The sequence below is a fragment of the Citrobacter sp. RHBSTW-00671 genome (assembly GCF_014103415.1).
Lineage (GTDB): Bacteria > Pseudomonadota > Gammaproteobacteria > Enterobacterales > Enterobacteriaceae > Citrobacter.
In genome coordinates, this window is sequence record NZ_JABXPR010000001.1 from 2,877,405 (window position 1) to 2,992,747 (window position 115,343).

The 115,343-nt window shown below is 51.2% G+C and carries 108 protein-coding genes and 4 pseudogenes (2 of these 112 cut by a window edge); 61 read left to right on the forward strand and 51 right to left on the reverse strand.

The features are described from left to right. A protein-coding gene (locus HV261_RS13840; RefSeq protein ID WP_202038545.1) for a DeoR/GlpR family DNA-binding transcription regulator crosses the window boundary here: on the reverse strand, positions 1-26 show its 5' portion. Its footprint begins 745 nt before the window's first position; the window shows 26 of its 771 coding nt (coding positions 1-26); its start codon is at positions 24-26; its stop codon lies off the left edge, out of view. Positions 27-145: 119 nt separating this feature from the next. Between HV261_RS13840 and HV261_RS13845 the strand changes: the two genes are divergently transcribed. Next, positions 146-529, forward strand: coding sequence for a VOC family protein (locus HV261_RS13845; RefSeq protein ID WP_202038546.1), 384 nt, complete (start codon positions 146-148; stop codon positions 527-529). 8 nt (positions 530-537) lie between these two features. Here the strand turns inward: HV261_RS13845 and HV261_RS13850 are convergent, their stop codons facing one another. Then, positions 538-1,449, reverse strand: a complete 912-nt coding sequence (locus tag HV261_RS13850; protein WP_202038547.1) for a LysR family transcriptional regulator — start codon at positions 1,447-1,449, stop codon at positions 538-540. Between the two features lie 175 nt (positions 1,450-1,624). Here HV261_RS13850 and HV261_RS13855 point away from each other — a divergent pair, with 175 nt between their 5' ends. From HV261_RS13855 to HV261_RS13865, 4 genes and pseudogenes are all read left to right on the forward strand, one after another. Beyond that, positions 1,625-1,933, forward strand: a complete 309-nt coding sequence (locus HV261_RS13855; RefSeq protein ID WP_220472507.1) for an SDR family NAD(P)-dependent oxidoreductase — start codon at positions 1,625-1,627, stop codon at positions 1,931-1,933. A 197-nt stretch (positions 1,934-2,130) separates the two neighbouring features. Then, positions 2,131-2,754, forward strand: a pseudogene (locus HV261_RS27700) (carboxymuconolactone decarboxylase family protein); the annotation flags it as partial. Positions 2,755-2,793: 39 nt separating this feature from the next. Then, complete coding sequence (locus HV261_RS27705) at positions 2,794-3,201, forward strand: cupin domain-containing protein (RefSeq protein ID WP_249357525.1); 408 nt, start codon at positions 2,794-2,796, stop codon at positions 3,199-3,201. A gap of 42 nt (positions 3,202-3,243) precedes the next feature. After that, positions 3,244-4,296, forward strand: coding sequence for an NAD(P)-dependent alcohol dehydrogenase (locus tag HV261_RS13865; protein ID WP_137381758.1), 1,053 nt, complete (start codon positions 3,244-3,246; stop codon positions 4,294-4,296). 38 nt (positions 4,297-4,334) lie between these two features. Here HV261_RS13865 and HV261_RS13870 read toward each other — a convergent pair whose 3' ends face one another. Beyond that, a complete protein-coding gene (locus HV261_RS13870) occupies positions 4,335-5,366 on the reverse strand; it encodes a mechanosensitive ion channel family protein (protein WP_202038549.1) in 1,032 nt (343 codons plus the stop codon). 245 nt (positions 5,367-5,611) lie between these two features. Between HV261_RS13870 and HV261_RS13875 the strand changes: the two genes are divergently transcribed. Next, positions 5,612-5,872, forward strand: a complete 261-nt coding sequence (locus tag HV261_RS13875) for a DUF2534 family protein (RefSeq protein ID WP_048211538.1) — start codon at positions 5,612-5,614, stop codon at positions 5,870-5,872. 48 nt (positions 5,873-5,920) lie between these two features. On the opposite strand, the gene uspE is transcribed toward HV261_RS13875, so the two are convergent. Next, positions 5,921-6,871, reverse strand: coding sequence for a universal stress protein UspE (gene uspE, locus HV261_RS13880; RefSeq protein WP_202038550.1), 951 nt, complete (start codon positions 6,869-6,871; stop codon positions 5,921-5,923). Between the two features lie 313 nt (positions 6,872-7,184). Here uspE and HV261_RS13885 point away from each other — a divergent pair, with 313 nt between their 5' ends. Beyond that, entirely contained in the window at positions 7,185-7,997 is an 813-nt protein-coding gene (locus tag HV261_RS13885; protein ID WP_202038551.1) for a class I SAM-dependent methyltransferase, read from the forward strand. A 136-nt stretch (positions 7,998-8,133) separates the two neighbouring features. On the opposite strand, the gene fnr is transcribed toward HV261_RS13885, so the two are convergent. Beyond that, entirely contained in the window at positions 8,134-8,886 is a 753-nt protein-coding gene (gene fnr, locus HV261_RS13890) for a fumarate/nitrate reduction transcriptional regulator Fnr (RefSeq protein WP_003020397.1), read from the reverse strand. Positions 8,887-9,080: 194 nt separating this feature from the next. Further along, a complete protein-coding gene (gene ogt / locus HV261_RS13895; protein ID WP_121584698.1) occupies positions 9,081-9,596 on the reverse strand; it encodes a methylated-DNA--[protein]-cysteine S-methyltransferase in 516 nt (171 codons plus the stop codon). A 197-nt stretch (positions 9,597-9,793) separates the two neighbouring features. On the opposite strand from ogt, the gene smrA reads away from it, so the two are divergent. Continuing rightward, positions 9,794-10,357, forward strand: a complete 564-nt coding sequence (smrA, locus tag HV261_RS13900; RefSeq protein ID WP_202038552.1) for a DNA endonuclease SmrA — start codon at positions 9,794-9,796, stop codon at positions 10,355-10,357. Positions 10,358-10,369: 12 nt separating this feature from the next. Here smrA and HV261_RS13905 read toward each other — a convergent pair whose 3' ends face one another. Next, on the reverse strand, positions 10,370-11,602 hold the full coding sequence (locus HV261_RS13905) for a GGDEF domain-containing protein (protein ID WP_202038553.1): 1,233 nt from the start codon (positions 11,600-11,602) through the stop codon (positions 10,370-10,372). A 67-nt stretch (positions 11,603-11,669) separates the two neighbouring features. Further along, positions 11,670-13,784: a putative bifunctional diguanylate cyclase/phosphodiesterase gene (locus HV261_RS13910; protein ID WP_202038554.1), complete on the reverse strand. Its 2,115-nt coding sequence runs from the start codon at positions 13,782-13,784 to the stop codon at positions 11,670-11,672. A 411-nt stretch (positions 13,785-14,195) separates the two neighbouring features. On the opposite strand from HV261_RS13910, the gene HV261_RS13915 reads away from it, so the two are divergent. From HV261_RS13915 to dbpA, 4 genes are all read left to right on the forward strand, one after another. Beyond that, a complete protein-coding gene (locus HV261_RS13915) occupies positions 14,196-15,362 on the forward strand; it encodes a methyl-accepting chemotaxis protein (RefSeq protein ID WP_326929148.1) in 1,167 nt (388 codons plus the stop codon). Between the two features lie 157 nt (positions 15,363-15,519). Next, positions 15,520-16,503, forward strand: coding sequence for a zinc transporter ZntB (zntB, locus tag HV261_RS13920; protein ID WP_005126644.1), 984 nt, complete (start codon positions 15,520-15,522; stop codon positions 16,501-16,503). Between the two features lie 275 nt (positions 16,504-16,778). Then, a complete protein-coding gene (ynaL, locus tag HV261_RS27990) occupies positions 16,779-16,961 on the forward strand; it encodes a proline-rich small protein YnaL (RefSeq protein ID WP_442781055.1) in 183 nt (60 codons plus the stop codon). A gap of 28 nt (positions 16,962-16,989) precedes the next feature. Further along, complete coding sequence (dbpA, locus tag HV261_RS13925; RefSeq protein WP_202038555.1) at positions 16,990-18,363, forward strand: ATP-dependent RNA helicase DbpA; 1,374 nt, start codon at positions 16,990-16,992, stop codon at positions 18,361-18,363. Between the two features lie 77 nt (positions 18,364-18,440). Here dbpA and ttcA read toward each other — a convergent pair whose 3' ends face one another. From ttcA to HV261_RS13940, 3 genes and pseudogenes are all read right to left on the reverse strand, one after another. After that, positions 18,441-19,376, reverse strand: a complete 936-nt coding sequence (ttcA, locus tag HV261_RS13930) for a tRNA 2-thiocytidine(32) synthetase TtcA (protein ID WP_061067980.1) — start codon at positions 19,374-19,376, stop codon at positions 18,441-18,443. Positions 19,377-19,425: 49 nt separating this feature from the next. Continuing rightward, a pseudogene (locus HV261_RS13935) lies at positions 19,426-19,692 on the reverse strand (tyrosine-type recombinase/integrase); the annotation flags it as partial. Positions 19,693-19,766: 74 nt separating this feature from the next. Beyond that, a complete protein-coding gene (locus HV261_RS13940) occupies positions 19,767-19,955 on the reverse strand; it encodes a hypothetical protein (RefSeq protein ID WP_202038556.1) in 189 nt (62 codons plus the stop codon). A 497-nt stretch (positions 19,956-20,452) separates the two neighbouring features. Between HV261_RS13940 and HV261_RS13945 the strand changes: the two genes are divergently transcribed. After that, positions 20,453-20,722, forward strand: a complete 270-nt coding sequence (locus tag HV261_RS13945; protein WP_202038557.1) for a hypothetical protein — start codon at positions 20,453-20,455, stop codon at positions 20,720-20,722. On the opposite strand, the gene uspF is transcribed toward HV261_RS13945, so the two are convergent. The 4 genes from uspF to nifJ form a co-directional block, all read right to left on the reverse strand. Beyond that, positions 20,719-21,153, reverse strand: coding sequence for a universal stress protein UspF (uspF, locus tag HV261_RS13950; protein ID WP_003833207.1), 435 nt, complete (start codon positions 21,151-21,153; stop codon positions 20,719-20,721). The two genes, HV261_RS13945 and uspF, sit on opposite strands and share 4 nt — an antisense overlap. A gap of 81 nt (positions 21,154-21,234) precedes the next feature. After that, complete coding sequence (locus HV261_RS13955) at positions 21,235-21,447, reverse strand: KTSC domain-containing protein (protein WP_016153189.1); 213 nt, start codon at positions 21,445-21,447, stop codon at positions 21,235-21,237. Between the two features lie 152 nt (positions 21,448-21,599). Next, positions 21,600-22,745 carry a porin OmpC gene (locus tag HV261_RS13960; RefSeq protein WP_202038558.1) on the reverse strand — a complete coding sequence of 382 codons (1,146 nt, stop codon included), beginning with the start codon at positions 22,743-22,745 and terminating at the stop codon, positions 21,600-21,602. Between the two features lie 369 nt (positions 22,746-23,114). After that, entirely contained in the window at positions 23,115-26,639 is a 3,525-nt protein-coding gene (gene nifJ / locus HV261_RS13965; protein WP_202038559.1) for a pyruvate:ferredoxin (flavodoxin) oxidoreductase, read from the reverse strand. Between the two features lie 275 nt (positions 26,640-26,914). On the opposite strand from nifJ, the gene HV261_RS13970 reads away from it, so the two are divergent. Next, positions 26,915-27,181, forward strand: coding sequence for a putative hemolysin (locus HV261_RS13970; RefSeq protein ID WP_003020360.1), 267 nt, complete (start codon positions 26,915-26,917; stop codon positions 27,179-27,181). Between the two features lie 13 nt (positions 27,182-27,194). Here the strand turns inward: HV261_RS13970 and hslJ are convergent, their stop codons facing one another. The 3 genes from hslJ to HV261_RS13985 all read right to left on the reverse strand — a co-directional run bounded on the left by hslJ (position 27,195) and on the right by HV261_RS13985 (position 29,784). Continuing rightward, positions 27,195-27,614, reverse strand: coding sequence for a heat shock protein HslJ (gene hslJ, locus HV261_RS13975; RefSeq protein ID WP_202038560.1), 420 nt, complete (start codon positions 27,612-27,614; stop codon positions 27,195-27,197). A 112-nt stretch (positions 27,615-27,726) separates the two neighbouring features. Continuing rightward, complete coding sequence (locus HV261_RS13980) at positions 27,727-28,716, reverse strand: 2-hydroxyacid dehydrogenase (RefSeq protein WP_137381769.1); 990 nt, start codon at positions 28,714-28,716, stop codon at positions 27,727-27,729. Between the two features lie 252 nt (positions 28,717-28,968). After that, positions 28,969-29,784, reverse strand: a complete 816-nt coding sequence (locus tag HV261_RS13985; protein ID WP_202038561.1) for an APH(3')-I family aminoglycoside O-phosphotransferase — start codon at positions 29,782-29,784, stop codon at positions 28,969-28,971. A 298-nt stretch (positions 29,785-30,082) separates the two neighbouring features. Here HV261_RS13985 and HV261_RS13990 point away from each other — a divergent pair, with 298 nt between their 5' ends. The 4 genes from HV261_RS13990 (at position 30,083) to HV261_RS14005 (ending at position 33,553) form a co-directional block, all read left to right on the forward strand. Beyond that, positions 30,083-32,722, forward strand: coding sequence for a YdbH family protein (locus HV261_RS13990; protein WP_202038562.1), 2,640 nt, complete (start codon positions 30,083-30,085; stop codon positions 32,720-32,722). Beyond that, positions 32,719-32,910, forward strand: a complete 192-nt coding sequence (locus HV261_RS13995) for a YnbE family lipoprotein (RefSeq protein ID WP_202038563.1) — start codon at positions 32,719-32,721, stop codon at positions 32,908-32,910. The genes HV261_RS13990 and HV261_RS13995 overlap by 4 nt, the downstream gene beginning before the upstream one ends. Before the next feature lie 7 nt (positions 32,911-32,917). Further along, entirely contained in the window at positions 32,918-33,244 is a 327-nt protein-coding gene (locus HV261_RS14000) for a YdbL family probable chaperone protein (RefSeq protein ID WP_137381773.1), read from the forward strand. 129 nt (positions 33,245-33,373) lie between these two features. After that, a complete protein-coding gene (locus HV261_RS14005) occupies positions 33,374-33,553 on the forward strand; it encodes a hypothetical protein (protein WP_202038564.1) in 180 nt (59 codons plus the stop codon). Between the two features lie 34 nt (positions 33,554-33,587). Here HV261_RS14005 and azoR read toward each other — a convergent pair whose 3' ends face one another. Next, a complete protein-coding gene (gene azoR, locus HV261_RS14010) occupies positions 33,588-34,193 on the reverse strand; it encodes an FMN-dependent NADH-azoreductase (protein ID WP_202038565.1) in 606 nt (201 codons plus the stop codon). A 201-nt stretch (positions 34,194-34,394) separates the two neighbouring features. Between azoR and hrpA the strand changes: the two genes are divergently transcribed. The 3 genes from hrpA to aldA all read left to right on the forward strand — a co-directional run bounded on the left by hrpA (position 34,395) and on the right by aldA (position 40,854). Beyond that, complete coding sequence (hrpA, locus tag HV261_RS14015) at positions 34,395-38,297, forward strand: ATP-dependent RNA helicase HrpA (protein ID WP_202038566.1); 3,903 nt, start codon at positions 34,395-34,397, stop codon at positions 38,295-38,297. A gap of 126 nt (positions 38,298-38,423) precedes the next feature. Beyond that, positions 38,424-39,215, forward strand: a complete 792-nt coding sequence (locus HV261_RS14020) for a YdcF family protein (RefSeq protein ID WP_202038567.1) — start codon at positions 38,424-38,426, stop codon at positions 39,213-39,215. Between the two features lie 199 nt (positions 39,216-39,414). Continuing rightward, positions 39,415-40,854 carry an aldehyde dehydrogenase gene (gene aldA / locus HV261_RS14025; RefSeq protein WP_202038568.1) on the forward strand — a complete coding sequence of 480 codons (1,440 nt, stop codon included), beginning with the start codon at positions 39,415-39,417 and terminating at the stop codon, positions 40,852-40,854. A 54-nt stretch (positions 40,855-40,908) separates the two neighbouring features. On the opposite strand, the gene HV261_RS14030 is transcribed toward aldA, so the two are convergent. Together HV261_RS14030 and gap are read right to left on the reverse strand one after the other, a co-directional pair. Then, positions 40,909-41,835 (reverse strand): alpha/beta hydrolase, encoded by a 927-nt coding sequence (locus HV261_RS14030; RefSeq protein WP_202038569.1) that lies wholly within the window; start codon positions 41,833-41,835, stop codon positions 40,909-40,911. 126 nt (positions 41,836-41,961) lie between these two features. Beyond that, positions 41,962-42,963: a type I glyceraldehyde-3-phosphate dehydrogenase gene (gene gap, locus HV261_RS14035; protein WP_137381778.1), complete on the reverse strand. Its 1,002-nt coding sequence runs from the start codon at positions 42,961-42,963 to the stop codon at positions 41,962-41,964. A 189-nt stretch (positions 42,964-43,152) separates the two neighbouring features. Here gap and cybB point away from each other — a divergent pair, with 189 nt between their 5' ends. After that, a complete protein-coding gene (cybB, locus tag HV261_RS14040; protein ID WP_202038570.1) occupies positions 43,153-43,683 on the forward strand; it encodes a cytochrome b561 in 531 nt (176 codons plus the stop codon). Between the two features lie 41 nt (positions 43,684-43,724). On the opposite strand, the gene HV261_RS14045 is transcribed toward cybB, so the two are convergent. Beyond that, complete coding sequence (locus HV261_RS14045) at positions 43,725-44,651, reverse strand: DMT family transporter (protein WP_202038571.1); 927 nt, start codon at positions 44,649-44,651, stop codon at positions 43,725-43,727. 180 nt (positions 44,652-44,831) lie between these two features. Here HV261_RS14045 and HV261_RS14050 point away from each other — a divergent pair, with 180 nt between their 5' ends. Both HV261_RS14050 and HV261_RS14055 read left to right on the forward strand, forming a co-directional pair. Then, positions 44,832-45,251, forward strand: coding sequence for a translesion error-prone DNA polymerase V autoproteolytic subunit (locus tag HV261_RS14050; RefSeq protein WP_121584685.1), 420 nt, complete (start codon positions 44,832-44,834; stop codon positions 45,249-45,251). Then, positions 45,251-46,561, forward strand: a complete 1,311-nt coding sequence (locus HV261_RS14055; protein ID WP_202038572.1) for a Y-family DNA polymerase — start codon at positions 45,251-45,253, stop codon at positions 46,559-46,561. Before HV261_RS14050 ends, HV261_RS14055 begins: the two co-directional genes overlap by 1 nt. A 146-nt stretch (positions 46,562-46,707) precedes the next feature. Here the strand turns inward: HV261_RS14055 and HV261_RS14060 are convergent, their stop codons facing one another. Further along, entirely contained in the window at positions 46,708-47,799 is a 1,092-nt protein-coding gene (locus HV261_RS14060) for a YadA C-terminal domain-containing protein (protein ID WP_202038573.1), read from the reverse strand. A 1,072-nt stretch (positions 47,800-48,871) separates the two neighbouring features. Here HV261_RS14060 and HV261_RS14065 point away from each other — a divergent pair. From HV261_RS14065 to HV261_RS14075, 3 genes are all read left to right on the forward strand, one after another. Further along, positions 48,872-49,147 (forward strand): metal/formaldehyde-sensitive transcriptional repressor, encoded by a 276-nt coding sequence (locus HV261_RS14065; RefSeq protein ID WP_012132328.1) that lies wholly within the window; start codon positions 48,872-48,874, stop codon positions 49,145-49,147. Between the two features lie 32 nt (positions 49,148-49,179). Continuing rightward, on the forward strand, positions 49,180-50,298 hold the full coding sequence (locus HV261_RS14070) for an S-(hydroxymethyl)glutathione dehydrogenase/class III alcohol dehydrogenase (protein WP_137381784.1): 1,119 nt from the start codon (positions 49,180-49,182) through the stop codon (positions 50,296-50,298). Between the two features lie 169 nt (positions 50,299-50,467). Continuing rightward, positions 50,468-52,156, forward strand: a complete 1,689-nt coding sequence (locus HV261_RS14075; protein ID WP_202038574.1) for a methyl-accepting chemotaxis protein — start codon at positions 50,468-50,470, stop codon at positions 52,154-52,156. A 49-nt stretch (positions 52,157-52,205) separates the two neighbouring features. On the opposite strand, the gene HV261_RS14080 is transcribed toward HV261_RS14075, so the two are convergent. The 7 genes from HV261_RS14080 to pcaQ all read right to left on the reverse strand — a co-directional run bounded on the left by HV261_RS14080 (position 52,206) and on the right by pcaQ (position 59,737). Continuing rightward, a complete protein-coding gene (locus tag HV261_RS14080) occupies positions 52,206-53,285 on the reverse strand; it encodes a fimbrial protein (protein WP_202038575.1) in 1,080 nt (359 codons plus the stop codon). A gap of 20 nt (positions 53,286-53,305) precedes the next feature. Next, positions 53,306-53,890: a fimbrial protein gene (locus HV261_RS14085; RefSeq protein ID WP_202038576.1), complete on the reverse strand. Its 585-nt coding sequence runs from the start codon at positions 53,888-53,890 to the stop codon at positions 53,306-53,308. A gap of 8 nt (positions 53,891-53,898) precedes the next feature. Next, complete coding sequence (locus tag HV261_RS14090) at positions 53,899-54,459, reverse strand: fimbrial protein (RefSeq protein WP_202038577.1); 561 nt, start codon at positions 54,457-54,459, stop codon at positions 53,899-53,901. 3 nt (positions 54,460-54,462) lie between these two features. Then, entirely contained in the window at positions 54,463-57,048 is a 2,586-nt protein-coding gene (locus tag HV261_RS14095; RefSeq protein WP_202038578.1) for an outer membrane usher protein, read from the reverse strand. 25 nt (positions 57,049-57,073) lie between these two features. Then, complete coding sequence (locus tag HV261_RS14100) at positions 57,074-57,826, reverse strand: fimbria/pilus periplasmic chaperone (RefSeq protein WP_326929149.1); 753 nt, start codon at positions 57,824-57,826, stop codon at positions 57,074-57,076. A 48-nt stretch (positions 57,827-57,874) separates the two neighbouring features. Further along, entirely contained in the window at positions 57,875-58,435 is a 561-nt protein-coding gene (locus tag HV261_RS14105; protein ID WP_137381790.1) for a fimbrial protein, read from the reverse strand. Positions 58,436-58,813: 378 nt separating this feature from the next. Beyond that, entirely contained in the window at positions 58,814-59,737 is a 924-nt protein-coding gene (gene pcaQ, locus HV261_RS14110; protein ID WP_137381791.1) for a pca operon transcription factor PcaQ, read from the reverse strand. A gap of 231 nt (positions 59,738-59,968) precedes the next feature. On the opposite strand from pcaQ, the gene HV261_RS14115 reads away from it, so the two are divergent. The 4 genes from HV261_RS14115 to HV261_RS14130 all read left to right on the forward strand — a co-directional run bounded on the left by HV261_RS14115 (position 59,969) and on the right by HV261_RS14130 (position 64,578). Then, positions 59,969-60,871, forward strand: coding sequence for a manganese-dependent inorganic pyrophosphatase (locus HV261_RS14115; RefSeq protein ID WP_202038579.1), 903 nt, complete (start codon positions 59,969-59,971; stop codon positions 60,869-60,871). 123 nt (positions 60,872-60,994) lie between these two features. After that, positions 60,995-62,338, forward strand: a complete 1,344-nt coding sequence (hglS, locus tag HV261_RS14120; protein ID WP_202038580.1) for a 2-oxoadipate dioxygenase/decarboxylase HglS — start codon at positions 60,995-60,997, stop codon at positions 62,336-62,338. 193 nt (positions 62,339-62,531) lie between these two features. Beyond that, positions 62,532-64,187, forward strand: a complete 1,656-nt coding sequence (locus tag HV261_RS14125) for a glucan biosynthesis protein D (RefSeq protein WP_202038581.1) — start codon at positions 62,532-62,534, stop codon at positions 64,185-64,187. A gap of 166 nt (positions 64,188-64,353) precedes the next feature. Continuing rightward, positions 64,354-64,578, forward strand: a complete 225-nt coding sequence (locus HV261_RS14130) for an HP1242/YdcH family protein (RefSeq protein WP_003020276.1) — start codon at positions 64,354-64,356, stop codon at positions 64,576-64,578. 66 nt (positions 64,579-64,644) lie between these two features. On the opposite strand, the gene alr is transcribed toward HV261_RS14130, so the two are convergent. Continuing rightward, the gene (gene alr / locus HV261_RS14135; protein ID WP_202038582.1) at positions 64,645-65,871 is read right to left on the reverse strand and encodes an alanine racemase; all 1,227 of its coding nucleotides are present in this window, start codon (positions 65,869-65,871) and stop codon (positions 64,645-64,647) included. Between the two features lie 219 nt (positions 65,872-66,090). Between alr and rimL the strand changes: the two genes are divergently transcribed. Further along, on the forward strand, positions 66,091-66,636 hold the full coding sequence (gene rimL / locus HV261_RS14140; protein WP_137381796.1) for a 50S ribosomal protein L7/L12-serine acetyltransferase: 546 nt from the start codon (positions 66,091-66,093) through the stop codon (positions 66,634-66,636). Here rimL and ydcK read toward each other — a convergent pair. Further along, positions 66,628-67,608, reverse strand: coding sequence for a YdcK family protein (gene ydcK / locus HV261_RS14145; protein WP_202038583.1), 981 nt, complete (start codon positions 67,606-67,608; stop codon positions 66,628-66,630). The genes rimL and ydcK overlap by 9 nt on opposite strands. Before the next feature lie 113 nt (positions 67,609-67,721). On the opposite strand from ydcK, the gene tehA reads away from it, so the two are divergent. From tehA to HV261_RS14160, 3 genes are all read left to right on the forward strand, one after another. Beyond that, entirely contained in the window at positions 67,722-68,723 is a 1,002-nt protein-coding gene (gene tehA, locus HV261_RS14150; protein WP_202038584.1) for a dicarboxylate transporter/tellurite-resistance protein TehA, read from the forward strand. Then, entirely contained in the window at positions 68,723-69,319 is a 597-nt protein-coding gene (gene tehB, locus HV261_RS14155; RefSeq protein WP_202038585.1) for a tellurite resistance methyltransferase TehB, read from the forward strand. Before tehA ends, tehB begins: the two co-directional genes overlap by 1 nt. 156 nt (positions 69,320-69,475) lie before the next feature. Next, on the forward strand, positions 69,476-70,144 hold the full coding sequence (locus tag HV261_RS14160; RefSeq protein WP_202038586.1) for a DUF3313 domain-containing protein: 669 nt from the start codon (positions 69,476-69,478) through the stop codon (positions 70,142-70,144). Positions 70,145-70,182: 38 nt separating this feature from the next. Here the strand turns inward: HV261_RS14160 and HV261_RS14165 are convergent, their stop codons facing one another. Next, entirely contained in the window at positions 70,183-71,091 is a 909-nt protein-coding gene (locus HV261_RS14165) for a DMT family transporter (RefSeq protein WP_137381801.1), read from the reverse strand. Between the two features lie 185 nt (positions 71,092-71,276). Between HV261_RS14165 and HV261_RS14170 the strand changes: the two genes are divergently transcribed. Beyond that, positions 71,277-72,146: a helix-turn-helix domain-containing protein gene (locus HV261_RS14170; protein WP_202038587.1), complete on the forward strand. Its 870-nt coding sequence runs from the start codon at positions 71,277-71,279 to the stop codon at positions 72,144-72,146. Here the strand turns inward: HV261_RS14170 and HV261_RS14175 are convergent. After that, on the reverse strand, positions 72,129-73,295 hold the full coding sequence (locus tag HV261_RS14175) for a benzoate/H(+) symporter BenE family transporter (protein WP_202038588.1): 1,167 nt from the start codon (positions 73,293-73,295) through the stop codon (positions 72,129-72,131). The two genes, HV261_RS14170 and HV261_RS14175, sit on opposite strands and share 18 nt — an antisense overlap. A 104-nt stretch (positions 73,296-73,399) precedes the next feature. Here HV261_RS14175 and HV261_RS14180 point away from each other — a divergent pair, with 104 nt between their 5' ends. Then, positions 73,400-73,936, forward strand: coding sequence for a helix-turn-helix domain-containing protein (locus tag HV261_RS14180; protein WP_202038589.1), 537 nt, complete (start codon positions 73,400-73,402; stop codon positions 73,934-73,936). A 79-nt stretch (positions 73,937-74,015) separates the two neighbouring features. After that, positions 74,016-75,977, forward strand: a complete 1,962-nt coding sequence (locus tag HV261_RS14185) for a peptidase U32 family protein (RefSeq protein ID WP_202038590.1) — start codon at positions 74,016-74,018, stop codon at positions 75,975-75,977. On the opposite strand, the gene HV261_RS14190 is transcribed toward HV261_RS14185, so the two are convergent. The 4 genes from HV261_RS14190 to HV261_RS14205 form a co-directional block, all read right to left on the reverse strand. Continuing rightward, entirely contained in the window at positions 75,974-76,204 is a 231-nt protein-coding gene (locus tag HV261_RS14190; protein ID WP_005126741.1) for a DUF2554 family protein, read from the reverse strand. The two genes, HV261_RS14185 and HV261_RS14190, sit on opposite strands and share 4 nt — an antisense overlap. Before the next feature lie 187 nt (positions 76,205-76,391). Next, positions 76,392-76,517, reverse strand: a complete 126-nt coding sequence (locus tag HV261_RS14195; protein WP_202038591.1) for a DUF2474 domain-containing protein — start codon at positions 76,515-76,517, stop codon at positions 76,392-76,394. Further along, a complete protein-coding gene (cydB, locus tag HV261_RS14200; RefSeq protein WP_202038592.1) occupies positions 76,517-77,527 on the reverse strand; it encodes a cytochrome d ubiquinol oxidase subunit II in 1,011 nt (336 codons plus the stop codon). The genes HV261_RS14195 and cydB overlap by 1 nt, the downstream gene beginning before the upstream one ends. Next, a complete protein-coding gene (locus HV261_RS14205; protein ID WP_202038593.1) occupies positions 77,527-78,930 on the reverse strand; it encodes a cytochrome ubiquinol oxidase subunit I in 1,404 nt (467 codons plus the stop codon). Before HV261_RS14205 ends, cydB begins: the two co-directional genes overlap by 1 nt. 210 nt (positions 78,931-79,140) lie before the next feature. Between HV261_RS14205 and HV261_RS14210 the strand changes: the two are divergent. The 7 genes and pseudogenes from HV261_RS14210 to patD all read left to right on the forward strand — a co-directional run. After that, positions 79,141-79,236: pseudogene (locus HV261_RS14210) on the forward strand (type II toxin-antitoxin system HicB family antitoxin); the annotation flags it as partial. Positions 79,237-79,328: 92 nt separating this feature from the next. Then, the gene (locus HV261_RS14215; protein ID WP_202038594.1) at positions 79,329-80,738 is read left to right on the forward strand and encodes an aminotransferase-like domain-containing protein; all 1,410 of its coding nucleotides are present in this window, start codon (positions 79,329-79,331) and stop codon (positions 80,736-80,738) included. A gap of 329 nt (positions 80,739-81,067) precedes the next feature. Further along, a complete protein-coding gene (gene ydcS, locus HV261_RS14220; protein ID WP_137381809.1) occupies positions 81,068-82,213 on the forward strand; it encodes a putative ABC transporter substrate-binding protein YdcS in 1,146 nt (381 codons plus the stop codon). A 16-nt stretch (positions 82,214-82,229) separates the two neighbouring features. Further along, positions 82,230-83,246 (forward strand): ABC transporter ATP-binding protein, encoded by a 1,017-nt coding sequence (locus tag HV261_RS14225; protein WP_202038595.1) that lies wholly within the window; start codon positions 82,230-82,232, stop codon positions 83,244-83,246. Then, positions 83,247-84,191: an ABC transporter permease gene (locus HV261_RS14230; protein WP_005126750.1), complete on the forward strand. Its 945-nt coding sequence runs from the start codon at positions 83,247-83,249 to the stop codon at positions 84,189-84,191. It begins immediately after the preceding gene. Next, positions 84,181-84,987, forward strand: a complete 807-nt coding sequence (locus HV261_RS14235; RefSeq protein ID WP_005126751.1) for an ABC transporter permease — start codon at positions 84,181-84,183, stop codon at positions 84,985-84,987. The genes HV261_RS14230 and HV261_RS14235 overlap by 11 nt, the downstream gene beginning before the upstream one ends. A gap of 21 nt (positions 84,988-85,008) precedes the next feature. Next, positions 85,009-86,436: an aminobutyraldehyde dehydrogenase gene (gene patD / locus HV261_RS14240; protein WP_202038596.1), complete on the forward strand. Its 1,428-nt coding sequence runs from the start codon at positions 85,009-85,011 to the stop codon at positions 86,434-86,436. A gap of 190 nt (positions 86,437-86,626) precedes the next feature. On the opposite strand, the gene HV261_RS14245 is transcribed toward patD, so the two are convergent. Next, positions 86,627-87,754 carry a multidrug effflux MFS transporter gene (locus tag HV261_RS14245; protein WP_202038597.1) on the reverse strand — a complete coding sequence of 376 codons (1,128 nt, stop codon included), beginning with the start codon at positions 87,752-87,754 and terminating at the stop codon, positions 86,627-86,629. A 101-nt stretch (positions 87,755-87,855) separates the two neighbouring features. On the opposite strand from HV261_RS14245, the gene HV261_RS14250 reads away from it, so the two are divergent. Further along, positions 87,856-88,638 carry an AraC family transcriptional regulator gene (locus tag HV261_RS14250; RefSeq protein ID WP_202039700.1) on the forward strand — a complete coding sequence of 261 codons (783 nt, stop codon included), beginning with the start codon at positions 87,856-87,858 and terminating at the stop codon, positions 88,636-88,638. 121 nt (positions 88,639-88,759) lie between these two features. Here the strand turns inward: HV261_RS14250 and yncL are convergent, their stop codons facing one another. Further along, positions 88,760-88,855, reverse strand: coding sequence for a stress response membrane protein YncL (yncL, locus tag HV261_RS14255; protein ID WP_071828932.1), 96 nt, complete (start codon positions 88,853-88,855; stop codon positions 88,760-88,762). Positions 88,856-89,047: 192 nt separating this feature from the next. Between yncL and HV261_RS14260 the strand changes: the two genes are divergently transcribed. Further along, positions 89,048-89,221, forward strand: coding sequence for a GhoT/OrtT family toxin (locus tag HV261_RS14260; protein WP_137381813.1), 174 nt, complete (start codon positions 89,048-89,050; stop codon positions 89,219-89,221). A gap of 19 nt (positions 89,222-89,240) precedes the next feature. Here HV261_RS14260 and HV261_RS14265 read toward each other — a convergent pair whose 3' ends face one another. The 3 genes from HV261_RS14265 to HV261_RS14275 are packed head-to-tail and all read right to left on the reverse strand — an operon-like array spanning position 89,241 to position 95,696. Continuing rightward, positions 89,241-91,400: a virulence factor SrfC family protein gene (locus HV261_RS14265; RefSeq protein ID WP_202038598.1), complete on the reverse strand. Its 2,160-nt coding sequence runs from the start codon at positions 91,398-91,400 to the stop codon at positions 89,241-89,243. Next, positions 91,397-94,375, reverse strand: coding sequence for a virulence factor SrfB (locus HV261_RS14270; protein ID WP_202038599.1), 2,979 nt, complete (start codon positions 94,373-94,375; stop codon positions 91,397-91,399). The genes HV261_RS14265 and HV261_RS14270 overlap by 4 nt, the downstream gene beginning before the upstream one ends. A gap of 4 nt (positions 94,376-94,379) precedes the next feature. Beyond that, a complete protein-coding gene (locus HV261_RS14275; protein WP_202038600.1) occupies positions 94,380-95,696 on the reverse strand; it encodes an SrfA family protein in 1,317 nt (438 codons plus the stop codon). A 282-nt stretch (positions 95,697-95,978) separates the two neighbouring features. Between HV261_RS14275 and HV261_RS14280 the strand changes: the two genes are divergently transcribed. Both HV261_RS14280 and HV261_RS14285 read left to right on the forward strand, forming a co-directional pair. After that, positions 95,979-97,577: an ABC transporter substrate-binding protein gene (locus HV261_RS14280; protein WP_137381817.1), complete on the forward strand. Its 1,599-nt coding sequence runs from the start codon at positions 95,979-95,981 to the stop codon at positions 97,575-97,577. A 17-nt stretch (positions 97,578-97,594) separates the two neighbouring features. Next, positions 97,595-97,828, forward strand: coding sequence for a YdcY family protein (locus HV261_RS14285; RefSeq protein WP_048211611.1), 234 nt, complete (start codon positions 97,595-97,597; stop codon positions 97,826-97,828). Positions 97,829-97,905: 77 nt separating this feature from the next. Here HV261_RS14285 and HV261_RS14290 read toward each other — a convergent pair whose 3' ends face one another. Then, the gene (locus tag HV261_RS14290) at positions 97,906-98,355 is read right to left on the reverse strand and encodes a DMT family transporter (protein ID WP_048211612.1); all 450 of its coding nucleotides are present in this window, start codon (positions 98,353-98,355) and stop codon (positions 97,906-97,908) included. After that, complete coding sequence (locus tag HV261_RS14295) at positions 98,352-98,870, reverse strand: GNAT family N-acetyltransferase (RefSeq protein WP_202038601.1); 519 nt, start codon at positions 98,868-98,870, stop codon at positions 98,352-98,354. The genes HV261_RS14290 and HV261_RS14295 overlap by 4 nt, the downstream gene beginning before the upstream one ends. A gap of 37 nt (positions 98,871-98,907) precedes the next feature. Between HV261_RS14295 and HV261_RS14300 the strand changes: the two genes are divergently transcribed. The 4 genes from HV261_RS14300 (at position 98,908) to HV261_RS14315 (ending at position 102,272) form a co-directional block, all read left to right on the forward strand. Continuing rightward, the gene (locus HV261_RS14300) at positions 98,908-99,483 is read left to right on the forward strand and encodes a helix-turn-helix domain-containing protein (RefSeq protein ID WP_048211614.1); all 576 of its coding nucleotides are present in this window, start codon (positions 98,908-98,910) and stop codon (positions 99,481-99,483) included. Positions 99,484-99,552: 69 nt separating this feature from the next. Next, a complete protein-coding gene (gene curA, locus HV261_RS14305; protein WP_137381819.1) occupies positions 99,553-100,587 on the forward strand; it encodes an NADPH-dependent curcumin/dihydrocurcumin reductase in 1,035 nt (344 codons plus the stop codon). Positions 100,588-100,852: 265 nt separating this feature from the next. After that, positions 100,853-101,914: a 7-bladed beta-propeller protein YncE gene (gene yncE / locus HV261_RS14310; protein ID WP_202038602.1), complete on the forward strand. Its 1,062-nt coding sequence runs from the start codon at positions 100,853-100,855 to the stop codon at positions 101,912-101,914. Between the two features lie 136 nt (positions 101,915-102,050). Further along, positions 102,051-102,272 carry a YgdI/YgdR family lipoprotein gene (locus HV261_RS14315; protein WP_043016274.1) on the forward strand — a complete coding sequence of 74 codons (222 nt, stop codon included), beginning with the start codon at positions 102,051-102,053 and terminating at the stop codon, positions 102,270-102,272. A 44-nt stretch (positions 102,273-102,316) separates the two neighbouring features. On the opposite strand, the gene ansP is transcribed toward HV261_RS14315, so the two are convergent. Both ansP and HV261_RS14325 read right to left on the reverse strand, forming a co-directional pair. Next, the gene (gene ansP / locus HV261_RS14320; protein ID WP_202038603.1) at positions 102,317-103,759 is read right to left on the reverse strand and encodes an L-asparagine permease; all 1,443 of its coding nucleotides are present in this window, start codon (positions 103,757-103,759) and stop codon (positions 102,317-102,319) included. 278 nt (positions 103,760-104,037) lie between these two features. After that, positions 104,038-105,579, reverse strand: a complete 1,542-nt coding sequence (locus HV261_RS14325; protein WP_202038604.1) for a methyl-accepting chemotaxis protein — start codon at positions 105,577-105,579, stop codon at positions 104,038-104,040. Between the two features lie 531 nt (positions 105,580-106,110). On the opposite strand from HV261_RS14325, the gene HV261_RS14330 reads away from it, so the two are divergent. The 7 genes from HV261_RS14330 to HV261_RS14360 are packed head-to-tail and all read left to right on the forward strand — an operon-like array spanning position 106,111 to position 112,726. After that, positions 106,111-107,109, forward strand: coding sequence for an MsnO8 family LLM class oxidoreductase (locus HV261_RS14330; RefSeq protein ID WP_202038605.1), 999 nt, complete (start codon positions 106,111-106,113; stop codon positions 107,107-107,109). Continuing rightward, complete coding sequence (locus HV261_RS14335; protein ID WP_202038606.1) at positions 107,109-108,230, forward strand: amidohydrolase; 1,122 nt, start codon at positions 107,109-107,111, stop codon at positions 108,228-108,230. The genes HV261_RS14330 and HV261_RS14335 overlap by 1 nt, the downstream gene beginning before the upstream one ends. 24 nt (positions 108,231-108,254) lie before the next feature. After that, positions 108,255-109,568, forward strand: a complete 1,314-nt coding sequence (locus HV261_RS28080; RefSeq protein WP_202038607.1) for an LLM class flavin-dependent oxidoreductase — start codon at positions 108,255-108,257, stop codon at positions 109,566-109,568. Between the two features lie 12 nt (positions 109,569-109,580). Beyond that, positions 109,581-110,513 carry an ABC transporter substrate-binding protein gene (locus HV261_RS28085; protein ID WP_202038608.1) on the forward strand — a complete coding sequence of 311 codons (933 nt, stop codon included), beginning with the start codon at positions 109,581-109,583 and terminating at the stop codon, positions 110,511-110,513. Positions 110,514-110,523: 10 nt separating this feature from the next. Then, positions 110,524-111,033: a GNAT family N-acetyltransferase gene (locus HV261_RS14350; RefSeq protein ID WP_202038609.1), complete on the forward strand. Its 510-nt coding sequence runs from the start codon at positions 110,524-110,526 to the stop codon at positions 111,031-111,033. A 9-nt stretch (positions 111,034-111,042) separates the two neighbouring features. After that, entirely contained in the window at positions 111,043-111,969 is a 927-nt protein-coding gene (locus tag HV261_RS14355) for an amino acid ABC transporter permease (RefSeq protein WP_202038610.1), read from the forward strand. Next, the gene (locus HV261_RS14360; RefSeq protein ID WP_137381829.1) at positions 111,953-112,726 is read left to right on the forward strand and encodes an amino acid ABC transporter ATP-binding protein; all 774 of its coding nucleotides are present in this window, start codon (positions 111,953-111,955) and stop codon (positions 112,724-112,726) included. Before HV261_RS14355 ends, HV261_RS14360 begins: the two co-directional genes overlap by 17 nt. Positions 112,727-112,928: 202 nt before the next feature. On the opposite strand, the gene HV261_RS14365 is transcribed toward HV261_RS14360, so the two are convergent. The 3 genes and pseudogenes from HV261_RS14365 to HV261_RS14375 form a co-directional block, all read right to left on the reverse strand. Continuing rightward, a complete protein-coding gene (locus HV261_RS14365; protein WP_202038611.1) occupies positions 112,929-113,360 on the reverse strand; it encodes a hypothetical protein in 432 nt (143 codons plus the stop codon). Then, positions 113,357-113,713: a tlde1 domain-containing protein gene (locus HV261_RS14370; protein ID WP_202038612.1), complete on the reverse strand. Its 357-nt coding sequence runs from the start codon at positions 113,711-113,713 to the stop codon at positions 113,357-113,359. The genes HV261_RS14365 and HV261_RS14370 overlap by 4 nt, the downstream gene beginning before the upstream one ends. An 11-nt stretch (positions 113,714-113,724) precedes the next feature. Beyond that, positions 113,725-114,216 (reverse strand): annotated as a pseudogene (locus HV261_RS14375) (Hcp family type VI secretion system effector). 377 nt (positions 114,217-114,593) lie between these two features. Here HV261_RS14375 and HV261_RS14380 point away from each other — a divergent pair. Beyond that, positions 114,594-115,211, forward strand: a complete 618-nt coding sequence (locus HV261_RS14380) for a glutathione S-transferase family protein (RefSeq protein WP_202038613.1) — start codon at positions 114,594-114,596, stop codon at positions 115,209-115,211. A gap of 12 nt (positions 115,212-115,223) precedes the next feature. On the opposite strand, the gene HV261_RS14385 is transcribed toward HV261_RS14380, so the two are convergent. Further along, positions 115,224-115,343, reverse strand: the 3' portion of a protein-coding gene (locus HV261_RS14385) for a LysR family transcriptional regulator (RefSeq protein WP_202038614.1). 795 nt of this gene lie beyond the right edge of the window; the window shows 120 of its 915 coding nt (coding positions 796-915); its start codon lies beyond the right edge, outside the window; the stop codon is at positions 115,224-115,226.

The window sequence follows — 115,343 nt, forward strand, 5'->3', positions numbered from 1 at the left end:
TCCGGGAATGCAGCGTAATCGAGCATGAGAACTCCATAAAAATAAACATCGAGCAATAACGTGCATAATCGTGCATTATGGTGCAGGATGTCAATATCCCTTAGCGGGGGCGTACCGTTCAGAATAAAACGATAAGAGGATCGCGATGAAAATTGCACACATGGCTTTATGGACCCGGGATCTTGAGCGACAAGCCCGGTTCTGGGTGTCGTTTTTTGATGGTGTGATAAACGAAAAATACTGCAGCAAAACCAATCCCGGGTTTGAATCTTATTTCGTCAACATTGGTGAGGACATTGCGATTGAGTTAATGACCAAACCGGGACTGACCCACTCTGTACCTGACAATAACACTCCAGGATGGGTACATCTTGCTCTCTCTGTGGGTGGCGCGGAGCATGTTGATGCTCTGGCGATACGCGCAAAAGAACAGGGTATCCTGGTCTCCGGGCCACGAACCACCGGTGACGGGTATTACGAGGCCGTTATTCAGGACCCCGACGGTAATTTAATCGAGATTTTAGCGTAATACGTAAATCAGGCCGGATGACAAAATTGCCCGCGCAGGATCTGTGTTAGTTGTTCAAATACCAACCTCACTCTGGCTGGTAGCAGCGGGAGATGTGGTCGAAAAATATAGAGTTGCCAGGGCTGATAGTTAAGTTCTGGCAGCAGGTTAACCAGTTCACCATTTTGCAAATAAGGCCGAACAGAGATATCTGCCAGCTGCCCAACCGTTCTTCCCGCCAGGGCAGCGGCCAGTTCGCTCTCAATATCGGCAGCGATAAACACCGGGTTTGCCGGAAAGAAACTGTTGCCATCGGCAAACTGCCATGGCCAGACGCGCCCTGAATTACTGTTGGTCAGGGCACTGAGCGGGTAGTTATGTTGCAAATCCTGGCGGTTCTTCGGTTTGCCCATTTTTTCAACTAAGTGGGGAGAGGCAACGATATTGACACCTACCGGGCAGATTGTTTTCACGATATATCGGTTATCCGGGACGGTGCCAATACGAATACCCATGTCGATCTGCTCGTCAATAATATTCAGATGTCTGCCGGCATTGTGCCACTCGATGCTGATTTCCGGATAACCGGCAAGGCCGTGCAGCAACTGGCGAATAATCTCACGGTTTTCGAATAGCGGGGGTAGGGTAATGCGTACTTTCCCTGCTATCTCCTGCGGATTGTGACGTTTACCTTCTGAGAATAGCGCTTCGCTTTCAGCCAGCAGACGCTCTGCTTTTGGCCAGAACTGCTGACCAAACGGCGTCAACTTCATTTGTCGTGTATTGCGCAGAAACAACATTTCGCCAAGGCTTTGTTCCAGTTCAGCAATACCTCGGGTGATTTGTTGGGGGGCCAGACCGAGTGTTGCGGCAGCCTCTCTGAACTTCAGCGTTTCAGCTGCCGTACAAAATATCTTTAATGCGTCGAGTTTATCCAGCATATCGGGTGCGCTTTTATGGGAAGATTATTTCTTCATTATATCAATATATGGAATTCTAAAAGCATAAACGATTCATATACGAGTGATAATTATGGCGTAATAATCATGCTCATTGAGGTTCGGGTGGCGTAATACCCCGAATGTCTAACACTTAAAACAATGAACAGGAGGGCGTATGGTGCAACGTACATGGCTAATCACCGGTGTCAGCAGTGGGTTTGGTCGCGAGATGGCGCAGCAACTTCTTGAACGCGGTGAACGCGTGGTGGGGACCGTACGCGATCGCGCTAAAGTTAGCGATCTCCTGAGTCGCTGGCCCGTGACATTTGATGCACCGCAAGTGGATGTGACGGATAGCGCTGCACTGCGTCACACAGTGGATAGTGCCGGGCAGCGCCGACCTTGTTCCTGCGCCATTGCGTATGGTTCTGGGTTCGCAGGCGCTGCAAAGTACGCTCTCGGTGCTGCGCCAACGTGTCGCTGACTTTGAGACCCAGCATGCGCTTGCAGCATCAACAGATTTCCCTGCCGGTGAGTAGCACCTGCCACAGCGCTATTCATGACTTGTCTTCATAAGTTTGTCCTTATTTAACCCTCTAATCGTCGATACGCTGTGCCTCTATAATTTTGTTGTTTTCAGCATTCGGCGGCAGAGACTGTCGCCTGCCCGGAGAATCGAACATGTCAAATCATTTGAGTGCCAGACAGCTGGCAGTCGTCCCCATTGCAGCATTCACTGCCACAGGACAGCCAGATAAGCTGGAGGCAGCGCTTAATGCAGGGTTAGATGCAGGGCTAACCCTGAATGAAGTGAAAGAGATTTTACAGCAGCTTTACGCATACTGTGGTTTTCCCCGCAGTCTGAATGGCCTGTCGTGCCTGATGTCGGTAGTGAAAGACCGCAAAGAAAAAGGGATTGTGGACCCAGAAGGGAAATCCGCTTCGCCGCAACCTGCTGACTGGAACAGCCTGTTGGCGGGAAGCCAAACGCAAACCCAACTGGTTGGACAGCCGGTTAGCGGCCCGCTGTTTGATTTTGCCCCTGCCATTGATACCTGGCTTAAAGCACATCTGTTTGGCGATATTTTTCAGCGCGATGTGCTGGACTGGCCGACCCGGGAACTGGCAACCGTCTCTGCGTTAGCCGTACTGGGTGGCGTGAACAGCCAGCTGAAAAGTCACTTTGCGATCAGCCTGAATGTTGGGCTTCGCCCTGAGCAACTTATCGCGTTTACTGCGCTTCTTAAGCAGCACTGTGGTGCTGAGATTGCGGAAAATGCCCGTGCAGTTCTTGATGAATGTATGTCAGGAATACCGTCAGCTACTACCCCTACGGGAGTCATGATGAACGAACAATTTGATGGCAACAGCGTCTTTCCCCGGGGAGAGAAAAATGAAGCCTATGCGAAGTACTTCACCGGGACCAGCTATCTGACCATGCTTTCAATGGAAGGTGTGGTGATTGGTAACGTGGCATTTGAACCTGGCTGCCGTAATTTTTGGCACATTCATCATCAGGGCGGTCAAATTCTGCTGGTGACTGGCGGTAGAGGCTGGTACCAGGCGTGGAATCAACCCGCGCGAGAACTGAAAACGGGTGATGTGGTTCATATTCCGGCGGGAATGAAACACTGGCATGGTGCTGCGCGTGATAGCTGGTTTGCCCATATTGCGGTGGAAATCCCGGCAGCAGGCGCATCGAATGAATGGCTGGAGCCGGTCGCTGACGCCGAGTACAACCTGTTGCCCTGAGCTATGCTGGTTGAGGTGCACGTTATCCCTGAGGAGATCTAAATGGTCATGAACGTGAAGGGTTATGCCGCGTTGGCGGTAAAAGAAGATCTGGTCCCGCACAGTTTTGTTCGTCGGGATCCGCGTGAAGATGATGTCGTCATTGAAATATTATTCAGTGGGGTGTGTCACTCCGACATCCACAGTGCCTACAATGACTGGGGCGGCGCTACGTATCCGATGGTTCCCGGCCACGAAATAATAGGCCGTGTAGTGCATGTTGGGAAATCGGTAACAAAATTCGCGGTCGGCGATCTTGCCGGCGTGGGGTGTATGGTTGATTCATGCCAGCACTGTAGCGCCTGCGAACAGGGTCTTGAGCAATATTGCGAAGAGGGGAACACCCTTACGTATAACGATACAGACCGTCATGATGGCCTGCCTACTTTCGGCGGCTATTCTGACAAGATTGTCGTGACCGAGAAGTTCGTCGTGAAGGTGCCAGAAGGAATCGACTTGCGTGGTGCTGCACCGTTGTTGTGCGCCGGTATCACCACATGGTCGCCGTTGCGTCACTGGCAGGTTGGGCAGGGGAGTAAAGTCGCTGTTGTTGGGTTGGGTGGCTTGGGACACATGGCGATCAAGCTTGCTAAAGCATTGGGGGCTGATGTTACGTTGTTCACGCGGTCGCCAGGCAAAGAAGCTGATGCCCGACGCCTGGGAGCCAGTCATGTTGTGCTTTCAACGGATAGCGAACAGATGAAAGCCGCGGCAAATCAGTTTGACCTGATTATTGATACCGTTCCCTACGTGCATGATCTGAACCCATATATTCCAACGCTGGCGCTTAGCGGAACGTTGGTGCTGGTGGGATATCTGGGGCCGTTGGATCCGTTCCTGAACACGGTTCCGCTGATCCTCGGTAGACGAGCCGTTGCGGGTTCGGTGATTGGGGGGATTGCGGAAACTCAGGAGATGATGGATTTCTGCGGTCAGCATGGCATTACGGCCGATGTTGAGGTTATCAATATTCAGGATATTAATACCGCGTGGCAACGGATGTTGAAAAGCGACGTGAAATACCGCTTTGTCATTGATATCGCGTCACTGAAATAAAGGCAAAAAAGACGCGGATATCCGCGTCTTGGTTTTGGTTAGTGGGCAGAAGGTTGTGCCTCGGCGTTATCCATATACAACGTCTGACTGGGGAACGCAAAGTCAGCTCCGTTTTCCTGAACTATTGTAATAATTTTCAAGTACACATCTTGTTGTACAGCAAGCCATTCCTGCCACACGGTGGTTTTCGTGAAGCAATACACCATGATATTCAGCGATGAATCGGCAAACTCATTAAAGTAGACCAGCAGGGTTTGCTTTTGATCTATTCCGGGATGACTTTGCAGCATTTTTCTGACTGACTCGACAACTGCGCCAATTTTATCTGCATCTTCATAACGTAACCCGATCACCGTTTTGATTCGTCGATTACTCATCCGCCCCGGGTTTTCTACACTGATGGAAGAGAAAATTGAGTTCGGCACATATAACGGACGATGGTCGAAGGTGTTTATTTTGGTCATTCTCCAGCCAATTTCCGTCACCGTACCTTCGATATTTCGGTCCGGAGAGCGTATCCAGTCACCGATGCTAAACGGTCTGTCGAAGTAGAGCATAATGCCAGAGAAAAAGTTACTCAGGATATCTTTACCGGCCATACCGACAGCGATACCGCCGATGCCGCCGAATGTTAACAGCCCTGACAGGCTCATGCCGAAATGCTCGCCGTACAGCAAGATGATGGCGACGACGATGGTAATCTTAATGATGCGCGACATGATCCGCGCACTGGTGATATCTCTGCCCTTGTTAATCTGCGTTTTTTCAAACTGGTTGATGACCAGAAAGAGTTTTATCGTCAGGATCAACGCAATCAACGAGGTACAGATAAAGTCGACCACGCTTGGGGAAATAAATTTCAGCTTATAGCTATCGATGACGTTATTGGCAATAGTGCCAAACGTACCAATGATAATGGCATAAACAAAAAACTGTGCTGCATGGAATATGAATCCTTTGCAGTGTTTTTCACTACGATGAAACCAGACGCTCATCAGGACTAACGCTGCACAGCTGCAGAGAATTACCGTTAAATTAAACGCATTATTTATAAACAGTTCAGCGATCATGATTCTCCCAGGTTACTCCGTGTTAGCTAAATATCATCTGACATCCTTCATCAGCGGATATTTTACTCAGTTCAGGCTGTCAGATCATTCATCAAAAGGAGAGAGAAATAATACAATCAGCGTTATTTTCAGGCGAATAGTGCGCATGTCAAGTCTGAGTGTGGCGTATGTAGCAGACAGTGAGTTGATGTCATGGTATTGTTGCTGCAAAGTAACACGGTTTTCATCTGCAAAAGGACGATATTATGATCATGGCTAAGCTGAAGACAGCGAAGGGACGGAAGTTTCTGTTATGTCTGCTTGGGGTATTTATTATTGCGGCATCGGTTGTGACGCGCGCGACGATTGGTGGCGTCATTGAACAGTATGACATTCCGCTTTCCGACTGGACAGCCTCGATGTATGCCATTCAATCCGCAATGATTTGCGTCTACAGTATGGTTTTTACTATTTTGCTGGCTATTCCGCTCGGTATCTATTTCCTCGGAGGCGAGGAGAAGCACTAAATATATGTCATGCCGGATGACATCGCCATCCGGCATTGTGCTGCAGGATTAATCGTCTTCGTCGTCGTCCAGTTCAACCGGGGTCTGGTACTGATCCGGTTTGATAACCAGCAGGTCGCAACGCAGATGGTCGATAACCTGTTCTGCGGTATTCCCCAAAAACGCGGCTGATAAACCGGTGCGCCCAACGGTGCCGAGAACCACGATACCCGCCTGTAAATGCTCAGCTAAATCCGGGATGACCTCTTCAGGCAATCCTTTTTCAACGTGTGTAACTTTTTCATCAATACTGAATTTTTGGCGTAACGCCTTCATGGCCAGCAGATGTTGTCCACGGATGGCGTCGTTGTACACGCTGGGATCAAATTCAGGTAGCTCAATCGCAATGTTGATAGGTGTTACAGGATAGGCGCCCACCAGGTGTACTTCGGTATGGTTAACCTGTTCTGCAAGCTGCAACGTTTCTTTGACCAGTTTTTCGTTGAGTGCATTGTGATATGCCTCTTCACTGGCGAGGTTCACCGCCACCAGCGCTTTACCACCTTCCGGCCACGGCTGGTCTTTGACCATCCACACCGGGCTTGGACATTTACGCAATAAATGCCAGTCGGTTGGTGTGAAAATCACGGCTTCAAGGCGGTCGTGCTGGTGTGCCATTTTGAGCACCAGGTCATGCTTAGCGCTGATCACTTCCTGGATGATGGCTTCGAAGGGACGGTTGTGCCAGACCACTTTAATATCAAGCGGGATCCCTGCTTCGATATAGTATTTCGCTTGTTCACGTATCCATGCTGTTCGCTGGCTGATGACCCCCTGACGCATTGCCGTACGCTCGTCCGGCGACAGCAGGGTGGTCATTTCGTAGGAAAAGTCATAGATCGGCAAAAAGGCTTTAATTTTGCCACCAATCCGTTGATGCAAATAAACTGCTCGCCGTAATGCTGGTTGATCGTCCTGGTTTGGATCGATGACTACCAGCATGTTTTGATACATAGCCATACAGGGTCTCCTTACAACTGTCACCGCAGTTCGTATTTAAAAGAGTAACCCAATAATGTGGATTGAAACAGGGGAGAACCTTCTGTCAGATCAATAAATGGAGGGAATCTGTGGTTTCAGCCTACATCCAACTCAATGTAAACCACTTTTTCTCAGGATATGACTTCCGCCGGGAGCAACATTGCTTTCAGCACATCATTTGTTTCTCCTGGTTGCCGTTATTTACACAGGTGAAGAGTAGGGTTATTCCTGATTTAGCAAAAGGCTATGAATAATGAAGACTGGAATGGTTAGATATTTATAAGGAACAAAAATGCAAAATCCTATTCCTCTTGAAGAAGGGCGCGCCTTGTTTGGCCGGAACACTGAGATCTACCAGGAGGGCAGGCCTGATTATCCTGAACGGGTATATGATTTATTGAAAAAACATTGCGGTTCTGAAAACCATTTTCAGGCTTTCGAGATTGGGCCAGGAACGGCGCAGGCAACGGAAAAACTACTGAATATGGGCTATCAGGTTACTGCAATTGAACCCGACCCGAATTTGGCGATGAAGTTAAACAAACGGCTGGAAGGTTATCCGCAGAATTCATTTACGCTAGTCCATTCCACCTTTGAAGATGCTAAATCGCCAACGAGTTACTTTGATTTAGGCATTGCCGCAACGTCTTTTCACTGGGTTGATCCTGCAAAGGGACTCGAAAAGGTTTTCCAACTTTTGCGGTCTGGAGGATGGTTTGCTATGTGGTGGACTGTTTTTGGTGATCCAACCAACATGGACGCTTTTATGCAGAAAACAAATCACTTATTTGCCCCTCTGAGCACCAGCCCTTCGCACAAGGCCGGCTACCGTCACCCCTATCCATTACAAAAAGACGAAAGGATTAACGATCTGACTAAATCCGGATTTACCGAGATCCTCAGCGAGGAGATCAGATGGGCGTCTCAAATGGATGTCAGACGAACAATTCAACTCGTATCGACATTCTCCCCGGTGGCTCGCCTGAATGAAACGGAGCGCGCAACATTTCTCTGTGAGATAGAGAGAATCATCAATAACGATTTCGGTGGCACGGTTAAGCGCAATTTCGTTACCGCTATTTATCTTGCCAGGAAGCCAGAGTAAAAAGCGAGACGTTTATGCGCTCAGGAAAATAGGCTGGTGGGCATGTGACTTTGCTGGAAGAGGAGGAAAGCGGAACCTCCTGCCAGATCGTTAAATCGAAAAATTTAGAGATTTGACAGAAGGTTAGCTGAGAAGGTTACGCAACGTTACGCGTGTGTCCAGCCAGGACGGCCAGCGCATCGCTATTCTCAATCGTGATATATTTACCTTTCACCGCCAGCATACCGCTTTTCTGGAAACGACCCAGCAGGCGGCTGATGGTTTCAACCGTCAGGCCGAGGTAATTCCCGATATCGCCACGGGTCATCGTCAGACGGAATTCGCGCGGAGAGAAGCCTCGCTGGGCAAAACGGCGGGACAAATTGTAGATAAAGGCCGCCAGGCGCTCTTCAGCATTCTTCTTCGACAGCAGCAGGATCATGTCCTGGTCGCCTTTGATTTCGCCACTCATCAGACGCATCATCTGCTGACGCAGGTTCGGCATTTTACCGGACAGGTCATCCAGGGTTTCGAAAGGAATTTCGCATACCATTGACGTTTCCAGCGCCTGGGCAAAGCTTGGGTGATGACCGCTGCCAATCGCGTCAAAACCAACCAGGTCGCCCGCTAAGTGGAAACCGGTGATTTGCTCATCGCCTTGTTCGGTAATGGTATAGCTTTTAATCGTTCCGGAACGGATAGCATAGAGTGACTTAAGTTCGTCACCTGCTTTAAAGAGCGTTTGCCCCTTTTGGATAGGCTTTTTGCGCTCGATAATGTTATCGAGCTGGTCAAGCTCATGCTCGTTAAGTGTGAACGGGATGCAAAGCTGGCTGATGCTGCAATCCTGGCAATGGATAGCACAACCGCCAGACTGAATGCGCCGTATAATTCGCTTTTCCGGGATCATAGGTCTGCTCAAGCCGTAATTGATATTTGTCAATTTTAACATCTTTTTGGTGAGCACGTAAGCCTGAGCTACTCCCAATAGAGAATAATTCAGGCATAAGCGAGTTGAATGTTTGTATCTATCTGATTAACCGCACTTTATTTGAGGACGTATTGTGTGGAAGTGTGATGAATAAGGCATTAATTGCCTGGATTCTAGAGTAGTAGATAGCCTTCATGGCGCAATAACCACTCTTTTCGCTGCACGCCACCCGCATATCCAGTCATTGTGCCATTCCGTCCAATCACGCGGTGGCACGGGACGACGATGCTGACAGGATTGGAACCATTAGCCGCGCCAACGGCTCTGGCGGCACCGGGGCGCCCCAGCTGTTCAGCCAGTTGTCCATAATGCATGACCTGCCCGCAGGGGATAGTACGCAACGCTTTCCAGACCTCGCGTTGGAAAGGGGTTCCCGCGGTTGCGGTTTCAAGCGTGTCTATAATGCTGAGATTTCCCGCAAAATACTCTGCCAGCTTATCGCTTAGCCCTCCGGGGTTTTTGGCAGCAATACGCTGATAACCCTCAGAACGATAATGAATATCCAGCAATTGCTCCATACGATCGCGATGTTGATCCCATTCAACCGCACGCAGGCGAAATTGCTCATCACAAATTACCCACAACGGGCCAAGGGGCGTTGCAATGGTGTCTTCAAGTAAGTTCAGCATCCGTTTCTCTCATTACAGGCGGGGTTACACATTATCATGTCAGTGATAGTCGCAGCTATACCCCCAAAAACGGATCTTAACTTGTGGAGGTAAAGGAATGTCGAACGGTACGTTATTGGAAATAACCGTAAACCGTTGTCGGTATAATAGTGCGCGGTTATGATAATGACCGTCGCATAATCGCTGGAGGATGAAACATGAACCTTGATGAAGCATCGCTGTTTCTTGACGCCATGGGGGATGTTCAACCACTGAAGGGATGCGCCGATGTTCACTGGCAGCCAACGCGTAATCTTCGCGCTCCGGCACGTATTGATACGCTGCAGCTGGATAACTTTCTCTCGACAGGTTTTCTGGATATCGTCCCGCTGAGCGTGCCGCTGGAATTTCGTCGCGAAGGGTTACAGCATGGCGTGACTGACAAGCTGCGAACCGGGAAATATCCGCAACAAGCAAGCCTTAATCTTGTGCGCCAGCCCGTTGAAACCTGCCGCCAGATGCTATTTAGCTTTATTTTACAGGCGCAGCAGGATGGGCTGCGCAATGTCCTGGTGATTCACGGCAAGGGGCGTGATGATAACTCCCATGCCAATATCGTTCGTAGCTACGTCGCGCGTTGGTTAACGGAGTTTGATGATGTGCAGGCTTTCTGCACCGCACTGCCGCATCATGGCGGCAGCGGGGCATGTTATGTGGCGTTACGTAAAACGGCGCAGGCGAAACAGGAGAACTGGGAACGCCACGCTAAACGTAGTCGCTAACCAGGGCAGTCATCAGGCAGCCAGCACTCTGTTTCTGCCTTCATTTTTGGCTTTATACAATGCGTCGTCCACGCGCTTAAATAACTCATCAATACTTTCATTGGTTTCGTGTCGCGCCACGCCAATACTGACGGTAAAGCGGGGAAGGCCAGGGAGACTCACCTTGGCTACCGTCGCGCGTATGACTTCAGCGAGATTAAGGGCTGCATCTAAAGACGTTCGTGGCAAAAGCAGTACAAACTCTTCTCCCCCCCAACGAAAAACCAGATCGTCTTTTCTTGCACAGGATTCCAGGGTGCGTGCCAGCGCGCAAAGGACATCATCGCCTTTTAAATGCCCGAAAAGATCGTTAATGCTTTTAAACCGATCGGTATCGATTAGCAGTAAACTGTAATCCTGCGTTAACGATGTTGCGTGTGTCTGTTCTGGCTCAGTTATCTGATAAAAATGCCGCCGGTTGAGTAACCCGGTTAAAGCGTCATGCAAGGCGGCGCGTTCCAGTTCCAGTTCCAGACGTTTTTGCTCGGTAATATCGTGAACAATACACAGCATCAGCTTATTGCCGTAGATTTCGATAGGGCCGGCATAGGTTTGTACGTGACGGGTGCTTCCATCGGCAAGTCTGTGGACAAAATGTAAGGGCTTATGACCGCCAGGCAGATGCGCAATTTTATGCATTACCGGCAATATATGGCGCCCCAGCATATTGATTTCCCAGGTATGCTTCTGACACATCACGTCATGACCATAGCCATAGAAATTCAGGGCACTGAGGTTTGCATCCACAATCAATCCGTCGCGTGACGGATCGATAAGCAACATTGGTGCTGAGTTAGTCTGGAAAAAACGGGCATAGAATCCTTGTTTTTTCCGCTGATAGGTGGCAGATCGGCTGGCTTTCAGACCTTGCGCTGTCGGTGTTTCAATGCCTTCATAGAGGATAACATCACCTATATCCTGCAGCGTCCTGATGGACAAACGACAGGCCAGCGCGATTTCCTCGTTTTCGCGGTAAACCGTGAGAATCTCCACAATGTCATGATGATTGCGCAAATCACTGAGATACATAGGTAAATCATTTTGTGCGTGCGTGGAGAATGTGCCTTTTCTGAGAGGGGGGAAACACGGGGCCTGCATCAGTTCCCGTGCAACGGTATTGGCGAACACCAGTTCTTCGGTATGTGGCGAAACGATCCAGACCGGAATGGTTAATAAATCCAGTGAATGCAGCTCGTTTATGCTCATCGATAATCCCGTTATCTTCATATGCTGTGTTGCCGGTTTATTGGCGAATTTTTTTAATTATGCAATCTCACAATGTTATTGATTGTCGGTGAGACAAGGGTTGTACCGTTGGTTTTACTTTTGTGGCGTTTTCAGTTTGTATCAATTCATAGATTTTATGTGCCGGCAGCGGTTTCGCATACAGGAAGCCTTGCAGCACACCGCAGCCCATCTGGGTTAACAGCGTTTCCTGCTCCTGGGTCTCTATCCCCTCCGCCACAACACACATATTCATAGAGTGCGCTATGTCAATAATAGTAGACACGATTTTTGTATTTTTGCTGTTCTCACTAATATCTTTGACAAATATTCTGTCTATTTTTAATTCTCGCGCCGGAAGTGATTTCAGCATCAATATATTTGAATAACCGGTGCCAAAATCATCAATAGAAACGGTGATCCCCAAATCGGCAAACGCGTTCAGGACTTCCACGCTGCGTTTTAAATTTTTAAGTGCCGTACTTTCAGTCAGTTCCAGCGTGAGATGTGCTGGTGAAAGCTGATACTGCGCCAGGGCGTTGCAGACTATATCGACAATATCAGGTTGTTCAAACTGGGCGGGCGACAGATTAACGGCAAGGGTCCACTCCGTGTGGCCTTGTGACTTCCATTGATATAACTGGCGGCATGCCTGCTGGAGAACCCAGGTGCCGACAGGAATAATCAACCCCGTTTCTTCAAGTGCGGGCAGGAATTCAGCCGGCAGCAGAATGCCGCGTTCAGGATGATGCCAGCGTAACAACGCCTCAAAACCTGTCAGAGAGTGATCCCCGGCGGTGTATTTAGGTTGATACCATAATTCGAATTGATTCCGCTCAAGCGCTTGTGACAGTTCCTGCAAGAACGTTGGCGGCGTATCGGCGATGGCCTCCATCTCAGGGGTGTAAATCGCCCAGCCGTTTCTGCCCGCCTGTTTGACATGATACATCGCAGTATCGGCTTTTACTTTTAGCTCATGTAACGTTGAGCCGTGTTCGGGATAAAGACTGCTTCCCGCGCTTAACGAAACACGAATGGTGTGTCCAAACAGTGTAAACGGTTCTTTGACTGCGCAGGCAATGCGGGTCATCAGCGCCGAAATGGCTTCCCGGTTGCTGTTTGGCACCAGCAGGATAAATTCATCGCCGCCCAGCCTCGCCAGCGTCATGGTGTCATCAAGGCAGCTGTATATGCGTTGTGTGCTGGCGATAAGCAACTGATCGCCAATGTGATGGCCCCAGGTGTCGTTTACGATTTTGAATCGATCAAGGTCGATAAAGACCAGGGCGAAGTGTTGTTGATGCAGTTTGGAATGACGCAGGCAGGTCTGTAAGCAGGCGTCTATTTGCGTGCGATTGGCAAGGCCGGTCAGCGCATCGAAGTGGACCTGATGCTCAAGCTGGCAGTTCAGTTGATGCAGATTATCGGCCAGTCTTGAGGTACGTAGCTGAGAATCCACCATCGAAATAACCAGCATAATACCCAGAATCACCAGCGTGATGGCGCAGACCCAGATAGAGAGTTCCAGTGTGCTCAGTCCATCATGCGCAGTGTGTCCGAAATGAGTGAAGGTGGCCGCCCCCATCCCGGTGTAATGCATTGAGGCAATCGCCAGTGCCATTACCAGAGCGGCAATAAGTCGGTTTATTAATGCGCGTCGGGTATTTTGCCGCAAATGAAAAGCTAACCACAGGCCGATCCCTGACGCGATAATGGCAATGACCACGGAAAGTAAAATGAGTGAGAACTGCCAGCGGATAGCAACATGTTCAACGATAGCGACCATGCCAACGTAGTGCATGGCCACAACACCGGTGCTTAATAGGCTTGTTGCAACAATAAGCCGCTTAGTCGAAAGCGTTTGACCTGATATTGCAATATTGATGGCAAGCGTCGCGGAAATGAGTGCGATCAAAAAAGAAAATGCCGTGAGTGAAAAGTGATAATTAATCGGCATGCTCATTTTCATGGCCAGCATGCCAATAAAATGCATCGACCAGATCCCCATCCCCAGCGTTGCACCGCCAGATAAACGCCAGAAAGTCGATTCCCGACGACTGGAGATCGCCACTTTCCCTGCGCTATCGAGGGCAATAAACGAAGCAATGAATGCGACAACAAAGGAAATCCCAATCAGTACAGGGTCCCATGACACGTGCAACATCTTACTACCCATCGATAAAAAACCGTGATGATAAATCTAGCAGATTCTGTCCAGTTAACCTGGTAAAACCCGGCGCGTTCTTATTTTCCTGTCAGCAGTATTAGTCTGAGCCGCTATAACGGTGGAATATGTGATATTCGCTTATGAAAACATTCACCATATTTATGGTTTGGTGTATTTTTGTTCGTATTGTGCACTGGGTGACAATAGTCTGGCAACTGGCGTGAACACCAGCTTATGCGGGATAAACAACCAGACTAATGTAAACTGGTAGTGTGATAGTGTGCTTTAAGTGAAAAGGTGACATGCTCTCATTGAAAATGGAACTTTCGGTATCGCGGAATGGCAATCTGCATTGCAGGTGCTATAAAAAATAATACTCCGCGTTATTCTTTGGCTGGTGGGATTAAAATGTTAAATAACATAAGCGTCAGGACGTTTATTATTTTATTTCTGGTATGTACCGTAGTGGCCCTCAATGTCGTAGAGGTAATATTATCTGCAGGGTTTGATGTCATTATTGGCACTGATGTGGTTTGTACTATTTCACTATTATATTTATGGTGGTATATGACAAAATATCTCGTCGTGCCGATTAATACGGTAAAAGAAAGCATTGAAGAGGTGACCGCAGGGAATCTGGCGATGAGTATTCCTGAGTTCGGTAATAACTGTGCAGGCAGACTTATTCCGGGAATTAACAGTCTGGCGAGTAATATTTCTACGTTAGTCAGTGAGATCAGAACCTCTTCGCGGACCGTGATGACGCTTTCCGAACAGCTCGCAGAGCGTAGCGCCGAATTGTCAGTAAAAACGGAACAGCAGTCTGGCGCGTTAATGCAAACAGCTGCAAATATGGATGAGATAGCGGTTAGTACGCGCAATAATGCAGATAATACGCAAATGGCGAGCGCCCAGGCAAATATTGCGACACAATCGGCTCGCCAGGGGGGCGATTTAATGGTGCAGGTCGCCACCAATATGCGCTCGATCACCGACTGTGCTCAGCAGATGACTGAAATTATCGCGTTAATCGATGGTATTGCATTCCAGACGAATATTCTGGCATTGAATGCGGCGGTTGAGGCGGCGAGAGCCGGCGAACATGGCAAAGGTTTTTCTGTCGTTGCAGGTGAAGTGAGAATATTGGCACACCGTAGTGCAGAAGCGGCAAAAAGCATTAAACGGCTTATCGATGAAACGCATTACAATGTCCAGCAGGGTGCGGCGGTTGTACGTGAAGCCGAAAAGAACATGCAGGATATTGTGGGTGGTGCAGGGCAGCTAAATCAACTGATGGCGGAGATATTAACAACCACACGGGAACAGGAAAACGGGATCACCAGAATTACCCAGGCTCTGACCGAACTGGAAAACGTGACGCAAAGTAATGTCAGCATGGTCGATGAGTTATCTGATTCGTCCGGCATCCTGAAAAGTCAGGTGAATGATCTTCTGTCACGTACACATAAATTTCGCTTAAGTAAAAATATGTCTGTCGAAACAACCACGATCTTGCATCGGGATCCCCCTGTTTCCGGACTACGTCAACGGGTTAAATACGGTTCTTCATTTTAAGATTCAACATCTGCTCGCCACAGCGCCGAACCCGTCGGCGCTTTTTATTTTCTGGAACACTTTTATGAATCATTTCAGCATAATGGGACAATGCGATATTGCTTAACATATACTGAAGACTAGACTAACGAAAAGTTTGAATGTTTATGGAGGCCCTGTGGAAGCCATTAAGGGAACCGAAGTTAATGTGCCGGATGCCGTGTTTGCCTGGCTGCTGGATGGTCGCGGTGGCGTGAAACCGCTGGAAGACAACGATGTTATCGACAGTGCGCATCCGTGCTGGCTGCATCTTAATTACACCCATTCTGATAGCGCGCAATGGCTGGCGACAACGCCTCTGCTTCCTAATAATGTGCGTGATGCGTTGGCGGGAGAAAGTACTCGCCCACGCGTAAGCCGGGTCGGGGAAGGGACGCTGATTACGTTACGCTGTATTAATGGCAGCACCGACGAACGCCCTGACCAACTTGTCGCCATGCGCTTATATATGGACGAACGCCTGATTGTCTCAACGCGTCAGCGTAAAGTGCTGGCACTGGATGATGTGGTGAGTGACTTGCAGGAAGGGACGGGACCGTCTGACTGTGGTAGCTGGCTTGTGGATGTTTGTGATGCCTTAACCGATCATGCCAGTGAGTTTATCGAACAATTGCATGACAAAATTATCGATCTGGAAGACAACCTGCTGGACCAGCAGATCCCGCCTCGCGGTTTTCTGGCATTACTGCGCAAACAACTGATAGTCATGCGGCGTTATATGGCCCCTCAGCGCGATGCTTATGCGCGCCTGGCGAGTGAACGTTTACCGTGGATGACTGACGATCACCGACGTCGGATGCAGGATATCGCCGACAGGTTGGGAAGAGGGCTGGATGAGATCGATGCGTGCATCGCCCGGACGGGCATTATGGCGGATGAAATTGCTCAGGTTATGCAGGAATCTCTGGCGCGAAGAACCTATACCATGTCGTTGATGGCAATGGTTTTTCTGCCCAGTACATTTTTAACCGGCCTGTTTGGCGTCAATCTCGGGGGGATTCCCGGTGGCGGCTGGCAGTTTGGTTTTTCACTATTCTGTATTCTGTTAGTTGTCCTGATTGGTGGTGTTACTTTATGGTTGCATCGTAGTAAATGGTTGTAACAACTACGTTTTTTAGCGACTTTCGTGAGTGAAAACGGCGAAGTTTTTGAGCGAGGTCAATAAACCATCTACCTATTCGGGGCAATATCTCTCTCGCAGGTGAATGCAACGTCAAGCGATGGGCGTTGCGCTCCATATTGTCTTACTTCCTTTTTTGAATTACTGCATAGCACAATTGATTCGTACGACGCCGACTTAGATTAGTCGGCTTTTTTTTGCCTGCAGGAAACCAGCGTCTACCCTAAAAGGGTCAGTCTGACTCACTGGAGGGTAATATGACCTGCTTATTCGCCCCGTTGCCGTTGCAACGACCCCATTTCGATACTGTCCCCACCGACCCGCTTCCGATTCCCGATCCAATACCTCGTCCGCAACCTATGCCGGACCCGTCACCGGATGAAGAGCCGATTAAATTGTCGCATCACGGGCGCAGATCTGCGAGGATACGCGCCTGCTGAATGTGAGTTTTTACCGCGAGATTAAATTGTGACCGCTTTTTCAACCCTGAATGTTTTGCCAGCCGCCCAACTCGAGAATCTTAATGAGCTGGGTTATCTTGAAATGACGCCTGTTCAGGCCGCTGCGTTGCCGGCAATCCTGGCAGGAAAAGATGTTCGCGTGCAGGCAAAAACCGGCAGTGGCAAAACGGCCGCGTTTGGTCTTGGCCTGTTACAGCACATTGATGCTGCACTGTTTCAGACTCAGTCGCTGGTACTGTGCCCAACACGCGAACTGGCTGACCAGGTCGCCGGGGAATTGCGTCGTTTGGCGCGTTTTCTGCCAAATACCAAAATTTTAACGCTGTGCGGTGGCCAGCCCTTTGGCGCTCAGCGTGATTCTCTGCAACATGCCCCACATATTATTGTTGCCACGCCGGGACGTTTACTCGACCACCTGCAAAAAGGCACCGTCTCCCTTGATGCGTTGAATACGCTGGTGATGGATGAAGCCGATCGGATGCTGGATATGGGATTTAGTGATGCCATTGATGATGTGATCCGTTTTGCGCCAGCGTCACGTCAGACATTGCTGTTTTCCGCAACCTGGCCGGAAGCGATTGCCGCGATCAGTGGTCGCGTACAGAATAATCCGTTAACGATTGAGATTGATACGGTCGATGCGTTGCCAGCGATTGAACAACAATTCTTTGAAATCTCCTCACACGGCAAAATTCCGCTGTTACAAAAATTGCTTAGTCAGCATCAGCCGGCATCATGTGTGGTTTTCTGTAACACCAAAAAAGATTGTCAGGTCGTTTGTGATGCACTGAACGCAGCAGGGCAAAGCGCATTATCGCTTCACGGCGATCTTGAGCAACGCGATCGGGACCAGACGCTGGTACGTTTTGCCAACGGCAGTGCTCGTGTGCTGGTTGCCACCGATGTGGCGGCGCGTGGCCTGGATATTAAATCGCTCGAGCTGGTGGTTAACTTTGAACTGGCATGGGATGCGGAAGTTCATGTACACCGTATTGGACGTACTGCCCGTGCGGGTAACAGTGGTCTGGCAATTAGCTTCTGTGCGCCGGAAGAAGCGCAACGTGCCAATATTCTGTCCGAGATGCTGCAACTGAAGCTAAACTGGCTACCCGCACCGGGTAATGGCTCAATTCTGCCGCTGGAGGCTGAGATGGCGACGCTGTGCATCGATGGCGGTAAAAAAGCGAAAATGCGGCCTGGTGATGTATTAGGGGCGTTGACCGGAGATATTGGTCTGGACGGGGCGGATATTGGCAAGATTGCCGTGCATCCGGCGCATGTCTACGTGGCCGTTCGCCAGTCGGTGGCGCATAAAGCGTGGAAGCAGCTGCAGAATGGTAAGATCAAAGGCAAGAACTGCCGGGTTCGTTTATTAAAATAAATGCCCGTAGGCGTGCCTGATGGCGCTCCGCTTATCAGGCCTACAGCGCTTGTGCACGTTGTAGGCCTGACAGAGCTTTACTTCACTTCCACCACGTTCAGACGCAACTCATCTAACTGGTTTTCATCTTCTTCCGGCTGCCAGCCTGCTGGTTGCAGTGGGATCTCTTCACGATCGAATGCCAGATCACCGCCATCTACCACTTCTGAACCGTGCTTGATGCCTTTAAAATCGAACAGATTAATATCGCTCAGGTGAGAAGGCACCACATTCTGCATCGCACTGAACATCGTTTCAATACGACCTGGATAGCGCTTGTCCCAGTCACGCAGCATATCAGCGATCACCTGACGCTGCAGGTTAGGCTGTGAACCACACAGGTTGCACGGAATAATCGGGAAACCTTTCGCTTCAGAGAAACGCTCGATATCTTTTTCGCGGCAATAGGCCAGCGGACGGATCACAATATGCTTACCATCATCGCTCATCAGCTTCGGCGGCATACCCTTCATCTTTCCGCCGTAGAACATGTTTAAAAACAGCGTTTGCAGGATGTCGTCGCGATGGTGTCCCAGCGCAATTTTGGTGGCGCCTAATTCGGTTGCCGTGCGGTACAAAATGCCGCGGCGCAGACGGGAACAGAGGGAACAGGTCGTTTTGCCTTCAGGGATTTTATCTTTGACGATCCCGTAGGTGTTTTCTTCGACAATTTTATACTCAACACCCAGTTGTTCCAGATACTCAGGCAGGATGTGCTCCGGGAAGCCCGGTTGTTTTTGATCCAGATTTACGGCGACCAAAGAGAAACTGATCGGGGCGCTTTGCTGCAAATTCCGCAGGATTTCCAGCATGGTGTAGCTATCTTTCCCACCGGAAAGACACACCATAATGCGATCGCCGTCTTCGATCATATTGAAATCGGCAATAGCTTCACCCACGTTACGACGCAGGCGTTTCTGTAATTTGTTCAGGTTGTATTGTTCTTTCTTTGTAACTTGTTGATTATCTTGCATTCTTACCGTTCTCAAAAACCAAAAGGGGCATATAAGGGGCAAACTGCCATCACAGGGCGAGTTTGTTATTCAACATGGCAACCTGATCGCCACTCATTACTTCAATCCATGTACTGTAGACTTCGTACACCATTTGCGCGTTTTCATGCCCCATCTGATTAGCTATAAATGATGGGTTCGCTCCAGCCGATAACAGCCAGCAGGCAAAAGTATGCCGCGTATGGTACGGATTACGGCGACGAATACCAGCACGTTTTACCGCTGCGATTTATTTGATTCCGATACTACTCACAGAGTAGTAAGGTTTCTGCTCGCCTACACCCCAGGCATTGGGCCACAATTTGACAACGTTGAGCTCGTCCTTGCAAGCCATCGGCACCGCAGGTTTTTTTATGCCATCGCCATGGGCAGACCTATGGCAATGGCTAAAAGATCACTTCTTACAAAGGATGCGTAACTCTTTGCGGTTGAAACCACCTTCTTTCGATAAATCTTGATAACCGTTGGGGCAAACTTCATTGGCTTTTGAATAGCAAATATTCCATCCGGTAGCAGCCCCACATTGGATATCGTACTCACTTGAACCATCTGGGCGTTTAATTTCCTGGGATGTAGAACATGCAGCAAGAAGGCATACTCCCATGAACACTATTAGTAATTTCACTTATCGTCTCTCTTCATTGCCTGTCGGCATTTCCAAAGGTAAATTAATGGCACTCGACGCAACGCAAGATACGTTTTCCGCGAGTATCTCATCAATTAAAGCGCCACACAGGTGGCCATCAAAAGTTGACATCCGGAACAGGATTGTCGAGCTCAAGAATAATTGAAGTAAGGTATTGGGTATTGATGCTGATTATGTATTGCGTTACTTACTGCAAATCTAACAGATGGACAGAGGAACAACTTTGTGTATCCAGTGTTCGAAGTGGTATCAATAATGCGGGAACGGTCATGTTTGATGGCAGTTCGTCAATGTAATCATATCTGTAGGGTATCAGATACGCTGGGTTTATTGATTTATCAATTGCACCATATATCATCTGTTCGAAAAAATTCGATGATAAAGGCTGGCAATGAAAAAGTTGATGATGATTGTTTTACTCCTTTCTTCTGCTGCAACGGAAGCTAATGTTCAAAGAATTGCATGTAGTTTTGATGTAAATGGCTCTGGGCGTGAGTTAGTCGCAGAACGAAGCGAAGCACAGGGAGAGCGGGTGCTGACTGTTAGAGGAGATGGTTTTACGCCTTCTGATACGGGGCAATGGATAAGAGATAGCCAAAAAGGAAGGGTTTATCTTGAAAACTGGAAAAGCCCGCAACGGTATGCGGGCCAGACAGCTTAGCGAACCACCAGAACTGAACACTCCGCATGACGCACCACGGCTGCGGCGTTAGAGCCCAGCAGATAAGTGGTGATGTCCGGTCGGTGTGAGGCAATAATGACCATATCTGCCGGTAATTTTTTAGCGATCTCCAGGATTTTATCTTTTGGCGCACCTTCAGCAACGTGAACATGCACTCTGTCCGTTGGGATATTGAACTTCTTGATAATCTCTTCCAGTTGAGATTTCGCTTCGGCTTTCAGATCGTCCATGGCCGGTAACTCTGCCGAGTAGGCCAGTCCCAAAGAAGCGTAATAGGGCAGTGACGGAATAACGGTCAGAAAATGCACCTGTGCATCGTCAATTTTTGCCTCTGCTTCAACATGGGCAATAACGCGTTGAGTTAATTCTGAGTCTGAAATATCGATGGGTACAAGAATCGTTCTGTTCATAAAACCTCCTGTTTAAGTATCCACGTAAAGCTTACCGCGTAATGGCACTTTATGTACAATGACAAAGATCACATTTTGGCATCACTTTATTTTGATTTCAGGAAATTTCCCTTTTATAACGCCATCATAAAATCGACCTTTAGAGACTACGCTCAGGAAATCTCGAAAAATACGCGCCGGGACATGTTGATATTGCAGCGTAGACAATTGATGAAAGCGAATTTCAAGTGTGCGAGAGGATTCGTCATAGCCGACGGATGCAATACGGGATGATTTAACGGGGTGATGATTCATTGCAGGTATCCTCTACTACAGGTATTAATGCAAGATATCATCTATCAAAGGTGTGTTTTAACGCAACAGATATAATGTTTTGATCTGGATAAAACAGAATTGCTATTAATGAAAGGATAGCCCGCTGTTGCCAGCGGGCTGACAGAGACAGATTAGAACTGGTAAACCATACCCAGTGCTACAACGTCATCGGTAGAGATGTCGTTGCCAGCGTAGAAGCTGTCATCTTCGTCCAGCAGGTTGATTTTGTAATCAACATAGGTGGAGAAGTTTTTGTTGAAGTAGTAAGTTGCACCTACATCAACGTATTTAACCAGATCTTTGTCGCCAGTCGTTCCGTTCGGGTTGCCTGCATTGCCTGCCAAAGAAAGGTCTTTACCTTTAGACATCAGGAAAGAGACTGCCGGGCGCAGACCGAAGTCGAACTGGTACTGTGCAGTGACTTCGAAGTTCTGAGTTTTGTTTGCAACAGTATAATCGCTACCATTTGAGCCGCCATACGGGGTCATATTACGGGTTTCAGAATACATGGTTGCTAAATAGATGTTGTTCGCGTCGTATTTCAGACCGGCAGTCCACGCATCCGCTTTGTCGCCGCCAGCAGTGGATTGATTTACCTGCTCGTTGGTACGATCGGAAGAGGTATATGCTGCACCGAAGCTTACACCCATACCCAGATCGTAGGTAGAGGAGATACCGAAACCATCACCGTTGGAATGTTTCAAATCACGGCCATCGTTGTTGGTACCTTCCTGGCCATTCTGGTTTTCATTCTTACCCTGGTATTGCAGTGCAAAGTTCAAACCATTAACCAGACCAAAGAAGTCGGTATTACGGTAGGTTGCAACACCGTTAGCGCGGCCGGTCATAAAGTTATCTGAGTAAGTGTAGGAGTCACCGCCGAATTCCGGCAGCATGTCGGTCCAGCCTTCCACGTCGTACAGTACGCCATAGTTACGACCATAATCGAATGAACCGTAATCGCCGACTTTTAAGCCTGCAAATCCCAGACGAGTCCAGGCGTTTGAACCTTCAGATTCAGTGCTATTAGCCTGAACCTGATATTCCCACTGACCATAGCCGGTGAGCATATCGTTAATCTGAGTTTCGCCTTTGAAGCCACCACGAACATAAGTCTGATCGCCATCGCTGCCTGAATTATCAGAAAAGTAGTGCAGGGCATCCACTTTTCCGTAGAGATCTAACTTGTTGCCGTCTTTATTATAAACTTCAGCAGCGTGAGCAGCGCCAGCAGCTAACAGTGCAGGAATTACGAGTGCCAATACTTTTCTGTTCATTGAAATAATCCTTTAGTTTTTTTATTAACCTGTGACTACCCGTGTAGGGAGTAAAAGCATGCTAAAGGAGAAGTTCCGTAAAGAGATAAATATGAATTGTTACGTCTTAAGTAAAACCTTAAATAAATAATTCTGCTGAAATGATGATAATTACCATGAATGTTTTATTGTGAAAGTATATAAAATAAAAATTATACAAGCGAATTTTATTGCGTTATTCTGCGTAGGTTATATGCCTTTATTGTCACGATTTAATTTATTTTCGTTGGTATGTTGGCAGGAATGCTTACTACCCAGCGAATAAATTGACAAGCCCGAACAATTGTTCGGGCTTTTTTTTGACTCCAGGTTAATACCTAACAGAGCATATTAATCAGTACTGCTCTTTTCTGCTTTTCCTGCCAATTGTGCCAGGAAATCGTAGCGTTTTTGCAAGTCAGCCGTTGCGTCTTTCCACAGTTGCTCCGCAACCTCGGGTTGTTGAGCATTCAGGCGGCGGAAGCGCTGCTCGTTAAGCAATGTTTCAGCCAGCGCGTCTGACGGTGGGCGAGAGTCCAGCGCCAGCGGCAGTTTACCTTCGTCTGCACGACGCGGGTCAAAGCGGTATAGCGGCCAGAATCCGGTTGCGGTGAGCTGACGCATCTGATCGTGGCTCAACGCGAGATCGTAGCCATGTTCTTCGCAAGGGCTGTACGCAATAATCAGCGACGGGCCCGGATAAGACTCCGCTTCCTGAATTGCTTTCACCGTCTGGTTTAGCTGTGCGCCCAACGAGATCTGCGCCACGTATACATGGCCGTACATCATCATACTGACACCAAGATCTTTGCGGGCCTTGCGTTTACCATGCTCGCCGAATTTAGTTACGGCACCGAGCGGCGTGGCTTTTGACGCTTGTCCGCCAGTATTGGAGTAACACTGGGTATCCAGTACCAGAATGTTAACGTTCTCGGTCAGGCTTAAGACATGGTCCAGACCACCAAAGCCTATGTCATAGGCCCAGCCATCACCACCAATCAGCCAAATGGATTTCTCCACCAGCGCATCGGCGTCGGTCAGCAACTGCTGTGCGTCTTCGACACCCTGCAGATGCTGGCGCAACGCTGCAACTTGCTCACGACGGACTTCTGGTGTTGCCTCCGCGTGCAGGGCGTCATTCAGCTCAGTCGGGATTTTATCGGCAAACTGTTCCAGTAAACGCATGACGCGCACACGATGCTGATCTACCGTCAGACGGAAGCCCAAACCAAACTCGGCGTTATCTTCAAACAGTGAGTTCGCCCACGCCGGCCCACGGCCATTAGCATCGGTGGTATACGGCGTTGAGGGCAGGTTACCGCCATAAATTGATGAACAGCCAGTGGCGTTGGCGATCAACATACGATCGCCGTACAACTGCGTAAGGAGTTTGATATACGGCGTTTCACCGCAACCGGAACAGGCTCCGGAATATTCAAACAGCGGGGTAATCAGCTGAGACGTTCGGATATCAATACGTTCCAGCTTGCTGCGATCGATCTCCGGCAGATTGAGGAAGAAGTCATAATTCACTTTTTCTTCTTCAACGTGTTCAAGGCGAGACATCATATTGATGGCCTTGATCTCAGGATTCTGGCGATCTTTCGCAGGGCACACTTCGACGCACAGATTACAGCCGGTGCAATCTTCAGGTGCAACCTGCAGTACGTACTTCTGACCGCGCATATCGCGTGATTTCACATCCAACGAATGCAGGCTGGCAGGGGCGCTTTCCATCACTTCTGGTGAGACCACTTTGGCACGGATGGCCGAGTGCGGACAGGCGGCAACGCAATGGTTACACTGGGTACACAATTCTTCTTTCCAGATAGGGATTTCTTCGGCGATATTGCGTTTTTCCCAGCGCGTGGTTCCCATCGGCCAGGTACCGTCTGGTGGTAACGCTGAAACGGGCAGGGCATCGCCGAGACCTGCGAGCATCGCTGCTGTCACGGTTTTTACAAAATCAGGCGCGGCATCAGAAACGACCGGCGGACGGTTGGCGCTGTGCGGATCAACCGGTTGCAGTGCCACCTCGGCGACGGATTCACGTGCCAGCGCCAGCGCCTGCCAGTTACGTTCAACCAGATCCTGACCTTTGCTGCTATAGCTTTTGGCTATGGCGCCCTGCAATTCAGCCAGGGCGCTGTCACCGGGTAAGATTTGCGTCAGATGGAAGAACGCCATTTGCATGACGGTGTTAATACGCGCGGCCAGACCGCATTCACGCGCGATTTTGGCCGCATTAATCACATAGAAACGGGCTTTCTTCTGATTCAGAACCGCCTGAACTTCCTGTGGCAGGCGAGTCCAGACTTCATCCACGCTATACGGCGTATTGAGCAGGAAAATACCGCCAGGCTTCAGACGCTCGGCCATTTGATATTTATCGATAAACTGCAACTGATGGCAGCCGACAAAATCAGCCTGCGATACCAGATACGCCGAACGGATAGGGTGCTCACTGACGCGCAGGTGAGAAACGGTCAGGCCACCTGCTTTTTTCGAATCATAGACGAAATAACCCTGCGCGTACCACGGCGTGGAGTTACCGATAATCTTGATATTGTTTTTGGTGGCCGATACGCTGCCGTCGCTGCCCAGACCATAGAACAACGCTTCGAGTTTGGCGGTACCGGGCAGGGTATTTTCTGGCAGAGGCAGCGACAAATTAGTGACGTCGTCATAAATACCGACCGTAAAACGCGATTTGGGCTTAGCGCTGCTCAGTTCATTAAATACCGCCATCACGCAGTCCGGGCCAAACTCTTTAGAAGAAAGCCCGTAACGCCCGCCAATGACGCGCGGTAATGTTTCCCGCTCGCCGCAGTTAAAGGCTTCTGCCAACGCGGTCATCACATCCAGATACAACGGCTCTGCCTGGGCGCCTGGCTCTTTGGTGCGATCCAGAACGGCAACGCTACGCGCCGTTTCTGGTAATGCCTGCAGTAAATGTCTGGCGGAGAAGGGGCGGAACAGCCGAACTTTCAGGACGCCAACTTTCTCTCCACGAGCAAGTAACTCTTCGACGACTTCTTCGCAGGTACCAATCGCGGAACCCATCAAGATAATGACACGCTCTGCCTGTGGATGACCGTAATACTCAAATGGCTGGTACTGACGACCCGTCGCCGTGGCGAAATCGTTCATCGCCTGTTCTACGTGATCGTAAACCGCGTTGTACCATGGGTTCGTCGCTTCGCGTGACTGGAAGTAAGTGTCCGGGTTGGCAGACGTCCCGCGAATAACCGGATGCTCTGGATTAAGCGCACGAGCCCGATGTGCATCAATTTCAGCTTGCGGCATCAGGCTGAGGATCGTGTCATCGGCCAGCGGCACAATTTTATTGATTTCATGCGATGTGCGAAAACCATCAAAGAAATGAATAAAAGGGACGCGGCTTTTCAGCGTGGCGATTTGTGAAATCAGCGCGAAATCCTGTGCTTCCTGGACGCTGCTGGCGCAGAGCATGGCGCAGCCTGTCTGGCGCACGGCCATTACGTCGGAATGGTCGCCGAAGATAGACAGCGCATGAGTAGCAATGGTACGCGCGGCAACGTGCAGCACAAATGGCGTCAACTGACCGGCCAGCTTGTACAGCGTTGGGATCATCAACAGCAGACCCTGCGATGAGGTAAACGACGTGGAGAGCGCACCGGTCTGCAATGCGCCGTGAACGGTCGCGATTGCGCCGCCTTCTGACTGCATTTCTACGACGCGAGGGGTATCTCCCCAGACGTTTTTAAGCCCGTTCCCGGCCCAGGCGTCTGCCTGTTCCGCCATCGTCGAGCTCGGCGTAATCGGGTAGATGGCGATAACCTCGCTGGTACGAAAGGCAACCGAAGCAACCGCACCATTACCGTCAATTGTTTGCATACTGACACCCTTACATTGCGCAAAAAGAGGGACACGCGTAACAACGGCGTATCCTGATTGTTATCCTTCTATTTTAGCAAAAGGCCTTCAGGCACATTTTCGCTTTTGTGTCCCTGGAATAAACAGAATGAATGGTTTGATCAAAGGAGTAGCCAAAAAATTGCCAGAAAATGTAAACAGCACGCATAAATGCGCATTTTGCCTCTCGACGGCAGTGTTTCCGCTGCCTATTATTTATGGCTGTGTCGTTTGGTTAATATTCAGAGGGGAGTAAGATGCGCGCAGCGTTTTGGGTAGGGTGTGCCGCGTTATTATTATCGGCTTGCAGTAGTGAACCTGTTCAGCAGGCAACGGCCGCACACGTTGCACCGGGCATGAAGGCTGCAATGTCCAGTTCCGGAGAAGCCAACTGTGCCATGATTGGTGGTTCGCTATCCGTTGCTCGTCAACTGGATGGATCTGCCATCGGGATGTGTGCATTACCCAACGGCAAACGCTGTAGTGAGCAGTCGCTTGCCGCCGGAAGCTGTGGGAATTATTGAGCCACTGCTTTTACTACATTAAATCCGCCAGTTTAAACGTTAACGTTTGTTCTGCCGTAGCCAGTGTTAACTGGTCAGCAGTCAGATCGACCTGTGCGCCTTGCTTAAACATTTCGCTGACGATGCCGTCGAGCGCGTTTAGCTGTGGAGCGGCGCACATCATGCGCGTCATTGCCATGTCTTTCACTTTTAATTCACCGTCGGACAGCTTGCCCTGACCGTGGAACTGATTACACATTTTTCCCGATACCGTCATATTTTCACCGAAACTTAATTCAGGTGGGTTATTGGCGACGGTTACCGGCTTGCCATTGACGCTCTGTAAAACAAAACGGTGGTGCTGTAACTGTTCGCGATTGACGGAAATTTTTCCATTGCTCACACAGCCAGCCATAAGCATGCTGAGCGCAATCAGCGTGACAATTTTCTTCATTAACTTTCTCTACGTTCGTGACGGGATCACATTCATGATAATAATGATATCGCCAGATTTATCATCGGGGATTATCTGAAAGTGCTCCCCTGAGGGCAGGGGAGCGGAATGATTAGAAGAGGGCGTTCGGGCAGGTTTCGCCTTTGGCGATTTGAGCCAGATTCTGCAAGGTTGTTTCAGAAATGCTGGTCAACGCTTCGGCAGTCAGGAATGCCTGATGCCCGGTGAACAGGACGTTATGGCAGGCTGACAAACGACGGAACACATCATCCTGAATCACGTCATTGGACTTATCTTCAAAGAACAGGTCGCGTTCATTTTCATACACGTCCATACCCAGGGAACCGATCTTCTGGTTTTTCAGCGCGTCGATTGCTGCCTGAGAATCAATCAGTGCACCACGGCTGGTGTTGATGACCATCACGCCATTTTTCATTTGCTCAAAGGCTTCGTGATTGAGCAGATGATAATTTTCCGGTGTTAACGGGCAGTGCAGGGAAATAACATCCGACTCCGCAAACAGTGTTTTAAGATCGACATATTCAACCCCTAACTCAAGCGCCGCTGCGCTGGGATAGGGATCAAACGCCAGCAGACGCATACCAAAGCCTTTCAGGATCCGCAGTGCGGCAATACCAATTTTACCGGTACCGATCACCCCGGCGGTTTTACCGTACATGGTAAAGCCGGTCAGACCTTCCAGAGAAAAGTTGGCGTCGCGAGTGCGTTGGTATGCGCGGTGAATACGACGGTTTAGCGTCATCATCATACCAATCGCATGCTCGGCGACCGCTTCCGGCGAATAAGCCGGGACGCGAACAACCTGCAAACCTAGCTCTTTGGCTGCGTCCAGATCGACGTTATTGAACCCGGCGCAGCGCAGGGCGATGTACTTCACTCCGTGCTTTTTCAGCTCTTCCAGAACAGGGCGGCTGCCATCGTCATTCACGAAGATACACACGGCTTCGCAACCGTGGGCTGTTTTTGCCGTCTTTTCCGTCAACAGAAAGTCAAAAAATTCAAGTTCAAAACCAAAAGCCTCGTTAACCTGCTGCAGATACTTCTTGTCGTACTGTTTTGTACTATAGATGGCGAGTTTCATAAGACTTTCTCCAGTGATTTTGACGTCACATTAATCTAATTCAAATTATTTTACAAAATATAAAAAATTATTGATAGTCAAAGACGTAATGAAAAATTCCAACGCATCTGTTGTTAGTGTGGGCAGGTTCTTTAATTTCAACAACTGATTTCACTCATGTCAGACTGCATGCGGCTTTTGGTTGTTTTTTTGCCCATGCAGGCGGAGTCAGGTACGGACATACGGTACGTCCCCACATTGCAGACGTAGCGTTTAAAAAAACTCATCGAGCATCAAATGAAACTGCACTTTGTTACTGTCTGGGTGGGAAATGCCATACGTTTGAAAAAGTCGTTGCTGTAAAGACCGTGAAAATTCCCCGAGACAACTCCAGAGGATCGCAAGGTCCTGGTAACGATCGGCAATGCCAACCCGACCAACGTCAATACAACCCATCACGCGGCCGTCAGCAAAAATAAGGTTATCAAGCGAGAAGTCGCCATGCGTCACAACGGGATCGGGTGGAAATGGCAAAAGGGTATGCATTGCATCCCAGACTTGTCCAGCAGACCAGTCATGACGTTCATCATCAAAATCATCGGTATCTACCAGACCGTTGACCATTCGTGTATGGGCTAATGAGAGACGAAACGGATAGTCGCTGTTAAAAGGGCAGTGGCTGACTGGAATGGCATGTAATCGACGCAGGAATACTGCCAGCGCATCAACAATATCGCCACGGTCATCAGGATAGTCTTCCAGCATCTGAAAAGCAGTTTTTCCACTGATTGCTGTTGTCAGAAGCCACGCTTCATCAGCCGTACGGCTAAAATGATTGATGGTGGGCAGAGGCATATAGGCCTGCAGCCAGTTGAGTCTGACCATTTCATCGGTGATATCATTAGCAACGGTGCCTTTGCCATGCTTCAGAAATAACTCTGGCGCGTCAGCCTTGCCATATAAGTGATAAATTGCCGCTCCGGACAGACCAACATGATTCCGCGCCCATTGATAACCTGCCAGCTCAGCGTCCAGCAGTGGGTTTAACGGCAGACTGGCGCATAGCGTTTCTCTTTGCGAATGATTCATACAACCCCTTTGTTTGGCAACAGACGCACAGCAGAGCATTCTAATCGCACTCACTGTAAACCCATCATTTTGCAATGTAAGGTATTGATTGACGCATCGCTGTCATAACAGTCCTGAACGGATGTAATTAATATCCATCCTATTGATTTATCAGTATCTTTGCGATTACTCTGCGTTCTGTAAAAACGACATATCTTGCGGGAGCATCTATTCTTAATGTGGGCATGTTTAGTTAAACATGCCACAATACAAGCCTAAACCGGCTTAAATTTTCGCTAAATCAGGATATTAACTACCCATGAAGGGTAAATATAAAGCCGTTCTGGCACTCCTCTTATTATTGATTCTCATGCCGCTGACGCTGCTGATGACACTCGGTTTGTGGGTGCCTACGCTGGTGGGTGTCTGGTTACCGGTAGGCACGCGTATCGCGCTTGATGAGAGCCCACGGCTGACCCGACACGGACTGTATATCCCGGAACTTCGTTATCTGGTCGATGATTGCCCGTTAGCACGTATTACTCAGGCCGAACTGTCGCACCCGAGTCGTTGGTTGTTGAACGTCAAGACGATTGAAGTGGATTCTGCTTGCCTGGCCAAACTGCCTCAGACGCAACCCTCACCCGTCGCGCCTAAAACGTTGGCGGAATGGCAATCGATGCTGCCCAATACCTGGATTAACATCGATAACGTTATTCTCTCTCCATGGCAGGAGTGGCAGGGCAAACTGTCACTTTCGTTAACATCGTCTATTCAGCAGCTTCGCTACCAGGGGGAAAAGGTTAAATTCCAGGGGCGCCTGCATGGACAAAATCTGACGGTAAATGAACTGGACGTTGCGGCATTTGAAGGGCAACCGCCGGTAAAACTGGTTGGGGAATTTACGATGCCGCTGGTTCCTGACGGACTGCCTGTGAGCGGGCATGCGGTTGCAACGCTCAGTTTACCGCAGGAACCCACGCTGGTGGATGCGGAGCTGGAATGGCAAGAAAATAGCGGACAACTGATCGTGATGGCACGGGATGCGGCCGATCCGCTTCTCGATCTGCCATGGGAAATAACGCGTCAGCAACTGACTATCAGTGACGGTCGCTGGAACTGGCCTTATCAGGGGTTCCCGTTAAGCGGGCGTCTGGGGGTGAAAGTCGAAAACTGGCAGGCCGGCCTGGAAAATGCCGTGGTGAGTGGGCGTCTGAATATTCTGACGCAAGGTGAAGCCGGCAAAGGGAATGCGGTGTTAACCCTGGGGCCCGGCAAGCTCAACATGGATAACAGCGAAATGCCGCTGCAGTTGACCGGTGAAGCCAAACAAGGCGATCTGATTTTCTACGCCATGTTACCTGCAAGGCTCACCGGCAGCCTGAACGATCCGCAATTGGCGTTTGAACCTGGAGCATTGCTGCGTTCGCGTGGCCGAGTCATCGACTCACTTGATATTGACGAAATTCGCTGGCCATTGGCTGGCGTTAAAGTGACACAGCGCGGTGTGGATGGGCGGCTACAGGCCATTTTACGCGCGCATGAGAACCAGATGGGGGGCTTTGAGTTACACCTTGATGGTCTGGCAAATGATTTTCTTCCTGATGCCGGTCGTTGGCAGTGGCGGTATTGGGGCAAAGGCAGTTTTACACCGATGCATGCGCGTTGGGATGTCGCGGGCAAAGGGGAGTGGCATGACAACACCCTGAGACTTTTCGACCTCTCGACCGGATTTGATCATCTGCAATACGGCACCATGAAGGTGGAAAACCCGCGTCTGGTGATGGATGCGCCGATCGTGTGGGTCCGTGATGCCGAAAAACCGACGTTTAGCGGTGCGCTTTCGCTCGATGCCGGAAATACGCTCTTTAGCGGGGGCAGCGTCTTACCCCCTTCAACGCTGAAGTTCAGCGTCGAAGGGACCGATCCGACGATTTTCCAGTTCAAAGGTCAACTTCATGCCGGGGCAATGGGTCCGGTACAGTTGAATGGACGCTGGGATGGGGTCCGCCTGCGTGGCCAGGCCTGGTGGCCAAAACAATCACTCAGCGTTTTCCAGCCATTGGTACCCCCGGACTGGAAAATGAATCTGCGCGAAGGTGAACTGTATGCGCAGGTGGCATTCTCTGCCGCGCCGGAGCAGGGCTTTGAGGCGGGGGGGCACGGCGTACTTAAAGGGGGCAGTGCCTGGATGCCTGATAACCAAATTAACGGTGTCGATTTTGTGCTGCCGTTTCGTTTTAGTGAAGGCGCATGGCAACTGGGTACGCGGGGGCCGGTGTCATTACGTATTGCGGAAGTTGTGAATCAGGTTGCTGCGACAAACATCACCGCCGATCTGCAGGGCGGATATCCCTGGAGTGAGGACAATCCGTTACTGTTAAGCGATGTCAGCGCCGAACTGCTGGGTGGCAAAGTGGTTATGCAACAACTGCGTATGCCGCAGCACGATCCGGCATTGTTACGGGTGCAGAATATCTCCTCCAGCGAACTCATCAGTGCGGTAAATCCGAAGCAGTTTGCTATGTCGGGTCCGGTTAGCGGTGCGTTGCCGTTATGGCTGAATAATGAAAAGTGGATTATCAAAGACGGATGGTTGACTAACCCTGGACCAATGACGTTACGTATTGATAAAGACACCGCGGATGCCGTTGTCAAAGACAACATGGCAGCCGGTGCGGCGATCAACTGGTTACGCTATATGGAAATAACGCATTCCTGGACGAAAATAAATCTGGATAACCTGGGTGTTTTAACTATGCAGTCAAGCGTCACGGGTAATAGCCGGGTGGATGGCAAAGTGGGTACCGTTAATTTGAATTACACCCATGAGGAAAACGTATTTACGTTATGGCGTAGTTTGCGTTTTGGTGACAATTTACAGGCATGGCTTGAGCAAAATGCGGCGCTGCTAGAAACCCATTGCCCGGAAGGCAAGGAATGTGAGGAACAACAATGAAAATGATAGCTGCCATGCTGAGCCTGTTTGCGTCATCTCTGCTGGCGGGGTGTACCCCCAGAATCGAAGTGGCGGCGCCTAAAGAGCCCATCACTATCAATATGAACGTCAAAATCGAGCACGAGATCCATATCAAAGTGGATAAAGACGTCGAGAGTTTACTGAAATCGCGCAGCGATCTGTTCTGAGGCCACGATGAAAAAACAGCTTGTAGCGATCCTGGTGGCGTTAAGTTTTTTGAGCGGCAACGTGTGGGCATTGACGCTGAATGAAGCCAGAACCCAGGGGCGGGTCGGTGAAACGCTCAACGGCTATCTTGTCGCGCTGAAAACGGATGCTGAAACGCAGGCGCTGGTGAATGAGATTAATAAAGCGCGCAACGCCAGTTATCAACAACTGGCTGAAAGCAATAATATTCCGCCAGATGAAGTGGCAAAAATGGCCGGGCAAAAACTGGTTGCTCGCGCCAAACCCGGCGAGTATGTACAGGGCATAAATGGCAAATGGTTAAGGAAAGAATAATTCATTTCTGAGCCGGAACTGACAATTATTGCATTCACTTGAATTATTCATCGACATCGCAATAGTTGCCACACGGCATGATATCGATGTTGATATAGTCCCCCTCCGGTAGCGTCCTGGAGTGAAATCATGTGGCTTTTCAAGTGGTATGTCTGGAATCGTTGGGTATTCAAGCTGTTAAGCCTGGATGTCGCGGAGCCGGAACAATTTTTACAGCATTGCTGGGAAGAAAATCTGGCGAAGTGCAGGAATTATGCAACCATTTGGCGTGATATTAATCGCATCCACGGGAAGCAGGCAAAGAAGTAAGTACCCTCCCACCGGATGGTGAGAGGGTCAATCATCAGGCAGCGACGACGCTGTCGATTGCTGCTTTCGCATCGGACTGTGCTTTAGATGCCACTTCCGGACCGTAAGCAATACCTTCCGCGAAGACGACGTTCACGTCGGTGATACCGATAAAGCCCAGGAACACATTCAGATACGGGGTGATCAGATCGGTCGGTGTATCTTTATGGATACCACCACGGCTGGTCAGCACGATAGCACGTTTTCCGGTTACCAGACCTTCCGGGCCTTTTTCGGTGTAACGGAAGGTTACGCCAGCACGGGCAATCAGGTCGAAGTAGTTTTTCAGCTGCGTTGGGATGTTGAAGTTATACATCGGCGCGGCGATAACAATCACATCATGCGCTTTCAGCTCAGCGATCAGCTCATCAGACAGCGCCAGTGCTTCTTGTTGACGTGGTGTCAGCGGGGCATCGCTCGGGCGCATCGCACCCACCAGTTCGCCATCCAGTACCGGAACAGGATTTGCAGCCAGGTCACGGACGGTGATTTCGTCAGCAGAGTGCTTTTCACGCCACTGTTCAACAAAATAATCAGACAACTGACCAGACTGAGAGTACCCTGCCAGAATACTGGATTTAAGAACTAATACCTTGCTCATGGGTGTTTCCTTTTATGTGTTTGAAGGGGATGTGCCCCGTTGCTTGTTGACACTTTATTCACAATCCTGCCGCAGTGATAGCGCAATATATCGAATCCTATGTTCGAAATTATTGAACAACACATGAAAAGCGCCGATGTGGTACTCTATACCCATCATCTACAAGAGATTTAACCCGGCAGAGCACTGCCCTCTAACGCTATGACAGAACAACAAAAATTAACCTTCAACATCCTGCAGCAACAGCTGGAATCGCTGATGCTGCGCGACAGACAGCGTTTTTCTCGTCGCTTGCACGGCGTGAAGAAGGTTAAAAATCCTGATGCACAACAGGCCATTTACCAGGAGATGGCAAAAGAGATTGACCAGGCAGCCGGTAAGGTTGTGCTGCGTGAAGCTGCTCGACCGACAATTACCTACCCGGAAAACCTGCCTGTCAGCCAGAAAAAACAGGATATTCTGGAAGCCATTCGCGACCATCAGGTGGTGATTGTTGCCGGGGAAACCGGTTCAGGTAAAACCACCCAGCTACCAAAAATTTGTATGGAGCTGGGGCGAGGGGTGAAGGGGCTGATCGGCCATACCCAGCCGCGTCGTCTGGCGGCGCGTACCGTCGCCAACCGTATTGCTGAAGAGCTACACACTGAGCCGGGTGGCTGTATCGGCTATAAAGTCCGCTTTAGCGATCATGTCAGCGATAACACCATGGTTAAGCTGATGACGGACGGTATTCTGCTGGCGGAAATCCAGCAGGATCGGATGCTGATGCAGTACGACACCATCATCATCGATGAAGCGCACGAACGCAGTCTGAATATCGACTTTCTGCTCGGCTATCTGAAAGAGCTTCTGCCGCGCCGTCCGGATCTAAAAATCATTATCACTTCGGCGACCATCGACCCGGAGCGTTTTTCAAAGCATTTCAATAACGCGCCGATTATCGAAGTCTCCGGTCGAACGTATCCAGTAGAAGTACGCTATCGCCCGATTGTCGAAGACGCGGATGACACCGAACGCGACCAGTTGCAGGCAATTTTCGATGCCGTTGATGAACTGGGACGCGAAAGCCAGGGTGACATTCTGATCTTCATGAGTGGTGAACGTGAAATTCGCGATACCGCTGATGCACTGAACAAACTGGATTTACGTCATACCGAAGTATTGCCGCTGTACGCCCGTCTCTCCAACAGCGAGCAGAACCGCGTGTTCCAGTCGCACAGCGGTCGCCGTATCGTGCTGGCGACCAACGTGGCGGAAACGTCGCTGACCGTACCTGGCATCAAGTATGTGATTGACCCGGGAACGGCACGTATCAGCCGTTACAGCTACCGTACCAAAGTGCAGCGCTTGCCGATTGAACCGGTGTCGCAGGCCTCTGCGAACCAGCGTAAAGGTCGCTGTGGCCGTGTATCGGAAGGGATCTGTATTCGTCTCTATTCAGAAGATGATTTCCTGTCGCGCCCGGAGTTTACCGACCCGGAGATCCTGCGTACCAATCTGGCGTCGGTTATTCTGCAAATGACGGCGCTGGGTCTGGGGGATATTGCGGCATTCCCGTTTGTTGAAGCCCCGGATAAACGCAATATTCAGGATGGTGTGCGCCTGCTCGAAGAGCTGGGGGCGATTACCACCGACGAGCAGCAAACCGCTTACAAACTGACGCCGTTGGGCCGTCAGTTGTCGCAATTGCCAGTGGACCCACGTCTGGCGCGTATGGTGCTGGAAGCGCAGAAACATGGCTGCGTCCGTGAGGCGATGATCATTACCTCGGCGCTGTCCATTCAGGACCCGCGTGAACGTCCTATGGATAAGCAACAGGCTTCCGACGAGAAACACCGCCGCTTTCACGACAAAGAGTCTGATTTCCTTGCATTTGTAAATTTGTGGAATTACCTCGGCGAGCAACAAAAGGCGCTGTCATCGAACCAGTTCCGCCGTCAGTGTAAGGTTGATTTCCTTAACTATCTGCGCGTGCGCGAATGGCAGGATATCTACACGCAACTGCGTCAGGTCGTGAAAGAGTTAGGTATTCCGGTCAATAGCGAACCTGCTGAGTATCGGGAAATCCACGTTGCGCTGCTGACCGGATTACTGTCGCATATCGGGATGAAAGATGCGGATAAACAGGAATTTACCGGCGCGCGTAATGCCCGTTTCTCGATCTTCCCAGGTTCCGGTTTATTCAAAAAACCGCCGAAGTGGACAATGGTTGCAGAGTTGGTGGAAACCAGCCGTTTGTGGGGGCGCATTGCCGCGCGAATCGATCCCGAGTGGGTGGAGCCAGTTGCCCAGCATCTGATGAAACGTTCGTACAGTGAACCGCACTGGGAGCGTGCCCAGGGGACGGTGATGGCGACAGAAAAAGTCACTGTTTACGGCTTGCCGATTGTTGCTGCCCGTAAGGTGAACTACAGCCAGATCGATCCTGCACTATCGCGTGAACTGTTTATTCGCCACGCACTGGTTGAAGGTGACTGGCAGACGCGGCATGCGTTTTTCCGTGACAACCTCAAGCTGCGTGCGGAAGTGGAAGAGCTGGAGCATAAATCACGTCGTCGCGATATTCTGGTCGATGATGAGACGCTGTTTGAATTTTACGACCAGCGCATCAGCCATGATGTGGTTTCCGCCCGCCACTTTGATAGCTGGTGGAAGAAGGTCAGCCGTGAGACACCGGATCTGCTCAACTTTGAAAAGAGCATGCTTATCAAAGAGGGCGCGGAGAAAATCAGCAAGCTGGATTACCCGAACTTCTGGCATCAGGGCAATCTTAAACTGCGGTTAAGCTACCAGTTTGAACCCGGCGCTGATGCGGATGGCGTGACCGTGCATATTCCGCTGCCGTTACTAAACCAGGTTGAAGAGAGCGGTTTTGAATGGCAAATCCCGGGACTGCGTCGTGAACTGGTGATCGCGCTGATTAAATCACTGCCAAAACCGGTACGACGTAGCTTTGTGCCAGCACCGAACTACGCGGAAGCATTTTTAGGTCGTGTGACGCCGCTGGAACTGCCGCTGCTGGATTCGCTGGAGCGTGAATTGCGCCGGATGACCGGCGTCACCGTTGACCGTGAAGACTGGCACTGGGATCAGGTGCCCGATCATCTGAAAATGACGTTCCGGGTGGTCGACGATAAGAACAAAAAGCTGCAGGAAGGACGCTCACTGCAGGATCTGAAAGATGCGTTGAAGGGTAAAGTCCAGGAAACGCTGTCTGCGGTGGCCGATGATGGTATCGAACAGAGCGGTCTGCACATCTGGAGCTTTGGTCAACTGCCGGAAAGTTACGAGCAAAAACGCGGCAACTATAAAGTGAAAGCGTGGCCAGCGCTGGTGGATGAGCGAGACAGCGTTTCCATCAAACTGTTTGATAATCCGCTGGAGCAACAGCAGGCGATGTGGTGCGGTTTACGCCGTCTGTTGCTGCTGAATATTCCATCACCTATCAAATATTTACACGAGAAGCTGCCCAATAAAGCGAAGCTGGGGCTGTATTTTAACCCGTATGGCAAAGTGCTGGATTTGATTGACGACTGTATTTCCTGCGGTGTGGATAGACTTATCGACGCTAACGGCGGCCCGGTGTGGACGGAGGAGGGCTTTGCGGCGTTGCACGAAAAAGTGCGGGCTGAGCTGAATGACACGGTGGTTGATATTGCGAAGCAGGTCGAACAGATCCTGACGGCGGTATTTAACATCAACAAACGTCTGAAAGGGCGTGTGGATATGACCATGGCGCTGGGGCTTTCGGATATCAAATCGCAAATGGGCGGGCTGGTGTACCGTGGATTTGTCACCGGCAACGGTTTCAAACGTCTGGGCGATACGTTGCGTTATTTGCAGGCCATTGAAAAACGGCTGGAGAAACTGGCGATTGATCCGCACCGCGATCGGGCGCAGATGCTGAAAGTGGATAGCGTACAGCAGGCCTGGCAGCAGTGGTTCAATAAACTGCCGCCTGCGCGGCGTGAAGATGATGATGTCAAAGAGATCCGCTGGATGATAGAAGAGCTGCGCGTCAGCTACTTTGCCCAGCAGCTTGGCACGCCGTATCCCATCTCGGATAAACGTATTCTGCAGGCGATGGAGCAGATTTCAGGCTAACGCGTGGTGGTGCCGTAGGCCGGATAAGGCGACGCCGCCATCCGGTGAGGTAAGGCGCGGTGCCTGCTGGTGCTGCGCTTATTAGGCCTACGCCGGTCTACAGAACAAAGACCAGGAGTCACGAACATGAGACAGTTTCCAACACTTTCCGCGCCTACCCTTGCGGCAATAAATACCGTAGGACAATGGTTAGCGCAGAGCGATTTTGTGGACCACGCCGCTATTCAGGCAGACTGTGTGGTTCTGGCGGGGAATGCGGTGATCCCGACTATCGATGCGGCCTGCCAGATAGCGAAAGAACATCAAATTCCCTTGCTGATCAGCGGGGGAATAGGCCATTCCACAACGTTTCTGTATAGCGCGATTGCTCAACATCCGCGCTATAACATCATCCGCACCAGCGGACGAGCAGAGGCGGCGATCCTGGCTGATATCGCGCACCAGTTCTGGCAAATTCCGGGTGAGACGATTTGGGTGGAAGATCAGTCAACAAACTGTGGTGAGAATGCACGCTTTAGCTGTGCCTTGCTGAACCAGGCGACAGAAAATATTCGCACGGTCATTGTGGTGCAGGACCCTACAATGCAACGCCGCACGATGGCGACATTCCAGCGTGTAACCCGTGATGATCTGCAGGCGCCGCGCTGGTTGAGTTTTCCCGGTTTTATCCCTGAGTTGACTCTACAGAACGGCGGTGTGGATTTCGCGCCGACTGCGGAGGGGCTGTGGTCTGTGGATCGCTATCTTTCACTGATTACCGGCGAATTGCCGAGACTGCGCGATGATGCAAGCGGCTATGGCCCTCGCGGTCGTGATTTTATTGCCCATGTTGATATTCCGCAGAATGTTGAAGAAGCATGGCTGCATCTGCAAAACGATACGGCGCTGACTGACCTGCTGGCGAGCCGATCGCTGTAATCTCTGCCGCCCGTTTGTGCATGTTTTGTCGCAAACGGGCATAAATCCTGCCTGTTTTTTCCCTTCGCCATGACATTACCAGACACTTTTATGAAGCGGCTCACAGAACGACAATTCCAGCAGTAATGCGCCATGCATGATTGGTATTAATTAACAATAGTTTTACTTGTTAAAAACAAATCAATCACAGGAGAAGCGCATGTCAGTACCCGTACAACATCCTATGTATATTGATGGGCAGTTTGTGACCTGGCACGACGATGCCTGGATTGATGTCGTCAATCCAGCGACCGAAGCGCTGATCTCGCGTATTCCCGATGGACGCGCTGAAGATGCACGTAAAGCGATTGATGCCGCGGAGCGGGCCCAGCCGGCATGGGAGGCGCTACCCGCGATTGAACGTGCAAGCTGGCTACGCAAAATTTCTGCGGGCATACGTCAACGCGCCAGTGAAATCAGTGCGCTGATTGTGGCAGAGGGCGGGAAGATCCAACAGCTGGCCGAGGTCGAAGTCTCGTTTACCGCCGATTACATCGATTATATGGCGGAGTGGGCACGGCGTTACGAAGGAGAGATCCTGCAAAGCGATCGTCCGGGTGAGAATATCCTGCTGTTTAAGCGTGCGTTAGGTGTAACAACCGGCATTCTGCCGTGGAACTTTCCGTTTTTCCTGATTGCCCGCAAACTGGCGCCAGCTTTGCTGACGGGTAATACCATTGTGATTAAACCCAGCGAATTCACGCCGAATAATGCGATCGCCTTTGCCAAGATTGTTGATGATATTGGTCTGCCGCGCGGGGTATTTAACCTGGTGCTTGGACGTGGTGAAACGGTCGGTCAGGAACTTGCCGGGAACCCCAAAGTAGCGATGGTGAGCATGACCGGTAGCGTTGTGGCGGGCGAGAAAATCATGGCTGCAGCAGCGAAAAATATCACTAAGGTATGTCTGGAGTTGGGTGGTAAAGCGCCGGCAATCGTCATGGATGATGCCGATCTTGAGCTGGCCGTGAAGGCAATTGTTGACTCGCGGGTGATTAACACCGGTCAGGTGTGCAACTGTGCCGAACGCGTGTATGTCCAGAAAGGTATCTATGACCAGTTTGTGAATCGACTGGGAGAGGCAATGAAAGCCGTCCAGTTTGGCAACCCGGCCGAGCGTAACGATATCGCGATGGGGCCGCTGATTAACGCCGCTGCGCTGGAACGTGTGGAACAGAAAGTGGCGCGCGCAGTGCAGGAGGGGGCGAGGGTGGTGCTAGGCGGTAAGGCCGTTGCCGGTAAAGGTTATTACTACCCGCCGACGTTGCTGTTAGACGTGCGCCAGGAGATGGCGATTATGCACGAGGAGACGTTTGGTCCGGTGCTGCCGGTGGTAGCGTTTGATACGTTGGAAGAGGCGCTGACGATGGCCAATGACAGCGACTACGGGCTGACTTCGTCGATCTATACGCAGAACCTGAACACGGCGATGAAGGCGATTAAAAGGCTGAAGTTTGGCGAAACCTATATTAATCGTGAAAACTTTGAGGCGATGCAGGGGTTCCATGCGGGATGGCGTAAGTCAGGGATTGGCGGCGCAGACGGTAAGCATGGCTTGCATGAATATCTGCAAACGCAGGTGGTTTATCTGCAGTCCTGATACTGATACGCCGAGTATAAGCCGGGTGATCCTGTGTGCCACCCGGCACAATCATCACACTTTTGTGGCTATCCAGTTCATCATCATTTCCGGCCACACGGCCAGCGGTAACCCTTGAGTATCCCGAATACCGAAGCCGTGTTTGCCGCGTTCAAACAGATGCATTTCAACAGGAATCCCCTGTGCGCGAAGCGCATTAAAAAATGCCAGACTGTTTTCGACTTTCACCGCCGGATCGTCAATGGCATGCAGCAGGAATGTTGGTGGCGTCGTGTTCTCAACCCGTTCTTCAAGTGAATAGCGGTGCAGATCCTGCTCTTCGGGGGTCGTACCAACTAATTCAAGGCGAGAGCCAGGATGAGCAATATTCTCACGCAGGCTAATCACCGGATAAACCAGCGCCATGAACGCGGGGTGGGCGGGTTGTTCGTCTACGCAATCGATGGGCGTATAAACTGATTCAGCAAAACGTGTTCCCAGGCTGGCTGCCACATGACCGCCGGAGGAAAAGCCCAGGACACCGATACGATCAGGGTCGATTTTCCACTCATGAGCGTTAGCCCGGATGTAGCGCATCGCACGTTGGGCATCGGCCAACGGGGCGTTTGACGCTTCCTCGTGACCATCCCCCGGCATGCGATAGGTCATGACAAACAGGGTATAACCGCGGGCATTAAAAAAGGGCGCCAGCGCGCTGCCTTCTTTGTCCAGCACGACGCGTCGATAAGAGCCGCCGGGGGTGACAAGTATTCCCACACCATTCGGTTTTGCGGGGGCGTAGACGGTGATTTCTGGGGCACGAATACCGGTTACCGCACGATCGTAATGAGATGTTCCCGTATGTCTGGGTTCGGGGGTAAATACCGCATCGCTGTTTTTTGCTCCGGGGGCTTCACCCATTGGCCAGACTGAGACGGTGGCGGCGTGGGCAACGGCTTGCGCTATCATAGTTTCTAACGTTTCACGACTCAGTGCTTCCATTACTGTGCTCCCTCTGTGGCAAAGGTTAGCTATAGCACACTTAATGAATTGAAAACGGGGAGAGACTCACAACGTATTGAATTAGCGGGAAATGAAACGAGGCGGAGGCGATCCTCCGCCATAACACTAAAGCGTGATAAATTTATCCAACGTACGGATAAGTTGGGTGACAAAACCGTACTCGTTATCGTACCAGGCCACGGTTTTTACCAGTTGCAGATCGCCCACTTCGGTGATTTCGGTTTGTGTCGCATCAAATACTGAACCGAAATGTGAGCCAATAACATCTGACGAGACAATTTCTTCGTCGGTATAGCCGAATGACGCATTGTTCAGCGTTGCCTTTTTCAGCGCGTTGTTAACTTCTTCCGCAGTGACTTTTTTACCCAGAATCGACACCAGTTCAGTGACAGAGCCTGTTTTTACCGGAACACGCTGGGCGTGGCCTTTTAATTTCCCGCTCAGGGCCGGGATCACCAGGCCAATCGCCTTTGCCGCACCGGTGGTATGAGGAATGATATTTTCTGCTGCCGCGCGTGAAGCTCGCAGATCCTTACCACGTGGCCCATCAACCAGTGACTGTGTCCCGGTATAGGCATGGATGGTGGTCATGGTACCAAGCTGAATACCGAAATTATCGTGCAGCGCTTTTGCCATCGGTGCCAGGCAGTTAGTGGTGCACGATGCGACAGAAATAATCCGATCGTTTGCATCCATCGTGTCGTCATTCACGTTAAAGACGATCGTCTTCATCTCTCCCGCCGGGGCGGATATCAGCACTTTTTGGGCACCTGCATCCAGGTGGGCCTGCGATTTTTCTGTTGAAGTATAAAAACCGGTGCACTCGATAATAATTTCCGCACCTGTAGTTTTCCACGGAATATTTTTGGCCTCTTTTTCGGCGTAAACAGCAATTTTTTTACCATCAACAATCAGTGCGTCCTCGGTAAAGTCGACGCTCCAGGGGAATGGTCCGTAGTTTGAATCGTGTTTTAACAGATAGGCGAGAATTTTCGGTGAGGTAAGGTCATTGATAGCGACGACCTCCACACTGCTTTTGACTTCCAGTAGCCGACGCAATACCAGACGACCGATACGACCAAAACCGTTAATGCCAATTTTACTCATGGTTTTCTCCTGTCAGGATGAGACGGTACGACATATTTTCCCTACCAGGCATAGTCCAGTCAGGCATCCGCGGCAATAGCTGTTTTTGCGGTTAAACGTAACTTACTGAAAATGAGTGAACAAAACTTAATGAATTTTTAACAAAAGCCCGTTATGTTGACGCATTATTGTTTTTATTCGAGAAGTGTTATGGGGAATAAGTATTCTGGCCTGCAAATTGGCATTCACTGGCTGGTCTTTTTGTTGGTCATTGTGGCCTACAGTGCCATGGAGTTTCGCGGATTTTTCCCGCGCAGCTATCGTCCCGGGTTCAACATGGTGCATGTTTCCTGTGGTATCACGATTTTAGCGTTGATGGTGGCACGTCTGCTGGTCAGACTTAAGTATCCGGCACCGCCGATTGAGCCAAAACCGAAGCCGATGATGATTGGCATGGCGCATCTGGGGCACCTGGTTATCTATTTGCTGTTTATTGCGCTGCCGATTATTGGCCTGGTGATGATGTATAACCGGGGAAATCCGTGGGTTGCATTCGGCATTGTTATGCCACATGCAGCAGAAGCCAATTTTGAACTGGCCGATATGCTGAAATCATGGCACGAAACGCTGGCAAACCTGGGTTATTTTGTCATTGGCCTGCATGCCGCTGCGGCTCTGTTACATCACTATTTCTGGAAGGATAATACGCTCCTGCGCATGATGCCGCGTAAGCGTTCCTGATCAAACGCCCCGCGTAATGCGGGGTGTTTTATTCTCCGTGATTATTTTTCGCAAGAGATCTCTTTTTCAACGCGTTGCACCTGCGTGGCGCGTTTCTTCAGGCTGATGATGGCCAGCGCCAGAACAATCAGCACAATCCCGCTACCTTCGACAACGCCAGGTTCTTCGCCGAGCAACCACCAGGAAAAGAGTACTCCGCAAACCGGTACCGCCAGCGTGCTTAAGCTGGCGATACTGGCTGGCAGGTTACGCAGCACAAACAGCCATAAGCTCCAGGCCAGCGCTGTTGCCAGTACGGCGCTGTATCCTAATGCCCAGAACACGACAGGCTGCCAGTCAGGCGTTCGCTGTGGGACCAGCCAGGCTACCAGGCTCATCACCAGCGCGGCATACAGCATCTGCCACGAGGTGAGTGCTAACAGGTCGATATTGGGATGACGAGCGTACATACGTTTGGCAACAACCGCACTGGCTCCCCAACTGATGCCCGAGAGGATTGCCAGCAGCGCGCTCTTCATTGACGAAAAGTCCAGTTGCCACGGCTGTAATACCAGTACCAGGCCAAACGCCGCCACTGCAATAGCGACGTACTGCAAACGACGCATGCGTTCACCGAGAAAAAGGGCGGCCATAATGACCACCCAGAAGGGCATGGTATAACTCAGAATAGCGACTTTTCCCGCACCGCCGCTGACCAGCGCCCACTGTGATAATCCCACCATGCCGCACGTTTGTAACAAGGCTATCGCCAACGTATACCTGAACGGGGTCGGGCGCATTCCGCGTCCACGTAGCATCAGGACAATAAATAATAGCAATGCCCCAAAAGAACAACGTAGTGCGGTGAAATCGAATGAACCAATGTAGTGCGTGACCTGTTTCATAGCAATCCAGCTATAGCTCCAGATGAGCGTTAGCGCGATCAGGCCGCCAATGGCCAGCGGATTGCTTTTCCCTGCGGTAGTCATAGTGTGTCCGTTTTGATGATGTTATGGCGCTACTATACCCGGTTTCATGTCGCGATACTTTTGTGCAGACACGAGTCGTTATAATTCAGGTGAATAGCAATAGCGCCACAAAAAGTCGCTTGAACAACTGCTCAGATAAAACTACTGTATATAAATACAGTTAATATTGGATGAGTCATTATGTTGTTTCTCAAGCCAGCGGATCTCCGCGAAATCAATACAATCCCCTTGTTTAGTGACCTTGTTCAGTGCGGGTTTCCCAGCCCGGCTGCGGATTATGTCGAGCGGGGCATCGATTTGAATGAATTGTTAATTCAGCATCCCAGTGCCACATACTTCGTGAAAGCCGCGGGGGATTCAATGATTGAGGGGGGGATTGATGATGGCGATTTGCTGGTTGTTGACAGTTCGCTGACGGCGGTACATGGCGACATTATTATTGCTGCTGTTGATGGTGAGTTCACGGTTAAGCGGCTGCAGCTTCGTCCAACGGTACAGCTCGTTCCAATGAACAGCGCTTATGCACCGATCGTTATCGGCCGTGAAGAATCACTGAATGTATTCGGTGTCGTTACCTATGCCGTGAAGGCTCTGCGCTGATGTTTGCGCTCTGCGATGTCAATTCGTTTTACGCCAGCTGTGAGACCATTTTCCGGCCCGATCTCTGTGATAAACCGGTGGTGGTTCTCTCAAATAACGATGGCTGTGTTATTGCCTGCAGCGCGGAGGCCAAAAAACTGGGTATCCAAATGGGGGCGCCGTACTTCAAACAAAAAGAGTTGTTCCGACGTTACGGTGTGACGTGTTTTAGCTCAAATTACGAGCTGTATGCGGATATGAGCAGTAGAGTCATGTCCATCCTCGAGGAACTCTCTCCGCGCGTGGAAAGGTATAGTATTGATGAAGCGTTCTGTGACTTGACGGGGGTGAGGAACTGCAGAGATCTTACTGATTTTGGTTGCGAGATGAGGGACGCTATTTTGCAGAAAACGCATCTTAAGGTGGGCGTCGGTATTGCTCAGACCAAAACACTGGCTAAGCTGGCAAATTATGCGGCTAAAAAGTGGCAGGATCAGACGGGCAGCGTGGTCGATCTATCAAATAGCGAGCGCCAACGCAAGCTGATGGCAGCCGTTCCGGTAGATGAAGTCTGGGGCATTGGTCGCCGTATCGGTAAGAAACTGGATGCAATGGGCATTAAAACGGTTTGTGACCTGGCTGAAACCGATATTCGCTTTATCCGCAAACATTTCAGCGTGGTGCTGGAAAGAACCGTACGGGAATTGCGCGGCGAATCGTGCCTGGCGCTGGATGAGTTTGCGCCGGTTAAGCAGGAAATCATCTGCTCAAGGTCGTTTGGTGTACGGCTCACGGATTACAATGCCATGCGGGAGGCGATTTGCACCTATGCTTCACGTGCGGCGGAGAAGTTGCGCGGAGAGCACCAGTTCTGTCGCTTCATTTCTGCGTTTATTAAAACCAGTCCATTTGCCCATAACGAACCTTACTATGGTAACAACGCGTCGGTAAAACTACTGACGCCAACCCAGGACAGCCGGGATATTATTGGTGCGGCGACGCGTTGCCTTGATGCCATCTGGCGAGAGGGGCGGCATTATCAAAAAGCAGGCGTGATGTTAGGGGATTTTTTCAGCTCCGGTGTGGCGCAGCTCAATCTTTTTGATGAAAACGTCCCGCGGCATAATAGCGACAAACTTATGACGGTTCTGGATACGCTTAATGCTAAAAATGGTAAAGGGACGCTCTGGTTTGCCGGACAAAGGATACAGCAACCATGGGCAATGAAGCGAGACATGCTCTCACCTCGCTATACGACGAGATACAGTGATTTACTGCGGGTGGGGGATCTCCAACGGTGTAATGCCACATCTACGATTGCGTGTCTCTGACATTTCGGGAGCATGAAAAAGCAAGATACAGATCCCGCCTTTTTCATGCTATGGCCCGTTATTTACCTGATAATTCCTGCAAATACTGTGGTGGTTGATATCAAAAGTGGCCGCTATAAGTACGCGTTCAGACCACGGCCTATTCCTTACCAGCCATAAGACATGCCGCCGCCAACCACAAAGTTATGCTGTGTATCGTTGGAAACGGACGCTTTAACGACAACGTGCTCTGATGCCCGGGCTGAGAAACCGACAGCCAAAGCTGTTTCGCCATCCGTCGTACCGACACCCGCGCCGACGTTGACGCTCTGAGACTCAATAACCTGGGGGATATTCGCCATTGCTGCGACACCAGCGATGCCAGCGGACGCGCGTTTACGGTTCTGATCCACTTCATTTTTCAGCTTACCGAAGTTAGCGTTGGTGTTCTGCTCCAGTGTTTCGATGCGTTGCTCATGATTGGCCAGTTCGTCGGTGTGTTTCGCAACCGTCGCGTTGGTCGCTGCACGTTCAGCTGCGGCATCAGCCAGATACTTATCGACGGATGCCGAACGTTGAGCGAACGACGAGGCTGCAACTTTTTGGGACAGGCCCGCTGTCAGCGTCTGGTAATGCGTTGCTTCTGTCTTCACTTCATCTGTGATGGCCTGTTTGTTAGTGGCAACCTGGGCTGCGTCAGCTTTGGTGCCGATTGCCGTTCTGAGCTGGTTATCAGCATCTGTACGATCGGTGATTTCTTTCTGTAATTCACCATCCTGACGCTGCTGATCGGTGCTGAACGTGCTGCTATCAACCTTGTTTTTGAGGGCATTAGTGTTGTTGTCAGCGGTTTTCTGTGCATTCCCCGCGTCCCGCATGGCTTGTGTGATATCGTTATTCTGTTGTTGGTCAAGTGCTGCCTGGGTGTTTTTATCCGCAGTATAGGTTGGCTTATCGACAAAATTACCTTGTGACTGCTGGAGTTGCGTGATGGCCTGTTGGTTGGCAATTGCTAAGGTAGCAATATTGTTTGCCTGAGTGACATCGGCTTTATTTGCTGAAAGACCCGCAATCGCCCCGTGGAGGTTTTCTAAATCGTACGTTGCGCCATCAATACCCGTGATAGTAATGGTGCCGACAGGATTAGGTGTTTTGGTGAAGGTAGTGACACCATTTGTTGTCGTGCCGATAGCCGCTTCTGCAATTCCAGACAATAGCAAAGAAGAGAGAGTAATAGCAGTAATTAAGTTGGTTTTCATACATGTCATCATTAATATATAAGTGTTTAAGATTGCGTTGAGCGCTGTTTGAACTTCAACGTAAATAAAATTAGATAGAATACTATCTGGCGTTTTTTGATGTTCTCTTGTCCTGTGCGTGAAGCGGCATTTTCAACAGAGACCATATACAATGTTTTTATTATTAAAGCTGATGTGCTGAATTAGAGTCTGTGTAGTGAAAACGGTTTTTTATCTCGACCTTACCGTTTACTTTTCTTTTGTATTAGTTAGTTATGCTTCCTGTGACGTGATGTGGGTAAGGGCGATGGGGACCTTGAAACCCGGCAGTCCATTGATAGTGATTAGATGGTTAAATGTTTCGCTGATTATTATTGTCATGCATTGCTTATTCGTTAGTATTTCATTGAACGAAAATTACCACTACGCCAGATAGAATCAATATTGAAAAATGTCCAAAATTCTACTTATTTAGAAAATTAAGAATAGTCCTGGATTTGGTGATTGGTTAATTAAGTTATTGGTGCATTGGTCCCCGGACCATCGTAAATACAGGCGTGCCCGTACGGATTTTGCCCTGGTAAAGCATCAATCACCGCAACGGCTAGAACACGTAGCCTTGGCTTTTTTGATGTGCGTGACTTCGCGCATACGAGACCGCTTCGTGTTTATTCCATGACATAAGCTTCCCTCAATAATAGAACGAATGGCAAGAGAATATTACGTCAGCAATTAATTGAAAAAATTGTATTTTATAGTCAGGCTTAATTACCCAACATAATTTTGTTAATATTGATTTAGAATAAATAATTAACATGTATGGCAATATATTTAAATATTCATTTCCGTAAACCCCATCGCTAACCGCATTCACGTCGTGCTTGTTGTTAAGTCCGGTCTATGGGATTAGCAGATCACACGTAAAACGGTGCAGGCGTGGTCGCTGGAGGCTTTCGCGCTGCAATGTGCTGTTGATGGCGGAGTGGCAAGCGATGAGCAACTTAATCTAAACGACTGATATTCAATAAATCTTATATTTTACAATTATATAAAAAATCTGATAGTATACCCCCCTATAGTATTAGGAGGGCGTGTGCCGCATTCACCTGAAGATAAAAAACGCATTCTCACCCGTGTGCGGCGTATTCGCGGCCAGGTCGATGCGCTTGAGCGTGCGCTGGAGTCCGGCGAGCCGTGTCTGGCGATCCTGCAACAAATTGCCGCCGTGCGCGGCGCATCCAATGGCCTAATGGGCGAAATGGTTGAGATCCACCTGAAAGATGAACTGGTCAGCGGGGATACAACCCCAGACCAGCGTGCTGTGCGCATGGCTGAAATCGGCCATCTTCTGCGCGCTTATCTAAAATAACACCATCACCTCGCAATAATGGGAAGAGACAAATGAAATCACGTGCAGCAGTTGCATTCGGCCCCGGCCAGCCGTTAAAAATTGTCGAAATCGACGTCGCACCACCAAAGAAAGGTGAAGTGCTGGTTAAAATTACCCACACAGGCGTGTGCCATACTGACGCTTTTACGCTCTCTGGCGACGATCCGGAAGGTGTGTTTCCGGCAGTACTCGGCCATGAAGGCGGCGGTATCGTGGTTGAAGTGGGTGAGGGTGTCACCACTCTGAAAGCGGGCGACCATGTGATCCCGCTGTACACGGCAGAATGTGGTGAGTGTAAGTTCTGTAAATCTGGCAAAACTAACTTGTGCCAGGCTGTACGTGCTACCCAGGGTAAAGGCTTGATGCCGGATGGCACTACGCGTTTTTCTTATAACGGCGAACCCATCTATCACTATATGGGGACCAGTACCTTCAGTGAATACACCGTTTGCGCAGAGATCTCTCTGGCGAAGGTTAACCCGCAAGCGCCGCTGGATAAAGTGTGTCTGCTGGGCTGTGGCGTAACCACCGGGATCGGGGCAGTACATAACACGGCGAAAGTGAAAGAAGGCGATACCGTGGCCGTATTTGGTCTTGGCGGCATTGGTCTGGCGGTGATTCAGGGCGCGGCGCAGGCGAAAGCCGGACGTATTCTGGCAGTTGATACTAACCCGGAAAAATTCAAGCTGGCGGGTGAAATGGGCGCGACCGACTTCATCAACCCAACCGATTATGATAAACCGATTCAGGATGTGATTGTCGAGCTTACCGACGGCGGTGTGGACTTCAGTTTTGAATGTATTGGTAACGTAAATGTCATGCGTGCGGCGCTGGAATGCTGCCATAAAGGATGGGGTGAAAGCATCATCATCGGCGTGGCGGGAGCAGGGCAAGAGATCAAAACGCGTCCGTTCCAGTTGGTGACCGGGCGCGTGTGGCGCGGGTCGGCGTTTGGCGGCGTGAAAGGGCGTACACAGCTGCCTGGAATGGTTGAAGATGCGATGAGCGGGAAAATCCAGTTGGACCCGTTTATTACCCATCGCTTACCGCTGGAGCAGATCAACGAAGCGTTTGATTTAATGCATCAGGGTAAGTCCATTCGTACCGTTATCCACTTTGGCGATAACTGATTCATTGGCCAGCGGAATTCACCGCTGGCACTTTCCTGAATTTCTTTGAATGATGTTGTGAAAGTGTGACGAATCTTGCGCTTTTCACGGTAAGCAAACTTTATGAATTGCCGATGACTATCTAATGGGCGTGTTTTCACGCATAAACCCTACAAGAGAGTCGACGGTCATGGACAATACAATATCGATGCAAGCCCAGAATAAACTGGGCTTTCTGCATCAAATCAGACTGGTTCCGCTGTTTTCCTCCATTCTCGGTGGCATCCTTCTGCTGTTTGCTTTGAGTTCCGGGCTGGCAAGCTATTTTCTTATGCAGGCCGATCGCGATCAGCGCGATGTGACCGATGAGATTCAGGTCAGGATGGGGTTATCTAACAGTTCCAATCACCTACGCACAGCCCGTATCAATATGATCCACGCCGGCGCAGCGAGTCGCATTGCCGAAATGGATGATATGAAGGTCAATATCGCCGAGGCGGAAAAACGCATTAAGCAATCGCAGGATGGTTTTACTGCCTATCTGTCTCGCGTAGTGAAAACGTCGGAGGACGAAGCCTTAGACGCTGAACTGAGCGCCAGTTTCAAAGCCTATATCGACGGTCTGCAGCCGATGCTGAAATATGCCAGAAACGGCATGTTTGAAGCAATTATCAACCATGAAAATGAACACGCCAGGCCGCTGGATACGGCTTACAACAAGGTGTTGCTGAAGGCCATAGAAATTCGTACTGCCAGGGCTAATAACCTCAGCGAGCAGGCCCACTATCGTACCCAAATCGGCATGGCCTTTATGCTGGGCGCATTCATTCTGGCACTGGTGTTAACCGTGATAACGTTTGTTGTCCTGCGTCGTACTGTGATTCATCCACTGTTGCGTGCGGCCCAGCGTATTGAGCAAATTTCAGCAGGCGATCTGACCATGCGGGATGAACCAACCGGGCGCAGTGAGATTGGTCGTCTGAGTCGTCATCTTCAGACGATGCAGCATTCGCTGGTGAAAACCGTGGGCACGGTGCGTCAGGGGGCGGAAGAAATTTATCGCGGCACCAGTGAAATCTCGGCGGGCAATACTGATCTGTCATCACGTACTGAAGAACAGGCCGCGGCGATTGAACAAACGGCAGCCAGCATGGAAGAACTGACTGCGACGGTGAAACAAAACGCGGACAACGCGCACCATGCGAGCAAGCTGGCGGAAGATGCTTCCGGCAAGGCCAGCCGCGGTGGGCAGATGGTTTCTGGCGTGGTGAAAACCATGGGCAATATCTCGACCAGCTCGAAAAAAATCTCTGAAATTACCGCTGTCATCAACAGCATTGCCTTCCAGACCAATATTCTGGCGCTGAATGCTGCGGTGGAAGCGGCACGGGCAGGAGAGCAAGGGCGTGGATTTGCCGTCGTCGCCAGCGAAGTTCGCACGCTGGCAAGCCGCAGCGCCCAGGCAGCGAAAGAGATTGAAGGATTGATCAGTGAGTCAGTGCGCCTGATTGATCAAGGGTCCGGTGAAGTTGTGGCTGCGGGTAATACCATGACGGATATCGTTGATGCGGTAAAACGTGTCACCGATATTATGCTGGAGATTGCAGCGGCCTCTGATGAACAGAGCCGGGGTATCGTGCAGGTAAGTCAGGCGATTTCAGAGATGGATAAAGTGACGCAGCAAAACGCCTCTCTGGTTGAAGAAGCGTCGGCCGCAGCGGCATCGCTGGAAGAGCAGGCGGCACGTTTAACTGAAGCCGTCGGCACGTTTCGCCTGCAGGGCGCAAGTGCGACAAAACGCGTTGCAGCCGTTGTTAATTCAGCGTCTGCAACACCACGGTCAAGTGCGATAAATACGGATAATTGGGAAACTTTCTAATAGGTCAGCAATCCGGTAATTCGGTTCTCTGAATTACCGGGTGACTCACTTACTTATAGGTTGCGCTAATGGTTCCAGAGGCCGTGAACGCGCCGGGGGTATAGTTATCGCAGGTGCCTTTGATAGCCGAGGCACAGGTGAGTAGTCCCGCCATCGGAATATCTTTCGCCGTCACGATACTGCCAAAATTGATGGTGACGGTAGAGTTGGCATCATTTGCCGACAAATACGTCCGAGGTGATCCATCCTCGTAAGAAACCGCCACGCCCCGTCCTCCCGCCGCTGAGGTGCCGGTCGTGGTATTGGCCAGAATACCCAATCCGTTGTTATCAGAAATGGTTTTGGTTGAGGTTAGTTTAAGGGTAACGCCTGAGGCATTAATACAACCGCTGTTCTGCAACGTGAAGCTTTTCCTTTGGTTTTGATTGTTCACATCGCCAAAGTCGATGGTGGTGGGGGAGACGGATAAATTACAGGTTGGTGTCTTGAATTTCACTGTGAAAGAGCTGCTGCTAACATTGACCTTAAGCAAGGGGTTCTCTGAGTCTGAGTTACCCGCACGAAATGTTCCTAACAACCCACTCTGAGTTGGCTTTGCATCTCCCACCGCTGTCACGATACCTCGCTGCCATATCTCAACCACTATATTCATGTTAAAAGATACCGAATTCTTCACATCGACATTGAGCACCCCGGTTGCGGATGTAGCCGAAGGCATATATGCGTGTTCCTGCTGCACCTCACTAGCAGGATATGCATAAACGGTATAGTAAATACCGGGAATCGTTGTAGGCCAGAACACTCTGTTATAGCTATAAGTAACGCCATCATTACTGGTTGACCAGGATTCAGTTTGAATCCCGGCAGTATTGTTTGTCCAGCCATACCAATCGGACCCATCATTACCCGCATGACAATCTATCCACCCCGCCTTCCCCAAATCCCTCTGGGCCAGAAGTACAGGCGTGCTGCTATTGGGTGAATTGATGTCTAGAGCAATGTCACCTAAATTCAGAGTGTAATTAACAGCCTGGCTCAAAGGGCATTCTACTGCCCAAGTGGGAAATGCAATAATCATTTGCACCAAAAAGAACAGTGACAAAATTCTACGAACAATCGCTGTTTTCATATCAGCTAACCTTGTCTTTATTATTTATAGCTCACGCTAATTTGCACCTGGCTTAATACGCCGCCTGGTGTGACTGATTTTGAGGAATCTACCTTCTGATAGCGAGCCTTAAAGGTATAATCGCTGTAAGTGGAAGTCGAGCCTTTATAATTGCTAAAATTGACCGCGGAAGTATTATCTTTATTTAGCACATTCGTGCTGCCGTTAAAAACTACAACGCCGACGTTACTCGCCGCTGTCGATGCGGTAACATTTCCTACTGGGCCAGTATATTCGTTGGGAAAAATCTGGTTTCCGGTTAGCTGCGCCTTTTGCGGATTAAAGCTCAACACTAGCGTTTTGGCGACGGAACCGGAGTCGCAGCGTGCGCTTATCTTCAGCGACTTTGTAGCTACATTGCCCACCGCAGTGGCGGATAGATTCGCCCACGCGCCACCGCTGGCGAAAGCACTTGCCTCCAGATCGCCTAAATCAACATCGGAGGCACTGATATTACAGCTACCGCTAACTACCTCCGCTTTTACCGTGAGTACATTGGTGTTGGTCGTGACCGCTGCCCATAACGGCGTGGATATCAGTAATAAGACTGCTGGTATAAATTTCACGCTGGCTCCTACTGATAGGTCGTGGTGAATGTTAATGTCGCACTGTACATCCCCGAAGTCGTAGGGGGGCCAGGATAAGATGTTGGGCGTAGAAAGAGGGACAGCGGCAACTTACCGTTGCTGCGCTCTGTGCTGCTCCAGACTATTTTTTCAGTATTGTTTACGCCGAGCGGCAACGGCGTATTGAGATTACTGGTACGATACAGCACGCCTGCAACGCCCACCGTTCCCCCTTTCATTTCTGTCGGATATCCACTCCATGAAGAGCTGGCCTTTGGTAAGGTTTGCATCCAGTTCAGCGTCTGCGAGGTTTTCGTTCCGGACTTCGTGATATAGCAATCACTGTATTCCAGAGAAAAATCTTTTCGAGTATTGCTACCCTGAGCTTCTATTTCGGCCCATGTTAATACGCCAAAGTCGATGGTCTGGTTCACTGCTTTACTACTTCCGACCACAATATTAATGGTACAGGTTGTGGCGAGTAAGTTGGCCTTGAAATTCACCGTCACATCCGCGGCGAAAAGCGATGAGCTACATAAAAATAAAGAGATAAGCATTACACGGCGCATAAACTATTTCCCGGCTCCTGGCATCTGACACACTAAGGTATCCAGACGGATTGATTTACCTATCATTGCGGGTGCATCGGGGATTTGATAGGTTACATCGCAATAACTTGCCGCATCGCTTCCCCAAATAACCTTCAAACTGCCACGTTGTTCGATACCGCGCAAAAAGGCGCGGCCTGCCTGACCCATTGCGCCAACGGATTCACCCTGTTCGTTAAGAATATTGGCCCCCAGAGGAATAAAGCTGTTATCGCTGCGCTTCAGGGAGACAAATACCGATTGCCCTTGCTGGGTGGCGAAGGTGACTTTCACCACAGCGCCATCGCGCGGCACCACGGCGGCCGAGGTGTTTTTCACTTCAACGTCCGCCTTGATGGTGCTGAGATCCAGTCCGACGGTATTCTCAGCGTAAGGGGTCAGGCTGGTAGCAACGGTATACCCAGCGCTGTCAATCTCGCCATAACCATTAGTGGTGGTAGCGCCATCTGCACCTTTCGCTTCAATAAGGGCGATGGCGCTTTGTGTGTTGACATTGCCCGGTAAGAGCGTCAATCCACCGCTGTGTAACAGCACACCGCCGTTATTGTTTAAGGAATACTGCTGGTTATGTTTTTTATCGACCGTAGCGGAAACGCTGGTTGCCCCATGCGCGCCGTTATAGGTGGAATACCCACTTACGGAATAGGTATCCTCTCCCTGGCTGTCCTGGTTAGCGGTGGTACTGAGGCTGTAGTTCCATCTATTGTTGCTATTGTTGCCGCTGGCCGTACTGGTAAAACCGTTGTTGCCACCAAAGTCGCTATTAGCGCTGAGGTTCAAACTGGAAAAGGCCGGTTGATCGTTCTGAGCATTACTACCAAAAGGAATACTCAACCCAACGTACAGGCTGTCATCTTCATCGCCCCATTCGTTATAACTGCGCTGCAGCGAGACATTCCACGAGATGGAGCGGAAAGTATTGCTGTAGCCCAGCGAATATTGAGACGTTTTGTCTGAGTTACCCCAATAACTCGTCCAGGTGCCGCTGAGATAAAATGCGCCGTAATCTTCGCCGTTAAGGGTAATGGGCTGATTGATGTTAGCCTGAAGCTCATTTTTAGAATGGCTGTAGTTGTTACGATACGCATCGTTAGGGTTAGTATCGTGATCGTCGCTATAGTTATCGATACTATTTTGCAAAGAGATGGCGTCATTAAGGGAGAGATAGTCTTTGGTACTGTAACGATAGGCACTAAAGCTGAAGTTAGTCTGTGTTGCCTCCAGGACATTACTGTAGCTTAAACGGTAACTCTGCCCTTGCAGGACACCAATATCGTCAAGTGACGCACGAGAGTGGATAACATCGACTGCGATGGCACCAAGACGGGTATTCATAGCAAGACCCAGCATCCCAGCCAGATAGTCTTCTTCCATTGACTGTATGCCGCCATATAGCGTGAAAATATCGCTCAATCCATAATTACCGTTGGTGGTGAACACCCACGGGGAATCATCGTTGCTGTCATCATCTAATGTCCCAACGGCAAAATCCCAGTCGACTTCACCTTTAGTCATTAACTGCGCGACCGAAGCATACGGCACGGTAAACATGCGTTTTGAGCCATCAGCTTCTTCTACAGTAACGTCGAGGTCAGCACCGTTGATGGCCAAATAATAATCCTTCAGGGCAAAAGGACCTGGGGGAACGGTGGTCTCATAGATGATGCGCGACTGCTGTCGTACGGTAATTTTAGCATTACTGTTCGCTACGCCGTTGATGACCGGGACGTATCGTCCATCATGGGGATCCATTCGTTTGTCATTATAAAGGTGTACGCCTTTAATACCGATACTATCCAGTACTTCGCTACGAGAGGTCACCTGACCCAGTTCCATTTGCGCCCGGATGGGCGGTAAGTCGCGTGCCAGATAAAGGTCGTAGTTGTCCCAGGTTGCGCTCTCGTCTTTTGTCCAGTTCAGCGCGCCACTGGAGCGTAACCGCCATGCCCCCAAATTGAGACCATAGCCAAGTCCCAGATAGCCACTGTCAGAGGTGCTGCCCTCATTTTCACTGTGATAGCCGTTGAAGCTCCAGTTCAGCATTGCTGCAGGTATCCCGGCATCCCAACGTGCAGGATTAACATAACCTGCCGGGTGGCTGACTAAAAACAGTTGTGGAATGGTAAGCATCAGGATTTGCGTGTTGGGATCGTAACTCACGCTGGATGAGGGATAATAGTCTGCCAGCATGTAGCATTGTGACTCACCTTCGTCTGCATTTTCCGTGGGGAGTTTGCTTACATCGACGTTCGCTTCATCGAGCACTTCACGCGTCAGACAGGGAGACGCGTTTGGGGTGTGATTATCAATAAACTGGATCTTTGTAGTCTGTTGTTGCTCACCGTTAATCCATATAGAGACGGTATAAACACCCGATTTCACCGGGTTGCCGCGCGCATATTGTGATACGTCGATTGTCGATTTTTTACCTGCGTTGCTGAAGATAAAGTCATCGTTGAATTCAATGTAGTTATCGTCAGCAAATCCTGTCTGACAAACAACCAGCAATACCCATACAGAAGTGGCCAGGCGGCGTTTTGACATCAACATTAGGGCAATCCTTGCGCGAATTTTATTATTTTCCTGTTGCGTCAACGTTGCCACCGTAATCATTGACAGCAGTCCATGACACGGATTCAAAACGCGGGGTAGTGAGTGATTTCACTTCATAGCTTGCGCTGGAAAAGGGGGCGACCATATCGGGTTCAATACTGTATTTTTTACCCCCAGAGATAATCTTCGCACCGACCAGCGAGACAAAGTAAGGGGAGTCATTTTTTGCCGTCGCCCAGATTTGTTTGCCCTTGTTTGCCAGACTCCATTTCAGATGTTGAATGGCCTCGTCAGGTGAACCGGGGAGGGTGGCCGGGCGGTAAAACACTTTGATACGCGTTTTAAGCGCAATTTGCAGTTGATTTGATTTGGCTGCATCTTTGTTTTTTCCGGGGATTTCAAGCGCGTTAAACCAATAAACACTTTCACGGTCGGAGGGCAAAGGCTGGCCATCCCAGTTTAAGCGTACGGTTAGTCCTTGTTTGGGGTCGACGCGGCTTACCGGTGGCGAAGCGATAAAAGGGATATCTAAGGTTTGTGGATCGCCATCTTCGCGGCCATCATCTAACCATGACTGTATTAATAACGGTTGCTGGCCCTGGTTAACCATTTTAACTAATGCTTCTTTGGCATTAGAAAGATAAATAACACGAGTTGCATTAATTACCAGGCTGGCGGTAGCCGAATAACTGAACGAAATGGCTGATGAAAACATAATCATCATGAATGCTTTTTTTGAAATCATATTATTCGTTTCTAATGTTAATGACTGCAACCCCAAATTGATAAGATTGCAGTAGGGTTGTTAAGCTTTTAAAAATTATTAAGGATAGGTCGTTGTAAAGGTGGTATTTGCTTTAACTTGTCCAACTTGCGGGGTGCCGGAACCTGAATAGATATAGCCAACGGTATAGTCAAATACTGCCCCGTTATCGGCATCATAATTGGCTTCAGACTGCGGCGTTGCAGAGTTGAAATCGATGATAGTATTCGTATTGGTGTCTTCTACCTGGAAGCCAGCATCTTTATCACCCGCAGCAACAGTGTTTAACAACGCGTTGGTTGTGCTATTAAAATTGCCTGTTGTTGAGAATTGCCCTTTTACTTTACCGCCAGTCGGTGCCGTTGCGCAGTTTTTAACGGTAATCTGGAAGTTGGTCTTCATCACTGGATTAGTGACGGCTGCTTGCATTACTTGAACAGTGACATCACGAAGCTGAACTTCTTTTGATGCGGAAACGCCATCAATGCTGACATCACAGGTTGATGCTGTAATGTTCCCCACAAAATCGATGTTTGCTGCGTCAGAATCAGCCGCCTGTACCTGAAAAGTTACACCTGCGACCAAAGCCGCTGCTACACTTAAATAAGTAAAAGATTTCATGTTATTTTCCTTAATAACAGGTTAAATGACGTAAGGATTATATGACTCTGGTTTATAGTTGAACAGTAGATGAGGAAGGGGGATTCTTTTTTGAGAATTTATTTAGGGAGAATTAGTAACAGATTAGTGTATGTATGCTGTACAATATATTAAATTAATATTTCCTATTTCTTTATGAATTTTAAAAGAAAATTTTCAGAACTGCGGATTATGGTCAGGGATGTCATCAGATATTGTTCGCTGAAAACACCACCTAAAGTAAGTATTGCTTAATTTATTTGTAAGAAAAGGTGCGGCTTATTAGATATATTTCGTGAATGTTATACTGCACTTTTACGTAGGCAGGACTTGTCGGTAACGACAGGTCTGCCTAAATAATCAAAACGGTACGGTTTTGCGAATCGCGCTAATGAGGATTTGCGCGGCAGAGGAGAGCTGAACGTCTACACGGGTAAGAATGCCAATAGGTTCACCCGCCCCGTGGGTGGGAATCGGCAATGATACCAGCGTCGCCTGGCGTAAATCTTCCCGCACTGCGCCTGAAGGCACAAACCACACATAGTCGTAGTCAACCGTGAGTTGGCGGGAAAGCGATGCAGATAGCGTTTCGATGCAGCCTGGCGGCATTTTGCAACCCTGGCTTTGCAGCAGCGTCTCCGCGTGCTGACGAGGAGCAGTTCCTTTGGGTGACACCACAACGGGCCATTCCATTACCCGACTCAGCGTGATGGTCTCTTGCAACAATGGATGATTCGGCCGCACAACCAGTTTGAGCGACTCAAGAAACAACAGCTCGTAATTCAGACCAACCATTAATTCCGGATCGGCCATCCGACCGATACCGAGGTCGATCTCCCCGGATTTTAAGCCAGCCAGAATCATGGGATTACTCATGGTGGCAACTTGCAGCGTAGTCTCCATTTGCTGCTTATGGAACGGACCGATTACCGCCGGAAGAATACCCAACGCAGCAGTGGGTAAGGCTCCAATTCGTACGACATCCGTCTGCGACTCCTCGCGCTGGTTTAACGCCTGTCCGGCAGTATTGAGCGCATCCAGCACTCTTACCGCGTGGGTAAGAAACTGTTCGCCGGGCAACGTTAACTGCGCGCCAAGGCGGCCGCGTTCAAAGAGTCGGGTTCCGGTCAGTTGCTCCAGTTCGTTCAGCGTTTTGGAGAGGGCTGGTTGACTCAGGTTAAGGGTTTCGGCCGCACGCCCCAACGTTCCCTGTTGGGCAACGGCGACAAAAGTATGAAGATGGCGCAAGCGAATGCGCTGATTGAACAGAACATTTTTTTCCATAAGCGATGTTAAAAACAGAGCCGTATCGGTGACAAGTGAAGTTGTTTGTTTTTGATAACTTGATAGCAAAATATTATTAACATTTAACGCGTTTTACTTACAACTGATTTATTTTGCTTATGTTTTGTACAGCGTGGCCGCGTGGTGGGATCATGGAAGGGAAGGTAGCCAGTCGTTATACTCGGACAATGGTTCGCTTTTTCATCATCCATAATCACAGGGCACTCACCAATGATCCATGTAATAGGGCACCTTAACCCCGATAGCGATGCCATTTGCACCGCGGCAATGACAGCTCGCTGGCTTACGTTACGCGGCCAGCAGGCGACGGCATGGCGTGCGGGGGAACCTAACCGCGAAACGCAATTTATCTTTGCGCATGCAGGACTGGACATGCCCGAACGACTCACGTTTCCGCTGACCGATCTGGATGTGTGGGTGGTCGATTTCACCGAACCGACGCAAGGACCGGAATCGCTGTCTGAGAGCAATGTCGTCGGTATCATCGACCATCATCGACTTGGCGGATTAGTGACTCGTCTTCCCCCAGAGGTCTGGGTTAAGCCTGTTGGCAGCAGTGCGACGCTGCTGTGGCAACTGATGACGGATGACGAGCGCAGTCAGCTGTCGTCTGCGGAGGCTGTTTTGTTGCTGGGAGCTATTTTAAGTGACACTGTCACGCTTCGTTCGCCCACTACCACGCCGGATGACAGCCAGGCGGTGGGGGCCCTGGCCCAAAAAACGGGTGTGGATCTGGATGCTTTTAGCCGCGATCTGTTGTCGGCCAAAACCAGCGTCGAAGGCATGAGTGCCCGTGAGCTGCTGCATAAAGACATTAAAACGTTCGCCATTCATGGGCATAAAGTCTGCGTGGCGCAACTCGAGCTGTATGCACTGTGCCAGGTTGACGGTGTGCTGGACGATCTCCGCGAGGAGATGACCCGCTATGCTGAGGAAAATCAGGCTGCGCTGGTGGTACTGATGCTGACGGACATCAATCTTGGCGATACCAGCCTGTGGTTTGCGGGATCTGAGTTGTCAGAATTACCGCAACCCTGCAAGGTCGAAGGTATGCTCAGTCGTAAAAAACAGATGCTGCCATGGCTGGAAAGTCATTTAAAAGCACGTCAGTAAGTTTTAATTCACTGTCCTGGTGGGAGGGGGGAATTTATGCGGGATCACAGTTTGTAAATTCTTCCCACCGGACTCAGCGGTGTTTTCTACACTCCAGGTAATATTCACTGGAGGCATGACATTATGGCGAACACCATCACGGCAGATGAGATTCGGGAACAATTTTCGCAGGCAATGTCAGCAATGTACCAGCAGGAAGTCCCGCAGTATGGCACGTTGCTGGAACTTGTCGCTGATGTGAATCTGGCGGTACTGGAAAATAACCCGACGTTGCATGAAAAACTGGCCAATGCGGATGAACTGGCACGGCTCAATGTTGAACGCCATGGGGCTATCCGGGTCGGCACGGCGCAGGAGTTGTCTACACTGCGGCGGATGTTTGCCATTATGGGAATGTATCCGGTCAGCTATTACGATCTCTCCCAGGCGGGCGTCCCCGTCCATTCCACGGCGTTTCGTCCCATCGACGATGCCTCGCTTTCGCGCAACCCGTTTCGGGTATTTACGTCACTATTACGCCTCGAATTAATCGAGAACGTGGTGTTGCGCCAGCAGGCAGCGGAGATCCTCGCAAAGCGTGATATTTTCACACGTCGTTGTCACGAATTGCTGGATGAGTTTGATGCACAGGGCAGTTTCACACTCGCACAAGCCCAGGAATTTGTGCATGAAGCACTGGAAACGTTCCGTTGGCATCAACACGCCACCGTAGATGAACAAACGTATCATGCTTTGCATAACGAGCATCGACTGATTGCAGATGTGGTCTGTTTTCCCGGTTGCCATATCAACCACCTGACGCCGCGCACGCTGGATATCGATCGGGTACAGTCGATGATGCCGGAGTGCGGTATTACACCGAAAATTCTCATTGAAGGCCCACCACGGCGCGAGGTGCCCATCTTGCTGCGCCAGACCAGCTTTAAGGCGCTGGAAGAACCGGTATTGTTTGCCGGCGAAATGCGTGGAACGCACACAGCACGTTTTGGCGAAATTGAGCAACGTGGTGTGGCGCTGACGCCAAAGGGCCGGGTGTTGTACGACGAACTGTTGAGTAAAGCGGGGACCGGGAAAGATAACCTGACGCACCAGCTGCATCTTCAGGACGTGTTTAAGGCGTTCCCGGACAGCGAGTTTCTGCTGCGCCAACAGGGACTGGCCTGGTTCCGTTATCGTCTGACGCCGTCGGGCGAAGCGCATCGCCAGGCTATTCGCCCGGATGACGATCCACAACCGCTCATCGAGCGGGGCTGGCTGGTTGCTCAGCCCATCACCTACGAAGATTTCTTGCCGGTGAGCGCTGCAGGGATTTTCCAGTCTAATCTGGGTAATGAAACGCAGGCGCGCAGCCACGGTAATTCCAGCCGCGATGCCTTTGAACAGGCGCTGGGCTGCGCGGTATATGATGAGTTTGCGTTGTATCAGGAGGCAGAAGAGCGCAGTAAACGGCGGTGTGGTTTGCTTTAACGGAATTTACACGGGATTCGGCCTGTTCTCATCGACATAAAATATTTTCGATTTTGTACAGATAATCGGCGACCAACAATTGGATTATTAATGAATTTTGTCTAGAGTGAGCGGTCAGAAATGTGCACTCTCTTGCCGCAGATTTTGACCGGCGCGGGACCATTTACACGACCAGAAGGACTCACTTTCAGGCATGAATCGCAGACGATTTATTAAAGGTTCAATGGCAGTGGCCGCCGTGTGCGGAACCAGTGGTATTGCATCACTCTTTTCCCGCGCCGCCTATGCGGCAGAGTCTGACATTGCAGACGGAAAAACCGTACGTTTTGATTTTTCCGTTCTGCAGTCGATGGCCCATGATTTAGCACAGAAGCCGTGGGGCGGTGCGCCGCGCGCATTGCCGGATACGCTGGCGAAACTGACGCCGCAGGCTTACAACAGTATTCAGTACGACGCAGAACAGTCACTGTGGAACAACGTTGAAAATCGTCAGCTTGACGCGCAGTTCTTCCATGTGGGAATGGGCTTCCGTCGTCGCGTACGCATGTTCTCGGTTGATGACAGTACGCATATGGCGCGTGAGATCCACTTCCGTCCGGAGCTTTTCAAGTACAACGATGCCGGTGTGGATACCAAACAACTGGAAGGGCAAACTGACCTCGGTTTTGCCGGTTTCCGCGTGTTCAAAGCGCCTGAACTGGCCCGTCGTGATGTCGTGTCCTTCCTGGGAGCCAGCTATTTTCGCGCCGTAGATGACACCTATCAGTACGGTTTGTCGGCGCGTGGCCTGGCGGTCGATACGTATACCGACAGCAAAGAAGAGTTTCCTGACTTCACCGCATTCTGGTTCGAAACGGTTAAACCGGGCGCCACTTCATTTACTGTTTATGCACTGCTCGATAGCCCAAGCGTGACCGGCGCGTTTAAGTTTGTGATCCACTGTGAGAAAACGCAGGTGATCATGGATGTGCAGAATCATGTCTATGCGCGTAAAGACATCAAGCAACTCGGCATTGCGCCGATGACCAGCATGTTCAGCTGTGGTAACAATGAACGCCGGATGTGTGACACCATTCACCCGCAAATTCATGACTCCGACCGTCTGGCAATGTGGCGTGGCAACGGGGAGTGGATCTGCCGTCCGCTGAACAATCCGCAAAAACTGCAGTTTAATGCCTACACCGATAACAACCCGAGAGGGTTTGGCTTACTGCAGTTCGATCGTGACTTCTCTCATTACCAGGACATCATGGGTTGGTACAACAAGCGGCCAAGCCTGTGGGTTGAACCACGAAACCAGTGGGGTAAGGGGACCATCGGCCTGATGGAGATCCCGACGACGGGTGAAACGCTGGATAACGTCGTCTGCTTCTGGCAGCCGGATAAAGCCATCAAAGCCGGTGACGATCTGGAATTCAAATATCGCCTGTACTGGAGCGCACAACCACCGGTACGTTCGCCGCTGGCCCGTGTGATGGCAACCCGCACCGGTATGGGGGGCTTCCCGGAAGGATGGGCTCCGGGCGAACATTATCCAGAAAAATGGGCACGTCGTTTTGCCGTTGATTTCGTGGGGGGAGACCTGAAAGCGGCAGCGCCGAAGGGAATTGAACCGGTCATTACGCTCTCCAGCGGCGAAGCGAAGCAGATTGAAATTCTCTACGTGGAGCCTATCGACGGCTATCGTATCCAGTTTGACTGGTATCCAACCTCTGATTCAACCGACCCGGTTGATATGCGCATGTTCCTGCGTTGCCAGGGCGATGCTATCAGTGAAACCTGGCTGTATCAGTACTTCCCGCCTGCACCGGATAAACGTCAGTACGTTGACGACCGTGAAATGCGTTAATTGCTCTTCTGATGGCTCTCCTTCCGGGGAGCCATTGCTGAAACCTCTTCCGTAACAATCTGTACACTATTTACTCGATCCTGTTCGCATTTTTCCCTGACCTAACCGGGTAAGCTGATCGTGTGTATTTCTTATACACATTCTTTACCACTAACAGGGAGAAAGTATGTTTCCAGAATACAGAGACCTTATTTCCCGACTGAAATCCGAGAATCCTCGTTTTCTGTCCTTATTCGAAAAACACAACAGCCTTGATCATGAGATTTCCAGACTGGAAGGTTCGGATGGTCGGGGATACAGTTTGGACATTGTTCGCCTTAAGAAACAGAAACTCCACCTGAAGGAAGATTTGCTCAAAATTTTGCAAAGAGAGAGTGTCAGTGAGAGCTAAATAGTACTGTGCTCACTGTGTAAAAGGGCTTCCCGCGAGAAACGGAAGCCCTTCCTGTTTCAGGCGTTAATCGACCATCACACGTTTGTTTGTCGCCCCCCAGAGGATCGACATTTCAGTGAACAGCGCGCCGCTAATTTCTTCGACTTCTTCTGCGCTCACCTGCGCATTTCCCTGTTTACCGAATAGCACCACTTCATCGCCGGAGGCAACCTGCGGTAGATCGGTTACATCAACAATCACGGTATTCATGGATGTTTTACCCAGCACAGGAACCCGCTGGCCGTGGATCAATACGTGCCCCACGTTACTGAACACACGACGATATCCATCTGCATAACCCGTTGGAATATTGGCAAGAACGGAATTTCGTTTAAGGGTATAGGTTCTGTCATACCCGACGGTATTTCCTTTAGGGTAATGGTTTACCGACGCGATTGCGGATTTAAACGTCATGACGCGTTTGTATTCGGTGCTGGCAATGGTATCGCCATAAAAAATACCGCCAACACGCACCATGTCGAGCCAGGATTCAGGAACGGTCAGGGTGGCGAACGTATTCGCGACATGGAGGGTGACATCTTCGCGCTTCAGCCCGGTAATATTGAGTACCTGGGCCGATTGCGTATTGAAACGGGCCAGATCGCGTTTCACCACCGCCGCATCTTCTTCCGGGAAATGCGACATGATGCCAACAATTTTCAGACCGGGTAACGCGGAAATAGCGCGGGCCTCTTCCAGACCTGCCGCGGTGCTGACTTCCAGACCGTTTCGTGACATACCGCCAGAGTTCAGTGCCAGATGGATACGAATCGTTTTTCCTTTCTCCTGGGCAATGACACTCAGACGTTTAGCCATATCCAGATTGCCAATCAGCTCTTCAGTATCAAAATCCGCCGCCTGGCGCATCTCTTTTTCCGTCGCGTTGCGAACGCGCATTAGCTGCGATGTATAACCTGACTGACGAACAATGCTAATCTCCTCGTTGCTGGCGATGCCAATACACTGCACACCGTTTTGCATCATCACCGGCGTAACCAGTGAGAGATCGTGACCATACGCATCGCCTTTAAGAATGGCGCACATCCGGGTTTTGTCTCCCAGCAGTTGCTGAACTTTATGAATGTTATATTCCAGCGCGCTACGGGAAATCTCCAGCGTGGTATTGTCCACAACCTGTTGTTTATTAACGGCATAGGGGACAGGACCCGCTTGCGTGGTGGGGACGGGTTGGTGACAGGCGGTAATCAGTAAAAGCGGAATAAGTGCTAAACGACCCAAAGGTGCTGCCATGCTTGCTCCTTAGCAATAGAATGAAAGTGTTATTGTCATCATTGCGGCCTATCCATGCATGGGATAACCGGACATCCAGAGTAACGGCTTCCGCGCCAGAGATTGTTTCTAAGTGATTGCTGTTACAGCATAAAAATATGATATCCACGGCGCTAAACAGATTAATATCGGCTACTGCCAGTCAGAAATCCTCCGTTTACAATCGCAAAGGAGATAAACATGTCAGAAATTATTACCGTCAGTGACACGCTGGAACTGCGGGCAGTAGAAGAACAGCACGTCACGCCTTTGCATCAACTGGTGCTCAAAAATAAAGTTTGGCTCCAGCGGTCGCTGAACTGGCCGCAGCTTGTCGAATCTGAGGACGATACGCGTAAGAATGTGCAGGGGAATATGATGTTGCACCAGCGTGGCTACGCCAAAATGTTCCTTATCTTCAAACAAGGTGAAGTGGTTGGCGTTATCTCGTTTAACCAAATAGAACCGTTGAATAAAGCGGCTTACATTGGTTACTGGTTGGATGAAGTTCATCAGGGACAGGGGATTATGTCCCGGTCGCTACAGGCATTGATTCATCATTACGCTCAGCGTGGCGAGATCCGCCGGTTCATTATTAAATGCCGCGTGGATAACCTGGAAAGCAACCAGGTGGCGCTACGCAACGGTTTTCAGCTGGAAGGATGTTTAAAGCAGGCGGAATTTCTCAATGATGGTTATCATGATGTGAACCTCTATGCCCGTATCATTGATAGCGTTTCAGAATAAACCGGCGAGTGGGGTGCGCGTAATACGCTGTTCGCCGTTGATCACTTTTGGCCCGCGCAGATGGATTGCATCGCCATCAAAAGCTTCCACGTGGGCCTGACCGGTTATCTCAATATGATGCTCGATCAGCACTTCCCCCAGAATACAGGCGTGGCCTTCAATCAGGATGTGACCGTCCAGTAGGATCGGGCCGCCGCGTAATTTTGCATGCCCCCCGACCAGCACATGGTGTTTCAGGATACAGTTACCTTCAACTACCGCATGCTCAGCCACCTGTGAGCTATAGCGCAGGGTCGGTATCGCATCTTCATCGGTACCCGCGATGATGCGGGCGTTGCCGTATACCTTCGCACAATCGCAGATCCAAACGTTATTTTCCTCATTACCCTCGATGCGAGCATAATCAAAAACCTCGGCGCGGTGTTCAATAAAGGCGTAGTCAATGGTTGCATCGCCATAGATCTGCACCTGATGCACAATGCGTGAATGGTTTACGGTTGCGCGATCATATATTTGCAGGGGCTGGTCACTTTCGCGGGTTAACCCTTTGGCGGCGATGACTTCGGATCCTCCCAGAACACGCGCATTACCCGACAGAAGACACTCGCCACGTACAACAGAGTCCTGAATGGTGACGTTGTCACGTATTTGTGCGCCATGGCTAATTTCAGCCCGATCTATCCATACGGCATCGCCAATCTGTGCGCCATCTCTGACCACGCTGGCCTGCGTAATACGGGCATTTCCTGAAATGGTTGCCCCCGAAAATGCCATCGCATTCTCATCGTAAATCCAGCAATCGCCGCTTTGCGCCAGTACGGCTTCATCATCAATCCAGCCACCAGGCGTGCCAGCCGGAACATCATTAAAATCAATCAGTGCAATTATCTGGCGTAGTAATACGCTTCTTTTGTTGCCATTATCCTGATAACTGAAGGAGCGAGGTTCGTCGCTCAGACGGTATTTGGTCATAGCTCATTTCCGTGTTGCGCACCTTAGTTAAACGTAGCAAAGTTTTCCGTACTGGCTAAATCGCCATAATTTCCATAAAATGCATTTCAAATATACTTTAAAAAATAAACAAAATGAGTAATAACAAGCATAGTGATCGGGTCCTTAACCTTCCGGCCGGTTATTTTGGCATGGTACTGGGCACCATCGGCATGGGATTCGCCTGGCGATATGCCAGCCAGGTGTGGTCGGTGAGCCACTGGATTGGCGATGGGTTAGTCATCCTGGCGATGGTTATTTGGGGTCTGTTAACGCTGGCCTTTCTGAGCCGTTTAGCGCGTTTTCCCCAGAGTGTGCTGGCAGAAATCCGCCATCCGGTGATGAGCAGTTTTGTCAGCCTTTTTCCGGCAACAACCATGCTGGTCGCGATTGGTTTTGTTCCCTGGTATCGCCCGTTAGCCGTCGGGCTATTTAGCATTGGCGTGGTGATACAGCTAGCGTACGCGGCCTGGCAAACGGCAGGCCTGTGGCGAGGTTCGCATCCCGAGGAGGCAACCACGCCGGGGTTGTATCTGCCAACCGTCGCCAATAACTTTATCAGCGCGATGGCCTGCGGTGCGCTCGGCTATAACGATGCCGGACTGGTATTTTTAGGGGCAGGGGTTTTCTCCTGGCTTAGTCTTGAACCGGTGATCCTGCAACGTTTACGCAGTTCAGGTGAGTTACCCGCGGTATTACGTACGTCGCTGGGGATTCAATTGGCACCCGCGTTAGTGGCCTGTAGCGCATGGCTTAGCGTCAACGGTGGAGAGGGCGATACGCTGGCGAAAATGCTGTTTGGTTATGGTCTGCTGCAGCTGCTGTTTATGCTTCGGCTGATGCCGTGGTATCTGTCCCAGCCGTTTAATGCGTCTTTCTGGAGCTTCTCGTTCGGCGTGTCGGCACTGGCAACCACAGGGCTACATTTGGGACATGCCAGTGAATCGGGATTTTTCCATACGCTGTCGATTCCACTGTTTATTTTTACCAATTTTATCATTGCGTTATTACTGGTACGTACGTTTGCATTGCTGATGCAGGGGAAACTGCTCATCCGCACGGAGCGTGCTGCATTACTGAAATCTGAGGATAAATAATGACCCTTTGCGACGAAAACTACTTTACTGAAAAATACGATCTCACCCGGACCCATTCCGAGGTTGTTGAAGCGGCCAACATTGTCCCGCCAGGTAAAACACTGGATCTGGGCTGTGGCAATGGCCGTAACAGTCTGTATCTGGCGGCAAACGGCTATGACGTCACCGCGTGGGATAAAAACCCCATGAGTATCGCTAATCTTGAGCGCATCAAAGCGGCTGAAGGGCTGACCAATTTGCACTCGAACGTCGCAGACCTGAATGCACTCAGCTTTGATGGCGAATATGACTTTATTCTTTCTACCGTGGTGCTGATGTTCCTGGAAGCGAAAACGATCCCGGGGCTTATCGAAAATATGCAACGTTGCACGAAACCGGGTGGATATAATTTAATCGTAGCGGCAATGGATACCGATGATTTCCCGTGCACCGTCGGTTTCCCGTTTGCATTTAAAGCAGGTGAATTACGTCACTATTACAGTGGATGGGATCTGCTGAAATACAATGAAGACGTGGGTGAACTTCATCGTACAGATGAAAATGGCAACCGCATTAAACTGCGCTTTGCCACCATGCTGGCGCGTAAAACTGCCTGAACATCCCGTCTGGCTTAACTCTTTCTGCGTTCAGCATTTTTTTGTGCTGAGCGCAGAGAAAAAATTGTGCGGTCGTTACCATTTTTAGTACATCCAAAATGAAACTGTTTTGCTATCCTTTTTATGCATCATTGCGAAAACTAAAGGGATCGTTTCATGCGTACTCAAACTTTATTTAAAGTTGCAGTGCTTACTGGTCTGTTGGCATTATCGGGCTGTGCGTCAAAAGTGACGCAGCCGGATAAATATTCTGGGTTTTTAAAAAATTATTCTGACCTGAAGGAAACAAAATCAGCAACGGGACAACCGGTACTTCGTTGGGTTGACCCGAACTATAATGAATCCAAATATGACAGTATCGTGTATAACCCGATAACGTATTACCCGGTTCCTAAACCTACTACGCAGGTAGGACAGAAGGTTCTTGACCAACTGTTGAACTATACCAATACGCAGATGAAAACGGCCATCAGCAAGCGTAAACCTCTGGTGGCAACGCCAGGGCCACGCAGTCTGATTTTCCGCGGGGCGATCACCGGTGTTGCGACCAGCAAAGAAGGTCTGCAATTCTATGAAGTGATCCCGGTTGCGTTGCTCGTTGCAGGAACACAAATGGCGACGGGTCACCGTACCATGGATACCCACCTTTATTTTGAGGGTGAGCTGATCGATCCGACAACCAATAAACCTGTGATTAAAGTTGTGCGTCAGGGTGAAGGTAAAGACCTGAACAACGAAAGCACGCCAATGGCGTTCGAAACGTTGAAGAAAGTTGTTGATGACATGGCGACAGATGCCTCCATGTTTGATGTGAACAAAAAATAATAAATGAGAACGCACCATCTGCGGATGGTGCGTTCTTTTTATGCCACTCGCCGACGGTACAACAATTTTCCCATCAAGGCTTCCGGCCGTGCAAACATCACCAGATTTCCCAGTAAAATCAGCACTAAACCGGCAATTGCGTTAGCCTGCCAGACATACCCTTCATACAGCGTTGACAGCGTGAGCGCCACCAGAGGGAAAAGCAACGTACTGTAAGCGGCCTTACTTGGACCGATGCGTCCTACCAGTGTGAAATAAGCGCCGAAGGCAATCACAGAGCCAAAAATAGCCAGATACAACAGTGCGCTAAGGTAGCTAAACGTCCACTGCGGTGTGAAGTCATCACCGCGAACCAGTGCAATGGTGGCAATCAGCAAGGTACCGTACAGCATGGCCCAGCTGTTGGTGGTCATCACCTCCAGCCCTTTTTTCTGATGACGCAGGCTGATCATATTGCCAAGGGAAAAACCAAACGTTCCCAGAGCGCTTAAACCAATACCCAGCAGAAGCGAGTGATTCAGGCCGCTATTGACCAAATCCTGCCAGAACAGGGTGATGATACCCGTCAACCCCAGCGCCGCGGCGAAATAAAAGCGTAGCGGTGGTTTTTGACCAAAAAATACAAAACTATTCACCGCATTAAACAGCACGGCCATCGAGAAAATTACTGATTCCAGACCGGTGTTAATCCAGGCCGCTGCCGTGTAAAAACACCAGAAATTGAAGCAAAAAACACATCCGCCCTGTAACAGACAAAACAGATGGTCGCGCCCGGAGAGCTTACGCAATTTGCCGCTGAACAGCAGGAGAAGGATCATCACCGAACTGGCGACCGCAAAGCGCCAAAAGATAGAGACTGGGGCAGCAACCGGCCCTTGCTGCAGGTAAATGGCAATCCATGTCGTTCCCCATATCACGACCACCAGGCAGTACAACAATGCGTTCATACATCTCTCTCATTTTTGTATTTAAGCGTACACAGTGTCATGACTGGCCAGGGTTGGCTTTCATCTGATTGCGGTCGACTTGCAAAATCTTGCGCTTTTTTTCGCGCAAACATGAAAAGGCGGCTGTTAACAACATGTCGCTGATATAGACTGAAAGCCTGCTAACTTATTCTGAATGTGATGGTATGTCTCAGCCCTATGGCGCCTTTGAAAACTTACGCAAACATAATGCCGTGCTGCATGAGTCGGTTGCGTTACATTCAGGTATCCAACTGGCGGCGTGGTCAAACAAACGCGACACCATTACCCAATATTGCGATCACCACACGCTCAGCTTATATGTCGCGGATGGCTACGAGAGCTATCACAAGACGGCTGGGGGCTGGAAAAACGGCGGCGGCCCGGATCGCTTCTGCCTGATGCCGAAAGACTGCGAATCCAGTTGGGATATTCGTGACGATCTCTCCTTTGTACATCTTTATTGTACCGACGCGCATCTACGGGAAGTGGGTGAGAAAGTGTGGGACAAAAGCCCTTATAGCTTCACGCTGGACGAACATACGTTCGGCAGCGATCCGGGGATCACGGCGGTTTATCGCCAGTTTTTACTGGGTAATGACTGGCAACAACCGGCTAATCACCTGACGCTCAGCGCGGCATCTTCGCTGTTGCTGACGCATCTGATTCAACATTACAGCAATGTTCAATGGCGGCCGCCGGCGGTAACCGGTGGGCTTGCGCCAGCCACATTGCGCAACGTGCTGGCCTATATTGACGCGCATCTGGCCTACCCAATGACCCTCAGCGATTTGGCTGGCGAAGCGGCATTGAGCGATTTCCACTTTGCCAGAATGTTTCGCCAGTCAATGAATATGGCCCCGCATCAGTATGTTATGCAGCGTCGTATGGCGCTGGCGCAGCAACTGGTCCGTTATTCTTCACGTAGCTTGTCGGATATCGCGATGGCTTGCGGATTTAGTTCAGCAAGCCATTTTAGCAACCGGTTTAAGCAGGTGACGGGCAAGACGCCAACGCAATTACGTGCGTCGCGATAATCTCAGCACGGCATAGCATATCCCTCCGGCGATTAATCCCCAGAACGCAGAGCCAACCCCCAATAAGGTCAAACCGCTGGCTGTAACCAGAAAGGTGACGATGGCAGCATCTCGCTCCGCTTCATGGATCAATGCCTGATACAGACTACCGCTAATCGCACCGAGCAAGGCGAGGCCAGCCAGCATCTGGACCCAGCTTGCCGGCAGAGCGGCCATCAATCCGGTTACCGACCCACCAAACACTCCGGCCAGAAGGTAGAACACCCCGGCAGCGGCAGCGGCTAACCAGCGTCGCTGGGCATCAGGATGCGCATCCGGGCTTTGGCAAATTGCGGCGGTGATGGCGGCAATACAGATGGAGTAGACGCCAAAGGGTGAAAACAGTAACGCCAGCAGCCCCGTGAAAATAATCAGCGGTGAAACGGGCAAGGAATAACCTGACGCTTTCATGGTGGCAAGGCCGGGGGCATTTTGTGACGCCATGGTGACCAGGAAGAACGGCAATGCGATGCTGATACTGTGTGCAAGAGAAAAGTGGGGGGCAATGAATTCAGGTATCACCGGAGATAAATCAATGTTATTAGTGACAATGTCACCTTTTAGCAGTGCGATAGCGATACCCACCAGCATGGCAGCAATGACGGCGTACCTGGGGGCGACAACTTTTAGCACCAGCCACGCCAGCAGCATGCTGGCGCACAGGAGAAGCTCATTATTAAGGCTATTGAATGCCTGCAAACCAAAACGCAGCAGGATCCCGGCCAGCATTGCCGACGCCAGTGAGTGTGGGATTATCTGCATCAGACGTGCAAACAACCCCGTCACACCACACAGGACTATCAGCGCGTTAGCAACAATAAAAACGCCGATTGCATCCTGAATGGTCACGCCTTGTAGACCCGTAACCAGCAGCGCAGCCCCGGGCGTAGACCAGGCGGTCAGAATGGGGGCGCGATACCACACTGACAATGCCAGCGTACTCACGCCCATCGCGATTCCCAGTGCGGTCATCCAGCCCGCAATCTGCCCGGTCGTTGCGCCTGCGGCAATCGCCGCTTGCCAGATGATGGCTGCCGAGCTTGCATAGCCGACCAGCACGGCAACAAAACCGGATAAAACGGTGGGCAAAGGGATTGATAATGTGCGCATAGCGACTCCGCGTGCGTTATAACGGTCATCGACTGTAGCACTGTGCGTTATAGCGTACAAGTGATAAGCTGCTGGACAGAAACAGGAGATAGAGGAAGGCGACAATGGACAATTTAACCCACTATCTGGCTACCACGCTCCGGACATTACGTCACCAGCGGGAATGGAGTCTGTCGCGTCTGGCAGAAGAAACCGGTGTATCCAAAGCCATGTTGGGGCAGATAGAACGCAATGAATCCAGTCCAACAGTGGCGACGCTATGGAAAATTGCCACCGGACTGAACGTGCCGTTTTCGACGTTTATTTCACCACCCGAGTCAGCAGGCGCAGCGACGTTTGATCCCCAACAGCAGGCAATGATAGTGACACCGCTGTTTCCATGGGACCCACAACTCTGCTTTGACCATTTTTCAATATTGCTGGCACCGGGGGCGTTGAGTGAATCTACCCCGCATGAAACCGGTGTGATTGAGCACGTAGTGGTGATTACTGGCCTGCTGGATATGTGCATTGATGGGCAGTGGCGAACCATCAAATCGGGTGAGGGCGTCCGCTTTGCGGGTGATACTGCACATAGTTACCGTAACAGCAGCGAACAGACGGTTCACTTTCATTCCCTGATCCATTACCCACGCGGTTAATCGGGAAAACTATTCCGAAATGCCGCGCTTCTGACTACAATAGCCGCCATTTTTACCGCTTGTGGATGGTAACAACTGTATGCGCCAGCAACCTCATCACCTTGAATTGTTAAGCCCGGCTCGTGATACCGCCATTGCGCGCGAAGCCATTTTGCACGGCGCGGATGCCGTATACATTGGCGGTCCCGGTTTCGGTGCGCGTCACAACGCCAGTAACAGCCTGAAAGACATTGCTGAACTGGTGCCATTCGCTCATCGATATGGGGCGAAAATCTTTGTGACGCTGAACACGATTTTGCATGATGATGAGCTGGAACCTGCTCAGCGGTTAATTACCGATTTGTATCAGACGGGTGTTGATGCGCTGATTGTGCAGGATATGGGGGTTATGGAACTGGATATCCCGCCGATTGAACTGCATGCCAGCACCCAGTGCGATATTCGCAGCGTCGAGAAGGCGAAGTTTCTTTCTGACGTCGGATTCTCGCAGATTGTACTGGCGCGCGAACTGAGTCTTGAGCAGATTCACGCGATTCATCAGGCGACGGATGCGACGATCGAGTTTTTCATCCACGGCGCGTTATGCGTTGCTTATTCAGGCCAGTGCTATATCTCTCATGCGCAAACCGGGCGCAGCGCTAACCGCGGCGACTGTTCACAAGCCTGCCGACTACCGTATACCCTGAAAGACGATCAGGGCCGGGTGGTGTCGTATGAAAAACACCTGCTGTCGATGAAAGATAACGATCAGACCGCCAACCTCGGTGCGTTGATCGATGCCGGAGTACGTTCCTTCAAAATTGAAGGGCGCTACAAAGACATGAGCTATGTGAAGAACATCACTGCACATTATCGGCAGAGGCTGGATGCCATCATCGAAGAACGTGGCGATCTGGCACGTTCATCTGCAGGTCGCACTGAGCATTTCTTCACGCCATCTACAGAGAAAACTTTCCACCGCGGCAGCACTGACTATTTTGTCAATGCCCGTAAGGGCGACATCGGCGCATTCGACTCGCCTAAATTCATTGGCTTGCCGGTGGGTGAAGTCCTGAAGGTGGCGAAGGATTATCTTGATGTCGAGGTGACGGAACCCCTGGCAAACGGGGATGGCCTGAACGTATTGATTAAGCGTGATGTGGTTGGATTCCGTGCCAATACGGTAGAAAAAACGGGGAATAATCGTTATCGGGTATGGCCGAATGAAATGCCAACGGACCTGCACAAAGTTCGGCCGCACCATCCGCTCAATCGCAATCTCGATCATAACTGGCAGCAAGCGTTAACCAAGACATCCAGTGAACGCCGTGTCGCGGTTGATATTGAATTGGGCGGCTGGCAGGAACAGTTGATCCTGACGTTGACCAGTGAAGACGGCGTGAGTATCACCCATACGCTGGACGGCCAGTTTGAAGAAGCGAACAACGCCGAAAAAGCGTTGAGTAACTTGCAGGATGGTCTGGCAAAACTTGGACAGACGCTGTACTACGCCCGCGATATTCAGGTGAATCTGCCGGGTGCGCTGTTTGTGCCGAATGGTCAACTCAACCAACTGCGCCGCGAAGCCATCGACATGCTGGATACCGCACGTCTGGAAAACTACCAGCGGGGCAGTCGTAAACCCGTTGCCCAACCGGCGCCGGTCTATCCGCAGACGCATCTGAGTTTTCTGGCCAACGTCTATAACCATAAAGCGCGTGAGTTTTACCACCGTTATGGCGTCCAGTTGATTGATGCTGCATATGAAGCGCATGAAGAAAAGGGCGATGTACCGGTGATGATCACCAAGCACTGCCTGCGTTTTGCATTCAATCTGTGTCCAAAACAGGCAAAAGGGAATATCAAAAGCTGGAAAGCCACACCGATGCAATTGGTGAATGGTGATGAAGTGCTGACGCTGAAATTTGATTGCCGACCGTGCGAAATGCACGTTATCGGCAAGATGAAACACCATATTCTGAAAATGCCGTTGCCGGGCAGCGTAGTGGCTTCTGTTAGCCCTGATGAGCTGATGAAAACACTGCCGAAGCGGAAAGGCTAACTCAGATGTGTATCTGGCTTGCGTGATTTTTGCCAGTGATGGTGTTCGCGTAGATCGGCGGCGGATTCTTCCGCCGTCACCCTCAGCTCATCGCTGTCTGCCGTGTGGCGTAATAAATGATCGGCATCCTGTACCTGAAGATATTCATGTCCCTGATGAGTAGCGAAAAGCTGGCCGGAGAAAAGCGCGCTGGCCAGCAATAACACCGTTAACCCTTTCTTAAACATCATGCACCCTCTGGCACGTTAGCTGTGGACGTGGCGATAATTTCGCCTGGTGACTATTCAATATTTTAATCGGTGAAATGGCAATCTCTGTTTTGCCAGTGAGATGTTTTTTGCATTTTTGTTTGGTTAACGTTGGGATTTGTTACAACCGGGAAGCATCGCGCCGCCCGGCGTTTATTCATGTTTATCAGGACTTAAAGCCTGCCGCAGTCATCAGTAGGCGAAAGAACATACCGACGGCGGCCAGAGCCAAGACGCTTCCCCCCCACAGGGTCACCAGCCACATCAGACGTTTCCAGATTGATTGTTCCATCAATGATACCCCTCACCATGTTGAACTTTGCCGCGAAAGACGTAGTAGCTCCAGAAGGTGTACACCAGGATTATCGGGATAATCAGCAACGCTCCCACCAACATAAAGCCCTGGCTTTGCGTCGGCGCCGCGGCCTGCCAAAGGGTAATAGACGGTGGAATGATATGTGGCCAGATACTGATCCCCAGCCCGCTGAAACCAAGGAAAATTAAACCCAGCGTCAATATAAATGGCGGGGCATGGCTATGCTGCTGGCCCAGAGAACGCCACAGCCACAGGCTGATGAGTGCGACCAGCAGCGGAACCGGCATCAGGAACCACAGATTTGGCAGGCTAAACCAACGATCGGCAATCGCACTGTGTGCCAGCGGTGTCCACAAACTGATAATGGCCATGACGACCAGCAGCGCCAGCAGCAGTTTTTTTGCCACACTGCGCATTTTATCCTGTAGCGGGTTTTCGCTTTTCATTACCAGCCATGTTGCGCCAAGCAGCGCGTAGGCCACGACCAGCCCCAGCCCGCAAAACAGCGTGAAAGGCGTTAGCCAGTCAAACGGACCGCCACTGTAGCTGCGGCCAGTAACGGAAAATCCATTGAGGACCGCACCCACGACCACTCCCTGGGTAAACGTGGCAAGAATTGAACCGCCCAGAAAGGCTTTATCCCAGAACGGTCGGTGTGCAGGCGTGGCTTTGAAACGAAACTCAAAGGCAACGCCGCGAAAAATCAGGCCAATCAGCATCAGAGTGAGCGGGATCGTCAGTGCATCGACAATGACCGCATAGGCCAGAGGAAATGCGCCAAACAACCCTGCGCCGCCCAGTACCAGCCAGGTTTCATTCCCATCCCATACCGGTGCGACGCTGTTGACCATCACGTCGCGGTCATCAGCATCCTGAATGGCGGGGAATAAGATGCCGATCCCGAGATCAAAGCCGTCCATCACGATATACATCAGCGTGGCGAACACGATAATAACGAACCAGATAACTGATAAATCAATACCCATTAGCGATGAGCCTCAGCTTGAGAATCGAGGACCGCAGCGGAAAGCGGCCGTGCAGGTGTGCCGGTTGGCGGAAGGGTCGGATCATCTTCCTGTGGCCCTTTACGGATCAGGCGAATCATGTAGCTATAACCCACACCGAAGACCGAACTGTAAACCACAAAGAAGGCCAGCAGGCTGATGCTCATATGCAAATCACCATGTGCGGAAACCGCATCCGCTGTGCGTTGCAAACCGTAAACCACCCACGGCTGACGACCAACTTCAGTGGTGACCCAACCGGCCAGAATAGCGATCAGACCAGACGGTCCCATCCACAGCGCGAAACGCAGGAAGGGACGTGAGGTATACAGGCGTTGCTTGTAACGTAACCACAAGGCGAACGCGCCCAACAGGATCATCAGCATGCCAAGCCCCGCCATGATGCGGAACGACCAAAACACCATGGTGGAATTGGGCCGGTCTTCTTTAGGAAACTCTTTTAGCGCCGGGACCTGTTTATCCAGACTGTGGGTCAGGATTAGGCTTCCCAGCGCCGGAATTTCCAGCCCATAGTGGGTACGCTCTTGCTCCATATCTGGCCAACCGAACAGTAGCAACGGAGTGGGTTCGCCGGGCGGGTTTTCCCAGTGCCCCTCGATGGCGGCAATTTTGGCAGGCTGATGCTCAAGCGTATTCAACCCGTGCATATCGCCAATCAACGCCTGCAACGGGGCGACGATTAACGTCATCCACAGCGCCATAGAAAACATGGCGCGAATCGCCGGAGTGTTATTCCCGCGTAATAAATGCCATGCCCCCGACGCTGCGACAAACAGCGCGCTGCTCAGGAAGGCGGCGACCGACATATGCAGCAGGCGATAAGGGAATGACGGGTTGAAAATAACGGCAAACCAGTCCACAGGAACGACCTGTCCATTGACGATTTCATAGCCCTGTGGCGTCTGCATCCAGCTGTTGGAGGCCAGTATCCAGAAGGTAGAAATAATTGTTCCCAGCGCAACCATGCACGTTGCGAAAAAGTGCAGGCCCGGCCCCACACGGTTCCAGCCAAACAGCATTACGCCGAGGAAGCCTGCTTCGAGGAAGAAGGCGGTTAACACTTCATAGGTTAGTAGTGGCCCGGTGATGCTCCCGGCGAACTCGGAAAAACCGCTCCAGTTAGTGCCGAACTGATAAGCCATCACCAGCCCGGACACTACGCCCATACCAAAGTTTACGGCGAAGATTTTCGACCAGAAATGATACAGCGAACGCCAGGTCGGATTTTTGGTTTTCAACCAGAGACCTTCCAGCACCGCCAGATAGCTGGCAAGACCGATGGTAATGGCCGGAAAAATGATGTGAAAGGACACCGTAAACGCGAACTGGATCCTCGCCAGGTGAAACGCGTCAAGACCGAACATGCTTAACTCCGCAGGCAAAATTGATTTGGCGCAATTCTAAGCCCCTGGCGAAATGTGGGGCAGAAACAGAACAGTTCTTTTTAACCATAACAGTTGTGCTGCTGTTATAGGTCGCACGAGCTGATATGCAATCTGGTCGCCGCATTTGAATTTTTCTTCGACGATACGTGGCCTGCGGTGGTTGACGGTGCTGATGACTCTGTGAACACCACCTGTCTATTCGCCTTAAAGCACACCCCGAAAATTGATGCTGTACAGATAGCTGCCCGGGCCTTAGGCAAAGAGCTTTCGCTAACGATGTTGTAAAAATGTTAACTATAACAGTTCTTAAAATATCGTTATTTATGTAGACTGATATATACAGAGGTTGTCACCGATACCGAATATCAGGACGAAAAATGAAGAAGTACCAGCGACTGGCGGAGCAAATTCGCGATCAAATCGCGTCTGGCGTATGGCAACCAGGCGATCGGTTGCCCTCTTTGCGTGAGCAGGTGGCAAGCAGCGGGATGAGTTTTATGACCGTGGGGCATGCCTACCAACTGCTGGAGAGTCAGGGGCGGATCATCGCCCGGCCGCAGTCGGGCTATTATGTTGCCGCGCGTCCCGAGCGCGAAGCCGCCGTGCCGCAGGTACAGGTCATGCGCGATGAAGCCGTGGATATCAACACCTACATCTTTGACATGCTGCAGGCCAGTCGTGATGCTTCCGTGATGCCGTTTGCATCCGCTTTCCCCGATCCGCGCTTATTTCCGCTTCAGCAGCTTAATCGTTCGTTGGCTCAGGTGAGTAAAACGGCTACCGCCATGAGTGTTATCGAGAACCTGCCGCCTGGAAATGATGAACTGCGTCATGCTATTGCCCGTCGATATGCGCAACAGGGAATGACCCTTTCCCCGGATGAAATTGTAATCACCACCGGCGCACTTGAAGCGCTTAACCTGAGCCTGCAGGCGGTCACTGAGCCGGGGGACTGGGTGATTGTCGAAAACCCGTGTTTTTACGGCGCATTGCAGGCTCTGGAGCGATTGCGCCTGAAGGCGTTGTCCGTTGCCACCGACGTGAAGGAAGGAATCGACCTTGTCGCACTGGAGCAGACGCTACAGGAATACCCGGTCAAAGCCTGCTGGCTGATGACCAACAGCCAAAACCCACTGGGTTTTACGCTCAGCGCACAGAAAAAAGCCCATCTGGTCGCATTACTGGAAAAATACAATGTGATGCTGATTGAGGATGATGTTTACAGCGAACTCTATTTTGGCCGGGAGAAACCGCTGCCGGCTAAAGCCTGGGATCGAGGGGACAGGGTGTTGCACTGTTCATCGTTCTCGAAATGTCTGGTCCCCGGCTTTCGCATCGGTTGGGTTGCTGCCGGGAAACATGCCCGTCGAATTCAGCGGCTGCAGTTGATGAGCACCTTATCCACCAGTTCCCCCATGCAGCTTGCGCTGGTGGACTACCTGTCGACCCGGCGATATGACGCGCATTTGCGACGGCTGCGTCGTCAGCTGGCGGAACGCAAACAGCAGGCCTGGCAAACGTTGCTGCGTCATCTTCCGGCAGAGGTCAAAATACACCATAACGACAGCGGTTATTTTCTGTGGCTCGAACTGCCAGAACCGCTGGATGCGGGAGAGCTCAGCACCCAGGCACTGGCACACCACATCAGCATTGCACCAGGTAAGATGTTTTCAACCTCAGGGACATGGTCACGTTTCTTTCGTTTTAATACCGCATGGCACTGGGGGGAACGCGAAGAACAGGCGGTTAAGCAGCTTGGAAAATTAATTCGCGAGATGATGAAATAAAACGGAACGTGCTATTCAATATAAAAGAATAGCGCATTCTTATTTTAGAAATAGTGAATGTTAAACCCTGATGTTATTTATATCAGGTGCCACCATACGAAATATCAATAGTTCTTCCAGGTGCCACCCTGGCACCTAACTCCTTGTCTATACTCCAGAAGATTAAGTCACCTTGCTATAACCCGTGGCGTAATGAGCGTTAGCTCACAACCTGATTAAATTTCCTTGCGCCAGCAGGAACGCTTTCAACACCCCGACTATTTTTAGGAAAGGACATATATTTACGGCAAGGCTGCCGCTCAATATTTTTTCGACAGGAGTAAGACGTTATGAGCAAGCAATTTGCCCTCAGTAGCTTGTGTGCACTCAGTATGACGCTGATGACAGCCCAGGCAGCCGAACCCCCAACATCATTAGATAAACCGGAAGGGCGGCTGGATATTATTGCCTGGCCGGGTTATATCGAACGCGGACAAACCGATAAACAATATGACTGGGTTTCGCAGTTTGAGAAGGAAACCGGTTGTGCCGTCAATGTTAAAACAGCGGCCACATCAGATGAAATGGTCAGCCTGATGGCGAAAGGCGGCTATGACCTGGTGACGGCGTCTGGCGATGCTTCACTGCGCCTGATTATGGGCAAACGTGTCCAGCCTATAAATCCTGCGCTTATTCCAAACTGGAAAACTATCGATCCGCGTGTGGTCAAAGGGGAATGGTTTAACGTCGGGGGGAAAGTTTACGGTACTCCGTATCAATGGGGGCCCAACTTGCTGATGTATAACACCAAAATTTTCCCAACGCCGCCAGATAGCTGGAACGTGGTGTTCGTCGAGCAAAAACTTGAGGACGGAAAAAGCAATAAAGGGCGAGTCCAGGCGTACGATGGCCCGATTTATATCGCCGATGCGGCGCTGTTCGTCAAAGCCACTCAGCCGCAGTTGGGTATCACCGATCCCTATCAGCTCACCGAGAAACAGTATCAGGCGGTCATCAAAGTCCTGAGCGATCAGCACGCACTGATCCATCGCTACTGGCATGACACCACTGTACAAATGAGTGACTTCAAAAACGAAGGTGTGGTGGCATCAAGCGCCTGGCCTTATCAGGCTAACGCCCTGAAAGCAGAAGGCCAGCCAATCGCCACGGTTTTCCCGAAAGAGGGCGTTACCGGTTGGGCTGACACCACCATGCTGCATAGCGAAGCAAAACATCCTGTTTGTGCTTACAAATGGATGAACTGGTCATTAACCCCGAAAGTTCAGGGCGATGTCGCTGCCTGGTTTGGATCTCTGCCGGTAGTTCCTGAAGGTTGTAAAGCCAGCCCGTTGCTGGGTGAAAAAGGCTGTGAAACCAACGGTTATAGCTATTTCGACAAAATTGCTTTCTGGAAAACGCCAATCGCAGAAGGTGGAAAATTCGTTCCTTACAGTCGCTGGACGCAGGATTACATCGCCATTATGGGCGGTCGTTAATTCCGCTGGGGGTTTTATGACGTACGCAGTGGAGTTTCATAATGTCTCGCGTCTGTACGGGGATGTTCGTGCAGTTGATGGGGTAAGTATTGCAATTAATGATGGCGAGTTTTTCTCTATGCTGGGGCCATCCGGCTCCGGCAAAACGACCTGTCTGCGCATGATTGCAGGGTTTGAGCAGCTTTCGGGCGGTTCAATTAAAATTTTTGGTAAGCAAGCCAGTGAATTACCGCCCTGGGAACGGGACGTCAACACGGTATTTCAGGATTACGCACTCTTCCCGCATATGTCGATTCTCGACAACGTGGCTTATGGGCTGATGGTGAAAGGCATTGATAAAAAGCAGCGTCATGCCAGGGCGCGAGAAGCGTTAGACAAGGTTGCACTCGGCTTTGTCCATGAACGCAAGCCATCACAACTCTCGGGTGGACAGCGTCAGCGTGTAGCAATTGCCCGTGCGTTGGTCAATGAGCCTCGCGTTTTACTGTTGGATGAACCACTCGGTGCGTTGGATCTCAAGCTACGTGAACAGATGCAGCTGGAGCTGAAAAAACTCCAGCAGTCTCTCGGCATCACCTTTATCTTTGTCACCCACGATCAGGGTGAGGCGCTGTCGATGTCCGATCGTGTGGCGGTATTTAACAATGGTCGTATCGAGCAGGTGGATTCACCCCGCGAACTCTACATGCGTCCACGCACGCCGTTTGTGGCGAGTTTTGTGGGGACGTCAAACGTCTTTGACGAAACGATGTCGGCAAACGTCTGTGGGTTACAGGGTATGTTCTCGCTGCGCCCGGAACACATTCGGCTAAATGATATGGCGGGCGAGGTTCAGGCTCGGGGTGTCATTCAGGCGGTGCAGTACCAGGGGGCGGCGACGCGTTTTGAGCTGAAACTTGCTGGCGGTGAAAAGTTGCTGGTGAGCCAGGCGAACCTGACGGGAGAAATGTTGCCGTCGACGCTGTCGCCGGGTCAGCAGGTGATGGCATCGTGGTCACGCGATGTCATGGTTCCGCTGATAGAGGAGAGGTGAATGGCTATGAACGTCATACATTCGCCCGCACAACCGACAAAGCTGAACCGTATCTCGGGGTTCTTCTGGCGTAATCCAGGGCTTGGGCTGTTTTTGTTGCTGCTCGGGCCGCTGATGTGGTTTGGCATCGTCTACTTTGGATCGCTGCTGACGCTGTTGTGGCAAGGTTTTTACACCTTCGACGATTTCACCATGTCGGTGACGCCAGACCTGACGCTGGCGAATCTGCAGGCGCTGTTTAATCCGGCCAATTACGACATCATTGTACGAACGTTGACAATGGCGGTGGCGGTGACGATTGCCAGCGCCATTCTGGCGTTCCCGATGGCATGGTATATGGCGCGCTATACCAGTGGCAAAATGAAAGCCTTTTTTTACATTGCCGTCATGTTGCCGATGTGGGCGAGCTATATCGTCAAAGCCTATGCGTGGACGCTGCTGTTAGCGAAAGACGGCGTGGCGCAGTGGTTTTTAACCCATCTCGGGCTTGAGCCACTGTTGACCGCGTTCCTCACCTTGCCGGCCGTCGGCGGTAATACGCTCTCAACATCGGGATTAGGGCGCTTTTTGGTTTTTGTCTACATCTGGCTGCCCTTTATGATCCTGCCGGTTCAGGCTGCACTGGAACGGCTTCCGCCCTCGCTTTTGCAGGCATCGGCTGATTTGGGCGCACGTCCTCGTCAAACCTTCCGCTATGTGGTTTTCCCGCTGGCAATACCCGGTATAGCCGCTGGTTCTATCTTTACGTTCTCACTGACGCTGGGAGACTTTATTGTGCCTCAGCTGGTGGGACCGCCGGGCTATTTCATCGGCAACATGGTGTATTCGCAACAAGGGGCTATCGGCAATATGCCAATGGCGGCGGCATTCACTCTGGTGCCCATTGTCTTAATTGCACTGTATCTGGCGTTCGTGAAGCGTCTGGGAGCTTTCGATGCACTCTGAACGCGCACCCTGGTTACTCAAACTGGCCGCATGGGGAGGGGTTCTCTTTCTGCACTTTCCCATCCTCATCATCGGCACCTATGCTTTTAATACAGAGGAGGCTGCTTTTAGTTTTCCGCCGCAGGGACTGACACTGCGTTGGTTTAGCGTGGCGGCACAGCGTAGCGATATCCTTGAATCAGTGACGTTGTCACTTAAAATCGCCGCGTTGTCGACAGCAATCGCTCTGGTACTGGGTACGCTGGCGGCGGCTGCGCTGTGGCGCAGGGACTTTTTCGGGAAAAGCGCAATATCGCTGTTGCTGCTGTTGCCGATTGCGCTGCCGGGCATTATTACCGGCCTGGCACTGCTGACGGCATTTAAGACCATCAACCTGGAGCCGGGTTTTCTCACGATCGTGGTGGGTCATGCGACGTTTTGCGTGGTGGTTGTCTTTAACAACGTCGTGGCGCGTTTTCGCCGCACCTCATGGAGTCTGGTTGAAGCGTCTATGGATCTTGGCGCCAACGGCTGGCAAACCTTTCGTTATGTCGTGCTGCCCAATCTGGCATCAGCACTGCTGGCGGGGGGGATGCTGGCGTTTGCCTTGTCGTTTGATGAAATCATCGTGACAACGTTCACCGCCGGACACGAAAGAACACTTCCTCTGTGGCTGCTCAATCAACTGGGCCGTCCACGAGATGTGCCTGTTACCAACGTTGTGGCATTGCTGGTAATGCTGGTAACAACACTGCCAATTTTAGGGGCCTGGTGGCTAACGCGTGAAGGCGACACCGTCGCCGGAAACGGTAAATAAACGACGATATGGGAAATTGCTATGCAACATCAATTACTGATTAACGGTGAGCTGGTCAGCGGTGAAGGTGAAAAGCAACCAGTTTATAACCCTGCCACTGGTGAACTTATTCTGGAGATTGCTGAGGCGTCAGCCATGCAGGTTGATGCCGCAGTGCGTGGGGCAGACAACGCGTTTGCCTCCTGGGGCCAAACCACGCCGAAAGTGCGTTCGGAGCTGTTGTCAAAGCTGGCGGATGCCATTGCCGATAACGCACAGACCTTCGCGGAGCTGGAATCGCTCAACTGCGGTAAACCGCTACATTGTGTGCTTAATGATGAAATTCCGGCCATCGTGGATGTTTTCCGTTTCTTCGCGGGGGCTGCGCGCACCTTGCAAGGACAGGCCGCCGGGGAGTATCTGGAAGGGCATACTTCCATGATTCGTCGCGATCCGCTGGGTGTGGTGGCTTCCATCGCGCCCTGGAACTATCCGCTAATGATGGCGGCATGGAAGCTGGCTCCTGCGCTGGCCGCCGGCAACTGTGTGGTGATTAAACCTTCAGAAATTACCCCGCTGACGGCGCTTAAACTGGCGGAATATGCGAAAGATATTTACCCGGCAGGCGTGATTAACGTCCTGTTTGGCCGGGGTAAAACGGTGGGCGATCCGCTGACCGGCCATGAAAAAGTCCGTATGGTTTCACTGACCGGCTCAATTGTGACCGGAGAACATATTATCCAGCATACTGCGCCTTCGATTAAACGCACGCATATGGAACTGGGCGGGAAAGCCCCGGTGATTATTTTTGATGATGCCGATCTTGATGCGGTGGTCAGTGGTGTGCGGACCTTTGGGTATTACAACGCCGGACAGGATTGTACTGCTGCGTGTCGAATCTACGCGCAAAAAGGCATCTATGATGCGTTGGTCGAAAAACTCGGCGCCGCCGTTGCCAGCCTGAAAATTGGCGCACCGAATGATGAAACGACAGAACTGGGACCGTTAAGCTCACAGGCGCATCTTGACAGGGTAGCTAAAGCGGTCGATGACGCGAAAGCGCTCGGACACATCAAGGTCATCACCGGCGGCAAAAAAGTGGAGGGTTCAGGTTACTATTTTGCGCCAACGTTGCTGGCGGGCGCGAAACAGGAAGATGCTATCGTGCAGCGTGAAGTCTTTGGGCCGGTGGTCAGTGTTACCGTCTTTGATGATGAAGATCAGGTCCTGGCGTGGGCTAATGATTCGAAGTATGGACTGGCATCGTCAGTCTGGACGCGGGATGTTGGTCGCGCGCACCGACTGGGCGCCCGCCTGCAGTACGGCTGTACCTGGGTCAATACCCACTTCACGCTGGTGAGTGAAATGCCGCATGGGGGACAAAAACAATCAGGCTATGGCAAGGACATGTCGGTCTACGGACTGGAAGATTACACGGTGATTCGCCATGTCATGATCAAGCACGAGTAATATCTTAAACCGCTGACGGTAAAAGGGGCACGGATAGCTAAATATCGTCAAACGTGTCTCTATACTATGCGCGCCACTGGCCTCGTCGCCATCGGACGGCGGTAAGTTGGAAATATCCGCGAGGTCAGGCTAATTTGCACATAATCAGGCCCCGGCACAATGTCGGGGCCTGAATATTTAGGTGAGTGTTCTAACGACGGCACAGGCTACATAGCCAGGCGATGAACGAACAGACGGTCAGAACCAGTCCCAGTTGCTGCACGATACCCGCTAACCCTAACATCATTCCCAGTAACAGGTAGTAGCATAATCCGAACATAGCCCCCGCGGCCCCAGCCTGTTCACGATAGTGATGCAGAGCCTGACTCAGCACATTGGGGATCGCGATGCCATAGGCCACAACAACCCCGACCACAGGCAGCAGAATCCAGACTGAATGCTGTAGCCACCATGCTGCGAGACCAGACAGCAGCGCTAAAGCACAGGCATGGCGCACCAGATATTCCGATGACAAACCGATCATTAACAGCTTGCGATTCAGCAGGCTGCCTGACAGTGACGCGAGGGCAAGCAAGGATCCCGTCCAGCCAAATGCCCTGGAACTCCATCCTAACTGTCCGAAAAGAAACGGGGCCAGGCTGTAATAGCTGAATAGCATGGTATTCAACAGTGCAACCAGCATGGCATTTTTCCACAGTGTACTGTCCCTCACCATGCGGGAGACCAGTCCTGTTAATTGTGGTCTGCGCGTCGTCTCCGGCCGTGTCTCCGGCAATAAGGCTGCGGTTAGCATTAGCAACAGTATCGCCAGCAATACCAGCACAGTAAAAACGCCCGTATGACCGTATAGACTGACTAACCAACCTCCGCTCACCAGACCAAAAACCGGGCTGATTGCCAGTGCTGCGCCCATAATGGAAAAAATGCGCGACAGTGTTGCTGATTCATAACTGTCCCTCAACATCGTCTGCACCACCACAGACCCGGCGGCCGCGCCAATGGCTGATACCATACGGGCCAGCAGCAAGATGCTGAAATCAGAGGCAATAACCGCCATTACGGAACCCGTCCCGTAACAGATGAGCCCAGCCATCATTGCCCAGCGTCGTCCAATGCAGTCGCTAAGCCAGCCCCACAGTGCAACCCCCACGGCAAAGGCGACAAAATACACGGAAAGTGTTTGAGCAGCACGTTCACTGCTTATTTGAAAAAACGTGGCGATATTTGGCAATGCCGGGCTGTAAATGGTTTCCACCAGTTGTGGAAACATAATCAGTAATGTGAGAAGCCATAAGGGCGGTCTATGAGTCATATTCATAGCAATATCCAGAGAAACAAAAAACTTGGGGGGATTATTGCTGAATAGAAAATGTCTAATTACCATTATCAGGACTTTATATATCAAATATCGGATAGATGATGAAAATTGCGCCTGATGATGTCTTCGACCCGGATGGTTTTAAGGAAACAGTCGTCGGTATTGCCTCTGATATGGGCGTACATGATTCAGGTCGGCACAGTCATCTTCGCCATCAGTTACTCTTTTCGGCGGCGGGGTGCATCACCATTGAACTGGAAAATACCCTGTGTCTTCTTCCGCCTCGCCGTGCGGTCTGGATCCCCGCGGGTACGGTTCACCGGGCCATCATGCGAGGGGTGATGGCTTATCGGTCATTATATTTTTCAACCATTCTGCCGACGTTATCCGCCTTGCCACTACAGGTTGTCGAAGTGAACCCGCTCTTTTTTGAAGTCATAGAACGGATGGCATTCTGGCCCTGGCAGATGGCAGAAACGCAGCAGGCCAGCCTCATCACTGTTTTTTGTGAAGAAATCAGGGCTGCACGTCGTGAAAACTGGACGTTGCAGTTTCCCTCAGATGTTCGCCTTGAGCGGTGGCTGGAAGGGGTTCGAATGGGGGCGTTACCACCCCGACTGAATCAGTTGTCCCGCCAGGTCGGTGCTTGCGAACGAACAATCAGCCGCATTTTTATCAGAGATACAGGGATGAACTATCAGACCTGGCGGCAGCAATTCAGGTTGTTAAAAGCGATGGAGATGTTGGCGGAGGGGGACTCAGTCAGCCAGGTGGCGCAACAGCTGGAATTTGTTAGCGACAGTGCTTTCATCGTGTTTTTTCGGCAGCTAACAGGTACAACACCGACCCGTTATCACGGGGGAATAATGCCGCAGAAGGATTAGGGGTATTACATATTAAGGATAATTTACCGGGCTGTGGCGGAGTGGGAAGATCGTTTACTAATGGCAGAGAGAAGATTTTCTCTCTGCCAGCAGGCGCTGCAATTCATCAAAAAGAGTCACATCAAGCAAACCAGCCGAACCTTACGGAGATCAGGCTGAAAAGTCCTACAGCAGCAAATATATTTATCAGCACCACAGTCTTACTGGAAACATTCATTTTTGCCACCTTTCGTTTTAACCCCTTTGGGTATAGTACGGCTTATAGCTATCCGCAATAGTACGAAATCTGAACATGTTGAAAGTGGGCTGTTATTTAGGCGGTTTTCTTAAATAAATGAATAAAACTTGATGTGGGTCATAAAAGAGAGCATATTGCGCGCGATTTTCCCTTCTGGCCTGGATGCCCTAAATGTCTCTGTACCAAAAAATGTTGATTTTTTATGCGGTAATGGCCGCTATTGCGGCCATTATCACCTGGTTTCTGTCGCGTGATAAAAAACGTATTCGCTTTCTGAGCGCGGTATTAGTCGGGGCGACATGGCCGATGAGCTTTCCCGTCGCACTCCTGTTTTCTCTTTTCTGATGGCTCTGTCAATGCTGTATCAGGGGGTCAGCAGAGCGACTAATCTCAGTCTGTCGTCTTTGGTTACATCCAGAGGATGCTGGTATCCCACGTTTTCATTCGCACGGGTGTACAACGCAACCAGCCAGTCGTAAACGTGCCGGCTTGCACCGTGCTGCGGCTGCTCATCCAGTTGCGTCAGGCGCGACATCGGTTGTTGTACTGGCGCACTGAAAATAGCCGCGCCCTTGAAGACCCTACTGGCAGGGCGCTGATCCTCTGCAACGTTGGCGTAGCCGAGCCAGGTAATAAAATCACCGATATCGGCGTGTAACTGCGCCCCGCAGACATTCTCTCGCTGCATAATCTGCTGAAGCCGTTGAGGCATCTCGAGCCGATAGCTGGTAGTGATAAGAATGTCGGCTACCTGTCGCAGCGTTCGCGGCTCAAGCCGTAATCGGCGCGCATTATTGTCATCGCGACACCACTGACGCACATGGTTGATCCACATTTTGTGCGCCTGGTACCCGGTCTCTTTGCTTTCGGATGAGTGCAATGGCTCCCGGACGTCGGCAAACAGGTCGATCTCTTCATTAAAAAGTCCACTGACTTGTTCTTCGCGTGGCTGCTGGACGCGCAGCAACGACTCAAAGCAGCGCATCGGTGGTAGTAACCCCTCCAGGAGTTCACCATGCTTCGCTGCCTGGGCCTGAAGCTGGCGGATCACTGTCTCGCTGGCGTCTGGTGCGCTTTCGCTGTCGTTAAGCCAGCTCATTAGCGCCTCACGAACACGCTGTTGATGCTGTTCATGCAGGGACGTTAACCGTGACTGGCGTTGTTGCGCGGATATCGCTTGCGACAGCCATTCAGCAAGGCGCAACAGGCTGTGTTTATCCAGTGCCTGCAATGTCCCCCAGCGCAACCCGGGCTTGCCCATTAGTTGCTGCACGGCCTCATCGAGGTTTTGCTGTGTGCTAAAACGAGCGTCTTGTGGCGTAATGGCCCACACAACCCCCGGTAATGCCGCATCATGCACGGGTTGGGTATCGTTGGCCCAGCTCATCAGTTTACGCGTGATGGCCGGTGTCTGCGAGCGTGAAGACACCGCGTTGCAGATCAGCAGGACATCGGGTTGCAGATGTTGGCGGTAATGTTCCAACATCCAGCCTAATTTGGCCCGCCACAGCGGGTTGGGGTGGGCATCCGGTGCGAGGGGAATATCGAGCAGGTCGACGTTTTCCAACACCGAGTCTTCGACAGTCAGCACCAGTTCACGCGTCAGCAGCGCCAGCGATTCCAGCGACAGACTGACCGCGTTAAGTAACTGATGGTTTGCAACAGGATGAACCACCACATCGCTTTGCGCGTCGTTCCCGGTTAATGCGACCTGAGTCAGGAAGCTTTCGGCAGGCAAGCCAAAATGATCGACCAGCAAACTCAGCGGCGCGGCTAGCTCGTGCGCCTGTCCGGTTTGTTGCAAAGTGTGCGCTAATGCCAGCCATTGCTGCGTTAGCTCTGGTTGTTCTCCCCACAACAGCGCCCAGGCGTGAGCGCGGGTGGTCAGATCCAGCGCCGGCAGCAACGTAGCAAATTGATGCCATAGCGCATCATCAATTTGCTGCTGGTTCGCAGGAACACAAGAGCGCCAGAAACGGCCAATAGCGGCTACGTCATGTGCCGTGATGCCCTGAACCGGATGACGCTGACGCAGCGTTTGCCATTTTTCTAACCGGGCTTCAATAATCGATTTTTCAACCTGGCGGCTGTCAGGCATTGCGCAAAACTGTGTGATAAACAGCTGTACCAGTTCTGCTTCACTCAGTAGGCGCAGACGCAGAGGCCACTCGCTATCAACGGGATTGTCTTCACGCGTAAAGCGGATCGCCATGTTGGTCGGCGCATGGCCCGGATTGATATGCGAAAAGTAATCAAAGCTGCGATCCGGTGTAGCAATATTCAATTTCCCACTGGTGTTGCTGCACAGTGCGGACAACAGATGGGCTTTTGCTGGCTGTGAATGACCGTACAGACCCACACAGCCACGCGATGAAAATGCCGTGTTCAGCGCAGACTCAGTAACCGCGGCGATGGTGAGCTGAGCGAGCAGGGAATCCGCCTCATCATCAAGACGCGCTGCGCGCTGGCGTGTGTCATTCACCCATTCGATGGCGGCTTGTGCTGTGTTAAACATCTTACTCATTTCAGGTACACACTCCCGCTATCAATCCAGTAATGGCTGCCGCTATGGCGACGATCTGCCAGTGTATTCAGTTTTAACGTTAAGGCATTGGCGGCAACGGGCGTGCCATCCTGTAGCCAGGCATCACTGAGAACGAAAAATTCCGGTCCCGTCTCTTTGCTGCCGCCGCGCAGTTGCAGCCGTACATTTAATACACCGTCACCGGCAATCGTTTTTGCCAGCTCAGCAGAATTGATGCTCAGCGTATACAGCGGGGTGGCTGGCCAGCGGCTGTTTGCTAACTGGCGAAAGCCCAGCGTCACGTTGCCGCGCAGCGGGAAGTGCAGACGGGTATCCAGTTTTGCTCCAGGTTTATCCAGATCGATGTCGTGATACCAGATATTTTCATCGCGCAGCGTATTGACCGTATTATCCAGTACACCGAGGTAGCGGACCGTCGAGTACGCGCCGATATCCGCAGCTTTAAAGTTAAAGCGCGGCAGGCGTAAATCCAGCGCCAGGCTACACAGCATCGCGCCAACGGCGGCGGTAGATTTTGGATTGCCGATACGCCCTTGCTGGCTGAACGGATACCACTCATGTACGCGATAGCTGTCCATCCAGATCATGCGGTTGACCGGAACGGGTTGCAGATGGCGGATTAGCGCCTGTACCCCCGGCAAACAGGCGGGTCTGCCAGTGACTAACAAAATATCGCAACGATAGTGGGAAATCGCTTCACAAACGGCGTGCAGAGGGGATGTCAGGGTAAATTGCCCGGCCAGCAGCGCTTCTTGCAACTGTCTGAACTGCACCTGCAACGGAACGCTCAGCACATCAAAAGCCGGTGAACCAGACGGTAATGCATGATCGATAGCCTGTTGGATATAGTTCATCACATTGCGTGTTGGGCGCTGTGAAAGCAGTTCGCCAAAGGTGGCGTGCAAGCCCGCTACGGGATCGTTAATATCGCTTTGTTCCCAGGCACTGAGCACCGCATGGCCCAGTGGCATAAAGAGTTGCAACGCGGTTTGTTGTCGCAAAATAGCCTGCGTATCGATTCTCCCGGAATCACCAAACAGTGTGGCCAGCAGGGCGGCGGCATCGGTCACGCCAGCCTGTTGTAAGCGGGTTTGCAGGGCGGGCAGTATGCAGCGTTGTATGACATCCAACAACATATCATCCCCGGCGACTTTGAAGCCTTCACGAAACAGCAGATGCGGGGTGATTTTGACATTCGCCCCAACGCCGTCATCCAGTTGATAATGGACCACGGCCATATCCGTCGTGCCACCGCCAATATCGATGGAGGCGACGCGGAGTGCACGACCTTTAACTTCACCGGGTTCTGGCTGGCGGTCCGGACGGGCGAGGGCGTTAAAGAACGATTCTGTATGCCCGTCGTAGTGTGAAATCGCTTCGTTGTACAGCCAAACCAACTGCCCGCAGCTGGCTTCATCCCACTCCATCTGGATCTCAGGTACGGGAACGACGCTTTTTTCTTGCTGTTTGCGGGTGGTGAAATCTTCGTCCTGCGGGTGCCAACCCATTGCTTTCCAGACCAGCGCAATGGCTTCAAACATACGCAGACGGAAGATCTCGCGCTCCTGTTTTGGCATGGCTGACGGCAGCGTGAGGATCAGCGTGCGCAACTGGCGTGGAGAGGCCGGGAACCCGAGACGCAGGCGTGTCGCTACGCTGTTAATTTGTCCCAGCGCCTGGGCCAGAATCTCGCACAACATATGCGTCATCAGCGTGCTGCGGCTGTATTGGGGTGAGAACACCGGCAGCCGGTCATCTTGCGGCAGGCTGAACAGCGGTTGACCGTCATCGTTCATCAAATTCATCAGCGGGAAGGCGGTAGCCAGCGGCTCGCGCTGCGTTTTGCTGTTCATCTGGCTAAAGCGCCAGTCGTGTAAAACGGGGGTTTCATCCCATAAGTACCGACGTGGGCTGGAGATCCCACTGCTGCCTTCCGTTCCCATACGCTGCATCGCCAGCTTACGGGCCTCATCCCCAACGCGGACAATTGACGGCCAGATAAAGGCATCATCGCGACCGCTCTCAACGGAGAAATGTTGCTTACCAAAGCGCGCCTCGGAAAACTCCAGTCGGCTGGTGAACAGGGGATCGTTGAGGAACTGTGGTTCGCTTAATGAACGCACCTGCAATTCAGCCGTCTGACGCAAACCGTCATTGGCATCGCCATGATCTTCAATCAACACGCCGCAGGTATGGGTATTACCAATATCCAGAATCAGATCGACAGGAATCGCGGGCGTGCTGAGCGTATGGGTCACCAGCTTCACTTCCGGGACGGAAAGTTGTTCGCCTAACAGGGTCAACATATTCAGCCAGTGCGCCTGATATTCAAAGTTGCGTAGCGCTTGTTGGATCTCCTGCTCTGAACGGTTTTCTTGCTGCGTGACGTGCTGCAAAAAGGACTCGCGTAACCAGCCATCAATCCACGTCTGGTCGAGGAAATCTGCGATCTCATTATCGTGCCAGGCCAGCGCAAATCGCGTGCCATTCAGCAGATCGTTCTCATTGGGCGTCAATGCTGCCGGGGCTTCAGTCAACTGACTGTCCAGCGCCACCGTGACACGGTGAGTATTGCCGGCACTGTCCGGTTGTGCGAGTTTTCGCACCTGCACGCGCGCCCAGTTATCCGGGCCTTCAACAAATGTGCGGGGCGGGTTAAAACGCAGGAACGGCAGCGGCAACCAGACACCGTCAAGAACGTCCAGAGAATAATGCAGCGTCTGCGTGCTTTCCGGTTTCACGACTTCGGGTTGGCCACCGGTATTGCCCGGCAGGGTATAGCGTCCCGACGCCAGATCAAAATCCAGACGCAGAAGGGGACCGTTTGCCGTTTTACGCACAAAACGACCGTGGTGCGCAGATTCCTGTGGTGTCAGCCCAAAATCCAGAAATTGCACACCGCTATTGGCGATGAGCGTTACGCTCTGTTTGTAATCACACAGATTCACCAACATAAAATCAGGCACCTATCTTTTTGATCGTCAAAGGGATTTCCGCGTGTTCGTCATAACGTGCGGTACAAGCTGCGACGTCGTTTGTTCCTGCTTTACAGGTGATTTCGGGCATGGGGTATCGCGAACCGTCCGTGCAACGGGCATTCCCGCGACTCTTAATCATTAATTCGCCCGATTGATGCAGACCAGAGAAAATTTCAGCGCGGCAAACGATATTGTCGCCATGCACGACACGCGCAGTGCCCTTATTGGCCTGAATTTGATAACGCAGCGACGGGGCTTTACCACTGACCGGATCTTTTATATCGACCAGCACACGCCAGTTGCCGTTAAGAAAACGTGTTGTACCAGCCTTCATCTGGTTGGTATCCATTACCAACGCATCTTTCGGGATAGCGGCAATTACCACCGGTCCTTCTACGGGCTTCTCTTTTTTCACCGGTGGAATAACTTCAGCCCGATGCAGCGGCAGCGAAGGTGTCAGCTCTGGCAGGGGTTTACTGTCTATCTTTGCCACGTCAATGAGGGCGACTGCAGGTGCGGGAGAATCCGTGTGCTGTTTCCACAATAGCGGCCCTGCAATGGCGGCAATGACTGCCGCAGCAACGGGCAGGCTCCACAGCGGCAGGCGACGCGTGGGCTTACGCTGTACTGGCGGTGGCGCGACCTCTGGCTCACTCACGATGACCGGGGGTTGTGGTTCGGGTTCAGCGGGTTTCGCTAGCTCAATGGCCGTTGTCAGCAGCGGGGTATCGGCCTCGGCGAAAGTGATTTCCGTCGGGATTTCTTCGACTTCCGGTTCCGGCTCCGGTTCAGGTGCCACTACAACCTGGGGAACGTCGGTATGACGCAGGCAATCGAGTACATCGTCACGGGTGTTTTCATTCAGATTGACGAAGCCCCAGAACGTAATGACGGGTTTGCCATCAACCAGGAACACGTGGTTCTCACCTGGAAACTGGATGGCTTTGTCGAGTAGTGAACCAAACAGTTGCAGAGAAGTTTTACCCGATTGCAGGCTTTTCCGACTCAGGGCCGCGGCATTCTCCAGCGTACTGGACAGATAGCGCAGAGCCCGAAAACGCGCATCTTCATCAGCGGCTTTCCACGCGACAGCCTTTCCTTCAAGCGGGGAATACCAGTCCACCCGATCGCCACTGTCGTTAACTTGTGGGATTGCCAGACAATCCGCCATCGCCTGTTGTTTACGCAGACGAAGCGTTTCACGAATTTGTAGTGCTGAATCAAACACGGCCTGACCACCGCCACCCACGGCCTGATAGTCATCCAAATTGCCGCTGCGCAAGAGAGTTTTTGCCACGTAATTGCCCCTTAGACTTCTTCACACAGCCATTATACGGATTCTCAAAACAAGCAAATGCCAGAAGAGATGCCAAAATGGGCGAATTTTCATGGCATAGAGTATTGGGAAAAATCTTGACGTTTTGAAAAAGACTTAAGGTAAATTACTTCGCCTGCGATGATGAATTAATCAGCGAAAACCACCCGATTAGAATAACCTGATAGAGATTTGTTATTAGTGCGTCTTTGCCAGCTATGCTCTGATAGACGAGTAAATAATAAAAGAAGAAGGCTTATAACCATGATTGCAAGGAAAACGCTGCTCGCGCTGGCACTCAGCGCCGTCTTACCAACAGGTGCTGCCTATGCCGCCAGTACTGATACCATTGTTTACTGCTCTGAAGCATCGCCGGAATCATTTAACCCCCAAATTGCCAGTTCAGGTCCGTCGTTTGTCGCCAGTTCACAGGTGTTGTACAACCGATTGATCAACTTCGATCCGGTCAAAAATACCCCGGTCCCGTCTCTGGCAACGGAGTGGACAATTTCCCCCGACGGCAAGACCTACACATTTACCCTGCGTCAGGGCGTGAAGTTCAATAGTAATAAGTTCTTTAAACCTACCCGTGATTTCAATGCCGATGACGTCGTTTTCTCGGTATTACGCCAGAAAGATGCCGATCATCCGTACCATAAGGTTTCACAGGGTAGCTATGAATATTTCAACGATGTTGGCCTGGACAAACTGATCAAAGAGGTTAAGAAGGTTGATGATTATCACGTTCAATTTGTCCTGAACGAGCCCAACGCTGCATTTCTTGCTGACTGGGGGATGGATTTTGCCTCTATTCTTTCGGCAGAATATGCCGATGAGATGCTGAAAAAAGGCACGCCGGAAAACGTCGATAACTGGCCGATTGGTACCGGGCCTTATGTCTTACAACAGTACAAGCAGGATTCACAAATCCGCTATCTGGCAAACCCGAACTACTGGGATGGTGCAGTGCCAACGAAACATCTGATTTTCTCCATCACACCAAACGTACAGACGCGACTGGCGAAACTGCAAACCAATGAATGCCAGATTATTCCCGCGCCAGCACCGGTGCAGTTTGATGAAATCAAAAAGAACAAGGATCTGACGCTGCATTCGGTCGAGGCGCTGAACGTCGGTTATCTGGCGTTTAATACGGAGAAAAAGCCGTTTGATAACGTACTGGTGCGCCAGGCTCTGAACTATGCGACAGATAAAAAAGCCATTATTAACGCGGTCTTTTTAGGTTCCGGCACGGTGGCGAAATCGCCAATCCCGCCGAATATGCTGGGCTTCAATAAAGACCTGAAAGATTACGATTACGACCCGCAAAAAGCGAAAGAACTGCTGAAGAAAGCGGGGCTGGAAAACGGTTTTGAAGCGACACTGTGGTCAATGCCGGTGCAGCGTCCGTATAACCCGAACTCTCGTCGTATTGCGGAGATGATTCAAAGCGACTGGGCAAAAGTTGGTGTGAAAGCGAAAATCGTCTCCTGGGAATGGGGGGAGTATCTCTCCGGTATGCGTAAAGGCGAGCACGATACTGCGTTGTTTGGCTGGATGTCAGATAACGGTGACCCGGATAACTTTGCCGATGTTCTGCTGGGTTGCGACAGCATTAAAACCGGATCAAACGCCGCGCGCTGGTGTGATAAAGAGTATAATTCGCTGGTTCAAAAGGCGAAACTGGTGAGCAAACCGCAAGAGCGCGCCGCGCTTTACCAGCAGTCGCAGGAAATTTTCTATCAGCAGGCTCCGTGGATTGCGCTGGCGAATGGCAAAACCTTCTATGCCACACGCAGCAACGTCAGCGGATACAGCGTTAGCCTGATGGGCAGTGATTTTTCAAAAGCGAAATTAAATTAATGAGTTAAGGAGGGAGTATGTCGCATCTGGATGAAGTCAGCGCACGTGTTGATGCCGCCATTGAAGAGAGCGTCATTACGCATATGAATGAATTGCTGATTGAACTGAGCGATGATGTTGCGCTGAGCCGGGAAGATCGTTACACCCAGCAACAACGTTTGCGTACGGCAATTGCACATCATGGGCGCCAGCATAAAGAAGATATGGAAGCGCGTCGTGAGCAGTTGACCAAAGGCGGCTCTATTCTTTGATATTTCCTTGCCGGATGGCGGTGTTCACACCTCATCCGGCGTTCCGTAGGCCTGATAAGTGAAGCGCCATCAGGCAATTAAAACGAACGTCTTGCCACCAGCCAGGCACCCACTACCAGCAATATCGCACCGCATACCGGACCCACCAGCGCACGAAGCGGTACACCCTGGCTACGCAGAATATCCAGCACCAGACCGCCAATAAGCTGGCTGGCGACCAGCACCGCGATGGTGGTGGCGGCGCCTACGTTTTGGTATCCGCTGATACTGGCGAAAACAAAGAACGATCCCAGTAAACCCGGGATCAATGTCCACCAGCGCACGCTGGAAACCAGTTCGCCAAACCCCGCCGCACCTTGTTTAAACCACAGTATGCTGACAAACAGGACGATCCCGACCAGTGAGTTAAGCAGCATAGCAATCAGGATTGTCGAGGACGTCTGGGTAATGCGCACCATCAACGTGTTTTGCACCACCAGACCAATACCTGCGGCAATCAGAAAGGAGAGGGTCAGCGTCTGGTTCATCCACGCGCATCCGGTTCGCTACGATCATCTAACTGCAGCTGCATAAAAGTCAGATCCAGCCAGCGACCAAATTTAGTCCCGACCTGGGGCATCTGCGCGGTAACATTGAAGCCCAGCGTGCTATGCAGGTGCAGCGATGCCTGATTTTGCGACTCGATTCCTGCCACCATGACATGCTTGCCACACGCGCGCGCTTCTTCAATGAGTCTGCTGAGCAGCCTGCGCCCCAGTCCTTTTCCCTGATGTTCCGGGTGTACGTACACTGAATGTTCGACGGTATGACGGAAACCGTCAAAGTTGCGCCAGTCGCCAAAAGAGGCGTACCCCGTGACGACGCCATTCTCTTCACTTACCAGCACCGGATACCCCATCAGTTGGCGAGCTTCGTACCAGGAGATGCGGTTTTCGGCATCGACCGTTTGATCGTTCCAGATAGCGGCCGTATGCAGTACGGCGTGATTGTAGATTTCTGCGATGGCGACACAGTCGTCTTTGCTGGCAAATCGAATTGACATGTTGAACCTCAGGGGTTGTTCACTATAGTATTACAATATGAATACTATTGAAGACAGCATAAATCAACGGATCAGTGCAAGAATTCGCATTGAGCGGGAATCTCGCGGCTGGTCGCTGACGGAACTTGCCGAACGTGCAGGGGTGTCGCGGGCGATGATCCATAAAATAGAACGCGGAGAGAGCAGTCCAACGGCGACGCTACTGGGACGGCTTTCCGGTGCGTTTGGTATCAGCATGTCCACGCTGATTGCCCGGGCCGAAATGCAGGAGGGTAAACTGTTACGTTTCGCCGACCAGCCGGTCTGGCACGATCCGCAAAGCCACTATTTGCGCCGCCACGTTTCTCCGCGCAGCGATCTGCCTATCGATCTGGTGCAAATCGAATTACCGGCTGGCAGTGATATCCCGATGCCCGCCTCTTCTTATGTGCAGGCCCGACAGCTTCTCTGGTTGCAGCAGGGGGAATTGGTGTTTGTGGAAGGTGATACACGCCACGAAATGAAAGCCGGGGACTGCCTGGAGTTGGGGCCGCCAAACGACTGTCGGTTTATCAATGAAACCGCGCAGTCCTGCGTTTATCTGGTTGTGCGGTTAAACCACGCTGGCAATTAATGTGAAAGCATCACAGAGATAGCGCGTCTACTATTGATGGATTCATGCCAAAAGCAGAGGAGAACATCAATGGGTCAACAAATGCAACGCAATCGTCGCTGGGTTCTGGCGTCACGCCCGCATGGCGCACCGGTGCCCGGTAACTTCCGTCTTGAAGAAGAGGCCATCACGACGCCCGGTGACGGAGAGGTGTTACTGCGTAACGTCTACCTCTCACTCGATCCCTATATGCGTGGGCGTATGAGCGACGAACCGTCTTATTCGCCCCCGGTTGAGATTGGTGCAGTGATGGTGGGCGGCACGGTCAGTCGGGTCGTGGCATCGAATCATTCGGATTTTAAACCCGGTGAATGGGTGTTGAGCTATAGCGGCTGGCAGGACTTCGCCATCTCTAATGGTGCTGATTTGGTAAAGTTAGGCGATCACCCTGAGCATCCTTCCTGGGCGCTTGGTCTGCTGGGGATGCCGGGTTTTACGGCGTATATGGGGCTGCTGGATATTGGCCAGCCCAAAGCCGGTGAGACACTGGTTGTTGCTGCGGCAACCGGACCTGTTGGCGCAACCGTGGGTCAGATCGGTAAGCTGAAGGGCTGTCGGGTTGTTGGTGTGGCAGGTGGGGCAGAGAAATGTCGCCATGCTACCGACGTGTTGGGCTTTGATATCTGCCTCGATCATCATGCCCCCGATTTCGCACGCCAACTGGCACAAGCCTGTCCGCAGGGTATCGATATCTATTATGAAAACGTCGGCGGCAAAGTTTTTGACGCCGTTTTGCCGTTACTCAACACTTCCGCCCGTATTCCGCTGTGTGGTCTGGTGAGCGGTTATAACGCCACATCACTGCCGGCGGGCCCAGACCGTTTACCGCTGCTTATGGCCACGTTACTGAAAAAACGTATCCGCTTGCAGGGCTTTATCATTGGTCAGGATTATGGTCACCGCATTCATGAATTTCAGCGAGAAATGGGGCGCTGGGTCCAGGAAGGCAAGATCCACTATCGCGAGCAGGTCACTGAGGGTCTGGAAAATGCCCCGGAGACCTTTATCGGTCTGCTGACCGGTAAAAACTTTGGCAAGGTCGTGATTCGTCTTGCTGAAGAGTGATACGAAGAGGCTAAAGGCGCTAACAGCCGGATGGCGCCTACGCCGCCATCCGGCAAGCGTTGTAGAGCCAATCTGTTTGAATATTGATTTCGCTACAAGCGTGTATTCATGGAGAAAATAAGAAGGTTTTCACCGAAAGTGAATAAACACTCCACTTTGCGATAAATAATGATTACTATTCTCATTCTTAAAAAGGCAAAACCATGATTTTGCTCATTGAAGCTATGTGAAGCAGTAACAACTGAATTTATCAAAGGGAGTCGTCATGTCTTTACGTCATCTGTTTTCACCGCGTCTGCGTGGTTCTTTACTGTTAGGTTCACTGCTCGTTGCATCATCATTTAACACGCAGGCTGCGGAAGAACTGCTGCGCAAAGGCGTAGGTAAAGGCGCCTACGAAATGGCGTACAGCCAGCAGGAAAACGCACTGTGGCTGGCCACCTCGCAGAGTCGTAAGCTGGATAAAGGTGGGATAGTTTACCGTCTTGATCCGGTGACGCTTGAAGTAACTCAGGTTATTCATAACGATCTCAAACCGTTTGGCGCGACCATCAATAACGCGACGCAAACGCTGTGGTTTGGTAATACCGTGAATAGCGCGGTGACGGCGATTGATGCGAAAACCGGTGAGGTGAAAGGGCGCCTGGTACTGGATGCGCGTAAACGTTCTGAAGACGTCCGTCCGCTGCAGCCTCGTGAACTGGTCGCCGATGACGCCACCAACAAGGTATACATTAGCGGAATTGGTAAGGAGAGCGTGATTTGGGTCGTGGACGGTGAGACGGTCAAACTTCAGGACACGATTCAAAATACCGGTAAAATGAGCACCGCACTGGCTGTCGACAGCAAGGCTAAACGCCTGTATACCGCCAATGCCGATGGCGAATTCATTACCATCGATACCGCCACCAACAAAATTCTCAGCCGTAAAAAACTGCTGGACGATGGCAAAGAGCACTTCTTCATTAACCTGAGCCTGGATACGGCCGGTCATCGTGCGTTTGTCACTGACTCCAAAGCGGCGGAAGTGCTGGTTATCGACACCCGTAACGGTAACGTGCTGGCAAAAGTTGCCGCACCGGAATCTCTGGCCGTACTGTTCAACCCGACACGCAATGAAGCCTATGTAACCCACCGTCAGGCCGGTAAAGTCAGCGTGATCGATGCGAAAAGCTATAAAGTGGTTAAAACCTTCGATACCCCGACGTTCCCGAACAGCCTGGCGCTCTCTGCCGATGGCAAAACCCTGTACGTGAGTGTGAAACAGAAATCCACACGCGAGCAGGAAGCGACTCAACCGGACGATGTTATTCGTATCGCCCTGTAATTCTTCGGAGGGGGCAACCCCTCCTGTCATTTCTCTATACGCCACGATACGCCTCGTTACACCCCATCGGTAGCCTGACAAACTTCAGCGACTTACACTACGCCCTCAACGGCTAACTGAATAACACGGGAATACCATGAAAAAGCCATTAATCTGTCTTTGTGCGGGCGTAATGCTGTTTACGCTGGCTGGCTGTACCACCGATTACGTCATGACGACGAAAAGCGGACAAACTATTACCACCCAGGGCAAACCAAAACTGGATAAAGACACGGGAATGACCAGCTATACCGATCAGGACGGGAATGCGCGGGAAATTAACAGCAATGATGTGGCTCAGCTAATTGAAGCAAACTAAGTCGCCCAAACAGGTAGGCCAGAAATCTGACCTACCTTAAAGCGTTACGGCGCGGTGCGGTGGATTTCCGCAACGCGTTTACGTACCCCAAACCAACCAGCGACCAGCAGAATGGCAATCAGCGGTAATGAGGCGATAGTGTAGGTCCCATTCGGATAGTCAAACGCCATCAGCACCAGCACCGCCAGTAAAAACAACAGTGTTAACCAGGACGTAAACGGCGCACCAGGCAGTTTGAAGTGAACGTCTGCGGCTTTGCCATCTTTAATGGCCCGACGCAGACGCATCTGGCACACCATAATGAATGCCCACGATGCAATGATGCCCAGCGAGGCAAAGTTAAGCACGATCTCGAACACCTGCGAAGGCACCAGATAGTTGAGGAAAACCCCAACGACGTACACGACAAGCGTGGCCAGTATCCCGGCATAAGGTACGTGTTGACGGCTCATTTTGCCCATAAATCTTGGCGCGGAACCGCCCATCGACATTGAGCGCAAAATACGACCGGTGCAGTACAACCCCGAGTTGAGACTGGAAAGCGCGGCGGTAAGCACCACGATATTCATAATACTGCCAATATAGGGAACGCCGAGTTTGGAAAAGAAAGTAACAAACGGGCTTTGACCTGCCTGATAGGCATTCCACGGCAACAGCATGACCAGCAACACCACTGAACCTACATAGAACAGGCCAATTCGCCAGATAACGCTGTTAATCGCTTTTGGCACCATCGTTTGTGGATCTTTGCACTCGCCAGCCGCAGTGCCTACCAGTTCAATAGAGGCAAATGCAAAGACGACACCCTGGACCAGTACCAGCGCTGGCAGCAGGCCATGCGGGAAAAAACCACCGTTATCGGTGATCAAATGAAAGCCCGTGGCGTTACCATCCAGCGGTTTTCCCGTGCCCAAAAAAACAGTTCCGACGACCAGGAAGATAACGATAGCCAGCACTTTGACCAGGGCAAACCAGAACTCCATCTCCGCAAACCACTTTACGCCGATCATGTTCATGGTGCCGACAATGGCCAATGCGCCGAGGGCAAACACCCATTGCGGTACATCACCAAATGCGCCCCAGTAGTGCATATACAAGGCCACGGCCGTGATATCCACGATTCCGGTCATCGCCCAGTTGATGAAGTACATCCAGCCAGCCACATAGGCCGCTTTCTCACCTAAAAATTCGCGGGCATAAGAGACAAAGCTGCCGCTGGAAGGGCGGTGTAAAACCAGTTCACCGAGTGCCCGCAGAATGAAGAATGAAAAAATACCGCAGACCAGATAGACCAGTGCTAAAGCGGGTCCGGCCATTTGTAAACGTGCGCCAGCCCCTAAAAATAACCCGGTACCAATAGCACCGCCAATGGCGATCATTTGTACCTGCCGGTTCCCCATCGCTTTGTGATACCCCTCTTCGTGAGCATTCAACCAGCGTCGTTTCGCCGCGTGTTGTTCCGCGGCTTGCGTGTTGTGTGTGTTCATTACGTTTCCTGTTAACCTGACTAATTTACAAAATCCTTTTTGCCGCAGTAGTTGCGGCGAAAACAGCGTTACCCTTCATTGTGTTACCGCGGGAAAAGTGTCGGCCGAGCATCCTACATTCAATTGATAAGTGACGCAAAGCCTGGACACGGGGAAGTGGTTTTTTTCTGTAGCCTGAATTGACGGGATGTGGACTCGATTCAGTAAAAAATAGATGAGGTGGGCAATGTGGAGGAATGCGCTCATCCTGATCGTCAGCAGAATGAGCGCTGTTTACTTTACGCCGACACGCCAAAGACCTGTACGGCCTGCTGCAATCGCGATGAGCGCTGCGTTAAATCGGCAGTCGCGTCAGTGACACGCTCCACCATCTCGGCATTATTGTGCGTCATGGTCCCAACACGTGAAATGGAATCATTAATCAGATCCAGCGCCTGGGTTTGCTCCCGCGTTGCCAGACTAATGTCTTTAATCATCATCGACATCTGTAACACATCGCTGATCATCCCGGTGAGATGCGTTTCTGTCTGTTCAACCATTTTTACGCCGGTATTGACGTTAGCGACGTTCTTCTCGATAAGCTGTTTGATCTCTTTTGCCGCTGATGCAGAGTGTTGCGCAAGATTGCGCACCTCCGCGGCCACGACGGCAAAACCGCGCCCGGACTCTCCGGCTCGCGCCGCCTCGACAGCCGCGTTGAGCGCCAGAATATTTGTCTGGAAGGCGATGCTATCAATTACGCCAATGATGTCGACAATCTGACCATTATCACGAGAGATCGCCTGCATCATGGCGATAGTTTGTTTCATAATATCGCCGCCTTCAGCGGCATTGGTGCTGGTTTGAACGGCCATCGTCATGGTATGAGCCGCCGTTTCTGCAGTTTGCTGCACTGCGCTACCAATTTCTTCAATGGCGGCAGCGGTTTGCTGAAGGTCCGCGGATGTTTCTTCAGAACGTGTATGCAGCGCGATACCTTCTTTAGAGACGCGTTGGCTGATGGCCCGGATTCCGGATATTTGCGTACTGACGTCATCAACCAGTGAATTTAGATTAAGTCCGGATTGATTAACCAGTCGCATTAACATGCCGATTTCATCTACGCGATTTAAATGGCAGTTATCGGGTTTTCGTCCGGATACGACTTTCTTCATTTGAGTCAATAGTGTATTAACTGGCTGACAAATTTGACACTTAAGGTAAATAGCAAATAACAGAAATAACGCCAGTAACCCGCCGGATTGAATAAAGTGATTTACAGGGGCGAAGATTAATAACAAAGAGAGCAGGGCTACGACTCCCAAGGCATAATTGACGCGTTGACTAATGCTCAACCATTTAAACATTGAAGTCCATGCCAATATGCCACGGCGAATGATAATACCCTTAAAAAGACGGAACCCGCTAAGTTGTTGATTATTTATTTTTTCATACAGCTGCGCACTCTGAGATATTTCGTCTCGCGAAGGAACAGTGCGCACTGAGATGTAGCCCGTTAACTTTTCATTGTGCCAAACGGGCGTGACGTTGGCGCGTACCCAGTAGTGGTCGCCGTTTTGACGCCGGTTTTTCACCATTCCCGTCCAGCTGTCACCCCGCTGCAACGTGTACCACATGTCAGCAAACGCGGCTGGCGGCATATCCGGATGGCGAATAATATTATGCGGTTCACCCATTAATTGACTTTCGTTAAAACCACTGGCATCGATAAACGCGGAGTTTGCATAGGTAATATGACTCTCCTTATCTGTCGTCGATAGCAGCGTCGCTTTACCGTTAAGTGTGTGCTCAATTTGTGTAACGGGCATGTTACTTTTCATAAAGGCCCCATGATGGTATGTATAATTCATACAAAGATCCCCGTAATAATGCCAGGGGATATTAAAAAGCTGTTTTAAACCATTTTAATAAGAAACGCTGCATTCTCTACTAATCATCAGTTCTGTGAAAGTATTTAAAATAAAAAAATTAATGCGCGGAATCCATGTCTCTTTCATAAAAATGAAACAATCAATACAAGCGCATAACACAAACAGGTGTTTAGTCTGACTTAAATTAAATTCAATACTGAACACGCATGTAAAAATAAATCAAACGAAAAAGGATGTTGCCGCCTTTCCAGTATCAATAAAAAACCTATTATATTTTGTAGTATGCAAATACAAGCCATTTTTTCTGCATAGTGGCGCGTTCAAAACCGGAAGTTTGACTCCTGTTGGGATGAACGTTATCCCTGATCGCTGCGGGGTTGGTTATCTGTTTTTTAGCTGAGCAAATGTGAATTAAATGTTTCTATATGGTTATTTGATAATTTAATAATACTGACATGTTAACAAATATAGGCCTGCAACATGTCATACCGCCTGAGTATTCTGGATAAAAGCCCCATCGGGGAAGGTGAAACTGCCGCAACCGCACTGGCCCGCACGCTGCGCCTGGCACAACACGCAGAAGAGTGGGGATATCATCGTTTTTGGATAGCTGAGCATCACAATACGCCGCAGCTTGCCAGCCCATCACCGGAACTGGTGATCGCCTGGATACTGGGACAAACCCAGCGCATTCGTGTGGGCTCCGGTGGCGTCATGCTGCAACACTATAGCCCCTACAAAGTAGCGGAAAACTTTAATCTTCTGGCCTCACTGGCGCCGGGACGTGTCGATCTTGGGGTTGGGAAAGCGCCAGGCGGCTTACCGCTGTCAACGCAGGCACTGCAGGTGGGTCTGCATCAGGAAGAAAAAGGCAGTTTTGCCGACCAGCTTACTCAACTGAACGCCTGGCTGGCGCTGACCGGGACAGAAAGCGGGCAGACAGTATTCCCGACTCCGCTCCCGCCAGCGCCGCCGCAAAGATTTGTGCTGGGCGCGAGCGTAGAAAGTGCACGCCTGGCGGCAGAGTCCGACTGGAACTTTATTTTCGCAGCGCACCTGAACGGCGATAAAGCGTTACTGCATGAGGTGCTGAGCTTCTGGCAGGCCAACAGTTCACGGCCAACGATTGTCGCTGTGCAGGTTATTGTGGCTGACAGCAGCGATATGGCAGCGCAACTGGCGAAAGATGTACAAATCTGGGGCGTCGAGTTGGAGGATGGACAACGCGTCACCGTCGCCAGCGAAGAGCAGGCGCTGGCTTTCGCCGCGCAGGCGGGCAGCGCACCACGAACAATTGCCCGGCGTGAGCAGGCGTTACTGCAGGGGAGCGCTCAGGAGGTGGTGGCCACACTGCGTTCATGGCAGGTGCAATACGGTATTGATGAATTCATTATCGATACGCCGGTGGCCGAAGGTCAGGCGCGCCTGACATCGTTACGCCTGTTGGCACAAGCACACAGCACGATGGAGGTTGTCTGATGTCATTCGCCTCACAGCTTATCGACTGGCGTCGCGAGCTACATCAGCACCCGGAGCTGTCCCTCCAGGAAGTGGCGACAACCGCGCGTATTCGTGACTGGTTGCATGCTGCAGATGTCACGCTATTGCCGTTCAATCTGAAAACGGGTGTCGTTGCCGAAATTGGTCAGGGAGACGATGTCATCGCTCTACGGGCGGATATCGATGCTTTACCGATCGAAGAAAATACCGATGTGCCGTTTCGCTCCATCACGCCGGGGGTGATGCATGCCTGTGGACATGATATTCACACCAGCGTGATGCTCGGCGCTGCACTGTTGCTTAAGCAGGAGGAAAACACATTACCGGGACGCGTGCGTATTTTGTTTCAGCCGGCAGAAGAAAGTTTTGGTGGCGCTAAAACGCTGATCCGTGCCGGAGCCCTGCAAAATGTGGCCGCGATCTTTGGCATGCACAACGAGCCCGGGTTGGCGGTAGGCGATTTTGCCACCCGAGGAGGGGCGTTTTACGCCAATGTGGACCGCCTTGTGCTGCGTATTACCGGAAAAGGCGCGCATGCGGCGCGTCCACACGAGGGAAAAGATGCCATCCTGCTCGCCAGTCAACTGGTGACGGTATTACAAAGCGTCGCCAGCCGTGAGGTCAATACGCTGGATTCGGTGGTGCTTAGCGTCACCCGAATTCAGGGGGGAAATACATGGAACGTACTACCGGAATCCGTTGAGCTGGAAGGGACGCTCCGGACACATCGCGCAGAGGTGCAACAACAGGTCAAATCACGGGTCAGTGATATTGCCGCTGGGTTTGCCCACGCCTTTGGCGCACAGATCGATGTTATCTGGCACGCGGGGCCCACGGCCCTGGTCAATGACGCGCTCTGGGCCGATATTGCGACCAACGTAGCCAGACAATCCGGTTACACGACGCACCATGCCGACCTGCATATGGGCGGGGAGGATTTTGCCGTTTATTTGCAAAATACGCCTGGGGCGTTTGTTAGCATCGGTAGTGCCAGTGAATACGGATTACATCATCCGGGGTTTAATCCGGATGAACGGTTAATTGAACCTGCCGCACACTACTTTGCACATTTAGCAAAAACGGCATTCGCACACCTTTAATTTATCTGTTGGGTAGGGGTTACTATGGCTGAAAATCGGCAACTACGTCTGGGCACTATTTTGCATGGTGCCTCCGGGAATATGTCAGCATGGCGTCATCCGGCAGCGCGTGCTGATGCCAGTATTAATTTTGATTTTGTAAAAGAGACGGCGCATATTGCGGAGAAAGGGAAGCTGGATTTTATTTTTGTCGCTGACGGTTTGTATATTAATGAGAAATCTATTCCACATTTTTTAAATCGCTTTGAGCCGCTGACGGTATTATCTGCGCTGGCAAGCGTCACCCGTCATCTTGGCCTGGTGGGTACGGTTTCTACCTCCTATAGCGAGCCGTTTACTACCGCGCGACAGTTTGCCAGTCTGGACCATCTTAGCCAGGGCAGGGCCGGATGGAATGTGGTGACATCCCCACTGGAAGGTTCGGCTAAAAACTATTCCCGTGCCCAGCATCCTGAGCATGCTCAACGTTATCGCATTGCCGATGAATATTTACAGGTAGTGAAAGGTCTATGGGATTCCTGGGAAGACGATGCGTTTGTCCGCAATAAAACAAGTGGCGAGTTCTTTCATCCGCATAAATTACACACCCTGAATCACCATGGTGATTATTTCCAGGTGGCAGGGCCACTAAATATTGGCCGGACCCCACAAGGTCGTCCGGTTATATTTCAGGCAGGCGCGTCAGACGATGGGAAAAAATTGGCGGCGCAGCATGCGGACGCTGTTTTCACCCATCAGGAATCTCTGTCTGAAGCCAAAGCATTTTATCAGGATGTCAAAAGTCAGCTTGAAGCTGTCGGACGTCATGCCGATGAACTGCATATTTTCCAGGGCGTCAGCATTATTGTTGGCGACAGTGACGCTGACGTAGAGCAACAGTATCAGGCGACCGCAGCACTGGTGTCGATCACCGACGCGCTGAATTACCTGGGACGCTATTTTGAACATCACGATTTTAGCCAGTACCCGCTGGACGCACCGTTCCCGGATCTTGGCACCCTCGGGGAAAACAGTTTTCGTAGTACCACTGACGAGATCAAGCGCAATGCGCGGGAGCGGGGATTAACCCTGCGTCAGGTGGCGCTGGAAGCTGCCAGTCCTCGTCCACGTTTTAGCGGAACGCCGGCGCAGGTGGCTGATGGGCTGCAGCAGTGGTTCGAGGAGAAAGCCGCCGACGGTTTCATCATTCAGGGGGGAACGCCAGATACCTTCCCACGGTTTGTCGACCAGGTTATTCCCGTGCTTCAGGCGCGCGGTTTATTTCGCCACGACTATCCCGGCACGACGCTGCGCGCAAGCCTAGGGCTGGCAACACCTGCAAATCAATTCACACAATAAGAGAAAAACGCTATGCAGAAAAAATCACTACTTCTTGCGCTGTCGCTGGCTTTCAGCGCGACGGTCTGGGCAAATGACGTCACCATCAACGGCACCGGCGTGAGCCTGGAAGCCAATAAAACACCGATTCACACGGTTAAAAATCCACAGGCGATTGCGCAGTTACCCGCTAATCTGCGCCTGGCTGTGCCGGGTAAATTTACGGTCGCTATCGCCGGACTGAGCCAGCCGCCGCTGACTGTATTTGCCGATGATAATAAAACGCTCATCGGCAGTGAGGCCGATATTGCCCGCCTGGTTGCCGATAGTCTGGGGCTGGAGCTGAATGTCGTCCCCACGTCATGGGAAGACTGGCCACTGGGCGTGGCGTCCGGGAAATACGATGCTGCGATCAGCAATATTACCGTGACCAAAGCGCGCAAAGAGAAGTTCGATTTCGCCACCTATCGTAAGGACTCCCTGGGTTTTTATGTCAAAACCGGCAGCACGCTGACGAAAATTGAACAGGCGGAAGATATTGCCGGGCTGCGCATTATCGTCGGCTCAGGGACGAACCAGGAAGCCATTCTGTTGGCGTGGAACGAAGAGAATTTGAAGAAAGGATTAAAACCGTTTACGCCAGTGTATACCAAAGATGATGCTGCTCAGACGCTGGCTCTACAGTCAGGTCGTGCGGATGCTTACTTTGGTCCGAATGTCATTGGGGCCTGGAAAGCGGCGCTCAATGGTAAAACGCAATTGGTGGGCAGCGTCGATGGCGGATGGCCGAAAGCCGCACATATTGCCGTTACGCTGAAAAAAGACAGTGGCCTGGTGCTGCCGGTGCAAACTGCCCTCAACGGTGTGATCGGCAATGGCGACTATGACAAGGTGCTGAACCGCTGGGGGGAAGGGGTAGAACGTATCCCGCAATCTGAAGTTAACCCGGCCGGTTTAGGCGACTAAGGAGGTCAATGTGAGCGATCAATTCCGCGTTGTCTCGCCCGACGCCATTGAGCTACAGCCGATCCTCAACGGCCTGTTTGGTGAATATGCCGCCCGCTATGGCGATTATTTTTCTCGTGATGCTGAAGTGGAGCTAACCGAATGGTATCTGGTCCCACAGGGGATCTTTGTGGTGCTGGAGCGCGACGGCGAAATTATCGCCACTGGGGCTTACAAACCCTATGACAAAGACACCGCTGAAATTAAGCGTATCTGGACGAAAAGCAGCCTGCGTAAGCAGGGGCTGGCAGCGCATGTGGTGCAGGAGCTGGAGCGCCGGGCATTACTGGCGGGCTATAGCCGTATCTATCTGACCACGGGTTTTCGCCAGCCAGAGGCCGTCCGGCTTTATTTGAGTCAGGGATACGATCCTCAGTTCGACACCACACGTAATCCAGAAGAGTACAGCCAGCCGCCTTTTGATGGACGACTGCGCTTCACCAAACTGTTGACTATCGCAGGTCAGGCCAAAATTGCCTGAGGAGAGAAGATGAAAACGACTGCAACCATCAAAGTCGTCCCGGCACGTTACCCGATGCGTACCGTAGGGGCGGTTATTGCCCTGTTTGTGCTGGCGGCGATTATACAGTCTGTCGCGTTTAATCCGCGTTGGGAATGGGGCGTTTTTGCTCGCTGGTTCTTCGACCCGGTTATCTTGTCTGGACTTGGGCAAACGCTGTTGTTGACGCTCATTGGGACATTACTGAGCGTGGTATTTGGCGGGTTGCTGGCGCTGGCCAGACTCTCATCATCCTGGCTACTAAACAGCCTGGCGTGGGGATACATCTGGTTGTTTCGCTCACTCCCGCTGATTGTGGTATTGATCATTTTGTACAACTTCTCCTATTTGTACGACACGCTGGCGATCGGCATACCGTTCACTGCTCTCCAGTGGGGCAGCTTTGAGACTATCAATGTCCTCGGACAGTTTTCCACTGCGGTTGTTGGCCTGACGCTTGTGCAAAGCGCTTATACCGCTGAGATTATTCGCGGCGGGTTTCTTGGGGTTGATCATGGTCAGTATGAGGCGGCAGCAGCCCTGGGATTACCTGCCTGGCGCCGCACGCTACGTATTATCCTGCCACAGGCGTTGCGCACTATTTTGCCCGCCGGATTCAACGAAATTATCAGCCTGGCAAAAGGAACGGCGATGGTTTATGTGCTGGCCATGCCGGAACTGTTCTACACCATCCAGATGATCTACAACCGCACCCAGGAAGTGATTCCGCTGCTGATGGTTGGCGCCGTATGGTATCTGGTGATCACCAGCGTTTTGTCATTTATTCAGCATCTGGTTGAACGCGCGCTGGCACGCAGTGAAAGACGATCCGCTATTAACACCGCCAGGGTGAGTCGCACGGCTAAACGTCGCCGCCAGGTTCCACAGCAGGAGGCTATCCATGTCCCACTCGCCTGAAGGTCATATTTCCATTACCGGCGTCAGCAAATATTTTGGTCGCCATAAGGCGCTGGATAACGTATCGCTGGAGATCCCACCCGGTACGGTCACGGTTATTCTCGGGCCTTCCGGTTCAGGTAAATCAACCCTACTGCGGGCGATTAATCATCTGGAGCGTGTCGATGAGGGGTTTATTCAGATTGACGGTGATTATATTGGTTATCGCCTTCAGGGAGACCGGTTGTATGAGCTGAAAGAGGCGGAAATCCTGCGCCAGCGCATCAATGTGGGCTACGTATTTCAGAACTTTAACCTGTTCCCGCATTTAACGGTGCTGGAAAACCTGATTGAAGCGCCTGTTGCACACGGACTGGCTTCGCGCAAAGAGGCTATTGAGCGAGCATTTACCTTGCTGGATGCTGTCGGACTGCGGCAAAAAGCCGATGCCTGGTCGCGGCATTTATCCGGGGGCCAGCAGCAACGTATCGCCATTGCCCGCGCGCTGGCGTTAAATCCGCGCGTGATGCTATTTGATGAGCCGACGTCCGCACTCGATCCTGAACTGGTGGGCGAAGTGCTGGACGTGATTAAGTCGCTGGCACAGTCGGGAACCACGCTGGTTGTGGTGACGCATGAAATCGGGTTTGCCCGGGAAGTGGCCGATCAGGTGGTGTTTATGGTTGACGGCAAAATTGTCGAACAGGGTAGCAGCGAACAGGTGCTAAATTATCCGCGCCACACGCGCACGCAGCAGTTTTTGTCGAAAGTTCTGTAAATACGTGGAATTGCGTTGCGGCACAGGATTGTGCCGAACAGCGATTACAGGGTAACGACGATTTTGCCTACCCCGAGGGGCGAGATGACGCCTCTGTGGGTAATGCGCAGAAACGGGTTTTGATTCTCCGGTATAGCTGACACTTACAATCAAAAGTAAGCGGAAGAAAAGACCCGCCTATGCGATGACCGGGTTGGCTACCTTACTTAACCTTGCGGGTGTTGTCTGCCTTCAGTTCGTCATAAGAGGCTTCAAGAATCCAGAGGCATTTTGCCCCGGCAGCCGTGCTCAGCAGCACCTGACGCGTACGCTGGTAGAATGCGTCCACCTTGTCCGGGGTTTCCGTCGGTGGGGTGCATACGATATCAGAGCCAATCATGTGAGGCCAGTGCCCGGCGTCGATAACGTCTAGCGCCCTCAGTGCGCCGGCGGTGTTTGCTGTCAGTGCTGCCGCGAGCGAATCCTCCAGCCTCTGAGCCTGTTTAACGTCGGCAACTGCTGCCAGTGCCGGGACCTGCTCAAGCCATTGAGCCTCACCAGCGGCAATGCCTCGGAATGCGTCTGGCCAGTCAGTGCTGCCCGCCATCGCAGGGAGCGACTGCGCCGCCAACAGCAAAATTGCCAGGCGCTTCATCGCACGACCTCAAGGTCGCCACCATCGCGGAGTATCAGCCGTCGGGTGGTCAAGGAGAGGATAATACATCCCTCCGAGGCGAAGCCCGCTGGACCGTGCTTGCGCTCGCCGTGAATGCGGAATTCTGAACGCCCGAAAGTCTCCCCAGAGGCCTGCTCCAGAATGATGGTCACAGGTCCTTTAGAGGTTGAATGCCCCGCTATTTTATACGTTCCCCGCGGCAGCGGCCCAAGTCCTTTGACCTGCTGGCGGTCTGGGTTGTTTTTATTGGTAAGTGCACCGGAGTAGCCGCTCTCTATCAGTTTACCGTCTTTGTACATGTTGCCGGTCGACTGCTCATATTTCCATCCCATAGTCTTTCTCCTTATGCAGTCGCGCGTTCGTTCCAGCTGTCCGAGTGCATGATGTTACCGTCGGCATAACGCCAGGTGATTTTTTCGTACAGTAACTCGACCAGCTCGATGTGATTATATTTCTCATAGCACGGGTCTTTGATATCCAGCATCATCGGGCAGACGCTGACAATCTTCACGCCTTCCATCAGGGTGGAGAAGTATTCAACCTCCTGACCGGCATCATTAATGCGCTAAAATTTCACCTCGGCGGATTTGAGTTTCTGGCCAGAGCTAACGGCCTTGTAAAGATACGGGCTAGAGGAGTCGATCTCCTTGTCGAACGAATAAGGAGAATGGACGCGGAGACTGGTCGCCTTGCCATTGTGTTTATCGGTGGGCTGCATTACACCATGGTTCAGGCCAATAATCTCGATACTTCCTTCACGGCCATGAATGTCGACAGAGCCTTCGATATCAGCGCCGCCGTCGTCTTTTAGCCACAAATACGCGGGAATTGCCATTTGTTTAAAACTCCATTTAAAGAAATCCTATTTAAAGTCCTGTAGCGTTAATCAATTACGTTACCCACAAACGCTATCGCCTATAAAATTACACGTCAATTTAGTGCTATGAGGATACAAAACGATCTAAATTTTCTTTGATACAAGTAAAAGAAGGCCGGTATAATACGGCCCCTATTTCTGAAAAGTTAGTCCAGAATTATCCGCATTATTTATCGTTTTTGGCCAATCAGGCCAAGAGCCGTACAGAATCCTCGAACCTCCCGAGAACCGCACCAAATCTACGTCGCGTCGATTCTCCTGAACCTCCCTGTAGTCCAGAATTGATCACCTCCCCACATGCTCTACACTTAGGGTTTTAACTTTGGGGTTGCAGCATGATTAAAGTCTATGGGGTACCGGGCTGGGGATCGGCCATCAGTGAAGTGATGCTTACACTGGCGGAGATCCCTTACACGTTTATTAATGTGGACGGCTTTGACAGCGATGGGCCGTCGCGGGCGTTGCTAAAAACAATGAATCCGCTGTGTCAGGTGCCCACACTGATACTGGAAAATGGCAATGTGATGACGGAAACGGCGGCTATTGCGCTGATGATTCTGGACAGCAGGCCCGAACTGGCGCCGCCTGTCGGACATGTAGAACGTCAGCAATTTCAGCGCCTGCTGATATGGCTGGTGACAAATGTCTATCCCACGTTCACGTATGCTGACTATCCCGAACGCTGGACGCCTGATGCCCCGGCGCAGTTGAAAAAGGGCTGTATTGAGTACCGTAAATCGCTTTATATGTGGCTGAATGACCAGCTAAGCGCCGAACCGTACGCGTTTGGCGATCAGCTCACGTTGCTGGATGTTTATATTGCCGTTCTGCGCACCTGGGGGCCTGGACATGACTGGTTCCAGGACAATACGCCCAATATCAGCGCCATCGCGGACGCGGTTTGTCAAATCCCGCGGCTGCGTACTGTACTGAAAGATAACAGAATTATTTGACGCGATGAACGCTTAAAACATGTCTTGCCCCTGTTCGCGGATCATCCTGATAAGTCGTTCTGTGATGGGAGAGGGGCAGCGATCCTTGAGTCGACCAAGAATAAAATGACGGGAATTTGCTGTTCCTTCCAG

What these genes read in the sequence shown, in the direction of transcription:
- HV261_RS13845 (WP_202038546.1), top strand. Translation starts at nt 146, where the DNA reads ATGAAAATTGCACACATGGCTTTATGGACCCGGGATCTTGAGCGACAA.
- HV261_RS13850 (WP_202038547.1), bottom strand. Translation starts at nt 1,449, where the DNA reads ATGCTGGATAAACTCGACGCATTAAAGATATTTTGTACGGCAGCTGAA.
- HV261_RS13855 (WP_220472507.1), top strand. Translation starts at nt 1,625, where the DNA reads ATGGTGCAACGTACATGGCTAATCACCGGTGTCAGCAGTGGGTTTGGT.
- HV261_RS27705 (WP_249357525.1), top strand. Translation starts at nt 2,794, where the DNA reads ATGAACGAACAATTTGATGGCAACAGCGTCTTTCCCCGGGGAGAGAAA.
- HV261_RS13865 (WP_137381758.1), top strand. Translation starts at nt 3,244, where the DNA reads ATGGTCATGAACGTGAAGGGTTATGCCGCGTTGGCGGTAAAAGAAGAT.
- HV261_RS13870 (WP_202038549.1), bottom strand. Translation starts at nt 5,366, where the DNA reads ATGATCGCTGAACTGTTTATAAATAATGCGTTTAATTTAACGGTAATT.
- HV261_RS13875 (WP_048211538.1), top strand. Translation starts at nt 5,612, where the DNA reads ATGATCATGGCTAAGCTGAAGACAGCGAAGGGACGGAAGTTTCTGTTA.
- uspE (WP_202038550.1), bottom strand. Translation starts at nt 6,871, where the DNA reads ATGGCTATGTATCAAAACATGCTGGTAGTCATCGATCCAAACCAGGAC.
- HV261_RS13885 (WP_202038551.1), top strand. Translation starts at nt 7,185, where the DNA reads ATGCAAAATCCTATTCCTCTTGAAGAAGGGCGCGCCTTGTTTGGCCGG.
- fnr (WP_003020397.1), bottom strand. Translation starts at nt 8,886, where the DNA reads ATGATCCCGGAAAAGCGAATTATACGGCGCATTCAGTCTGGCGGTTGT.
- ogt (WP_121584698.1), bottom strand. Translation starts at nt 9,596, where the DNA reads ATGCTGAACTTACTTGAAGACACCATTGCAACGCCCCTTGGCCCGTTG.
- smrA (WP_202038552.1), top strand. Translation starts at nt 9,794, where the DNA reads ATGAACCTTGATGAAGCATCGCTGTTTCTTGACGCCATGGGGGATGTT.
- HV261_RS13905 (WP_202038553.1), bottom strand. Translation starts at nt 11,602, where the DNA reads ATGAGCATAAACGAGCTGCATTCACTGGATTTATTAACCATTCCGGTC.
- HV261_RS13910 (WP_202038554.1), bottom strand. Translation starts at nt 13,784, where the DNA reads ATGTTGCACGTGTCATGGGACCCTGTACTGATTGGGATTTCCTTTGTT.
- HV261_RS13915 (WP_326929148.1), top strand. Translation starts at nt 14,196, where the DNA reads ATGTTAAATAACATAAGCGTCAGGACGTTTATTATTTTATTTCTGGTA.
- ynaL (WP_442781055.1), top strand. Translation starts at nt 16,779, where the DNA reads ATGACCTGCTTATTCGCCCCGTTGCCGTTGCAACGACCCCATTTCGAT.
- ttcA (WP_061067980.1), bottom strand. Translation starts at nt 19,376, where the DNA reads ATGCAAGATAATCAACAAGTTACAAAGAAAGAACAATACAACCTGAAC.
- HV261_RS13945 (WP_202038557.1), top strand. Translation starts at nt 20,453, where the DNA reads ATGAAAAAGTTGATGATGATTGTTTTACTCCTTTCTTCTGCTGCAACG.
- uspF (WP_003833207.1), bottom strand. Translation starts at nt 21,153, where the DNA reads ATGAACAGAACGATTCTTGTACCCATCGATATTTCAGACTCAGAATTA.
- HV261_RS13955 (WP_016153189.1), bottom strand. Translation starts at nt 21,447, where the DNA reads ATGAATCATCACCCCGTTAAATCATCCCGTATTGCATCCGTCGGCTAT.
- HV261_RS13960 (WP_202038558.1), bottom strand. Translation starts at nt 22,745, where the DNA reads ATGAACAGAAAAGTATTGGCACTCGTAATTCCTGCACTGTTAGCTGCT.
- nifJ (WP_202038559.1), bottom strand. Translation starts at nt 26,639, where the DNA reads ATGCAAACAATTGACGGTAATGGTGCGGTTGCTTCGGTTGCCTTTCGT.
- HV261_RS13970 (WP_003020360.1), top strand. Translation starts at nt 26,915, where the DNA reads ATGCGCGCAGCGTTTTGGGTAGGGTGTGCCGCGTTATTATTATCGGCT.
- hslJ (WP_202038560.1), bottom strand. Translation starts at nt 27,614, where the DNA reads ATGAAGAAAATTGTCACGCTGATTGCGCTCAGCATGCTTATGGCTGGC.
- HV261_RS13980 (WP_137381769.1), bottom strand. Translation starts at nt 28,716, where the DNA reads ATGAAACTCGCCATCTATAGTACAAAACAGTACGACAAGAAGTATCTG.
- HV261_RS13985 (WP_202038561.1), bottom strand. Translation starts at nt 29,784, where the DNA reads ATGAATCATTCGCAAAGAGAAACGCTATGCGCCAGTCTGCCGTTAAAC.
- HV261_RS13990 (WP_202038562.1), top strand. Translation starts at nt 30,083, where the DNA reads ATGAAGGGTAAATATAAAGCCGTTCTGGCACTCCTCTTATTATTGATT.
- HV261_RS13995 (WP_202038563.1), top strand. Translation starts at nt 32,719, where the DNA reads ATGAAAATGATAGCTGCCATGCTGAGCCTGTTTGCGTCATCTCTGCTG.
- HV261_RS14000 (WP_137381773.1), top strand. Translation starts at nt 32,918, where the DNA reads ATGAAAAAACAGCTTGTAGCGATCCTGGTGGCGTTAAGTTTTTTGAGC.
- HV261_RS14005 (WP_202038564.1), top strand. Translation starts at nt 33,374, where the DNA reads ATGTGGCTTTTCAAGTGGTATGTCTGGAATCGTTGGGTATTCAAGCTG.
- azoR (WP_202038565.1), bottom strand. Translation starts at nt 34,193, where the DNA reads ATGAGCAAGGTATTAGTTCTTAAATCCAGTATTCTGGCAGGGTACTCT.
- hrpA (WP_202038566.1), top strand. Translation starts at nt 34,395, where the DNA reads ATGACAGAACAACAAAAATTAACCTTCAACATCCTGCAGCAACAGCTG.
- HV261_RS14020 (WP_202038567.1), top strand. Translation starts at nt 38,424, where the DNA reads ATGAGACAGTTTCCAACACTTTCCGCGCCTACCCTTGCGGCAATAAAT.
- aldA (WP_202038568.1), top strand. Translation starts at nt 39,415, where the DNA reads ATGTCAGTACCCGTACAACATCCTATGTATATTGATGGGCAGTTTGTG.
- HV261_RS14030 (WP_202038569.1), bottom strand. Translation starts at nt 41,835, where the DNA reads ATGGAAGCACTGAGTCGTGAAACGTTAGAAACTATGATAGCGCAAGCC.
- gap (WP_137381778.1), bottom strand. Translation starts at nt 42,963, where the DNA reads ATGAGTAAAATTGGCATTAACGGTTTTGGTCGTATCGGTCGTCTGGTA.
- cybB (WP_202038570.1), top strand. Translation starts at nt 43,153, where the DNA reads ATGGGGAATAAGTATTCTGGCCTGCAAATTGGCATTCACTGGCTGGTC.
- HV261_RS14045 (WP_202038571.1), bottom strand. Translation starts at nt 44,651, where the DNA reads ATGACTACCGCAGGGAAAAGCAATCCGCTGGCCATTGGCGGCCTGATC.
- HV261_RS14050 (WP_121584685.1), top strand. Translation starts at nt 44,832, where the DNA reads ATGTTGTTTCTCAAGCCAGCGGATCTCCGCGAAATCAATACAATCCCC.
- HV261_RS14055 (WP_202038572.1), top strand. Translation starts at nt 45,251, where the DNA reads ATGTTTGCGCTCTGCGATGTCAATTCGTTTTACGCCAGCTGTGAGACC.
- HV261_RS14060 (WP_202038573.1), bottom strand. Translation starts at nt 47,799, where the DNA reads ATGAAAACCAACTTAATTACTGCTATTACTCTCTCTTCTTTGCTATTG.
- HV261_RS14070 (WP_137381784.1), top strand. Translation starts at nt 49,180, where the DNA reads ATGAAATCACGTGCAGCAGTTGCATTCGGCCCCGGCCAGCCGTTAAAA.
- HV261_RS14075 (WP_202038574.1), top strand. Translation starts at nt 50,468, where the DNA reads ATGGACAATACAATATCGATGCAAGCCCAGAATAAACTGGGCTTTCTG.
- HV261_RS14080 (WP_202038575.1), bottom strand. Translation starts at nt 53,285, where the DNA reads ATGAAAACAGCGATTGTTCGTAGAATTTTGTCACTGTTCTTTTTGGTG.
- HV261_RS14090 (WP_202038577.1), bottom strand. Translation starts at nt 54,459, where the DNA reads ATGCGCCGTGTAATGCTTATCTCTTTATTTTTATGTAGCTCATCGCTT.
- HV261_RS14095 (WP_202038578.1), bottom strand. Translation starts at nt 57,048, where the DNA reads ATGTTGATGTCAAAACGCCGCCTGGCCACTTCTGTATGGGTATTGCTG.
- HV261_RS14105 (WP_137381790.1), bottom strand. Translation starts at nt 58,435, where the DNA reads ATGAAATCTTTTACTTATTTAAGTGTAGCAGCGGCTTTGGTCGCAGGT.
- pcaQ (WP_137381791.1), bottom strand. Translation starts at nt 59,737, where the DNA reads ATGGAAAAAAATGTTCTGTTCAATCAGCGCATTCGCTTGCGCCATCTT.
- HV261_RS14115 (WP_202038579.1), top strand. Translation starts at nt 59,969, where the DNA reads ATGATCCATGTAATAGGGCACCTTAACCCCGATAGCGATGCCATTTGC.
- hglS (WP_202038580.1), top strand. Translation starts at nt 60,995, where the DNA reads ATGGCGAACACCATCACGGCAGATGAGATTCGGGAACAATTTTCGCAG.
- HV261_RS14125 (WP_202038581.1), top strand. Translation starts at nt 62,532, where the DNA reads ATGAATCGCAGACGATTTATTAAAGGTTCAATGGCAGTGGCCGCCGTG.
- HV261_RS14130 (WP_003020276.1), top strand. Translation starts at nt 64,354, where the DNA reads ATGTTTCCAGAATACAGAGACCTTATTTCCCGACTGAAATCCGAGAAT.
- alr (WP_202038582.1), bottom strand. Translation starts at nt 65,871, where the DNA reads ATGGCAGCACCTTTGGGTCGTTTAGCACTTATTCCGCTTTTACTGATT.
- rimL (WP_137381796.1), top strand. Translation starts at nt 66,091, where the DNA reads ATGTCAGAAATTATTACCGTCAGTGACACGCTGGAACTGCGGGCAGTA.
- ydcK (WP_202038583.1), bottom strand. Translation starts at nt 67,608, where the DNA reads ATGACCAAATACCGTCTGAGCGACGAACCTCGCTCCTTCAGTTATCAG.
- tehA (WP_202038584.1), top strand. Translation starts at nt 67,722, where the DNA reads ATGAGTAATAACAAGCATAGTGATCGGGTCCTTAACCTTCCGGCCGGT.
- tehB (WP_202038585.1), top strand. Translation starts at nt 68,723, where the DNA reads ATGACCCTTTGCGACGAAAACTACTTTACTGAAAAATACGATCTCACC.
- HV261_RS14160 (WP_202038586.1), top strand. Translation starts at nt 69,476, where the DNA reads ATGCGTACTCAAACTTTATTTAAAGTTGCAGTGCTTACTGGTCTGTTG.
- HV261_RS14165 (WP_137381801.1), bottom strand. Translation starts at nt 71,091, where the DNA reads ATGAACGCATTGTTGTACTGCCTGGTGGTCGTGATATGGGGAACGACA.
- HV261_RS14170 (WP_202038587.1), top strand. Translation starts at nt 71,277, where the DNA reads ATGTCTCAGCCCTATGGCGCCTTTGAAAACTTACGCAAACATAATGCC.
- HV261_RS14175 (WP_202038588.1), bottom strand. Translation starts at nt 73,295, where the DNA reads ATGCGCACATTATCAATCCCTTTGCCCACCGTTTTATCCGGTTTTGTT.
- HV261_RS14180 (WP_202038589.1), top strand. Translation starts at nt 73,400, where the DNA reads ATGGACAATTTAACCCACTATCTGGCTACCACGCTCCGGACATTACGT.
- HV261_RS14185 (WP_202038590.1), top strand. Translation starts at nt 74,016, where the DNA reads ATGCGCCAGCAACCTCATCACCTTGAATTGTTAAGCCCGGCTCGTGAT.
- HV261_RS14190 (WP_005126741.1), bottom strand. Translation starts at nt 76,204, where the DNA reads ATGTTTAAGAAAGGGTTAACGGTGTTATTGCTGGCCAGCGCGCTTTTC.
- HV261_RS14195 (WP_202038591.1), bottom strand. Translation starts at nt 76,517, where the DNA reads ATGGAACAATCAATCTGGAAACGTCTGATGTGGCTGGTGACCCTGTGG.
- cydB (WP_202038592.1), bottom strand. Translation starts at nt 77,527, where the DNA reads ATGGGTATTGATTTATCAGTTATCTGGTTCGTTATTATCGTGTTCGCC.
- HV261_RS14205 (WP_202038593.1), bottom strand. Translation starts at nt 78,930, where the DNA reads ATGTTCGGTCTTGACGCGTTTCACCTGGCGAGGATCCAGTTCGCGTTT.
- HV261_RS14215 (WP_202038594.1), top strand. Translation starts at nt 79,329, where the DNA reads ATGAAGAAGTACCAGCGACTGGCGGAGCAAATTCGCGATCAAATCGCG.
- ydcS (WP_137381809.1), top strand. Translation starts at nt 81,068, where the DNA reads ATGAGCAAGCAATTTGCCCTCAGTAGCTTGTGTGCACTCAGTATGACG.
- HV261_RS14225 (WP_202038595.1), top strand. Translation starts at nt 82,230, where the DNA reads ATGACGTACGCAGTGGAGTTTCATAATGTCTCGCGTCTGTACGGGGAT.
- HV261_RS14230 (WP_005126750.1), top strand. Translation starts at nt 83,247, where the DNA reads ATGGCTATGAACGTCATACATTCGCCCGCACAACCGACAAAGCTGAAC.
- HV261_RS14235 (WP_005126751.1), top strand. Translation starts at nt 84,181, where the DNA reads ATGCACTCTGAACGCGCACCCTGGTTACTCAAACTGGCCGCATGGGGA.
- patD (WP_202038596.1), top strand. Translation starts at nt 85,009, where the DNA reads ATGCAACATCAATTACTGATTAACGGTGAGCTGGTCAGCGGTGAAGGT.
- HV261_RS14245 (WP_202038597.1), bottom strand. Translation starts at nt 87,754, where the DNA reads ATGAATATGACTCATAGACCGCCCTTATGGCTTCTCACATTACTGATT.
- HV261_RS14250 (WP_202039700.1), top strand. Translation starts at nt 87,856, where the DNA reads ATGAAAATTGCGCCTGATGATGTCTTCGACCCGGATGGTTTTAAGGAA.
- yncL (WP_071828932.1), bottom strand. Translation starts at nt 88,855, where the DNA reads ATGAATGTTTCCAGTAAGACTGTGGTGCTGATAAATATATTTGCTGCT.
- HV261_RS14260 (WP_137381813.1), top strand. Translation starts at nt 89,048, where the DNA reads ATGTCTCTGTACCAAAAAATGTTGATTTTTTATGCGGTAATGGCCGCT.
- HV261_RS14265 (WP_202038598.1), bottom strand. Translation starts at nt 91,400, where the DNA reads ATGAGTAAGATGTTTAACACAGCACAAGCCGCCATCGAATGGGTGAAT.
- HV261_RS14270 (WP_202038599.1), bottom strand. Translation starts at nt 94,375, where the DNA reads ATGTTGGTGAATCTGTGTGATTACAAACAGAGCGTAACGCTCATCGCC.
- HV261_RS14280 (WP_137381817.1), top strand. Translation starts at nt 95,979, where the DNA reads ATGATTGCAAGGAAAACGCTGCTCGCGCTGGCACTCAGCGCCGTCTTA.
- HV261_RS14285 (WP_048211611.1), top strand. Translation starts at nt 97,595, where the DNA reads ATGTCGCATCTGGATGAAGTCAGCGCACGTGTTGATGCCGCCATTGAA.
- HV261_RS14290 (WP_048211612.1), bottom strand. Translation starts at nt 98,355, where the DNA reads ATGAACCAGACGCTGACCCTCTCCTTTCTGATTGCCGCAGGTATTGGT.
- HV261_RS14295 (WP_202038601.1), bottom strand. Translation starts at nt 98,870, where the DNA reads ATGTCAATTCGATTTGCCAGCAAAGACGACTGTGTCGCCATCGCAGAA.
- HV261_RS14300 (WP_048211614.1), top strand. Translation starts at nt 98,908, where the DNA reads ATGAATACTATTGAAGACAGCATAAATCAACGGATCAGTGCAAGAATT.
- curA (WP_137381819.1), top strand. Translation starts at nt 99,553, where the DNA reads ATGGGTCAACAAATGCAACGCAATCGTCGCTGGGTTCTGGCGTCACGC.
- yncE (WP_202038602.1), top strand. Translation starts at nt 100,853, where the DNA reads ATGTCTTTACGTCATCTGTTTTCACCGCGTCTGCGTGGTTCTTTACTG.
- HV261_RS14315 (WP_043016274.1), top strand. Translation starts at nt 102,051, where the DNA reads ATGAAAAAGCCATTAATCTGTCTTTGTGCGGGCGTAATGCTGTTTACG.
- ansP (WP_202038603.1), bottom strand. Translation starts at nt 103,759, where the DNA reads ATGAACACACACAACACGCAAGCCGCGGAACAACACGCGGCGAAACGA.
- HV261_RS14325 (WP_202038604.1), bottom strand. Translation starts at nt 105,579, where the DNA reads ATGAAAAGTAACATGCCCGTTACACAAATTGAGCACACACTTAACGGT.
- HV261_RS14330 (WP_202038605.1), top strand. Translation starts at nt 106,111, where the DNA reads ATGTCATACCGCCTGAGTATTCTGGATAAAAGCCCCATCGGGGAAGGT.
- HV261_RS14335 (WP_202038606.1), top strand. Translation starts at nt 107,109, where the DNA reads ATGTCATTCGCCTCACAGCTTATCGACTGGCGTCGCGAGCTACATCAG.
- HV261_RS28080 (WP_202038607.1), top strand. Translation starts at nt 108,255, where the DNA reads ATGGCTGAAAATCGGCAACTACGTCTGGGCACTATTTTGCATGGTGCC.
- HV261_RS28085 (WP_202038608.1), top strand. Translation starts at nt 109,581, where the DNA reads ATGCAGAAAAAATCACTACTTCTTGCGCTGTCGCTGGCTTTCAGCGCG.
- HV261_RS14355 (WP_202038610.1), top strand. Translation starts at nt 111,043, where the DNA reads ATGAAAACGACTGCAACCATCAAAGTCGTCCCGGCACGTTACCCGATG.
- HV261_RS14360 (WP_137381829.1), top strand. Translation starts at nt 111,953, where the DNA reads ATGTCCCACTCGCCTGAAGGTCATATTTCCATTACCGGCGTCAGCAAA.
- HV261_RS14365 (WP_202038611.1), bottom strand. Translation starts at nt 113,360, where the DNA reads ATGAAGCGCCTGGCAATTTTGCTGTTGGCGGCGCAGTCGCTCCCTGCG.
- HV261_RS14370 (WP_202038612.1), bottom strand. Translation starts at nt 113,713, where the DNA reads ATGGGATGGAAATATGAGCAGTCGACCGGCAACATGTACAAAGACGGT.
- HV261_RS14380 (WP_202038613.1), top strand. Translation starts at nt 114,594, where the DNA reads ATGATTAAAGTCTATGGGGTACCGGGCTGGGGATCGGCCATCAGTGAA.